The 115343-nt window shown below is 35.5% G+C and carries 84 protein-coding genes (1 of these 84 running past the window's edge); 21 read left to right on the plus strand and 63 right to left on the minus strand.

Translation table 11 applies throughout. The features are described from left to right. The 12 genes from ACTIEI_RS00005 to ACTIEI_RS00060 form a co-directional block, all read right to left on the minus strand. The coding region (locus ACTIEI_RS00005) for an S-adenosylmethionine synthetase N-terminal domain-containing protein (RefSeq protein ID WP_439505528.1) at positions 1–61 on the minus strand (61 nt) is incomplete at its 3' end. A 266-nt stretch (positions 62–327) separates the two neighbouring features. Then, entirely contained in the window at positions 328–1977 is a 1650-nt protein-coding gene (locus ACTIEI_RS00010) for a capsule assembly Wzi family protein (RefSeq protein WP_439504218.1), read from the minus strand. Between the two features lies 1 nt (position 1978). Beyond that, positions 1979–3355, minus strand: a complete 1377-nt coding sequence (locus ACTIEI_RS00015; protein ID WP_439504219.1) for a capsule assembly Wzi family protein — start codon at positions 3353–3355, stop codon at positions 1979–1981. A gap of 699 nt (positions 3356–4054) precedes the next feature. Next, positions 4055–4915 carry an alpha-1,2-fucosyltransferase gene (locus ACTIEI_RS00020; protein ID WP_439504220.1) on the minus strand — a complete coding sequence of 287 codons (861 nt, stop codon included), beginning with the start codon at positions 4913–4915 and terminating at the stop codon, positions 4055–4057. Continuing rightward, positions 4912–5805, minus strand: coding sequence for a glycosyltransferase family 2 protein (locus ACTIEI_RS00025; RefSeq protein ID WP_439504221.1), 894 nt, complete (start codon positions 5803–5805; stop codon positions 4912–4914). Before ACTIEI_RS00025 ends, ACTIEI_RS00020 begins: the two co-directional genes overlap by 4 nt. A gap of 58 nt (positions 5806–5863) precedes the next feature. Continuing rightward, positions 5864–6430, minus strand: coding sequence for a sugar transferase (locus ACTIEI_RS00030; RefSeq protein WP_439504222.1), 567 nt, complete (start codon positions 6428–6430; stop codon positions 5864–5866). Between the two features lie 16 nt (positions 6431–6446). Then, positions 6447–8879 (minus strand): SLBB domain-containing protein, encoded by a 2433-nt coding sequence (locus ACTIEI_RS00035; RefSeq protein WP_439504223.1) that lies wholly within the window; start codon positions 8877–8879, stop codon positions 6447–6449. Positions 8880–9265: 386 nt separating this feature from the next. Further along, positions 9266–10462, minus strand: a complete 1197-nt coding sequence (locus ACTIEI_RS00040) for an aminotransferase class I/II-fold pyridoxal phosphate-dependent enzyme (RefSeq protein ID WP_439504224.1) — start codon at positions 10460–10462, stop codon at positions 9266–9268. Between the two features lie 32 nt (positions 10463–10494). Further along, positions 10495–11109: a sugar transferase gene (locus ACTIEI_RS00045; RefSeq protein ID WP_439504225.1), complete on the minus strand. Its 615-nt coding sequence runs from the start codon at positions 11107–11109 to the stop codon at positions 10495–10497. Between the two features lie 273 nt (positions 11110–11382). Continuing rightward, complete coding sequence (gene ispF / locus ACTIEI_RS00050; protein WP_439504226.1) at positions 11383–11937, minus strand: 2-C-methyl-D-erythritol 2,4-cyclodiphosphate synthase; 555 nt, start codon at positions 11935–11937, stop codon at positions 11383–11385. Next, a complete protein-coding gene (locus ACTIEI_RS00055) occupies positions 11864–13429 on the minus strand; it encodes an SUMF1/EgtB/PvdO family nonheme iron enzyme (protein ID WP_439504227.1) in 1566 nt (521 codons plus the stop codon). The genes ispF and ACTIEI_RS00055 overlap by 74 nt, the downstream gene beginning before the upstream one ends. A 109-nt stretch (positions 13430–13538) precedes the next feature. Beyond that, positions 13539–14207, minus strand: coding sequence for an acetyltransferase (locus ACTIEI_RS00060; RefSeq protein WP_439504228.1), 669 nt, complete (start codon positions 14205–14207; stop codon positions 13539–13541). A gap of 86 nt (positions 14208–14293) precedes the next feature. On the opposite strand from ACTIEI_RS00060, the gene porU reads away from it, so the two are divergent. Genes porU through ACTIEI_RS00075 form a run of 3 tightly spaced genes read left to right on the plus strand, consistent with a single transcriptional unit; the run spans position 14294 to position 19785 of the window. Beyond that, positions 14294–17815 (plus strand): type IX secretion system sortase PorU, encoded by a 3522-nt coding sequence (gene porU / locus ACTIEI_RS00065; RefSeq protein ID WP_439504229.1) that lies wholly within the window; start codon positions 14294–14296, stop codon positions 17813–17815. 5 nt (positions 17816–17820) lie between these two features. Further along, on the plus strand, positions 17821–18471 hold the full coding sequence (locus tag ACTIEI_RS00070; RefSeq protein ID WP_439504230.1) for a NeuD/PglB/VioB family sugar acetyltransferase: 651 nt from the start codon (positions 17821–17823) through the stop codon (positions 18469–18471). 12 nt (positions 18472–18483) lie between these two features. After that, on the plus strand, positions 18484–19785 hold the full coding sequence (locus ACTIEI_RS00075) for a hypothetical protein (RefSeq protein ID WP_439504231.1): 1302 nt from the start codon (positions 18484–18486) through the stop codon (positions 19783–19785). A 51-nt stretch (positions 19786–19836) separates the two neighbouring features. Here ACTIEI_RS00075 and ACTIEI_RS00080 read toward each other — a convergent pair whose 3' ends face one another. From ACTIEI_RS00080 to ACTIEI_RS00170, 19 genes are all read right to left on the minus strand, one after another. Continuing rightward, positions 19837–20862 carry a hypothetical protein gene (locus tag ACTIEI_RS00080; protein ID WP_439504232.1) on the minus strand — a complete coding sequence of 342 codons (1026 nt, stop codon included), beginning with the start codon at positions 20860–20862 and terminating at the stop codon, positions 19837–19839. Next, the gene (locus tag ACTIEI_RS00085) at positions 20849–21904 is read right to left on the minus strand and encodes a hypothetical protein (protein WP_439504233.1); all 1056 of its coding nucleotides are present in this window, start codon (positions 21902–21904) and stop codon (positions 20849–20851) included. Before ACTIEI_RS00085 ends, ACTIEI_RS00080 begins: the two co-directional genes overlap by 14 nt. Continuing rightward, complete coding sequence (locus ACTIEI_RS00090) at positions 21904–22461, minus strand: GNAT family N-acetyltransferase (protein ID WP_439504234.1); 558 nt, start codon at positions 22459–22461, stop codon at positions 21904–21906. Before ACTIEI_RS00090 ends, ACTIEI_RS00085 begins: the two co-directional genes overlap by 1 nt. Before the next feature lie 22 nt (positions 22462–22483). Next, positions 22484–23104 (minus strand): sugar transferase, encoded by a 621-nt coding sequence (locus ACTIEI_RS00095; RefSeq protein ID WP_439505529.1) that lies wholly within the window; start codon positions 23102–23104, stop codon positions 22484–22486. A 28-nt stretch (positions 23105–23132) separates the two neighbouring features. After that, a complete protein-coding gene (locus ACTIEI_RS00100) occupies positions 23133–24335 on the minus strand; it encodes a glycosyltransferase family 4 protein (RefSeq protein ID WP_439504235.1) in 1203 nt (400 codons plus the stop codon). A gap of 9 nt (positions 24336–24344) precedes the next feature. Further along, complete coding sequence (gene wecB, locus ACTIEI_RS00105; RefSeq protein ID WP_439504236.1) at positions 24345–25487, minus strand: non-hydrolyzing UDP-N-acetylglucosamine 2-epimerase; 1143 nt, start codon at positions 25485–25487, stop codon at positions 24345–24347. 17 nt (positions 25488–25504) lie between these two features. Next, entirely contained in the window at positions 25505–26623 is a 1119-nt protein-coding gene (locus ACTIEI_RS00110; RefSeq protein WP_439504237.1) for a polysaccharide biosynthesis C-terminal domain-containing protein, read from the minus strand. Between the two features lie 6 nt (positions 26624–26629). Continuing rightward, positions 26630–27049, minus strand: coding sequence for a WxcM-like domain-containing protein (locus tag ACTIEI_RS00115; RefSeq protein ID WP_439504238.1), 420 nt, complete (start codon positions 27047–27049; stop codon positions 26630–26632). 1 nt (position 27050) lies between these two features. Then, the gene (locus ACTIEI_RS00120; RefSeq protein WP_439504239.1) at positions 27051–28085 is read right to left on the minus strand and encodes a polysaccharide biosynthesis protein; all 1035 of its coding nucleotides are present in this window, start codon (positions 28083–28085) and stop codon (positions 27051–27053) included. Beyond that, positions 28075–29277 carry a glycosyltransferase gene (locus ACTIEI_RS00125; RefSeq protein WP_439504240.1) on the minus strand — a complete coding sequence of 401 codons (1203 nt, stop codon included), beginning with the start codon at positions 29275–29277 and terminating at the stop codon, positions 28075–28077. Before ACTIEI_RS00125 ends, ACTIEI_RS00120 begins: the two co-directional genes overlap by 11 nt. A gap of 1183 nt (positions 29278–30460) precedes the next feature. Next, positions 30461–31540, minus strand: a complete 1080-nt coding sequence (locus tag ACTIEI_RS00130; protein ID WP_439504241.1) for an EpsG family protein — start codon at positions 31538–31540, stop codon at positions 30461–30463. Beyond that, complete coding sequence (locus ACTIEI_RS00135) at positions 31537–32778, minus strand: glycosyltransferase (RefSeq protein ID WP_439504242.1); 1242 nt, start codon at positions 32776–32778, stop codon at positions 31537–31539. Before ACTIEI_RS00135 ends, ACTIEI_RS00130 begins: the two co-directional genes overlap by 4 nt. Before the next feature lie 490 nt (positions 32779–33268). Then, a complete protein-coding gene (locus ACTIEI_RS00140) occupies positions 33269–34462 on the minus strand; it encodes a glycosyltransferase family 4 protein (RefSeq protein ID WP_439504243.1) in 1194 nt (397 codons plus the stop codon). After that, the gene (locus tag ACTIEI_RS00145; protein WP_439504244.1) at positions 34450–35649 is read right to left on the minus strand and encodes a beta-L-arabinofuranosidase domain-containing protein; all 1200 of its coding nucleotides are present in this window, start codon (positions 35647–35649) and stop codon (positions 34450–34452) included. Before ACTIEI_RS00145 ends, ACTIEI_RS00140 begins: the two co-directional genes overlap by 13 nt. Further along, positions 35642–36211: an acyltransferase gene (locus tag ACTIEI_RS00150; protein ID WP_439504245.1), complete on the minus strand. Its 570-nt coding sequence runs from the start codon at positions 36209–36211 to the stop codon at positions 35642–35644. The genes ACTIEI_RS00145 and ACTIEI_RS00150 overlap by 8 nt, the downstream gene beginning before the upstream one ends. Positions 36212–36213: 2 nt before the next feature. Continuing rightward, the gene (locus ACTIEI_RS00155; protein ID WP_439504246.1) at positions 36214–37752 is read right to left on the minus strand and encodes an oligosaccharide flippase family protein; all 1539 of its coding nucleotides are present in this window, start codon (positions 37750–37752) and stop codon (positions 36214–36216) included. A gap of 102 nt (positions 37753–37854) precedes the next feature. Further along, positions 37855–39147, minus strand: coding sequence for a nucleotide sugar dehydrogenase (locus tag ACTIEI_RS00160; protein ID WP_439504247.1), 1293 nt, complete (start codon positions 39145–39147; stop codon positions 37855–37857). A 540-nt stretch (positions 39148–39687) separates the two neighbouring features. Beyond that, entirely contained in the window at positions 39688–40764 is a 1077-nt protein-coding gene (locus tag ACTIEI_RS00165; RefSeq protein ID WP_439504248.1) for a hypothetical protein, read from the minus strand. A gap of 11 nt (positions 40765–40775) precedes the next feature. Continuing rightward, positions 40776–43478: an SLBB domain-containing protein gene (locus tag ACTIEI_RS00170; RefSeq protein WP_439504249.1), complete on the minus strand. Its 2703-nt coding sequence runs from the start codon at positions 43476–43478 to the stop codon at positions 40776–40778. A gap of 214 nt (positions 43479–43692) precedes the next feature. On the opposite strand from ACTIEI_RS00170, the gene porV reads away from it, so the two are divergent. From porV to ACTIEI_RS00190, 4 genes are read left to right on the plus strand one after another with little or no spacing between them, the layout of a single operon-like run. Next, positions 43693–44859 carry a type IX secretion system outer membrane channel protein PorV gene (gene porV, locus ACTIEI_RS00175; protein WP_439504250.1) on the plus strand — a complete coding sequence of 389 codons (1167 nt, stop codon included), beginning with the start codon at positions 43693–43695 and terminating at the stop codon, positions 44857–44859. Beyond that, positions 44859–46199 (plus strand): UDP-N-acetylmuramoyl-tripeptide--D-alanyl-D-alanine ligase, encoded by a 1341-nt coding sequence (locus tag ACTIEI_RS00180; RefSeq protein ID WP_439504251.1) that lies wholly within the window; start codon positions 44859–44861, stop codon positions 46197–46199. Before porV ends, ACTIEI_RS00180 begins: the two co-directional genes overlap by 1 nt. A 35-nt stretch (positions 46200–46234) precedes the next feature. Then, positions 46235–46906 (plus strand): hypothetical protein, encoded by a 672-nt coding sequence (locus ACTIEI_RS00185; RefSeq protein ID WP_439504252.1) that lies wholly within the window; start codon positions 46235–46237, stop codon positions 46904–46906. A gap of 37 nt (positions 46907–46943) precedes the next feature. Beyond that, positions 46944–47768, plus strand: a complete 825-nt coding sequence (locus tag ACTIEI_RS00190) for a DUF2490 domain-containing protein (RefSeq protein WP_439504253.1) — start codon at positions 46944–46946, stop codon at positions 47766–47768. Between the two features lie 3 nt (positions 47769–47771). Here the strand turns inward: ACTIEI_RS00190 and ACTIEI_RS00195 are convergent, their stop codons facing one another. Beyond that, the gene (locus tag ACTIEI_RS00195) at positions 47772–48227 is read right to left on the minus strand and encodes a DUF983 domain-containing protein (RefSeq protein ID WP_439504254.1); all 456 of its coding nucleotides are present in this window, start codon (positions 48225–48227) and stop codon (positions 47772–47774) included. A 505-nt stretch (positions 48228–48732) separates the two neighbouring features. On the opposite strand from ACTIEI_RS00195, the gene ACTIEI_RS00200 reads away from it, so the two are divergent. From ACTIEI_RS00200 to ACTIEI_RS00225, 6 genes are all read left to right on the plus strand, one after another. Next, the gene (locus ACTIEI_RS00200) at positions 48733–49014 is read left to right on the plus strand and encodes a DUF1778 domain-containing protein (protein WP_439504255.1); all 282 of its coding nucleotides are present in this window, start codon (positions 48733–48735) and stop codon (positions 49012–49014) included. Continuing rightward, positions 49011–49517 carry a GNAT family N-acetyltransferase gene (locus ACTIEI_RS00205; protein WP_439504256.1) on the plus strand — a complete coding sequence of 169 codons (507 nt, stop codon included), beginning with the start codon at positions 49011–49013 and terminating at the stop codon, positions 49515–49517. Before ACTIEI_RS00200 ends, ACTIEI_RS00205 begins: the two co-directional genes overlap by 4 nt. A gap of 61 nt (positions 49518–49578) precedes the next feature. Next, positions 49579–49821 carry a DUF6364 family protein gene (locus ACTIEI_RS00210; protein WP_439504257.1) on the plus strand — a complete coding sequence of 81 codons (243 nt, stop codon included), beginning with the start codon at positions 49579–49581 and terminating at the stop codon, positions 49819–49821. Continuing rightward, positions 49811–50233, plus strand: coding sequence for a type II toxin-antitoxin system VapC family toxin (locus ACTIEI_RS00215; RefSeq protein WP_439504258.1), 423 nt, complete (start codon positions 49811–49813; stop codon positions 50231–50233). Before ACTIEI_RS00210 ends, ACTIEI_RS00215 begins: the two co-directional genes overlap by 11 nt. A 186-nt stretch (positions 50234–50419) precedes the next feature. Beyond that, positions 50420–50710 (plus strand): hypothetical protein, encoded by a 291-nt coding sequence (locus ACTIEI_RS00220; protein WP_439504259.1) that lies wholly within the window; start codon positions 50420–50422, stop codon positions 50708–50710. Next, entirely contained in the window at positions 50710–51099 is a 390-nt protein-coding gene (locus ACTIEI_RS00225; protein WP_439504260.1) for a type II toxin-antitoxin system PemK/MazF family toxin, read from the plus strand. The genes ACTIEI_RS00220 and ACTIEI_RS00225 overlap by 1 nt, the downstream gene beginning before the upstream one ends. Positions 51100–51119: 20 nt before the next feature. On the opposite strand, the gene ACTIEI_RS00230 is transcribed toward ACTIEI_RS00225, so the two are convergent. From ACTIEI_RS00230 to ACTIEI_RS00315, 18 genes are all read right to left on the minus strand, one after another. Continuing rightward, on the minus strand, positions 51120–51770 hold the full coding sequence (locus ACTIEI_RS00230; RefSeq protein WP_439504261.1) for a hypothetical protein: 651 nt from the start codon (positions 51768–51770) through the stop codon (positions 51120–51122). Between the two features lie 313 nt (positions 51771–52083). Beyond that, positions 52084–53451, minus strand: a complete 1368-nt coding sequence (locus ACTIEI_RS00235; protein WP_439504262.1) for a hypothetical protein — start codon at positions 53449–53451, stop codon at positions 52084–52086. 38 nt (positions 53452–53489) lie between these two features. Further along, positions 53490–56309 (minus strand): carboxypeptidase regulatory-like domain-containing protein, encoded by a 2820-nt coding sequence (locus ACTIEI_RS00240; protein ID WP_439504263.1) that lies wholly within the window; start codon positions 56307–56309, stop codon positions 53490–53492. Between the two features lie 86 nt (positions 56310–56395). After that, on the minus strand, positions 56396–57892 hold the full coding sequence (locus tag ACTIEI_RS00245; RefSeq protein WP_439504264.1) for a sulfatase-like hydrolase/transferase: 1497 nt from the start codon (positions 57890–57892) through the stop codon (positions 56396–56398). A 1-nt stretch (position 57893) separates the two neighbouring features. Next, positions 57894–59156, minus strand: coding sequence for a type II toxin-antitoxin system HipA family toxin (locus ACTIEI_RS00250; RefSeq protein ID WP_439504265.1), 1263 nt, complete (start codon positions 59154–59156; stop codon positions 57894–57896). A 6-nt stretch (positions 59157–59162) separates the two neighbouring features. After that, the gene (locus tag ACTIEI_RS00255; protein WP_439504266.1) at positions 59163–59474 is read right to left on the minus strand and encodes a helix-turn-helix transcriptional regulator; all 312 of its coding nucleotides are present in this window, start codon (positions 59472–59474) and stop codon (positions 59163–59165) included. 63 nt (positions 59475–59537) lie between these two features. Next, on the minus strand, positions 59538–59891 hold the full coding sequence (locus ACTIEI_RS00260; RefSeq protein WP_439504267.1) for a helix-turn-helix domain-containing protein: 354 nt from the start codon (positions 59889–59891) through the stop codon (positions 59538–59540). Positions 59892–60041: 150 nt separating this feature from the next. Beyond that, positions 60042–62168 (minus strand): glycoside hydrolase family 2 protein, encoded by a 2127-nt coding sequence (locus ACTIEI_RS00265; protein WP_439504268.1) that lies wholly within the window; start codon positions 62166–62168, stop codon positions 60042–60044. A gap of 39 nt (positions 62169–62207) precedes the next feature. Next, a complete protein-coding gene (locus ACTIEI_RS00270; protein ID WP_439504269.1) occupies positions 62208–64682 on the minus strand; it encodes a family 20 glycosylhydrolase in 2475 nt (824 codons plus the stop codon). Positions 64683–64688: 6 nt separating this feature from the next. Beyond that, positions 64689–67004, minus strand: coding sequence for a glycoside hydrolase family 20 protein (locus ACTIEI_RS00275; RefSeq protein ID WP_439504270.1), 2316 nt, complete (start codon positions 67002–67004; stop codon positions 64689–64691). 11 nt (positions 67005–67015) lie between these two features. After that, a complete protein-coding gene (locus tag ACTIEI_RS00280) occupies positions 67016–68590 on the minus strand; it encodes a sialate O-acetylesterase (protein WP_439504271.1) in 1575 nt (524 codons plus the stop codon). Beyond that, positions 68587–69768 carry an AGE family epimerase/isomerase gene (locus ACTIEI_RS00285; protein WP_439504272.1) on the minus strand — a complete coding sequence of 394 codons (1182 nt, stop codon included), beginning with the start codon at positions 69766–69768 and terminating at the stop codon, positions 68587–68589. The genes ACTIEI_RS00280 and ACTIEI_RS00285 overlap by 4 nt, the downstream gene beginning before the upstream one ends. An 8-nt stretch (positions 69769–69776) precedes the next feature. Further along, complete coding sequence (locus tag ACTIEI_RS00290) at positions 69777–71339, minus strand: exo-alpha-sialidase (protein ID WP_439504273.1); 1563 nt, start codon at positions 71337–71339, stop codon at positions 69777–69779. 9 nt (positions 71340–71348) lie between these two features. Next, positions 71349–72602, minus strand: a complete 1254-nt coding sequence (locus tag ACTIEI_RS00295; protein ID WP_439504274.1) for an MFS transporter — start codon at positions 72600–72602, stop codon at positions 71349–71351. Further along, positions 72599–73765, minus strand: a complete 1167-nt coding sequence (locus ACTIEI_RS00300; RefSeq protein WP_439504275.1) for a Kelch repeat-containing protein — start codon at positions 73763–73765, stop codon at positions 72599–72601. Before ACTIEI_RS00300 ends, ACTIEI_RS00295 begins: the two co-directional genes overlap by 4 nt. Continuing rightward, positions 73765–74709, minus strand: coding sequence for a dihydrodipicolinate synthase family protein (locus tag ACTIEI_RS00305; RefSeq protein ID WP_439504276.1), 945 nt, complete (start codon positions 74707–74709; stop codon positions 73765–73767). The genes ACTIEI_RS00300 and ACTIEI_RS00305 overlap by 1 nt, the downstream gene beginning before the upstream one ends. Before the next feature lie 91 nt (positions 74710–74800). Then, the gene (locus ACTIEI_RS00310) at positions 74801–76324 is read right to left on the minus strand and encodes a RagB/SusD family nutrient uptake outer membrane protein (protein WP_439504277.1); all 1524 of its coding nucleotides are present in this window, start codon (positions 76322–76324) and stop codon (positions 74801–74803) included. 28 nt (positions 76325–76352) lie between these two features. Next, complete coding sequence (locus ACTIEI_RS00315) at positions 76353–79700, minus strand: SusC/RagA family TonB-linked outer membrane protein (RefSeq protein WP_439504278.1); 3348 nt, start codon at positions 79698–79700, stop codon at positions 76353–76355. A gap of 182 nt (positions 79701–79882) precedes the next feature. Here ACTIEI_RS00315 and ACTIEI_RS00320 point away from each other — a divergent pair, with 182 nt between their 5' ends. Then, positions 79883–80593, plus strand: coding sequence for a FadR/GntR family transcriptional regulator (locus ACTIEI_RS00320; protein WP_439504279.1), 711 nt, complete (start codon positions 79883–79885; stop codon positions 80591–80593). 51 nt (positions 80594–80644) lie between these two features. On the opposite strand, the gene ACTIEI_RS00325 is transcribed toward ACTIEI_RS00320, so the two are convergent. From ACTIEI_RS00325 to ACTIEI_RS00340, 4 genes are all read right to left on the minus strand, one after another. Then, complete coding sequence (locus ACTIEI_RS00325) at positions 80645–83638, minus strand: beta-L-arabinofuranosidase domain-containing protein (protein ID WP_439504280.1); 2994 nt, start codon at positions 83636–83638, stop codon at positions 80645–80647. Positions 83639–83640: 2 nt separating this feature from the next. Beyond that, positions 83641–86409, minus strand: coding sequence for a glycoside hydrolase family 127 protein (locus ACTIEI_RS00330; RefSeq protein ID WP_439504281.1), 2769 nt, complete (start codon positions 86407–86409; stop codon positions 83641–83643). An 82-nt stretch (positions 86410–86491) separates the two neighbouring features. After that, positions 86492–88078 (minus strand): RagB/SusD family nutrient uptake outer membrane protein, encoded by a 1587-nt coding sequence (locus ACTIEI_RS00335; RefSeq protein ID WP_439504282.1) that lies wholly within the window; start codon positions 88076–88078, stop codon positions 86492–86494. A 23-nt stretch (positions 88079–88101) separates the two neighbouring features. Then, positions 88102–91077, minus strand: a complete 2976-nt coding sequence (locus ACTIEI_RS00340; protein WP_439504283.1) for a SusC/RagA family TonB-linked outer membrane protein — start codon at positions 91075–91077, stop codon at positions 88102–88104. 177 nt (positions 91078–91254) lie between these two features. On the opposite strand from ACTIEI_RS00340, the gene ACTIEI_RS00345 reads away from it, so the two are divergent. Next, a complete protein-coding gene (locus ACTIEI_RS00345) occupies positions 91255–92670 on the plus strand; it encodes an APC family permease (protein ID WP_439504284.1) in 1416 nt (471 codons plus the stop codon). Here the strand turns inward: ACTIEI_RS00345 and ACTIEI_RS00350 are convergent. The 5 genes from ACTIEI_RS00350 to ACTIEI_RS00370 are packed head-to-tail and all read right to left on the minus strand — an operon-like array spanning position 92651 to position 99475. Next, positions 92651–93889, minus strand: a complete 1239-nt coding sequence (locus tag ACTIEI_RS00350; protein WP_439504285.1) for a multiheme c-type cytochrome — start codon at positions 93887–93889, stop codon at positions 92651–92653. The two genes, ACTIEI_RS00345 and ACTIEI_RS00350, sit on opposite strands and share 20 nt — an antisense overlap. Before the next feature lie 8 nt (positions 93890–93897). Further along, a complete protein-coding gene (locus ACTIEI_RS00355) occupies positions 93898–95679 on the minus strand; it encodes a DUF885 family protein (RefSeq protein WP_439504286.1) in 1782 nt (593 codons plus the stop codon). Between the two features lie 24 nt (positions 95680–95703). Beyond that, positions 95704–96948 carry an NAD(P)/FAD-dependent oxidoreductase gene (locus tag ACTIEI_RS00360; protein ID WP_439504287.1) on the minus strand — a complete coding sequence of 415 codons (1245 nt, stop codon included), beginning with the start codon at positions 96946–96948 and terminating at the stop codon, positions 95704–95706. A gap of 12 nt (positions 96949–96960) precedes the next feature. Continuing rightward, positions 96961–98547: an aldehyde dehydrogenase (NADP(+)) gene (locus ACTIEI_RS00365; RefSeq protein WP_439504288.1), complete on the minus strand. Its 1587-nt coding sequence runs from the start codon at positions 98545–98547 to the stop codon at positions 96961–96963. Beyond that, positions 98531–99475 carry a dihydrodipicolinate synthase family protein gene (locus tag ACTIEI_RS00370; protein ID WP_439504289.1) on the minus strand — a complete coding sequence of 315 codons (945 nt, stop codon included), beginning with the start codon at positions 99473–99475 and terminating at the stop codon, positions 98531–98533. Before ACTIEI_RS00370 ends, ACTIEI_RS00365 begins: the two co-directional genes overlap by 17 nt. Before the next feature lie 232 nt (positions 99476–99707). Here ACTIEI_RS00370 and ACTIEI_RS00375 point away from each other — a divergent pair, with 232 nt between their 5' ends. Further along, on the plus strand, positions 99708–100607 hold the full coding sequence (locus ACTIEI_RS00375; protein ID WP_439504290.1) for an AraC family transcriptional regulator: 900 nt from the start codon (positions 99708–99710) through the stop codon (positions 100605–100607). On the opposite strand, the gene ACTIEI_RS00380 is transcribed toward ACTIEI_RS00375, so the two are convergent. From ACTIEI_RS00380 to ACTIEI_RS00395, 4 genes are read right to left on the minus strand one after another with little or no spacing between them, the layout of a single operon-like run. After that, positions 100599–102881: a prolyl oligopeptidase family serine peptidase gene (locus ACTIEI_RS00380; RefSeq protein ID WP_439504291.1), complete on the minus strand. Its 2283-nt coding sequence runs from the start codon at positions 102879–102881 to the stop codon at positions 100599–100601. The genes ACTIEI_RS00375 and ACTIEI_RS00380 overlap by 9 nt on opposite strands. Positions 102882–102900: 19 nt before the next feature. Next, entirely contained in the window at positions 102901–105477 is a 2577-nt protein-coding gene (locus ACTIEI_RS00385) for an alpha-L-arabinofuranosidase C-terminal domain-containing protein (RefSeq protein WP_439504292.1), read from the minus strand. A gap of 7 nt (positions 105478–105484) precedes the next feature. Then, positions 105485–107896 carry a glycoside hydrolase family 127 protein gene (locus tag ACTIEI_RS00390; protein WP_439504293.1) on the minus strand — a complete coding sequence of 804 codons (2412 nt, stop codon included), beginning with the start codon at positions 107894–107896 and terminating at the stop codon, positions 105485–105487. 28 nt (positions 107897–107924) lie between these two features. After that, complete coding sequence (locus ACTIEI_RS00395) at positions 107925–109082, minus strand: aldose epimerase family protein (protein WP_439504294.1); 1158 nt, start codon at positions 109080–109082, stop codon at positions 107925–107927. Positions 109083–109258: 176 nt separating this feature from the next. On the opposite strand from ACTIEI_RS00395, the gene ACTIEI_RS00400 reads away from it, so the two are divergent. The 5 genes from ACTIEI_RS00400 to ACTIEI_RS00420 all read left to right on the plus strand — a co-directional run. After that, positions 109259–109963, plus strand: a complete 705-nt coding sequence (locus ACTIEI_RS00400; RefSeq protein WP_439504295.1) for an NUDIX hydrolase — start codon at positions 109259–109261, stop codon at positions 109961–109963. An 85-nt stretch (positions 109964–110048) separates the two neighbouring features. Continuing rightward, positions 110049–111731, plus strand: coding sequence for a ribulokinase (locus ACTIEI_RS00405; protein WP_439504296.1), 1683 nt, complete (start codon positions 110049–110051; stop codon positions 111729–111731). A gap of 9 nt (positions 111732–111740) precedes the next feature. Next, on the plus strand, positions 111741–112439 hold the full coding sequence (locus ACTIEI_RS00410) for an L-ribulose-5-phosphate 4-epimerase (RefSeq protein ID WP_439504297.1): 699 nt from the start codon (positions 111741–111743) through the stop codon (positions 112437–112439). A gap of 33 nt (positions 112440–112472) precedes the next feature. Beyond that, complete coding sequence (gene araA / locus ACTIEI_RS00415) at positions 112473–113963, plus strand: L-arabinose isomerase (protein WP_439504298.1); 1491 nt, start codon at positions 112473–112475, stop codon at positions 113961–113963. A gap of 33 nt (positions 113964–113996) precedes the next feature. Further along, positions 113997–115343, plus strand: partial view of a sodium:solute symporter family transporter gene (locus ACTIEI_RS00420; protein WP_439504299.1) — the 5' portion only. Its footprint extends 339 nt past the window's final position; 1347 of the gene's 1686 nt are visible here — the first part of the coding sequence; its start codon is at positions 113997–113999; its stop codon lies off the right edge, out of view.

Consider the following 115343-nt stretch of genomic DNA (forward strand, 5'->3'; position numbering starts at 1 on the left):
GATCCGCTACCTTGTCCGGATGTCCTTCAGAAACACTCTCAGATGTAAATAAATAAGGCATTGAATATAGTTTTTAAGTTTTGTTGTTGACTAATTATAATCTAGAGTATACCTGTAAAAAAATATCCATTCTAGCAAGAAAATTTCATATAAACATATTCATCAATTTATTTAGTGATATTTAAACGAAAAACAGATGCCGATTGCGAGTTTGTTAAAGATTATGTAATAAAATAAAGCAAAAACTGAAATTCTTTCGAGTACATTTTATATAGTCACGCTCTTGAGTAACCAATTTTATGTTGAATTTAGTATACCAACTTCTATTTATTTTTTAAAGAAAAAATAAATAGAAAAATTTAATTGATTGTTTCGCTTATCAGATAATGTTGAGGGGCCTGCAAAACTGCCATCTAATTTTGTCCAGCGATAATTTAAAGAACTAGTGTACATGTAAGTTGCATTAAATAAAACTTTCTTAAAATCCCATTGCACTTGAAAAGAAGCATTAATGTCAATCCAATAATATCTAGGTTCTCCTCTTCCAATCAAGCCTCTAAAAAAGTTGAATTGATAAAAATCTGCATTATAGTTTATTCGCTCTATAGTTAAACCGATTTTTTTCATGCCTTTTACCCAGCTCAAATTTAATGTTTGACTATTAGAGCCTGGCCCAATTGAAGCCCCCAATATTTGTCCTTGTTGGGTATAACCTTGTTTAATATAAGGGTGGGTATACCAACTATTGGTTCTGGGTATTCCTCTGACATCTGCAGCATTAAAAATTAAGCGATTATCAGGCAGCTGTAATTGGGTAAGCTCTACCCCTAACATGATTGCAGCTTGATCCTTTGAAATTTTTTTCTGCCTTAATTTGAATAGTTTACTAAATCCAATTAAGTAGGAGGTTGGAATGGTATCACCTAAAATATGAAATGGCGCAAAAAACTTGCCATTTCTTCCGTATTCCAAATAAACTTCTGCATTCTCACTTGGTATCGCATAGCGAAAGAATACTGAACTTAAACTGGCACTGCCTTGCTTATTTTCAGAATCTAAAATATTTGCGCTTAGCTGTATAGCTGGTTTATTCTTATAAAAATAAGTCATCCCACCTAATCCCAAATATAAGTGCTTGAACCATTTAGGTTTCCAGCTGATATAATACCCTGCTATGCCTCTTTGATTAATTGATTTAGGTTCAATAAATGTTGAATTAGCAGTTAAATTATTGAAATCAATTGCTGGGGCGATGGCAGAATCTAAATTCCCCAAAATTACTTGAAATTCAAAATTACCTAGTTTGGTTTGAATGGGTTTGATTGAATTTAAGGTCAAATGCATAAACCCAGGTGCATTATTCGTCAATAAAAGACTATTTCTTATACCTGGCCCCCACCAAAGATTTTCTGTTGACAGGCCAAATGAAAAATTTTTTGAATTGAGACGAACAGAAGATTGTCCCCAGTATAATTTTTTAAACGGCTGGGTGCCAATTCGTGTTCCATTATCTACTTTATTTCGAACATACCAATAGAAGTTTCTACGGTAGTTAACGTCATTTACATCATCAACAAAAGGGCTTGAATTTAAATTTTGTCCTTGAACCAACTCGGGTTGTAAATGAATACTAATTAGTCCCCAGTTAAATTGAGCACCAATGCTTGCTTTATGTTGCAAACCAACATTGGGTAAAAAATTGCCATCGTTAAAGCTTATGGGTAAATTATTATTGTGTTGAATTCCATAACCTGCGAATAACCATTGGATTTGGGGTTTCTTTGTAACTTGCTCATTTGAGATTTTACTCCAATTATTCTTTGCGAACCGAATGGCATAAGATTGATATGTTAAACTATCATTATTCAATAAAGCTTCTAATCTTTTCTGCTCTTGTATGCCCATATCTAATTGCCAAAGCTGCGCAGGAGCAATTGACTGTAGGGAAATAAAAAATAAAATAAGGAGATATCGCATATTAAGGCAGAATGTAAAGACAGTTTAATTGTAAAAATAAATTCCCCTGATTCCCTCTTTCCCATCCATAATTATTAGAATGTACCCAATGAGCTTCACCGTTTAAAATCAAGGATTTAACTCTTTTCTGAAATAAGAATCCAAAATCATAATCATTCCAAATGATATTTCGCATACCAAGAGTAGATAAATTACTTAAGATTAAACCTTTAGGATCTTGTTTTATTCTTTGCAACTTAAGTCCAAAATAATTTAACAGCTTTATTTTTTTAATTAATAGAGTTTGTACATTATTTCCAAAACCACTACCAGCTCCCATAATTTGGTTCTGATGAGTATAGCCTTGGCGAATTATAGCATGTGTATACCAATTACCTCCATTTCTAATGATATATCCAGGATTTTGAGCCATATTCACGATTTCTGATGATACATCTAAAATAGATTGATCTTTGAGTTTAATCATTTTTTTAAATCCAGCTAAAAAAGCATTTGCATGACTAGAATTTGCAGTAAGATCTCTTATATTCTGTTTGAAATCATTATAGCCGTATTCAAAGTAAAATTCAGTTTTTTGAGTTGGCATTATCCAACGACCAAAAACTCCTACACCTCCATCATTAATGGCAGCTCCCCTAATATTTTCACTTGCCGATTCGTATGTTAGTGCAGGTAAATACCTCTTAAAAAAACCACCCAGTCGTGTTTCTTGAACAGATAGGTACAATTGCTCAAAACGAATCAACCCGAAGAATATATTTTCCATCCATTTGGGCTGATAGGTTATTACAAATGCATTAAAATACCGGGGCTCATTTTTAGCTGGAGTACTTTTTAAATAATTACTTTCGAAAGCCAAGCTGGTATCTTCGTTCAGTTGTCCTACAATCAATTGCCATTCAAAATTACCCATCCAAGTTTTTATTGGCTTTCTAGTATTAAAAGTAACGTGCTTAAAACCAGGCGCATTATTACTCATAAATAAAGAACTAAATTGTCCAGGGCCCCACCATAAATTTTCAGTAGAAATGCCTAATGATAGAGACTTCGTATTTAATCTAATAGATGATTGTCCCCAATAACTTTTTGACAATGGCTTATTACTATTGAAGCCAAAGCCAGTGGTAGTTTGATAATTTTGTGGATTAATATGATAATATTCTGGTTGTAATTGCACACTCAACGGACCGACCTTCCAGAAAAAACCAGCACTAAAAGATTGCTGGAACCCTCGGACCATTCTCATTCCAGCATCGTTCCAACCAAAAGGATGATGACTATTGAACTTGGTATTCCATGAAATAGGTAATAATTGAATTTTTTTCGAATTAGATTTTAATAGAATATTCGAATCAGCAAAATTTAGAACTTTCAACATGTTAACTGAATCACTAAACACTATTGGCCTAATAGTTAAAGAAGAATTTGGATTTAATTGCCCCAATAGTTGAAGTGAACGTAAATTTGTTTCAGAAACTAATTGGCCTACAGGAATTGATTGGGTTATCCCATTCTTTATTAGCAAAGAAAAGAAAACAAAAATGAGTAACCTTCTAAAAGCAATATGTATCAAAATAATTTTTTCAAAATTTTATAAATAAATGTAAAAAATAAATCACAAAAAAAAATTGATTTAATTAATGAATATCCAACTTATTATTTTCAATTTAATATAGATTTAAATTTTAAATTACTTCACACTCAAGAGTTATTCTACCTTCATATATGATTCATGAACAGTAAGTGCCCGTGCTTGAGCCTAGTTAGCCCAAAGGAAAAAATTTCAGTTTAGGTGGAAGTATCACAATTAATGCTGATAAAAGTTCTAAAAATGTTTCAAATACGTTCTTACAAAATCCTTCTTGGTACATTTAAAAAAATCGAAAGATTCATTAAAGTAGATAATTAAAATCAAAAGTTCAATTGATAAATAGTAGAAATAAAGAATCAAAACTTCTTCACTTTAATGGATTTGGTTTTCACTAATAATTCTCATTAAAAAGTAATTAATAATTCAGTTCAAGTAATATAATGATGAATTAACTGCTAATTAATTAATGCTTGCCGTTGTTTACAATTAATGAAGAATCCATTTATTTACTAAAATCCTATTGGCATGGTCTTCATTGCTATTATACCAATGTTTAGGTGCAATAGTGATAGCATCTGATTGTCTATTTAAATAAGCTGGCCACCAACTAAAAGTACTATTAGCAATTATATAATGTTTACATAATGTCATCAAGTAGAACTCTAAAATATCATCATCCGTATCTGAATCATTCAAAACTAAAATAATATTGGAGGAATTAGAAAAATTTTCTTTTAACCATAGCTTATCATCCGAAAACAAGAAAAAAACAGGGTTCGAAACCTTTCCAAGGATGATTTCCATAGATAACTTATAATATTTCATATTAAGTGAAATATGATAGTCACTACTTAAATAATCGCCTCTTCTAACGTGAACAGCAACTCCATTCGGTGTTGTTGAAATTAACTGATAAAAAACATTTTTTTTGAATTTATCTGTATTAAAAAAAGAGAAACGAAACTGATTTTCCTTCCTTAAATAATCTAAGAATTCTAAGTTTTGCCAATAACCATCATAAAGTTCATACTCAACTATATTATCTTTTAAATAATAAGAATGATTTTCAACTATAATTTTATTAGAAAAGTATGGAAAAAGTAGCAAAAACTTTCGGTTGATTCTATAAAATTTATTGAAATAATATGGGTATTTTTCTAATTTATTATTATAGTCATTTTGACTAAAATCAAGATCTAAAAAGGAATTAAGCTTTTCAGGTATTTCTGGCACCCCAAGAGCATTTAAATAAATTACTGAAACATTCGTTTTATGATTCAAATATTGTCCAAAGTAATATTGAAAAAGCTGATTACCAATCCCCCCCCAAATTTTAACGAGTTTCATTTAGAATAAAAAATTAATTTAAGTTGCAACTCTAACTCTTTCAAAAAAGTGAATATATTAGTAAAAAATGGACTTATATCCAAATATTTATTGAAAAAATATGCTTCACTGTTATATTTAATTCTCTCCATAGCAGGATTATAATTTTTCAAGCTTGAACCTGTCGAAGCTCCTTGCATATGTTTAATTTGAACAAATCCATTTAATAAACAACAAGCACCATAATTTTGAATTTGTTTTGCCAAAATCATTTCCTCGAAATATAAGAATACGTTTTCATCTAAATATTTATTTATCCTCATAAAATCGGAACTGACAATAAAAGCAGCTCCGTTGATAGAATCACAAATCAAATACTTATTTTCAAAAGGCATTTGGCTTTGATAGATAAGAGAATTTGTAAAAAATGGAGTAAGCCATTTGAACAAACTGAAACTAAGCAAATACATTAAAAAAGGTGATAAAAGTTTCCTTACTTGAATTTGCCTTCCAATTGGTTTTGAATTACTTAGAGTATTTACAAGAGGAGACTGAGCCACAACAGGAATAAAACTATATTTATTGAAACCATCTACTAATTTTTGAATTAAAAAAAAATCATCTATCTGCAAATCACTATTTAAAATAAAAAATAAATCAGGCAGAAATCCAGAATTATATTTCATTCCCAAATTATTCCCGCCTGAATAGCCAAGGTTAGAATTAGATTGAATAAAGTAAACTGAAGCTGGTAATGATGAACTTAAAAGTTGCTTATCATTATTATTGCTATTATTATCAACAACAATAATTTCTAAATTATTATATTTTTGTAATAACAAACTATTAACTAAGGCTAAAGTAAGAGTAGCAGTATTATAATTTAAAACAATTGTTCTAACTCTAAGCATTTATTCCAATAAAAAATTTCTTGTACTCTAATTAAAACTAGATGAAAGATGTAATATTTTATTTTTTTGCAGGATCACCTGAACCAAAACCTAAGACAGTCAAGAGTATGTATTTAAAATAATTACGTATTGAAAAGTTTTCTATCATTTTAACATCTAATTCAACTAATCTCTTAGTTTTAGACATGTCTATTTTATTGATTTGAGCCAACCCAGTTATTCCAGGCTTTACAACGTAAACTCCAAATTTTAATCTTTCTTCAATTAATTCTATTTGATTAAATAAACTTGGTCGTGGGCCTACAAAACTCATTTCGCCAATTAAAACATTCCAAAGTTGTGGCAATTCATCTAACTTATTTGCACGTAAAAATTTACCATATTTAGTAATTGAACTTGGGTCAACTAGATGGGTGGCAATAGATTCTGTACTTATATGCATAGTCCGGAATTTTAATAAAAAAAAAGGTTTCATATTTTTTCCAACTCGCTTTTGACTAAATAATGGTAATCTAGAATATCTAAACCCAACAATAAAGAGAATAAAAAGAATTGGGCTCAGAAATATAAGCCCTAATAAAGAAAAAATTATGTCGCAAATTCTTATCATGTAGAATTTAAGCATTTATTAAAACATGATGTTACCTTGTTGTATTTAAAATTCCTATAATAATTGCCCCTAAACCAACTACACTACTGCTAATTCCCATAATTTCAGCAATACTTAAAGGCTTTTTATATCTTTTAACCGGAACATATAATTCTGCACCAGGAACTAATCTTGGGTATGTTCTAAAAAATATATAGCTATTCGCTGTTCTGATTTTTCCGTCAGGATAAAGAATATAAGATCCTCCTCTGTTGGCATTTTCAGCAAAACCACCAGATTCCTTTACTAGTTTTCTAGTACTTAGGCCCTGGTAAAAATTTACTTTCTTTTGAATATTCACCCCACCAAAAGCCTGCACTGATACAGGTGTTTTAGGAATAGTAATCATATCGCCTTCCTCTAAAATAATATCGTCAGATGATCCTGGATTAGCAAGAGCTTTTTGCAAATTTACCGACATCAAAACCTTTTCTTTAGATAAAGTGCTATCTAAAAATTTTTTAGTTAAAGTATCATTACTTAGTTGTTTGGATAGTGATTTTTTAATCTCTAATACTTCGCCTTTTAAAGCTGCCTGATAAGTATTTCTTAAGAAATAACCAGAAGAAAGTGATCCTGTATTTAAAATACCACCCGCTCTTGCAAATAAATCACTTACACGGTCTTTCTTGGTATTGAGTAAATAAGTACCTGGGAATAACACTTCACCATTGATTGTTACAGAACCGGCGGCTTGATTACGTGGCAAGTTTTTCACATTTACAACATCATAAGGCTCTAATTCTATTGAAGCTTGACCATTAAGTAGAGCCAAACTATCCTTTAAATTAAATTTTAATATAATATTATAAACACTTGTATCACTTAATGTAGCATCATTTCTGATTCTGCGTAGTACTTCAACTTCTTTAAAGGATGCACGATCTCTTAATCCTCCGGCTAATAAAATTAAATCTTCTAAACGTAATCCTATTGCATGTGAAAAAGTGCCAGGATTATTTAATTCACCAGTAATAGTAACAATTGCTTTTTCCTTAAGTTCTACTTTATTATAAACATGTAGCGAATCGTCATTACGAAGAGTTAATTTTAAATCTGAGCTATTGTTTAAATTAATGGCAGTGATAATAGTATCTTTACTTTCATTTGTTCTAAAAAGTAGGGCACGATTAGAAAACGCGTTTTCTTTTAGTTGAGCAGCTTTCAATAAATCTCCTATAGTAGGGTAGACAGTATTTGAATAACTATTGGGATAATAGACAGCCCCAGCAATTACAACCCGATTTTCAAAACGTTTAGGAATGGCGCCTACAAAGATTGAATCAGAACTCTTCAAATGAAATGTGTTAATATTTTTATACTCTACATTTAATATAGACTTTCCCAGCTCTCCTAATCTTTGAATAGTAATCTGATTTCTGTTAGCATTATCTTCAAATCCAGTAGCATATTTTTCAATAACGGTACCTAAGCTTTCACCCGACTCAGACTCATATATTGCTGGTCTCTTCACAGCACCTGTAAGTGCTAAACGAACTGCATAGGGGTGAATCTTAATGATGTCATCATCTTTAAGTAACAGATTTTTTGTAAGATCTCCATTCAACAAAAAATCATATAAATCGAAGGTTACTAGTCTTTTGCCATTTCTAATTAAGTCAATTTTTCTAAAAGAGCCATTGTTTGACGGGCCACCAGAAGCATAGAGGGCATTGGCTAAGGTAGATAATGAGGACATTTCATAAGTACCTGGTTGATTCACTTCCCCTATTAGAGTTACACGTATACTTCTGATTTGCCCTAAACTGATTTGTAAGAATGTGTTGCCATTGTTTAATCCAGGATAGGTTTTGGCCAGTACCGATTTTAATTTAATCTTGGCTTCTTCAATGGTTAATCCTGAAATAAGAACTGGTCCAATATTAGGGATTCGGATTTGGCCCTCGGTATTAATCTTGTATTTTGATGTTTTTTCAGAGAAGCCGAATATATCGATAGCTAATTCGTCATCTACCCCTAAAACATAGTTACTTGGGGTAGCTATACGCATATTAGGTTCGAAAGTAAGGTTGGCATTGGAGAAAAATTCTGACCCAAAAATTTTCAAGCCTTCTTTTTCTTCCTTTTTAAACTCATTCTTAATATTAAGAGGCTTTCTAGATTCATATGTAACATTGCTGGTCTTTTTATCTCCAATTGAACCTAAATTTAAGGATGCCATCCTTGCTTTTATTTGTGCAATTTGTGCAGCACTAAGCCCTCGTTCCTTTGCTTTTGTTTCTAGTTCAGATTCAGATAGTCCGCTAAGTTGTGCTTGTTGTATGTAAGATTGAAATTGTGCATCAGTTAAGGCATTTATATTTATACTTGTTAACTGTGGCCCACTAGGTAATTGAGCTATTGTCAATTGGCTAGCAAAAAAAAGAAAAGCAATAAGGACAAATTTAATCAAAATTTTATACATGTGAAACATATGTTTGACAACTATTTTATATTCGCGGGGATGGTAGGCTTTGTTACTTGAACAGTACACAAATATAATACTAAAAATAAATTTATTCAAATTTACTAATGTTGAAGTTGAATACAAAAAAGTCCCCCCCCCAATTACAGTGTTTTTATAGGTAAATAAACTCACAATTTAGAAAAAGGCGAATTTTATTAATTAAGTACTATATAATTTTAAAAATAAATTTACCAAGAATGCATCAAAATTCTAAATGAAATATAAAACAAGAATTTTATTATAATTAGTTGTAGACTCAGCAATATTAAAAACCCCTAATTCCAATATGAATAATAAGTTATTGTTGAGAATCAGCCATATTTAACTAAAGAATAAACCTTAGATTACATTATTTTAAATAACCTTGACAAAACTTCAAAAATTCGATCAAAATCCGAATCAGTCAAATTACTCCCACTAGGCAAACATAACCCATTACCGAAAAATCTTTCACAAATACCTGACCCATAAAACTGCTTATTTCGATAGATTGGTTGTAAGTGCAACGGCTTCCAAAGCGGTCTACACTCAATATTTTCTTTCAGGAATTCCTTTTGTATAATTTCGATTGTTAGATTATTACTATTTTCTTTATCCAATATAAAAGCTGTTAACCAAAAATTTGAATAAAATTGGTTATTGGGTTCAGAATGCATTTTTACACATGCTATATCCTTGAAAAACTCGCGATAACGCAAATTATTGGCTCTCCTTTGAGCAACTCTTTCATCAAGAACTTGGATTTGTCCTCTCCCAATAGATGCTATAATGTTACTCATTCGATAATTATACCCAATTTGAGAATGTTGATAGTGTATTGCTGGATCTCTTGCTTGCGTGCTTAAAAATCTAGCACTGTTAACATATTGATTATTTTTAGAAACTAATGCACCACCTGAACTCGTTGTAATGATTTTATTCCCATTAAAACTTAAAATAGCCATATCACCAAAACTGCCACAGCTTAAACCGCCATATTTTGAACCCAATGATTCAGCAGCATCTTCAATAATCGGTATATGATAAGTTTGGCTAATCTTGCTAATTTCATTCATTTTAGCTGGCATACCATATAAGTGAACTGGAACAATAGCTTTTATATACCCTTTCCCATTTTGGGGTTTAATTTGATTAGCAATACCATAACCTTGTTTTGTCAAATCTTTAATTGAATTTTCCAAATAAATTGGATCCATGTTCCATGTTTCTTCTTCAGAGTCTATAAATACAATTTCAGCTCCTTGATAAATCACTGGATTAGCTGTTGCGCAAAAAGTAAAACTTTGAACAATCACTACATCTTTGGGACCAACTCCAAGAATTACCATAGCTAAGTGTAATGCGGAAGTTCCTGATGATAAAACAGCAGTTGTAATTTTAGATTCAGAGAACTCAGTTAAATATGCAGATATATCTTCTTCAAAGGCATTTACACTAGGTCCTACTGGTGCAATCCAATTATCATTGAATGCTTCATTAATAAAATTTATTTCATCTCCACTCATATGAGGAGAAGAAAGCCAAATTTTTTGTTTATTCATAAATTACGGGGAGGGATATACATTGATAACTTTTAATCATTGCCCATGAACTCTTTCATGGTTATATTATCAGATTGATTAATATTTTTTCTGAGAAGAATATTCTTAATAGTCATTATCAATATTTTAAAATCTAAATAAAAGCTTAAATTATTCACATAAAAAACATCAAGTTTAAACTTTTGTTCCCAAGAAATAGCATTTCTACCATTGACTTGTGCCCAACCTGTGATGCCCGGTTTAACCAAATGACGCTTATTTTGTTCGGGCGAGTACCTTTCAAGATACTGCATCAATAATGGTCTTGGCCCCACCAAACTCATATCGCCTCTTAATACATTAATTAACTGAAGTGTCTCATCCAAAGAAGTTGACCTAATAAAACGTCCAAATTTTGTTATTCGCATTTCATCTGGCAAAGGATTTCCTTCATTATCAAAAGAATCAACCATTGTTTTAAATTTGATAATTTTAAAAGGTTTTGAGTTCAACCCTGGTCTAGTCTGTACAAAGAAAACATTTCCGTTATTACTTACTATTAATAATAATATTATTAATAGTAAAATCGGAGAAAGTATTAATAAAAGAGTAAAGGCCGCTATGAAATCAAAAAAAAATTTAAAAAAATTAGAATATATATTGCCCATATAAAATGAAGTATATTAAAAACTCTTTGATTAAATTCTACAAAGCATTACTCAAATATTGTTTGATTTAAAATAGCTTCGCTACTCTCAGACACAAATTTGCACCCAAGTTGATTCTCAAAATCTATATATATCAGAGATATTGGGAAGCACAATCAGAGGAGGTGTAATGTGCTATAATTTATTAAGAATAAGCAAATATAACAAAGAGTTATAAAAATTAAAAAGAAATTAATTTTTAACCTAAAATGTTAGAAACTAGTGAGATGAATATTAGATTTTATTCAACAAACAAACAGCATGTGCTACCAAACCCTCTTCTCTCCCAACAAATCCCATTGTTTCTGTAGTAGTAGCTTTAATGGAAATATCCTTTACACCGATCCCTAAAATGGATGCAATGGCTTCCTGCATAGCAGGGATATAGGGCTTTATTTTAGGCTTTTCTAAGCAAAGGGAGGCGTCAATATTCACAATACTATAGCCTTCAGTTGTAATTAGTTCTTTTACTCGGGCGAGTAATATTTTACTATCAATATTTTTGAATTCATTGGAAGTGTCAGGAAAATGTACACCAATATCGCCTAAACAGGCTGCTCCTAACAATGCATCACAAATAGCATGCAATAACACATCAGCGTCACTATGGCCCAATGCACCCTTGGTATGTGGGATGGTAACACCGCCAATCACTAAATCCCTACCCTCCACCAACTGGTGAAAATCTATCCCATAACCAATCCGCATAGCTAACTTATCTTTTATTTCTTCGTGTAGGGAAACTATTACCCGTTTTAGCACCTCTTCCAATACCTTCTGAAGCTCCATAATGACTCATGGCGCAACGGAAACCAATGGTATTAGCGCTTTCATTTTCCTCTAAGAATCTTCTAGTGCCTGGGCTTAACCAATAAGCACGATCATTCCAGCTTCCGCCTTTATATACTCTTGACTTATCAGAAATCAAGGTAGTTATACCATAGCCATAAGTAACATTACTTAATGAGTCACCATCTAGATAGTTTAGCGCACTGGCTTTTTGATAATTTCTTCTATTCTTGATAGCAGAGTCAGCTTCAGGCTTCATTTTAATTCTACCCTTATCATCTCTTAAATTACCCTGACCACCACTCATATCAATTTGTTGAAACACATTACCACGGAATGGATTAAAATCTTCCGCTTCAGAGTTTGTTAAAGGTCTGTATACATCAGCTACCCACTCACTCACATTACCACTCATATTATATAAGCCATATCCGTTGGGAACAAATTGGTCTACTTCCGCTGTAACAGCAGCATTATCGTTCAATCCACCTGCCACACCCATATTGTCTCCACTACTTCTTTTGAAGTTAGCCAAGAAAGATCCTTGATTAGCGCCCTTGGTGGTAGAACGTAAATTATCGAATCCATCATTTCTCCAAGCGTAAATGGCTTTATTGGCAATCAACTCTTCACCCTTAATTCCTTTATTACTCTTACGTTGTGGATTTTCCATAATGTACCCATAAGCAGCATATTCCCACTCAGCTTCTGTAGGTAAGCGATAATCTCCAAACATTAATCCATCTTCAAACTTAGCAACCGTTCTAGGTCTGCCCTGTGCGTCTTTTAATGGATTTTTCTTTGAAGTAACATCTCTACCAGGAACCGCTTGGTACTCTCCTAGTAAATAAGCTTTTGTATTAAAATTGTCTTGACCTGCCCCATTTAAGGTTTTCTTTACCTGTGTTTTAGGATCTAAAAATCCCTTAGACATTAAGGCTAATTCATTAACTCGGTCTGTTCTCCATTTGCAATATTCAGTAGCTTGTAACCAAGTTACCCCTACTACAGGGTAGTTATTGTAAGATGGGTGACGGAAATAATATTCAACCATTGGCTCATTGTAGGCCAATTCTTCTCTCCATACTAAGGTATCAGGTAAAGCTTGGGTTACAATCGAATCCATACCCGCAGCACCAAAAGTTCCTTCTAACCAGTATAGATATTCACGATAATTAAGATTGCTTACCTCGTATTTATCAATGAAGAAAGAGTTCACGGTAACACGATGTGGAATATTATTCCAATCGGCCATAATATCTTCTTGAACAGCACCCATGGTAAAAGTACCACCCTGCACAAAAACCAATCCAGGAGCGGTTTTGATGTCTTTAGGCTTCACCACATTGAAGTTCCCGAATTGCTGGTCATTGTAGTTCCAACCAGTTGCCGTAGACTTTTCTTTCTTCCCTTTGAAAAGGCTACAAGAAGCTGCTACACTCACAAGTGAAACCAATAAAACGGTGTTCCGTACAAATTTAATTACCTGCATTGTCTAAGTTTGTTATACTGATAAGAGTGTAAAGTTCAACTAATATTCGTCGGATTTATTCAATAGCGAATGTATATAAATATTAGTTAGCAAAATCCTAATTTTCCAATTACAAGTACTTTTCGCCGTGATTTCTATTTCTCAATTTACGAGCAGGCACTCCTACATGAATTTCATTGTTTCCAATATGATTGATAACGGTTGCCCCTGCCCCAACAATTGAGTCTTCTCCAATATTTATTCCATGCTTTACCGTTGCACCTATAGAAACCACTGCAAATTGGCCAACTTTTACAGATCCCCCTAGAATTGCACCCGGTGAAATAGTAGCGAAATCATCAACTTGACAATCATGGTCAATTGAGGACGCGGTATTTATAATTGAAAAATTGCCAATGACCGTTTCGGGATTAATCACCGATCCCGCCATAACAGCCACTCCTATTCCAATTTTAACATTTTTACCTATAATCGCACTAGGATGAATAACTGTAGCGTAATTAAATGGTTTATCTAAGGCGTTAATTTGATTAAAGACTTTAAATCTAACAGCGTTATCGCCAATTGCTATGAACAAATGAAGATTACTAGATTCTAAATAATACTTTATTAAAACAGTTTCATCACCCAAAACCTTGTATCCCAATGTTTCCTCTCCAATTGATCTATTAGCATCAACCAAGCCAATTATATCATACTTCCCTTGTTTTTCAACAATATCAATAATCACTTTAGCATGACCAGAACTACCTATAATTAAAAGAGGAATTTTCTCCATTTTAGAAAATCTTTATAACAAATATATCTTTAAACAATCTAATGCTGACCGTAGTTTAACTAATTTCAATTGCGATTAAAATTTCAATGAAAAAATTTTTTTTCTTTTTTGGCTTAATACAAATATGCTTGAATTTATTTTCTCAGCCTAACTATGCCCCTAACTCGTTACTTGCTAGTGGCCAATGGGTCAAAATAGGCGTAACACAAGAAGGCATATACAAAGTGGATCAAAGCCAACTAAACAGCCTGGGCCTCCCCGCTTCGCCTTTTCCCACTAATACTATTCGGGTTTATACCAATGCAGCCAATAATGCTGGTTCAATGTTACCAGAAAAAGTTAACGCTTTCCAAATAAACGATTTACTTGAAATCCCTATCGAAACCGGTCCGAATTATTTTTTATTTTATGCCCCAGGTCCGCACCAATGGAAATACAATACCAATTCAATGCGCTTCAATTTTGTTAAGAATTTATACTCAGATACTGCTTGGTATTTTATCACGATTAGTGGAGTGGGCATACCCAAAAGAATTACCACACTTGCTGCAGAAACGCGACTAACAACCAGCACCATCAATACTTATACGCATCGCTATGCGCATGAGAATACTCGATTGAATTTGCTGAGTAGTGGTAAAGAATGGGTGGGGGAAAATTTCACCAATAACAATGGAACCAGAACATTCAATATACCTTGGACCAATCCAACTAGTTCCATTGAACTATTCACCCATTTCACTAGTCGTTCACTGGGGGCTAACGCCAATTTTATCCCTTCCATTAATGACCAATCTGTTCAGAATATTAGTATTACTGGTGTTACGGGTGGCTTATTAGATGAGTATGCACGAGAAGCCAAAACGTTCACTCCTATTGGTTTAAATGCCATTCAAAATAGTAATTCCATAGCAGTAAAATTTCAATACCAATCAACTGCTAATGGAGCAGAAGGATGGTTGAATCGATTTAGTTTACAAGGGCAAAGAAGGCTAATTCCCGATAATGCTACCAATAGTTTTTACTTTAGAAATACCAGGTTAATTCACCAAGATAGTATTGCGGAATACCGTATTGCCCCACCGTTAAACAACGGCTCCCCTACCGTATTTCCACTTGATACCCGTGTATGGAATACGAGTAATCCACTGAACCCGCAACAAGTAGTTATAACCAATACAAGTAGTGAAATAACTTTTAAAGCCTCCGTAGAAACACTGAATGAGTATGCGTTATTTAACCCTTCACAAGCATTGTCTCCAATCATTCCCAGCAATGCAAATATCCCCAATCAAAATATTCATGGACTAGCTCAAAGCGCTACTCCATACAACGGGATCATCGTAGTGCACCCCAACTTATTGCCGGCCGCCAATCGATTAGCTGCTTTCCATCAAAGCCAATACGGTTATACAGATGCTGTCATAACCACTACACAGTTTTATAATGAATTTTCAGGAGGTATTCCTGACCCTGCTGCCATTCGTAATGGGATTAAATTATTTTATGACCTGTCAAAAACAAACCCAAACTCCAATGCGAAAACATTGCAGTATATCGTATTGTTTGGAGCAGGTTCTTTTGATTATAAAAACATCATCAGTTCCGATAGAAACTTAGTGCCTACTTTTCAAAGCAGTAATAGCGTATCACCTTTGCTAACTTATACTTCGGATGATTTTTATGCATTGCTAAATGACAATGATGATATCAATCAATTAAATGATGCCCCATTATCCATTGCAGTAGGACGATTACCAGTTGGCAATTTGCAAGAAGCCAATCAACTGGTTAATAAGATTATTCGCTATCATATTCCATCCAACAATAATCCTTCTAATACCAATAATTCTTGGCGTAGCCAGCTCGTATTTATTGCGGATGATAAAGACCAGAACTTACATTTGAATGATGCCGAAAGCATTGCTGCCACTGCACTTGCAGCGAACCCTGCATTTAATGCACGTAAAATTTATTTGGATGCGTTTCCATTAGTCAGTGGTGCAGGTGGAGCAAGATACCCTTCAGTTAGCGAAGCCATTGTGAATCAAGTATTACAAGGTGCACTTATCGTAAATTACTCTGGACACGGCAATCACTTGCGTTTATCAGAAGAAGCGGTAATTAGTGCATCAGAAGTGAATCGCTTTAATAACCCTGATAAATTACCACTCTTTATTACTGCCAGTTGCGATTTTGATCCCTTTGATCAGCCCAATAAACCTTCTATTGGACGCAATCTTTTATATGGCAGCAATAATGGGGCTATTGCCTTATTGACAACTACCCGTTTGGTTTTTGCTTATAGCAATCGGATCATGAACCAAAATTATTTGCAATTGGCCATGGAACCCATTACCAATAACCCTGCTGGCAGATTGTATCGTTCTTTAGGGCAAGCCACTATGGAAGCCAAGAATCGCAGCAATCAATTGAATGGAGATCCGCTCAATAGCAGAAAATTTGCCTTATTAGGAGACCCTGTCATGCAACTGGCTTTTCCTGAATTACCCATGCGCATTACCCAAATAACCGATCAATCATCCGGTAGTTTGGTGGACCTCTCAGATAGTTTATTATCCCGACATAAATACAAAATAGAAGGGCAAGTAAATCAGTTAAATGGATCCATTCAAGCCAATTTTAATGGTATTGCCAATGTACAGATTTACGATCAGGCACAAACGGTCTTTACCCTTGGCAATACCCCAGAAAGCCCACGAACTTCTTATTCTACTGAGAACAGTATTTTGTTTAATGGCAAAGCCACGGTTACCAATGGAAAATTTAGTATTGAATGTGTGATTCCTAAAGACATCAATTTTGGACCAGGCAAAGCTACTATTCGGTTATTTGCAGAATCCAATAACGTATTGGCAGCAGGTGCTTTACCTATTCGTATTGCGGGTTCTATGGGAACTATTAACCGTGATACCTCTGGCCCTCAAATCAAATTATACCTAAACGATACCACGTTTAAAAACGGAGGTATTACTAGTGAAAACCCTATACTCCTTGCACAACTCTTCGACACATCTGGCATCAACGCAACAGGTAATGGTATTGGACATGATATAGTACTAGTAAAAAATAATGATGAACGAAACAGCATTGTTCTCAACTCCTTTTTTAGTAACGATTTGAATCAATACCAACGCGGAACAATCAGGTATCAGCTACCTACCCTATCCGAAGGAAAATACCAACTCAAACTAAAAGCTTGGGATATGGTTAACAACAGCAACCAAGCGTTTTTAGACTTTGTAGTTTATAAGCAGGAGAAATTAAAAATCACCAATATCAGAAATTATCCCAACCCATTTAAAGCAAATGGAGGCAGCACTATATTTGCATTTGAACACAACCAACCCAATACCGAATTATTGGTAGCCATTCAAATAGTGAATAGTGCTGGGGCATTAGTAAAAACAATACAACAGAAAGTGAAAACAGAAGGAACTAGAAATGTTGAGGTTAAGTGGGATGGAACGAGTAGTTGGGGAAAAAGAAATAGTTCTGGCGTATATTATTACAGCGTAATTATTAGCACTCCAAATAATCCTATATTGGGTTCAATAATAAAAGTTGGGCAAATTATTATTGATTAAATCCTATGGAAAGAGAGACATACATTGTTGGAGCTGGAAGCATTGGTGGACATATCGTTTCGAATTTGAACTTGTACAATTTAATATCATCCAAAATCAATTTTGTAGATGATGATATTGAGAAATTAAATACGCATCATTGTGGTGTTAAGGTTGCAGGTAATATAGACACCCTATTGCAAACTTTAAAAGAAATTGATGTAATTGTTGCAATAGCTAACCCAATAGTAAAGAGCGATATTGTGATGAAATTGAAAAAAAACAACAATATCCGATTTCCATCATTGATTGCAAATAATTCATGGTTTTCGCAGGGTGTGTCATTGGGAGAAGGTTGTATAATTTATCCTAATTGTAGCATCAATTATGGCTCAACTTTAGGTGATTTTGTTTTATTGAATATGAATTGCACAATAGGACATCATAACAGTATTGCTACTTGTAGTTCATTATACCCATCTGTTTCAACAGGTGGAAACACAAAAATTTTAGAAAATGTTGAAATTGGAATTGGCTCATCAATCATTCAACATATTACCATAGGAAAAAATGCAATCATTGGCGCAGGCTCAGTTGTTATTAATGATGTGATTGATAATTCAAGTGTTGTAGGAGTGCCAGCTAAAGAATTAAGAAAAGAAAAGATCAAAGAGTAGAAAATATTATCTATGACAATTGGAGAATATATCAGACTGAAAGCATTTAAAGTTATCAATCTACTTAAAAGTGACTCAATAAAAGGCTATTTAAATGAGTTGGAAAATTTTGAAATGGAAGAAGCTAAATATGCTGTAGTTGAAAAAAAACTATATGAATTTCTTCGCAGAGCACAGGATTCCACTCCTTTATACAAAGAAAAAAAGAACGAGTATAATTTAAACGCCTATCCAGTAATTACAAAGAAGTTTATAAGTAATCATTTAGAATTGATTTTATCAAAAAGTTATTCTAAACAGGAATTAAAGAAAGTAACTACAAGTGGATCTTATGGAACACCGTTCTCCTTTTATCTTACCCCTGCAAAGAAAAGAAGACAATCAGCTGAAGCGATTTTTTATAGTAAGAAAGCTAATTATGAGGTAGGCATTTGCCATGGATATTTCAGAACAAAATTAAGCAAGAGTAAAATTGAGCGGTGGTTACAAAACGAATATTTTATTTGTTCAAAAGTTTTGGGAGAAACATTTTATTCAGAAACAAGAGCGCTTTTAAAAAAGAAAAAAATAAAGGTATTAATAGGATTTGCATCTGCAATTGGAATGTTAGCAGAGTATTGCATAGATAAAGGAGATAAGCCAGAAGACTTTTCGATTTACGGGGTATTGACTTTTGCAGAAACGCTTACTGCTAAGCAGCAATACAATATTTCGAAGGCATTTGGTTGTAAAGTGGTTAGCAGGTATGGTACTGAAGAATTAGGAATACTGGGGTACCTAGAAGACAGAGAAAAGGGTTTTATATTAAATACTTGTAACTATATTTTTGAGATACTAAAACTAAACGAAGATATTAGTGTGTTGCCAGGAGAAACAGGGCGAGTTGTAGTAACGGATTTACATTCAGATGCACTTCCTTTAATAAGATATGAAACAGGAGATTTGGCTGTATTAGGTGATGTATTTTTAGAGAACAAGAGTTGGGCAAAGAGTTTGAAGTCGTTATCTGGCAGAGTAATACAAATTATTAATGCTACCAACGGAGATCAGCTCTTTTCCTCCTATTTTGAGTTTATTATTGAAAAGTATGAAGTTGTTACACAGTATCAATTGGTACAGGAAACGGCAAAAAATTTCATCTTACGAATTGTTCTGAAGTTGAATTTTAATTCTGAGGATTTTTCGGAGTCTGACCTAGTACTTGATATGAAAAAATGGTTAGGTGAAGATGCTCAAATTAGCATTGAGATAGTAGATGATATAGAAATGCTGCCTTCAGGAAAGAGGCCTTCGATTATTAATAAAATTGATTGACTGTTATATTAAAAAATTAGTGATCCCCGATTTGGGATGTATATTATTTATCTATGTAGAACGGTATAATGGGAAAAAATTACTTTTTACGTCCTTTTGAAGTTTCTCATTTATTTCAGTATATATATTTTGATCAACTACCATTTGCCAGGTCTCATAGGAAGTAAAAAAATTTGAAAACCCAGATTTAAAACGGAATAATGAATCATCATCACTACCACCAACTCCACCACCTAAATGAAGGAAGTCTAAATTTAGTTCATTTCCCATCAACCTAGCTTCATCTAATATTAACTTCATTGGAGTCTCTTTAATAAATTCGATTTTGGTTCCTGCTAAATGATATTGCATAATTTTATTAGTAATAGTAAAAATAGCTCCCGCTGCTATTACACCGTCTTTTTTGGCTAATAGTATTACACTATTAAAACATTTACTATTCAAAAAATCATAAAAATATTTATGATCAAAAAAGTAGCTTTGAGAAGCATTTACCCTAATCATTGTTTCATGATAAATTGAAATAAATTCATCTATATCATCTTTGGTCTTCCCTACCGCAACTTGAAATCCTCTCTTTCTCAATTGATTCAATTCAGATTTATTTGATTTTCTATATTGTGACCTTTGTTCAACTGTTGATAATCTCAAATCAATTGTTACCGTTTTATTAATATTCCTAACAAGACCAAAATTTTCAAACAACTTACCATAGCTAATTAAAGGATGTAATCTTGAAAAAGCAGTAATTATTTTATTATCCTGAAAAAATGAAAGAAGAGCATATTGAAAAAATTGAATAAAGTCCAATTTTATAAAATCCAAATTAATATTACTAATTGGTCCACAATATCCATAAGCAGATGTACAATCAAAATAATCAGAGTTTGGAATTTTTCTGATGACAAAAGGAATTGCTATGAAGTTATTCTCCAAATAAACAACAAATAAAATAGGCCGATTTCCCTTTTCCAAGCTATGATACGATTTTGTATGATAGAAATCAAAAAAAATACAACTACCTATGAAATTTGACCAAGATTCATCTGTTACCTCAATTATTTTATACTGGAACATAAACAAAATATTCTTTAATCAACTTCGTAATAATTAAAACATCATATTGATTATAACGATAATCCAAATGAATAAAAAGTATACGATTTTCAACATCTATATCTTCTTGCCAGATTTGATTAGGCCACAGAACAGCAGGGAAAATATTATTTTCAATTAAATAATCCTTAAACTTATTTTTAATTATTGTTGTTTTGAATTCAAGGCACAAGCCAAATACATCACAATTACTAGATTGAAAATTTATAATAACATCCTTTATATTACTTAATTGCTCTAATGCTGTTTTAATGTTATTTTCCTTAATCTTTAATACCTTTTTAGCATTAATCTTTAGTAAAATCTCATATGCACAATTCGGCATTTTAGCATTTGTAAAATCAGATTGAAACTTTTTTTCACTCTCAGTGAATAATTTTCTGTATAAAGATTTATCTTGATTAGTACCATCCAAATACTCATTTTTTAGCTGCATAGCTAAAAGCCTATCACCTGCTACTTTCTCAGCGTTAATATTTAAAGTCCCCTTAGGCAATGGTTTCATTTTAGGTGAAATACAGAAGCCACCAGCTGGTAAAGGAAGTTCCTTACGAAGTGAGCCAAAGCAATAATCGGCTTTACTGTTTTGAAAGCTTAAAATACTATGAGTACAATCTTCAATTATAACTGTTTTATTAAAAGATATATGGTCAATTTTCCTAACTCCAAAAAAAAATACATTTATAAAGACATTTGTATCAATATCCTCGATATCAAGAAAATTGATAGTCGAATTAACAAAAGGATTGTAATTATAATAGAGGATTTGAACTGATAAAGATTTAATAAAAAGAGGTACTTCATGACAATAAAAACTTGGAAAATACACTTTCTTCCAGCCCCACAATTTTATGCCTTGACTTATGATGTGAAATAAAGCGGCTCTGCCAGAAAAGAATAGAGAAAATTCTTCTCTATGAAAAATTGAATCTTCGATGGAATTTGAGACTATATCTTCATGAAGAAAATAATGAAAATCAGAACCATATTCTTTATTAATCATTAGTTCCAATAATTATTTTCATTAATTAAATTAAAATAATCATCTCGCGTTATTCCAACTACAAATTGATCCCACCATTGATTTTTTCTGAAATAATGATTTTTTTTTATCCCTTCAATTTGCCAACCACACTTTTTTGTGTATACTCCGATTGAAGCATCATTTCCAGAGATAATTGTTGTGTTCATTCTCATTAGACCTAACTCTTCAAATGCATATTTATTTATTGCCATTATAGTATCCTGACCAAACCCTTTCCCTCTGATATTATTATCCCCTAATAACATACCGTGAAATGCATTTCGGTCTTTCCAATTAATGTCAACTAAATTGGCCATTCCAATTAAACCTAAATCTATAGAATGAATCGCAAATCTTTGATTAATATTATTGATTGATAACGAGTTATACCACTTTTCTTGGTCTTGCATACTAGAAGGGAAGTGCCATCCTCCTAACATGTAATTAATTTCGGGATCATTAGACCATTTTAAAAGCAAGCTTAAATCTTCTCTTTCTATTGCTTTCAATATAACTTTTCTACCAAGTATATTCATAATTAAGATTTTTTAATATTCTTTATCTCAAATTCTTTGATAATCCAATATCATCAACCTCACCAACAGCTTGACCATTAATGACTGAATTAGAATTAAAAATAATCGATTTAACAGTCATTATTATAATTTTCATATCCAATAAAAATGAGATGTTTTCAACATAATAAATATCATTTTTAAGTCGTTCACTAAATTTTAATTTATTTCTACCTTTAACCTGAGCTAACCCGGTAATTCCTGGTCGAACATTGTGTCTTTTTTTTTGCTCTTCTGTGTAAGTCAACAAATATTCAGGCAATAAAGGTCTAGGACCTATGAAACTCATATCCCCGCTAATAATATTAATTAATTGAGGAATCTCATCTAAAGATGTTTTTCTAATTATTCTGCCGACAAGAGTTAACCTATCTGCATCTGATAAAAGTACTCCATTTGAATCCATTTTATCATTCATAGTTTTAAATTTAATTATCTTAAAAATTTTTTCCTTTTTACCTGGTCGTGATTGAAAAAAAAAGGGCAATCCCTTATTTGAAATAAATAGTATTAAAGTCACAATGAGAAAAAAAGGACTCAATATAATTAAGAATAATATAGCAGTAAAAAAATCGAAAAATGGTTTTATAAATTCTTTGTACATCAAAAACTAGATTAAAAAATAAAGTATTCTATTTAATTATTTTACCGATGATTAAATTATAAGAAATATCAATATGAAAATAATTGTTTAAAAATCTCCATGAATTTTCACCTAATTCAACTAGATTATCTGCTTTAACCAATTTTTGAATAGCATCTTGCATTCCAATTTGGTCACCTGAATTTACATTTATACCACAGTTATTTTCTTCAATCATCTTACCTAAGTCAGTAGATTTATCAGTTGCAGAAATTACTGGCTTACACATTTCCAAATATGATAACAATCTTGAAGGAAAATTAGGGATAGTGAAATCTCGATGCAAGAAAATGAGACCTATATCACATGCAGCTAATAGATTATCATACTCGTTTTTTGGCAACCCACTCAATAATAAAGCATTTTTCGGCATTTTAATGTTAAACCAATTTGAAACCATTTTATATTCTGTTCCATTCCCTATTATCAAAAAAAACACATTCGAGTACTTGCAATTAGTAATTGTATCTAATAAAAAATCTAGCCCTTGAGGTTTCCCTAAGTTTCCTCCATAAACTAAAATTTTTTTATCTATTGGCAAATTGTACTTTATTCTAATTTCCTTACGACTTAATTCATCGTAAATGATTTTACATGGGAACAATGAATTAGGGTTAACTTCTACCTTATTAGCATTTATATGGGGGTTATATTTTAAAATATATTTTCGATTTGCTTCAGACATACATCCAATTGAATCAGACAAATCGTATAATTGTTTCTCTCTTCGTTGAAAGAACTTATGTAAAAAGCTACCATACTTCATCATTCTCATGTCCACAGCGTTTTGCGGGAAAATATCTTTTAATAATAAATAGCTGTATGCGTTATATGTTTTTTTTATGAATTTTATAATATTTATATAAGATATTGGTGGCGTAGAATATAAAACTAAGTCAAAACTAGTTGACTTTAATTCTTTTTTGATAGCATATAAATATTGATATTCAATAGCTAGAGTACCAATTCCTTTTTCGAAAATATTAGTCTTTTGGATATTTAAGGTTTTGACTTGCAGTATCGTAACACCCTCTTTTATTGAAATATTTGTTGCAATATTTCTTCTTCGTTCTACAGGTGTTATAACTGTAACTTTATGTCCTTCATCTCTAAACTTTCTTATCAAGTCTTCATAAATTCCTCTTGTTTCGATAGAATTAATATTTGCTAAGGTCAAAAAAAGAATATTCATACTTTCAAATTATTCCCCCCAAACTATACGTTTAACATAACTCGAATAACTCAATATAATCCTTACCATCTTATCTGACACATTTGGCATGGAATAATCATTCACTCTTCTAAATGTTCTTTCTTCACCCGTTTTTTGAAGTGTTAATTGTGCTAAACCCTGTAATATCCTTTCAGTATTTAATCCAACCATCATCACAGATGTTTCTTCCATTGCTTCTGGCCTTTCGTGCGCATCACGAATATTCAAAGCCCTAAAATTCATGATTGAAGATTCTTCACTAATGGTGCCACTATCAGAAAGTACAGCGTAAGCATTTAATTGTAATGCATTATAATCAGAGAAGCCCATTGGCTTCTGCCACTGAATAAGTGGGTGCATTTCTCGCTTATCCTCATTTAAAGACTCTAAACGCTTCCTAGTCCGAGGGTGTGTAGACACGATGATAGGATAACCGTAATTTTCTGCTATTTGGTTCAAAGCATCCAATAAGCCAAAGAAATTTTTATCGCTACTGATATTCTCTTCTCTATGTGCAGAAACAACAAAATATTTTTGCTTTTCTAAGCCTAACTGATTTATTATATCACTGGCTAAAATCTTAGGCATATAATGACCAATCACTTCAAACATGGGTGAACCAGTTTTGATGATTCGATCTGCTGACAAACCTTCTCTCAATAAATACTCACGAGCTATATCACTATAGGTTAAATTAATATCTGCAACATGATCTACTATTTTCCTATTGGTTTCTTCTGGTACACGTTGATCAAAACATCTATTACCTGCTTCCATATGGAAAATAGGAATATGCCTTTTTTTTGCAGGTATTGCGCACAAGCAAGAATTTGTATCTCCTAATACTAAGAAAGCATCTGGTTTAACCTCTTCTAACAATGGATCTATATTAATCAGTATTTGGCCAACTGTTGCGGTGGCTGTTGCTCCAGCAGCGTTTAAGAAATAATCAGGCTTACGAACACCCATATCTTCATAAAAAACCTCATTTAATTCATAATCATAATTTTGACCCGTATGTACAGTTATATGCTCAATAGCTGGACTTTCATCTAATGCTGCCATAACTCTAGATAGTCGAATAATTTCAGGTCTAGTGCCCACTACAGTCATTACTTTTAACTTCTTCATTGATTAATCAGTATTTATTATACAGTTTCAAAATAGGTATCTGGATTATTGGGGTCAAAAGGCTCGTTTATCCAAAAGTTGGTATATAATACTTCATCCCCAATATTTTTGATATTATGTGTGAACCAAATGGGCATATCAACATAAGCAGGTTCCTCTCCGTCCAAATAGAAATCATACACTTCCTCCGTCCCAATTCGTCTTAATTGAATCAAAGCCTTCCCTTTAATAACAGCAAATCTTTCAATTTTTCTGGTATGGTAATGGTTGCCCCTTGTTATTCCTGGAACTGTTGTGGAGAACGACACTTGACCACCAATACCCAATCTTACTATTTCTACAAAAGCACCTCTAGCATCAATATGTTGAATGAACTTCTTTGGGAAGTAATTTTTGATGTCCATATAGCATCTGAAAGTATTGAACAATTGATGCTCATATAAATTGTTCAATACAGGTATTTCCCCTTTTTCTTGATATTGCTCTTTATACTTCAATAACAAATTCAAAATATCTGAAACTTTAGTTTCAGCTGTATGGGAAACAATATATTCTGGATTGAGATATTTATTTCTGATTGCTTTGATGATCTCTTCTACTAATTCACCCACATAAATTAGCTTCAATTGGCCATCTACTTCAATTTTAGGAGTTTCATTTCTAGCAACTTGATGACAAAAAGTAGCAATTACAGAGTTATAAAAAGGATGACCAAAAGGACCAAATACATTGGGAATAACCATGCCAGTGAATACTGCTTTATTATCCTCCGCCCAATTAGATAGTAGTGTTCTGGCTTCTCTTTTAGACTTACCATAAATATTATCTCTTTCTTCTTGTGTTGAAGAAGAGATGATGACATGGGGAGTATGCTTTGTTCTATTAAGTGCTTCAACCAATTTACTAACTAAACCCACATTGGTATCATAAATAGCTTGCTGATCATTGTGCCGATTTAAAGCAGCTAAATGAACAATTACATCACATTGTTGAACAAATGCATCTATTAAAGATTGATCATCAAAAAAAGATCGATCAAAATCAATTAATTGAAATTCAGCTGGAAACAATTTTAATGTCTGGTATAAATGATATCCAACAAAACCATTCTGACCGGTAATTCCTATTTTTAGCATTGTGTTTTAATTAAAATAATTGATTTCAAAACGATACTCATCTTTTAATTCGCCCAATAAATAATCAGACATAGCCATTAATTTAGACCCCGCTTCTAATGCTTGTATACTCGTTATATGTCCATTTGGAACATACAAAACGCTAGTATTTTCAGCATTTAAATGAAATATATTTATTTTTAAGTCAGTGGAAGGATTTTCCCAACTGTCTAACCTAATCACATTGATTTTAAAAGAGCCACTAACACAAAGAAACCACCTTTTTTCTATTTTATGCCCCTGCCAACCACGTATAAAATCAAGAGCGCGATTCTCTATAAAGTAAATTCTTTTTACTTCTACAGCATTAAAATTATTATTGAAACAAATACTACCTCTTCCATCAGTAGCACGATTACCTTCAATAATAAATGGATTTTGACTCATATCAAATTGGCATTTGCTGCACATTTTCTCCAAACACTTCTTTCCTTATCAAAGGTAAACTAGAAATTAACCTTTTTAAGCCTTGAACGCCCTGCTGCTCGGTATTATGTGAATGATAATCCTCAATCGTAGAAATATCTTGCTCCCCCTCAGAGAAGTATTTTGCATAATTTAAATCTCTATTATCCGCAGGTATCCGATAAAAGTCTCCCATATCTTCCGCTTTTATCATCTCTTCTCTAGTGCACAATGTTTCGTATAACTTCTCACCATGGCGTGTTCCAATAACTTTCACTTCCGTTTCTTTTCCAGTGAGTTCCATTAAGGCAGTAGCTAAGTCACCAATAGTTCCGGCTGGAGCTTTATTCACAAATAAATCTCCTGGATTACCATGTTCAAAAGCAAATAATACCAAGTCTACGGCGTCTTCCAATGACATAAAAAACCTTGACATTTTAGGATCAGTGATGGTGATAGGTTCACCTTTTTGAATTTGATTTAAAAACAATGGAATAACTGATCCGCGAGAAGCCATCACATTCCCATAACGAGTTAAACATACAACAGTATCAGTTAAGTTTCTTGCTTCTGCAACTGCTACTTTTTCCATCATTGCCTTAGAAATACCCATGGCATTAATTGGATAAGCGGCTTTGTCTGTAGACAAACAAATAACTTTTTTAACGTTATTACTAGCCGCTGCACGTATCACATTTTGAGTCCCTTCCACATTCGTTTTTACCGCTTGCATTGGGAAAAATTCACAAGAAGGCACCTGCTTTAATGCAGCTGCATGAAAAATAAAATCAACCCCTCTTGTTGCTGGCTCAACAGAATTATAATCTCTTACATCTCCGATATAATACTTGATTTTACTGTTCCTATATAAATTACGCATATCATCCTGCTTCTTTTCATCACGAGAGAAAATACGTATTTCGCTGAAGTGGTCTGTTCGCAAAAATCTATTTAGAACAGCAGTACCGAACGATCCTGTGCCTCCAGTAATAAGTAGGGTTTTATTATTAATTCGCATAACTTTGTTTGAGCATTTTATAAATTTTTTCACACTGTTTTTCAGGTGATTTGTTTTGCAAGATAAATTGTTTCGCCCTTTCACCAAATTCCTGTAATTCATTTTGATTTTTATTGCAAACTGAAATAATTTTTTGATAAAGACTATAAATTGTTAAACTTTCAGGCACATAACAGAATTTAAAATATTCATTGGGTATTCCAGGTAGTCTATAAAGTATACATGGTGTTCCTGATGCTAAATATTCAATTGTTTTTGACGGGAAAGAATATTTTGTAAATTCATCATTAGGAATTCTAGGATTAACTAAAACAGTTGCACGAGCTTGCAAATTCAAAACTTGCTCACGTGGCATTTGACCGAATATTTTAATCCTAGAATCATTTAAAGCGATTTCTTCTAACTTTTTTCTAGCATCACCATCCCCGCATATCCAAAGTTGAAAATCTCTTTCTTTTATCATTAAAAAAGCTTCAACTAAATTTAGTATTCCATATCGCAATGCAAGAGTGCCAGTGTATAATATAGTTTTAAGAATCTCTTTTTTACTTTTTAACACGTTACTATTTGGATTGTATATTCCCTCAACTCTAACCCAAAGTCGATTGTTAACACGAAGTGGAATGTGCATAAAATCAGATAGTAATACAAATGAATCGACATTTTTAATCAAGTCATTTAAAAGAATTTTTTCAAGATGCTTAAGAGTTCTCAATAAGAAACCTTCACTTTCATTCATGTATTCAGGTAAGTCTGGAACAATTAAACAGATTTTTATATTTGGATAAAGTTTCTTTAATTCAACAGTGGCTTTAATGAAAGGAGTGTGAATAGCATAAATTAAAATAGTTTCAGAGCCATCTTGAATTACACTATTTAATACTTTTTTTAAATTGTAATACCTTGAGATTAACTTATAAATTGGTAAATTTATAAACCCAACATTTAAATCATTTGATCCTGACTTGTGTGAAAATTTGAAAGATTTTATTTTTAAATCTTTATATCGAAGCGGATAAGAACCGATGTAAGGTAAATTCAAGATTTGTAAATTATCCGTTTGTGAGTCTAATCCTTCTACAATTGCCCATTGCAAAGAATCAGCAGCATATTGAACTACTCCTTTGCTTTTTTTGTGTATATCTTCTCTTATGTTTTCTGGGAACAACCCAGTCAAAAAAATTATTTTCATTTATTAATCTGTTTCATCTGGAAATAAATTCAACAATACTCTCTTAACTCTATCTTTTTGATTAAAAGCTACCTATTGTTTTTTTAACTTTACATTTTGGTTAGTATTAAAAATATATATTTTTAATACTAACCTGCTGGTTGCAAATAAAGTGAGCCGAAAATTAAACAGGCTCAACGCACTTATATGTTTTAATAGCATGTCCTTGAAGTTAGAACTCTAAACGCAACATGAAAAGATGATTTTTATAACCTATCATACGAGCATCTGAAATTCATCTTACTTGGCTTAAGCCATTAAATGCCAAATTTACAATAAGACTCTACTGCTTTTTAAAGAATATTCAATTTCAATTAAAAATTCTTCTTAGTTGAAATCATCAATTGCACTGAAGAATCTAAAGCTCTTTCATTCCTTATTGCATCAGTCATAAAATCTAAGTTTCAGGCTTGTGTGAATCAATCTGTTACCTCTATTATTTCTTTAATGTGATATATTATGTTCGATTAGAAGTTCTTTAAAATTCAAATTTGTTTTTTTGAATAAAAATTAAACTCTGGATTCTTAAAAGTTAATTATAGTTCCCCAAACCTTCTTGTGATTGGCTCTCAAATTAAACTCATATATTGATAATGAAATTAATGTTTTCATATTTACTCTGGTAATACAAATTTTCTTTGTCTATTCTAATTGCCAGAACTGACCATGACTCGTTAGGGCGGTTCTTCTGTTTTCATTTGAATTTTTACTAGCTTGCTCCTTAATGATACTTAGTTTTAAGGAAGAATATAAAGTTTTTTCTGAGTGTATGTGCACCAACTTAACTGTATGGCGAATTTGGAGCACCTCCGTTTTAAATATATATTTTCATCTTCCCGCTCCTTATTAAGTTTGATTTCATTGACTTTCAAGACACCATAATGCACCACTTATTTATAAAAAAGAATTTACTTATTTCATACTTTAGATGGGTTTCTTAGTATAATTTACCTTGCATAAGCTTATTTAGAATTATAATAATATATGAGTGCCTAAGATGACTCTTTCTCCAATTTTCAGTTTATATATAAAATATTTTTGTATATATAAACACTTCCTCTTTGTGAGGATATCCTACTATTAAAAATAACTACACCATAGAGAAACAAAAAAAAATAGACCATACATAAGAAATCACCTTAATCTACATCCATGAATTTGAAGAAAAAATACTTTGGTAATTATAAAAATGTTTATGCCAAATACCAGATTGATCAAAAAAGTCAAAAAAAGACTTTAATATCATTAAAATATAAATAGTTAGAATTAAGTATTTAGCAAGAATATTTTTAATGGCTTCAAACATCCAAGGAAAAGCAACTATAGAGAATATTGAAAAATAGAAACTCAATCTACTTATCATACTTGCGATTTCGGTAAAAAATTGAAAAAAAATGTAAAAGGAAAATAAAGTAAAGTAAAATTTAATTTTTTCAGGTTGATACTTTTGATGTAACAATAAAACAATGAATAGTATGAAGTTAAATAAAACTCCTAAACCAGATGATTCTCCAAATGATTCAGTATCCATATAAAGTTCATATCTTTTGAATTGTTCAAAAATGAGTATTTTTAAAATTATACTACTCAACAAATCTGTTCCGATAAAATAAATTATGCAATAAAAAATTAACAAGTAAAATATTTGCTGAGTTGAAAGTGTGATATTTAAGAATCCTAAAAGGACAAAAGGTAATAAAATAAATGCCGTTGTATGCATCAAGGTTGCTAGAAGAATTAAAAGCAATGCTACTATCCAACGTTTATTATAAATAAACTCGGATGCTAGAATAAAAATACAAATTGCCAAAAATTGCCGCATCATAGAACTAAATACTAACATAAAACCAGTATTCATTGAAAAGATGAAAATTGAAAGCCAATACCATTTCGGCGGAACATTTTTCTTTACTAGTAAATAAAGTATAAAAAATTCAAGTCCCGTTAAAACAATGTTCATCCCAAAAAAACCTATTGGCTGGAAAAATAAACAAATTAAAGTCCAACCAAATTCATTGTGACCCATAAAAGGATTCTCATCCTTATTTACCTCTTGAAACGAATCAAGATATCCAATATAATCATTACCAAAATTATATCTAAAACCAATAAATATAGCTAACAATAAAAATGACAGCTCCAAACAACCGTACCTACTTCTCTGATATCGCGAAAGCCAAGAAATAAAAATGGCACTACCACTAATAATTAAAGATGCGATCATTCAAATTTAATTTTGTCATAAATTGTCAATTGTACATTCTTTATTAATTCAGGATCACAAAATTGACTCATTCTAAAAATTGATTTTGAAGAGAATGATTTTGCTAAATCGTTGTTTTCAAGAATTATATCAATTTTAGAAGCTAAATCAATATAATCCATTGGAGAATAATAAAGAGCTATTTTATTTTCATTTGAAAAATTTGGCATGGCGCCTGCGAATGATAAAATCGAAGGTACGCCAAGGTATAGAGCTTCTGCACTTGCTACAGAATAAGATTCAACAAATGATGGATTTATGAAAATATTAGAATTAAGTAGTTGTCGACATATTTCTTGAGCATTTAAACTCCCCAAGAAATGTATACATTCATTTAAGCCCAATTTCTTTATTAGTGATATTAAAAAATGTATATACCCATCTTTTTTGTAATACGGTATTAAATATATGTTAGGACCAGCAATATTTAGTTTTAGACCTGGATATTTTTTTTTCAATAATGAAATACTTTTAAAAACAATATGCAATCCCTTGAATGGTAATACATACGATATAGATAAAAAAATTGTCGGACTATAATTTGGAATTGAGTTATCCCACTTAGCACTATTATAAAAAGGAGACCTAATAGGTACTAGCGTTTTAAATATTTGAGAGGAGCCATTTATTTTAAATTTTAGCTGGTTTCTAACCCAATCTGATTGGGTTGATATATTTATTGAATTTGATATTATCTCATCCTCTCGATTTATTTGTTTTTTTAATTTTTCCCTTGATACAGGCAAAAAACTGTTTAACTTAACTAACTCCTTGAAATGAAAACATTTAAAAATTTCATGAATAGATAAGCCCCCGTAGAATACATTATAACATGAACTTAATAAACCTTGTATTTCTAGAATATAATTCCCTTTCAAAATCCCCCTACTAAATAGTAGCCCCCAATATGCTTCAGTGCCCCAAATATGAATAATATCTGGTTCAATTTCATCAATTATTTTTTTAATTTGACAGATATCGATCTCTTTAGGTAATCCGTTAATTAAACTATAATTTGGGATTATATATTCTTCAAAATCATTGTATTTTTTGTGATTAGTTTCAGAGATATATGAACTTGTGAGATTAAACAACTTAACGTTATTTGAGATTATATTTTTCATGCCAAATAACCAAGAGCCTGAAGCAATACTTTCTTTTCCTCCAAGAATACAATTTGAAATCCATAATACTTTCATAATCCAACAAAAACGAGTTAATAAATTTTATATATTATCAGATTCAAATAAAAAAAAGAGTAATCATCCGAAACAAGAACTAAGAAGCTTTTATCTCTTTGACTAAAACAAGCTTTCCATTTTTTGCACAAATAAAATGTATGATTTTGTCTTAAAATATTATAGTAATTAAATCTAAGACAAAGCTGAAGCAGAAATAAGCTTATCAGACTAATTTGCTTTTTTTAGCACACACTTAATTGATTTCTGAACGAAATTTCACTTGTTTTATCTCATTTAAAACGTTGGCAATATATAATTGACTGAAATAGCCTTTAAAAAGGTTTAAATATGGAATTTAAACCTTTTTTTCTACAAATAAACAATACACTTTTCGGGATGCTTTCCAAAGCAGCAAACATCTTTACTAACAGAACCTCCAAAACAGAAAAAAAAATTCAAGAATATACTATTTAAATATTAAGGTGATTCACCAAAAATTGAATAGAAGTTAATTATTTATGTGACTAAATTCAAGAATCTTCTTAACTGTTTCGCTCCAATTGTATTTTGTCATAGCTTTTAATCTTGCTGACTTGCTCATACTTTTTAAAACCGTTTTGTTATTCATAAACTCAATTAAAACTTTTGAAAGCTCAAGTTCATCATTTTCATGTAATAAATATCCATTAATATCATGATCAATAATTTCATCAGAAGCAACACTGTATTTTCCTGACATATTACTTATTGCAATGCAAGGTAAACCACATGCCATAGCCTCAATATATACACTTCCAAAACCTTCATACAAAGATGGCAATACAAATACATCGTTTTTTATATACCATTCTTCTATAGACTCTTGTCTGCCTGCGAAAAAAATATAATCTTGCAATTTCTTTTCTAAAACTAAGCGTTTTAACTCATTTTCATAATTACCAGTTCCAAGAATAGTATATCGAATATTAAAACCTTGATTTACAATATGTGATACTGCTCCTATCACACATTGTATATTTTTATCATACTCTAGTCTACATACTGAAATAATGCTAAAAAAAATTTCTTTATTCAAAACTTTTATAGCCAATGGCTTGAAACGATTTGAATCAACGCCAGCAGGAACCACCAAATATTTATCTTCAAAATATTTTAACTTAAAATAGTTAATGGTTTCATTCATCCTAGCATGACTAAGAAATACGTTTTTGCATAAATCAATTGCCTTACGTTCGTAATTGTATGCAAAAACTAAATACAACTTTGAAGATATAGCAATACCCAATTCCCTAATGCTTCTAGCTTGACTAATACTTTCTAAAAGCCCTTTTTGACCATAAAAAGAAAATGGGGCCGCATTTATATAAACAACCTTTCCTTTACCAACAATTTTCGCTGCAGCATATGCCATTCTAAATGATCTTGTCCATATAATATCAAAATCGGATAACAATTCCTTTAATTGATTTCTAAGGTCCTGAATTTCGAAAAATATATCACTTATAGGATTTTTTTTAGACTCTTTTAATGTGATAATTTTTACTCCATTCGGCGCTGAATCAATAGGATTTTCCAGTTGCTTATTGATGAGTGTAACATCATTTCCAGATCTTATAAGTTCCTCACTTGCATGGTAAATCCAAGCCTCTATTCCCCCTCTTGATCTACCTAAAATTTCATACAGAATTACTATTTTCGCCATAACAGCTTATAAATTTTATTAGTGAATTCTATTAATTTATATACAATTCGAATTCTAAAATTCGAAGCATGATTTTCCAATCCAGAAAAATCAGATAATTCCATTTTCGTATAGCATTTTTCACAAATATTTATATATTCACCACTAATGACATTTTCCTTTATTGCTAATGCAACTGTGTTAAATACCCAAGCATCGCTTCTGACATAATAATTTGAGTCTACTACTTTTCCATTTTCATCAACAATTGGATAAAAATACTCGCCTGTCCATGCATTTTCTAAAATCCAAGTTACAATCCGCTTTGCTCCTTCTATGTAATCTGATTTTCTTTTATTATCAAAAATAGATGCATATATAAATCCAGAGGCACATGAACAAAACCCCCATAAGTGAATAGGAGTATACGTATTGAAATATGGAATTATTCCAGACTCATCTTGCTTTGAAAAAATATGTTCAGTAGCATCTAAAATTATTTGTTTTTGAAAAGGACTAGTCAATGATATCTCAGCTATAGAATGCATCTCTACTTGTTGCATTTGGTGGTAATAATCTATTTTATTTCTTTGTAAAATAGTTAAGTCATTTCTCATTTGATCTGAATAAAACCAGAATTTGCCTTTATCTAATGAACTTGACGATAAAACACTGAATAAGTAATTGTTCATTCCATGATAGATTTCTTCAAGTTTATCATCTTTAAAAATAGATAAATACACACCTATTGCTCCAACAGCAAATGAAGTGCCATTATATACCATTACTTCTTTTGTACTATATGGACCATAAGGAATACTCCAATTACCATCCCCCAGATTTAATGCATTAGATTTAATCCATTTAGCTGCTTTTTGCGCTGATATTTTTACTTCTTCACCTCCAAATATTTTATAATATTCAACTAATGCCAACATGGCCACCAACTCAGGTGAAGTGGACTCCCCTTTTTTATGGAACTTCCCAAAATTGAAATCATAACCAATATCAAAACCTCCATCTGGCCTTTGAATTTGAACTAATAATTTAACTAACTGATTGGCCCTTTTTTCCCACTTCTTGTCATTGTTATGTTGATACAATCGAATAGTACCTAATAAAGATTGGTATAATGTCTGGCTACACATATTTACTTTAGTTGGAAAAAGTAAATATTTATAAATGAATTGAACAGCTTTTTTAATCATTACTACTCCCAATTAATTTTGCAGGAATTCCCCCAATTATTGAAAAAGATCCAAATTTTTTGGTTACAACAGCCCCAGCTGCAACCAAAGAACCTTCACCAATGGTAACTCCAGCTGTTATGATAACATTTGATGCAATCCAAGTACCTCTTCCTATTATAATTTTTGATCCGACTCCAGGTCCAAATCGAAAACTGTTATTCTTCATTGTGTGATTGCTGCTAACCATTTTAACAAATGGTCCAAACATAACTTCGTCTTCAAGAATAATACCACCTCTTATTCCACTAATCCAACAGCCGTGCCCTATATATACATCATTACCAACTTCAATTTCACTTAGATGTTCAAGCTTTGCATTCATGCCTACTTGAAAATTTTTTCCACATTTTTTCAAAAACGGTCGATAAATTAATCCTCTAATTTTACACCCTCTAGAGTCTTCTGGAAAAATTTGACCAATCAACTCAATTATTCGAAATAAAAATCTCCCCAAAAATTTAATCTCAAAGATTAAAACAGAAGCCACTATTCCAATAATTTTTTTTAAAAAAAGACGCATACCTATTTTATTTTCTTTAATAGAAATGAAATTTGACCTTTAAAAAGGCGAATTAAAACTAAGGACTTTGCTGATTTTTTAAACAAAATAAAATTAAAAACCAATTGAAGTAAAATGATACCTAGCACCAAAATAAATGAAACACCAAATAGTTCAATCCAATTATCAATGATATAATTACTTAAAATTGAATTGCAAATAAAATAGTATGCAAAGGATAAAAATACAGGAAGAATTGTTGTTTCAAAAGAAACACGAGAAATGTTCAAGTCTTTAAATACTTTCTTTCCAACATAAAGACAAAGAAAACTACCTACCCAAGAAAATAATAGAATTCTAATCCCTGATCCATTTATTCCGAACTTATAGACTAAAAATGCTGTAGCTATAGTCGAAAATAATGTAAGAGATGAAATGATTTTTGTTAACCATTTAACTCTTCCTGTCCCTTTTAGCAAAGCAAAATATGCAGATGTTCCTCCATTAAATGCAACCCCAAAACTAAATAACGTTGCAAAGGTTGAGCTATTTTCTGCAAACTCACGAGATAGCCAAAGAGAAAGAAATGAAGGAATCACAATCGCTAAAGGAACAAAAATAATTATAGACAGTATTGTTAATACCCATAAACTTGTAACATAAAGTTCTTGCATCTCTAACCCTTCTTCCATTGAACTAAAGCGAGGGAATAAGGCTTGACCAGCAGCACCTGTTAAACTTTGGGCCTTTGTTATTAAATCTTTAGGCGCATTTAAATAAGCGACACTTGATGCACTGAAAAATAATGCTAAAATCAATTGATCAATATAATTCGATGCACGTTGTATCAATTCATTAATAAATGAAAAAATACCGTAACCAAAAACCTCTTTTATTCCATCCTTATTAAAATTGGGGGTTAGGATCAAAGCCGGTAATAATTTTTTGGACAACGACCCGTAAACTAAAATATCGACAAATGCGCTTGATAAAGTCAGTATTGTTAAACCTATAATTCCTCCTCCTAAAATTGCAATCAAGTACATCCCTGTGTACCTAAAAACCATCATTATCAAGTTATATTTACTTAAAATGTCATAACGTTGTAAGGCCTCAGGAATAGTTTTAAAAGCGGTACTAAAAATGCTTACGAAAAATGTGATCCCCGCAATACGCAAAGCAAAAATTGCATTATCAATATTCGCTAAACTAAGCTTAAACCAACTTATTATAATAGATGAGAAAATAACAATTAAACCACTAATTAAAATGCCTGAAAATATATATACAGACAGAGTTGCTCCGAAAACTTTATTTACTCCAGCAATATCTTTTTTTGCAAAATAATATGAAACGTATTTTAAAGTGGCCTCACCTAATCCTAAACTCTGAAGTTGTGCAAAGCCTCCAATCATTAAAATTATTGTATAAATACCAAAATTTTCAGTTCCTATTTTATTAAGAATAAGTGGAACTAAAACGAATCCAGCTAAAGCAGTAAATGAAACTGTAATTATATTCCATATTGCATTAGTAAATAGACTTTTAGGTTTATTTGCCATTTTGGTTAATTCATTTCTAACTTTACAATCTTAATCATTAAGAACTTTAATTTTAGTATTACTTATCGAACTTCAGCATCAAATGTGTTAAGAAAAAGTATTTTAAAGTCTTGAATCAACTAAATTTCTGTCTAAAAATGATTTGGTATCAAAAATTACTGCATTTTCATCTGAGCATAAATTTTTGATATCTAGTGCAAGAAATTCTTTGTGTGAAACTGCCAACACAATTGCTTGGTAAGTTTCACTAATATCATTGATTAAACGAATACCATATTCCTCTTCTACTTCGTGTTTATCTGCATGAGGATCAAAAACATCCACAACTAATCCAAATTGGTCTAGTTCCTTATAAATATCAATCACTTTTGAATTTCTAATATCAGGACAATCTTCTTTAAAGGTAATTCCTAAGATTAATGCCTTTGCACCACTGACTCTTTGCCCCTTTTTGATTAGTAATTTCACAACTTTATTGGCAACAAACATCCCCATATTATCGTTAACCCTTCTGCCACTTAAAATAACTTGTGGGTGATACCCAAGGCTTTCTGCCTTATGTGCTAAATAGTATGGATCTACTCCGATGCAATGCCCCCCTACTAACCCAGGTCTATATTTAAGGAAATTCCATTTGGTGCCAGCAGCTTCAATAACATCGGTTGTATCAATCCCCATTTTATCGAAAATTAATGCCAGCTCATTCACAAAAGAAATATTTACATCACGTTGAGCGTTTTCTATTGCTTTTGAAGCCTCAGCCACTTTAATACTCGGTGCTTTATGAGTTCCAGCAGTAATGATACTTGAGTATAAATTATCTACCACATCTGCAATTTCAGGTGTAGAACCAGAAGTAACTTTTTTGATTTTGGTTAGGGTATTTACCTTATCTCCCGGATTAATTCTTTCTGGAGAATACCCGCAATAAAACCCTTCATTGAACTTTAAACCAGAAAATCTCTCTAGAATGGGAACGCAATCTTCTTCTGTACATCCAGGATATACTGTTGACTCATAAATTACAATATCACCCTCTTTCAAAATTTTACCTAACATTTCAGATGCTTTTTCAAGCGGCTTCAAATCAGGTGCTTTAAACTGATCAATAGGAGTAGGAACAGTTACAATAAAAACGTTATAATCTTTTAATGCAGTCACATCATCAGAAAATGTAAGGCCAATTAAGTTATTCGATTTTGCGATAGAAATTGTCAGATTTAAATCGTCTAAACTAGCTTCTTTTGTTCTGTCCTTGCCGTTTGACAACTCATTTATCCTATCACGATTAATATCAAACCCTAGGACTCTGTATTTTTTTGAAAACTCAATTGCAAGAGGCAGACCTACATAACCTAATCCAATTATAGCAATTTTTTTGTTCGTTAGTACCATTAATTTATTTTGAATAGCTCCGCTTATCTCAGTCACAGAAAATACAGAGTTAAGCATTTAAATATTAAAAAAAATAAAAATATAATTCGATTAACAATATCAGAAGAATGGGGGGGGGTAATAATTCTTCATGGATACAAATATAACTAAGAGTGATAACTTAAAATAAAATTAATTTCAACAAATAATCCCATTAAATCAGAGTGTTCTTACTGTATTTATTAGATAAAGTTACAATTAATCTACTTGGTTTATTTTCTTCTACTTTGTCATATTTTCTGAATTTTATTTTTTTGAAGTAACGAGAGTCGAAGCACGAAAATTGGCACGATTGGTTTCGACTTAATTCTATGAATATTAATTTTTTTGAAAAAAAACATCTTTTAATAATGTTTTGTTTGGATAAGCCTGATTTCCTGTAATAAATTTAATATTTGCTAGGCGAAAACAAAATATTTTCGGTAAAAAATTATGCCAAAAGTAATAATCAGAAAACCATATAGCAGCTGTAAAGAAAAATGAATTGCCTATTTATAAGTTTTATAATTGCTCAAGAAGCCAATTCCTTCCATAAAGAAATCCAAACCCTAAAATAATTCCTATAACAAAACCTATAAATAGAAATATAATTTTGCTTTTAATTTTTGGTTTAATAGGAGAAAAAGGATATTCAATTACCTCAAGACCAACAACAGTTGATTCATTCAAAAATCTAAATGTCTCTAAATTTTTCTGGGCTTCTCCGTACATTATAGTTAACATTTGCTCTTTCATCATCAATTTTTTTTGATCAACTCTATCTTCTTGCATCAACAACCCTAATGTCCTATCATTAGTTCTAGCCAATGAATTTTGAACTCCATTTAATTCAGATTTTATACTATCAAGTTTATTTGATAATATATTAACATTTTTACTACTTATTGAAACAGATTGGTTGTACATGAACTGCTCCAATTCGTTATAAATTAATTTGCTAAATTCAATTGAGAAGGATTCATCCTTCGTATTTATACTTAGTTCAAAAACGCCACTTTTTTTATCAAAGGATTTAAATAGAATTTTGGACTTTTCTCCAATTAACATATTTAATATTAACTTATACGCTTTTCTATGCCGAAAGTCAAAATCTTCCAGCCTTGTTTGGTTTTTATTAAACAATATGTCATTAAGCAGTGTATCCTTTTTCCAATTCTTATGTAATTCTTGAATTCTAATAAAGTGATTTACAGCCAGATCTGCATTGTTATCAACTGTAATAAACTCTAATAATGCAGCCCCAACTATTCTTTCTGATCCAATTATTGCTAAAGTTCTATCCATAGGAGAAACAGTATTAGAGCCTCCCCCAATTAATGAGCCTAAATTACCTAAAGAACTTAATAAAGCTGAAGTTCCACCTGATTCTTTCATTAAAAACTTCACTCTTGCAGAATAAATAGAAGTAGCATTATATGCAATAAAAAAACCTATTAATCCTCCAGTAATACCAAAGATAAATAGCTTTAAGAATTTAGTCTTAATAAAAAGAATTACATCATTTATTTTATCAATAAGGTCTTTAAAACTCTTGTCACTCTCATGTTTTTTAAGGAAATCATTTTTTGTATAATCCATAAAAGATCTTATTATCTAGTTGCTGCTAATATTAATCCCAACGCACTTCCAAATGCTAATAATTTTGTCATAAACTTATCCCAATCTACCTGCTTTGCTTCTTTTCGCTCAGGTTTTGGTGGCTTCATTGCTGTTACCATAATACGATCTCCATATAAAACACTGGGATATTTTTTAAAGAATAAGAACCGGTTGGTTTTTTTAATCAACCCATTTTCACGCACTACCAATACAGAAGACCGTTCTGCATCCCGTTTAAATCCTCCTGCAAAATTTTTGATATACCATCTAGCAGAATAATTTCCTTGGTAGTTTACTTGTAATAGTTTTTGGTTTTCGCCTAGTATATATCGAGTCCCCATCGTTTCAATCTTCACAATATTATTCAAACGAGGGACAGTGATTAAATCTCCTGGCAACAGGATAGGATCTTTTGCGGTATTACCCTTATTATCCAATGCATCTGCTGCATTAAACACAACCAAACCAGAATTATCAACATATCTAATTAAACTAATATTGGCGATATCTGCAAATTGATTAAAGCCCTCGGCTTGTGATATCAATTCAGAAAATTGGAACCTCTTAGACGTCATGCTATAAACACCTGGTGTTTTAACTTCCCCATTAATGGTTACAAAATCTTGTAACTGAAATTCAGGTATTCTTCTTACCACTACATAGTCTAATGGTTGTAATTCAAATTGAGCACCACTGATTACATTGAACTCTGGATCAATCGTTAAAGATAATACTTGCTTATCAGGTGCTCTTTCTTTGTTAAAACGTAACCTAAAAATGTCTACCCTATTTAAATTTGAACCTAGCGTAACACCACCCGCTAATTTAATCAGGTCTTTTATTTTCAGCGTACTATCATAACGAATACTAATCGGGTTATTAACTTCACCCGCAATGCTTACATTGAATTCGCGCTTGTAAGTATCCTTATTTAATACTACCAAACGATCTCCTGGTTTTAATTTATAGCCCGCTTCATCATTTAAGCTCACAGGGATATATTCTGTTTTCTTGGCATTGAATGGGTCTGTTCTATAAACATAAGCATTGAACGAAGCAGCAGGTTTTAATTCTCCCGCTAATCCCAAAGCTTCTTTAATGCTTATGCTTTGATCGTATCTGAAAGGTCTTTCAAATGGATTTCTAACTTCTCCAACAACTGCAATATTGAATAAGTCGGTATAACGCGCCTGATCGTAAATTATGACTTCGTCTTTTTTCTGCAAAGCAATATCCGCTGATTTACCCGCTAATATGGCTTCTGCATTTAGGCTAAGAATTTGAACACTTTGATCCAGGTTTTTACGAATCAAAAAGATCGGATCTAACTTGGCTTCTGGCTTTAATTTAGCTTTCTTTAATAAAGCAGATAACATTTTTGTAGTGCCTAATTCATAATTACCAGCATAATCAATGGAACCTTCAATGCTAACAAATTCAGATAAAGGGGTATTGATGGCTTTGAATCGAACAATATCGCCTCTTTTCAATTCTACATTGATTCGCTTTTTTAAGATATCCTCTAAGGAATAATCCTTAATTACCACTGCATTATTCTCGAAGCGTTCTATTTGTACAAATTCGGTATACACATTCGATTGCAAGCCTCCTGCAAAAGAAATCAACTCTGGTATACCTTCATTGTCAATCAATTCATAACGCATAGGTCTATTTACCGCACCTTGTAGGGTAACAATTTTCTCTGCTGGTGGCACATAAATAATATCGTTGTTCTGCAAATAAAAGTCGAATTGTAAAATGGGATTACGCATAAATGCATATACGTCCAAAATCTTCTTTACGCTTCCTCGCATTATTTGAATCTTACGGACACTTCCGTTATTAGTGGGTCCTCCTGCTACGGCCAATGCATTAAGTGCAGTATTGAGCGCAGATGTGGTATATGATCCCGAACGGTCAACTTCTCCGAATATATTCAGGTTAAGGGTTCTAGAAGTATTTAAAGTAAGGGCAAACTGGTCTTTGTTAAAAACGTAGAAAGAAGAAAAACGATTCACCAATAATTCTCTGGCACTTTTTAAGGTTAAGCCCGATAAGAATATCTTGGGCATTTGGGCTGGCTGGATATATCCGTTCTCATTAATCTCATACTGTAAATCGGCCTGTGATTTACCAAAAATGATGATATTAATTTTATCACCAGGTGCCAAAATATATAAATCGGGAGGGCTCGCGTCTTTTGAAATACGATAAGCTTGTAAGGTATTGTCTTTGAATATATGGTGTCCGTAAATGCTATTGGGAGATTTGGGCTCTTCTTTTACAGGTACAATTGGGGCCATTTCAGCAGCTTGCTTGGCTTTGGCAACTTGCTCATCATTGGTTTCTACTGGTTTTGCAACCACAGTATTAGTAGTTGATGTAGCAGGGGCAGTGTTTGCAGTACCTGCACCAGTTACTTTTTGTTTCTTCTCTTGCTCCATTTCATTGATGATGGCTTCAATGGTCGGGCGTTGGCCAATGATTTCCTGGTCCGACATTTTATCTACATCAATATTGCGTGTTCTCAAACGTGCTTTCACTTCATCTTCGGTAAGACCCTTGGCTGATAAAATAGCCCTGATTTGGTTCATTACCTGTGGATTGTTTCTGGCATCCTGAGAAAATACAGGATTTGCCTGGAAAGAAAACAGTACAATAAAAAGAAAAAAATAATTAAAACACCTTCTCATATAATCGATTAAATACTATGTTTATTATTCCATTTTGGAATAAAAATAACGTTATTGTTTAGAAATCATGGGGGATTGCCGCAAATGTAAGGCTAAATTAGTAAAATTAGTGATTTCTCCTTATCATTGCATAGCAGTTCCCCCTGCAATGCATAAAAAGACTGAATGGCATAATTTCTACGCTAAAAATTCGTTTTCCTTTTAATTTGATTGTATGAAAAATACACGTAAAAAATTATGTGCTTTAGCGTTTGCAAGTTTAGGGTTGGGTGCGCTATTGCCTACAGCTATAATCGCCCAAGCTGATTCTATAAATATTGTTTCTACGGCAGTGCCTTTTTTGCGCATTTCTCCCGATGCTCGAGCGGGTGGTATGGGTGATGCAGCTATTGCTACCAATCCGGATGGCAACTCCCCTTTTTGGAACCTTGCTAAAACGGCTTTTGCCGAAAAGCGTTCGGCGATTGCCTTGAACTATACCCCTTGGTTGCGCGATCTGGGCTTGAATGATGTGTATTTGGCCAGTGCGGCTGCCTATAAAAAGATTGATGATTATTCCGTGATTTCTGGGTCTATGCGTTTCTTTAGTTTGGGTAATATTCAATTAACTGATTTTTCGGGGAATGTATTGAATACTGTTAAGCCTACTGAATTTTCTTTTGATGCGGGCTATACCCGTGTGTTAAATGATCGCTTGAGTTTAGCGGTTGCCTTGCGTTACATCAATTCTAGATTGGTAGTGGGCGATGTAGGTACGGGTGTAGTGTACAAAGCAGGTAATGCTTTGGCGGGTGATGTGTCCTTATTTTACAATGGCCGTGATGAAGAGGGTCAGGGATTCAATTTTGGTGCAGTGTTATCTAACCTCGGTACCAAAGTGGGGTATACCAATGATGCGCGTAACAAAGATTTCTTGCCTGCTAACTTGGGTTTAGGTATGGCTTACACAAAAATATTAGACGAAACCAATAGCATCAGCTTTGCTTTAGATGTAAACAAATTATTGGTGCCTATGGCACCGATTAGTACCGGTGTTTTTGCTACCGACTCTGCGGCACTCTCCGATTACAGAAATACTTCGGTGGTGAGTTCTTGGATGAAATCTTTTTCTGATGGATCCAGCCTTCCTAAAAGCTTACAAATTTCTGCTGGCGTTGAATATTCTTATAACAATCAATTTAAATTACGCGCAGGCTATTTCTACGAAGACAAAACCCGCGGCAACCGCCGTTACTTCACTGCAGGTGCAGGCTTCGATATGAAGTTCTTGCAAGTGAATGTGTCTTACTTAGTACCTTCAGGAGCAGGTGTCACCCGTAATCCTTTATCGAACACTTTGCGTTTGGGCTTGGTGTTTAATTTAAGTAATGATGATTTCTAATGACCGAAGCTATTTACGAGATATATAAGCAATACCCATCCATCCAAACCGATACTCGCAAACTAAAAGCCGGCGATATTTATGTGGCGTTGAAGGGACCGAATTTCAACGGGAATCGTTTTGCACTGCAATCTTTAGAAGCTGGTGCGGCTTATGCAATTGTTGATCAATTAATATCCCCTAATGGGGAACCCATAATTGAAGGGGCTTTGCCAACAGGGCTGCGCAAGCGGCTCCTCCTCGTAGACGATGCATTAACAACATTACAGCAATTGGCGAAACACCATCGCCAACAGTTGAATATCCCTTTTATTGCCATTACAGGAAGCAACGGGAAAACAACTAGCAAAGAATTGATTTATGCGGTGTTGTCATCGCATTTTAAAACTTATACCACACAAGGAAATCTGAACAATCATATTGGCGTACCTCTCACTATTTTGAGTGTGAAGCCCGATGCGGAAATGGCCGTGATTGAAATGGGTGCAAACCACCAAAAAGAAATTGAAAGTTATTGTTCCTATACCTTGCCTTCGCACGGTGTGATTACCAACTGCGGAAAAGCCCACCTAGAAGGCTTTGGCGGAGTGGAAGGTGTTCGCAAAGGAAAGGGAGAACTCTATCAGTTTTTGCGCGAACAACATGGTACGGCATTCGTTTATGCGGATTATGATTATTTGCAGCCTATGAGTGCAGGTATCGAAAATATTGTGCAGTATGGCATTTCGGAGGGATTGGTGCAGGGGCAGATTGAAACCGCCGAACCTTTTCTAACAGTACGCATAACGACAGGGATAGATGCCACGCTGATTCATTCACAACTAGTTGGAGATTATAATCTCCCCAATATTCTTTGCGCAGTTACCATCGGAAAATATTTTGGTGTGCCTGCAGAAAAAATAATTGATGCCATCGAAAACTATGCTCCTTCCAATTCACGCTCACAATTAATTCAGCGAGGTACGAATCATATTATTTTAGATGCCTACAATGCCAACCCGAGTAGTATGAAAGTAGCGATTGAAAATTTTGCGCGTATTCATGCCCAGCGAAAAATATTAATGCTCGGTGCCATGAAAGAATTGGGCGAAGAGAGTGTGGCTGAACACCAAGCATTGATTGAGCTTATTGCATCTCTTGAATTTAAAGAAGTAGTGTTGGTAGGCGGAGACTTTGTTTACACGAAAGATTTGTTCCCCCAATACCCCAATACCCATTTTATTTACAAGGATAATTCTTTAGAAGCCCGCGATTGGCTCACTACATTAAATCCTCAAAACAGTTATATTTTAGTTAAGGGATCGCGTTCTATAAACATGGAGCATGTATTAACAGATTAGGGCATAGGCTTTGATTTTGTATCAAAAAATAAACTATGATACAAAAAAAATGGATGCTAGGACTGCTGCTCTTTTCTGCTGTAACTTTTACTGCTTGCGAACAAGCCAAACAACAAGCACAAGAACAAGCCAATCAAGTAATGAATCGCACCAATGATGAAGTGCAAAAAGTTATAAACGATTTGGGCTTAGTGTATGTAGAAGAAGGTGCTCAAACTGTAATCACTTATGATGAAGTGAATGCTGCACAACAAGCATGGTGTAATGCATTGGTAAAAATTGGAGAACTAAAAGAGTCTGGTGGCGATTACAAAGCTTACGCAAACGAAGTATTGTCTACTGCGTATAATTACGACAGTGGTAAGGTTTTCTTTAAACCTACTTTAGCTTACGGAGATCAAACTTTTAGGAACGATAAAAAGGGGGCATTGGCTTATTTCGTTGGGGGCGATCCTGATTATCCAAACGATAAAGGATTTGCATTAGCTCCATGGGTAAAAGCACGCTACGACAATGCTGGGGCAAATAACGAGGGCATTCAAATATATGGTTCTATTGCCATTACCATGGGCAATGTTTGGGTAACAGGCAAAGACGGAAAAGAAGTAATGGTTGATAAAACTTTTGTTTTCAAAAAAGGAAAAGATGGCAAGTTGCGCATCATTGTACACAAGTCTGCCTTGCCGTTTAGCCCAACTACAAAATAAAAAATCACGAAAAAAATATACCCGAAATATATTTATCATGCAAGCACTTTTAATGAATATACGTACGGTATATTTTTTTCTACTTTTTTTCTTGATGATTATTGCTCCCCCCGAAGCAAGCGCGCAAGGACCAGGAACACCTAGTGGCCCAAATCCAAGCGCCCCAGCCAATCGCTCAACACATTATAATACGGTTGGCTGGTTTAATTATTTTGGCACGATTAAACTTTCATCCAAATGGGGATTACACACCGAATACCAGTTCAGGCGCAACGATTTAATTAATAGTTGGCAGCAGGGTTTATTGCGCGTTGGTATTAATTATCAAGCAAGCCCGAATCTATTGTTGCGGGCAGGTTATGCATGGATTGAAACTTACGCGTATGGAGAAATTCCGATTAATGGGCTGGGCCGAGATTTTACTGAGCACCGTTTGTTTCAGATGGCGCAGCTATCTCATCAAGAAGGGTTGATTTCGATATCACATCGCTTTATGCTAGAGCAACGTTTTGTAGGAAGATACAGTTCAGCAGCAGTAACTAAAGAAGATGAATTTCCATTGATGCATAGAGCACGTTATATGCTCAGATTACAAGCTCCGTTAAAAGGCCGTACAATAAAAGACAAAACACCCTATGCCGCAGCTTACAATGAAGTCATGATTGGATTTGGCAAAAATGTTGCAGCTAATATTTTTGACCAAAACCGCATAGGACTTTTACTAGGGTATCGATTCAATAAAACCTTCCGCATAGAAGCCGGCTACTTTAATCAAACCCTACAATTTGGCCGACTCATTAACGGCCGCAATATTTTCCAAAGCAATAGCGGATTAATCGTCAATACGAATTTTAATTTCTAAGATTTACCAATTCGCAAACTGATCTTTATTGATTCTCTCAGGAGCTTTGATTGGTTTCGTTTTCCAATTGGGTTCGTATTTTACAAACCAACTTAACCAAAGCGATCGGGCTAAACGCATCATTGGGGGCTGCAGTATTAGTAGCAAAGCAATATTGGTTCCCAACCAATAGAAAATTCTATTGTCGTCAATATCAAAAGTCATTCCTATTAATACTTTCCAAGCCACAAAAGTGCTTACCGTTAACGCAACAGAAAGCGCATAGCTCACATAACCAGTGCCGTAATAAAAACCCACTTCAATTTCTGTAGGCTGATGACAAACCGGGCAGGTTTCATTCATTTCAGTGGCGCTACCCTTGAAGCTGTAAGCAGATTTACGCTTAAACAACTCCCCTTCTCTACATCTAGGACACTTATTGGTGAGGGCACTTACTAAATAGGTTTTCTGAAGATCCATGTTTTATCCTTTACCTCACAAAGGTACTTAATTATAGCTGCTGGCTATGTAACAAAAGTAGAATAGTAGGTTAAATAACGGCTCCGGCCAATTGCGCGAAAGTTTTGCTCCCCCGGGAGAAACAAAAACTAAAAAGGTAAAAAAAATATACCGAAATGATATGTGGCTCACGGTATATTTTTTATTCAATTTACATCTTTGATGTCCCCCCCCTCTGATTTTCATCGTTTTGAGAAGCTCTTTCTTCGACGGTTTTCCATAATAAATTTACAGTTGAAAAACCCAAAATTCTGCAGCTAATACGCATATTAGAAACCCATAGAAATACTAGTTTTCATTTTGAAAAAAGAAAAACTATGGCAAGACTAAAAACAGATTTCGAGGAAGTTATTCCGCTAAAGATGATATTCGAATTAAACTTCGCAGAAACTTATGTTTGGTGCTGGGATTTACGATTTAGGTTCGTACGGTTATTTTCCGTACTTTTGAGAAACAATTTTTTGTCATGAGAACTTCTACCCAATCCAGATTTGATACAAGGCTATCTAAAGAACAAAAAGAATTTTTTGAATATGCGGCTCAACTTGGTGGCTTTAGAACTTTAACCGAATTTGTTATACACTCAACGCAAACGCAAGCAACTCAGATTGTTGAAAAACACCAGTCAATTTTACAATCAAAAAAAGATCAAGCGATTTTCTTCGATGCTTTAATGAATCCTCCTAAGCCAAATACTAATCTAAAAAAAGCTGTTGCTCGCTATAATAAAACTATCAATCAAAAATGAACTACTTTATTGAGCCTTTAAATGCCAATCATATTAGAAAGAATTTTTCTTGTGGTAAAAGCATTTTAGACGACTACATAAAAGTTCAAGCACGCCAAGATATTAAGAGAAAATTATCCACATGTTTTGTATTAACAGATGAAGAAAATAATGTAATCGGTTACTATACATTATCAAATACCGCAATTGAAAGAGATATACTTCCGAATGAAATAATAAAAAAATTACCACCATCGTATAAAAATTTACCGGCAACATTGTTAGGTAGATTAGCTGTAGACCAAAATAATTTTGGTAAAAAACTGGGCGAATTTTTATTAATAGATGCAATGAAAAAAAGCGTCGCAGTTGCTAAAGAAAGTATAGGCTCAATGGCTTTAATCGTAGATCCAATAGACGAAAATGCAATAGCATTTTATACAAAATATGGTTTTATACAATTGCCACATAGCGGTAAGATGTTTCTTCCGATGCAAACCATCGCTAAATTATTTATAGATTGAAGCAAAAAACTGAGAAAATATATTTATACGCATATTTTAATTTTATGCGTATTTTTGACTTATGAAATCTAGATTAAACCTCACTATTGAAAATAGCCTGCTAGAAGATGTTAAAAGCTATGCTGTAAAAAATAAACGAAGTATTTCTGATTTAGTAGAAAGCTATTTTAAAAAAGTCACAAGACCATCAAAGCGAAAAAATATAATTGATTTAGTAGAGAAGCTTGAAAAACCAACAATCAATGATAATGCCGATTTAAAGGATTTGTACTATAAAGAAAATGCAAAAAAACATGGCTTTTAAAGTTTTCATTGATGCCAATATATTATTAGACTTTACTTTAAAGCGTTCCGAATATGCTCAATCAAAAAAAATCATCGAACTTGCAATTGAAGGAACGGTAGAAGCATATATCACTCCTTCTATCGTTCATAAATTGGGCTATTGGCTAACGAAAGAATATGGAAATTCAAAAGCTAAGGAATTACTTTTAGCATTACTATCAGATATTACCGTCATAGATATACCTCATGAAATTGTTGTAAATGCGCTGCATTCAAAAATGAATGACATTGAAGATGCTTTGATATACTTCACCGCTATTCATTATAAGCTTGACTACTTTATTTCAAGAGATAAAAGTCTTCAAAAACAAGGTACTCCAACTTTACCAATTTATACTCCAAAAGAATTTTTAGCTGAATTGACCCAATAACACCAATACTTTGGTTGCCCCCGGAGAAACAAAACATAAGAAGCTAAAAAAAATATACCGAAATGATATGTGGCTTACGGTATATTTTTTATTCAATTTACAGTTGAAAAAACCAAAACAGTACGGCTAATACGCATATTAGAAACCTATAGGAATACTAGTTTTCATTTTGAAAAAAATAAAACTATGGCAAGGATAAAACCAGATTTTGAGGAAGTTATTCCGCTTAAGATGATACCGCTTTCACTCAAGCTGAACCCAACAGTATTAGACAATATGGAAGCGGTTAGGGCAATCATCAAACAAAATAGAAATACCTATATCAACCTGGCTATAGATGCCTTCAACCACTATCATCGCTATAAAATGATTAAGAAAAGAATGGATCAAGATGCATATAATGTAACTACGTATTACTTGGAAATATTTAAAGAATTTGAAGAAATTAATCAAAGTGGAATCCTTAAAGAATTATAATGACAGAAGAAATAAAACCAGTTGAAAAGAAAGCATACAGATGGCCAGCATATAGCAAAAATATTAAACAGTTTGAGATCTGGACCGTTGAATGGAGAAACAACCCAAACGATGTAAAACATGCAGTTATAGTGCAAGGCAATGCATTAAATGAAGCATCTCCCATGACCTTCTTAGTTTGCCCTCTATCAAAGTATTATCCCCATATAAGGCACTGGTTTTTAAGGCAGTATATTGATCTTCAAGATAAAGGCAGATATACAATTTTAGTTGATAATATCACCACCATTTCAGCAGAAGCTCTATTAGACCGAATAGATATATTAAAACTAGAAGAACAACAACGCTTACGCAGAAATATTTCTTTAATATTGGGATTCACTATCTAACCTGAAATGGAACAATATGATTAATTCATAGTAGCTGTTGGCTTTATAGCTTTAGGTTTAAGGCTTTGTAGTAGGGCTGCGGTTTCTGGCTGAATGGGGAAATAATAAAAGCCGCCATCTTTTATAAAGTACATATAGGCGCAATTGCCATTGGCTTGCGTGGTCTCGCCTGGATTTTTCGAAGCCCCTTGGGTATTAAAATAAACGGTCTTCAACTCTTGCGTGCCCTTGAAGAAAAATATTTTTCCTTCTGATCGGCATTTCATTACTTCTGTTCGCAATAAAAATAATTGATCGAGATTTTTTAAAATCGGTTGCACTACTTCTGCTGCGGATGTATTGTAGTGTTTGTAAAATCGTGTATATCTTAAAGAGTCTTTTCCGAAGGGATCGGTGAAGTATAAAATTTGTACGCTGTCTGCTTGATGCAGACCCGCGATGTCTAGTCCTGTGTTTGTTTTGATTGCACCTGCTGCGCCATCAGGTTCTGGTCCATCAACTGATTCTAGCTCAGTATCTGAGACCTCAATAGTCTTCGTTGTAGTTCTTGTTGTGGTGGTTTCGCAGGCTGTGAAGGAGAGCATAAGGGCGCCCCCCAGAATAAGTTTAAATAAAACATTCGAAAAAATATGCTTAAAGTATATTTTGCGCACGGTATATTTTTTTGACAAATTTAGTTATTAAATTCGGCCCGCCTACTTTACAATCGCAACGCGAGTGCCGCCTACTTTACAATCGCAACGCGAGTGCCGCCTAGATGCGAGGACCGGGCCGAGCACGGGCGCGAGCGCCGCCTAGATGCGCGGGCCGTAACAATTGCTCCGCCTAAATGCGTGGCGCGCCCTGCAAAAAAGAACCCCCATGAAAATGGGGGTTCGGTTCTTAACTGTTATATGAACACTGCGACGTTATGCATTCGCAGTGTGAGAGAAATTTAAGCGACAGCTACAATCGCTCAGCAAATCCTAGTATGAATTAGTTTTACTAGTATGTGTTGGTTTGTGGTGTATAGCTTGCCCATCCTGATGTCCAGTTGGTGGTACCAAATGCCCCACGGAATGTTCCTGGTGTAAAGAATGCATCCATACCTGTAAAGCTTGCGCCTGTTAATGCTGGTGAACCTGCCATTGGTAAGAAGTTAGGTGCGGTTACATTAAACGGTGCGGTCAACATAATATCTGCTGCATTGGTATAAGTTATGCTTCCATTTGCTTCAACCTTTGTTCTTACTGCAGCGGCTGTAATCACCCCACCTGCTGATGCATCTACTTTGTACGCATCTGCTAATGCATGTACTAAGTTGTTTCTGAAAACTGATGTGTCATTGTTAAATGCAGTTGCTGTTAATGCAGACTCCATTGAGAACCCTCCTTTAGGGAAGCCCATCAAGATTGAGTTGCGTACATCAAATCTTACCCCTCTTCTCCATCTGTGTGCAAAGTTTTCCAATGCCTGTGTGTTTGGCGCTCCGTTAGAGCCTATCCAAGTGAAGTTGCTCAACTCTGGGCGGGTGAATGGTCTTGCTGATGTTCCCGCTCCATCATTGTCTGCTTCTACTCCATTGCCTGCATCAGAATCTCCAATTTCTGGATTACGCTGTGCTACTGCATACTGGATTTTTCCTGTGTAACCAAAATCGAAATCGTAATCATCATCTGATGTTGCATAAGACAATAAATACTTTAAGTTAACGGTACCACCAAAAAACTCATACGCATCGTCATTTCCGTAAGAAACCTGAATGTATTCAAGTGTAGTGCCTGAACCAACACCCCCCAGTGTTAATCCATTAATTTCACTTCCAGGTTCTGCCGCAATTCCTGCGAACTCAATACGCACATAACGCATGGTTCCTGAGTTGTCATTTGCAGTAGTACCGCCATATCTTCTATCTACCCCACCTTCTACCAATGGTGCTGGTGATAACGGTCTGTTGGTTGGTGCATTTCCTAAAAGGATGATTCCGCCCCAATCTCCGCGTAAGCGTGATCCGGCTGCTCTTCCTGAAGTAAATACAATTGGATTAGAAGCTGTTCCATTCGCTTCTATCTTTGCTCCGCGCTCAATAATTAAAGCACCTTTTTGAGAGATATCACTCTTCAAAATGGTTCCTGCTGGAATGGTTAATGTTGCGCCTTGTTGAAAGTATACATATCCTTGAATGGTATATGTACCACCGGTTAATGTGATGCTTCTTTCATAAGAACCTTTTAAGATTCTGGTAGTGTTGGGATCATCTGCATTAGCACCTGTACCTCCACCTGCGATAGGATCTTCAAAGTTTACTTTTACGCATGAAGTTGCTGTTAATGCAAGCATTCCTGCGAATAATAGTTGAGTAAGCTTATTCATTGTCTTAGTTTTAAGCGTGTTTGTTTAAATCGAAACTTTTATTTTTTAAAGTTGATATCGTAACTAAATGATACGGTAACAGTAGTGCCTGGTCTGTATGCATAGTTGATGCGATCGCCTGCTGCAAAATTGTATCCTGGCTTTGTATCTGCATTATCGTAGAATGCAAATTGGTTATTGAAAATATCTGATACGGTTAATTTGAACTCACCTGCATTATTCAACACTTTCTTTGATACTTGTAAGTCTAATAAATTTCTGCTCTTCTCGTAGATATCGTAGAAGCCCGCTCCTTCTGGATCTCCTACTAAAGATAATCTTGGTCCTTGTCTATTGTATAAGATAGATGCGTTGAATCCTTTCTCTGTATTCGTATATTGGAATCCTGCGTTGATTAAGTAAGGGGATTGTCCAAACAAAGGTCTGTTCTGGGTAGTTTCTTTTCCACTTGCTTGAGTAGTATTCAACTTAACTGTTGATTTCAATACAGTAGCGTTACCAATGAAAGTGAAGTCTTTTAATTTATCGCTGATGAAATCCATTCCCTTTCTGATCTCCACTTCTGCTCCTACTAATGTTGCTGATGCTGCATTGGTGTAGCTGAATAACCAACGGTCACCATTACTACCGCCGTCCATTCTCAATTCAATTGGATCAGTGAAACGTTTAGTGAACACACCAAACGAAATCATTTCACCAGACTTAGGATAGTATTCGTAACGAACGTCTACGTTTAAAATTTTTGTTCTTCTTAAAGAAGTATCTCCACCAATACCCCAGATGCTTTCGTAATCAAAGAACTGGAAAGGTGCAATTTCACGGAACTCAGGACGAGCTACTGTTTGTGATACTGCAAAACGAATCTGGTGTTGGTTATTAAATGAGTTAGTGATATTTAATGATGGTAAGAAATCCCACTTCTCTGTGTTTACTCTTACTCTGTTTAATGCTAGGTCGCGGCTGCTCAAGAATTGCTCAAAAAACTCTGCTCTTGCTCCCCAGATTACTCTTAAGCTATTCGATAATTTATTATCAAACATTAAGTATCCACTATTGAGTGCAGAAATTCCGAAATAACGATCGGTGTTTTGTGTTTGCTCTTCAATCAACAATCCATTGCTGTTCATATTGCTGCTCAAGAACATTTGATCATAGGGCTTGTTCACGTCAACACCGTTGGTTACTGGTCTGTAGCGGAATACTCTTGCATTGAAATCTCGGAAACGTAATAAAGTAGATCCGCCAATTTTCATGGTTTGCTTTTGGCTGCCCATATTAAATGGAACAATCAATGTGCTATTCAATCCTGTTGAATAATCTTTTAAATCAGAGAAGAATCTTCTTGAATCATCTTCATCCAGTGTGAACGGTGATGATGGTGCTGATGAACTTTTTACAAATTGTGCCGTTCTAAAATCGGGCTGTGTTTTACTATTGAAAGAGCCATTCGCATTCCAGATAAATTTGATGCCACGGCTCTTGCTTAATAAGTGTTCTCCTTCTAATTGGCTGCTCAACAATAAACGTTGATTCGCAAAATTAGATCTTAACGAAATAGTTTGTAAACGACCTACGTTGTCTAAGGTTCTGTTTAAATAATTCTCTTCATACACTTGGTTCACTAAATTTCTGAAAGAGATTTTAGTTGCGCCTTTTACATAAGTAAAGTTGGCCATTAAACCTAAGTTGGTAGAATACCTGTTTTGTACTTCAGACCCTGTGAATATAGAAGTTCTCGCTTTTTCAAAACGACCTCTCTCAACATCATCATAAATGATAGATGCATTTCTGTAATAAACAGATATGATAGATCCTAACTTTCCTTCGTTCTTAAATGTCTTTGTATTAGACCATGCCATATTTACTGTGGTGATTGGAGCCGCCGTGGTTACGCGCTCTCTAAACGCATTGCCATTAAAGTCTTTGCTGATCGCAATTTTGTCTGCATCTGGTAAGCTTCTGTAAGTAACCGTATTAGGCATGCTCGCTGGTAAGTTGCGATCCCCTCCGTCAAAACCTAACCATGCAGTGCTGCTGCGTTCGTTGCTAGTAAAGCTTTTGAACGTACTCTGAGAGTTATATCCCAAAGAAACCGTAACATTCAATTGATTTTTTGTAGGGATATCACGCGTGTTCACCTGTACCAATCCACCTGCAAACTCACCTGGCAAATCAGGTGTTGCTGTTTTATTGATAACGATATTATCAATCATTGCAGCTGGGATAATATCAAAGCTAAATGCTTTTTTATCTGGCTCTGAACTTGGCATTAATGCATTGTTCAATAATGCTTGGTTGTAACGATCGCTTAATCCACGAACCACTACAAATTTATTATCTTGAATAGAAGCACCACTCACACGCTTTAATACGTCTGATGTATTTCTATCGGGTGTTCTTCTGATGAAGTCTGCTGCTAATCCACTTGACATGGCTGTGTTGGTTTTTTGAAACACAATCATGGCATTTGAACTCTCTTTACGTGCAGATGAACGTACAACTACTTCTGTAGTGGTTGTTTTAACTTCTAAAACTACATTAAGGTCATTGCCTTCAATACCTGCTTTTACTTCTATATCTTCTAACACTTTGGTTTGATATCCTACGCGTGAAAAAGTAAGTGTGTACTTACCTGCTTTTACTGGAATACTAAAGCGTCCTTCTAAGTCTGCTGCTACGGTGCTATTGGTAGGACCCGATACCTTAATAGATGTTCCTGATAAATTTTCGTTATTAGCTGAGATTACTTTACCATTGATCTTGGCTTGCGCAAATACAGCGGTAGCCACTATAGTGAACAAAAAAGTAAAAAATAATCTGATAGCTGGGGGTTGTTGCATCACTTGAATATTTTTCATGGTGCAAAACTACCAGCACAGTGTTACCTCAATGTTAAGGCACTGTTACGCAATTGTTATGGGAATGTTACCAAATTGTTATCTCCTTATTTTTTGCGGCGGATGATTAGGTAAGGCACGGTTTTCATATTATATAGGCCGCGGGTCCTAAAATCGGGGTTAGCGTGGTCTCCTATGATGAGGATGCGGTCGAAATCTTTGGATTCTGCGACCCGCTTAAACGTATGCTTAATAATCGATGCTATCCGATAAAACTGATCGTAGGCTTGCTGGTTTTCTTTAAAGCTCTTGAATAACTCGCGTTTGATTTTATAATAATGCTTACCGTCTATATTATTCTTTACATCGAATCTAAAAGGTGTATGCGTATTAATCGTAAGCGCATAAGCAAATACTTTTTCATAGCGTTTGCTTTCGTTGAGGATACTATCAATTAAGTTTTCATCGAATACGGCTTGATAGGTATTTTCTTTATTGTCTTTGTAATGTTTGCTCAGTTCTTCGTAATAAAAACGACTTTTAAATCCGAGTGCTCTTCTAAATCCTTCTGCATTACTCATATTACTGCCGTATTGTTTAGAAGCAGTGAAGCCTGCGATAGTATGATAACCGTTTTTATTTTTAAATTCAGTGATATTATGGGGCGGCTTTACATTTCGCTCCAGGAAGGCCCTGTATGATTCTTCGTCGTTCATATTGAGTAACTCACGTCCTTCTGCTGAACTGGTATTTCCGTGAAAACAAGTGCGCCCGAATTCTAAACTGTAATTATTAGTGAGATTGGAACCTTGTTGCTTAAATAAGGTCTTTATATGATTGATGAGTTTCTCTTGCTCCTTTGGTTCTGCTAGTTCTCCCCAACTTTCCATTAAGAGTAGAAAGTCTTTATTTGCATTGGTGTCTTGTAAATACTGAATAGTGGGTGCTAAGGTTGTAGCAATTTCGTCCTCCGTAGTGTTGCATTGATATGGCGTGATGGATGTTTTGCCCTTGCTGTACTTGTAATAATCCGAATGAATCACATTGATTTTATTTTTTCCGATATAGCTTATATAGAGTTTTCTCCAAGTAAAAAAGGATGCACTTTCATTATTTGTAGCAGCATTGGGTATTGCACGAGAAGAAAGAATTGTTATGACGGGAGCTACCAACTCTGCAATCAATAGCATAATTGCAAACACCGGCACCACATAAATTTGACGGCGCATGCTCTTGATTAATTTTACCTGAACCCATACGATGCCCGATATAGCTGCGGCTGCAATCAACAAGTAAACAAATGCGATGATGAAATTGCCGGGGCTCAAGAATATATAATTCATGCGCGCATAAAAGTTGAACATATTAAAGAAGAACAACTGCGGCACGAGTACGATGGCATATATAGCTAGTGAGATAAATTGTAAAATGTAAAACCATTTATAATGGCTGGTGAATAATAGTAATAAACAATTAATAACGAAAATAAAACTGAGATTAATCGTGATTTCAGGATGACCTAAAATTAATTGCGGCGCTTGTTCAATCATTAATTGAATGGTAACGAGCAATATTAATTTGAGTATAGCAGAGAAGTGTTGCATATTAATTATTTATAAATGCCGACTCCATTCTTTGTTGTTCGGCTTTTGGTATTTTATAATAAGTAGCAACTTTACGCCAATCTTTTACAACTGTTGTAATTTTTTTAATAATTCTATTGGCTTTATCACTAGACAATTTAAAATAGGGAGCTACTTCAAGTGCCAAGCTCAAATCTAATGCATTGTTATGTTCAGTGATATTAATGCTTAAGCCCGAACCAAATTCATTTGGGTTCAAATCATATGCAGGGGAAAGTTTCCAACCAGCATTTGTAAGCAAAAAACCATGGTTCCTTAAATGATCATCTGTATTGCTTACACAAATATTAAAGACAATTCGCTTCCATAATTCTTCTAAATCATTTTCTACCGCTGCCCCATTTCTGAAAATAAATTCCATCAATTCTAAATAACTTGCTCCTGCTGCCTGCTCGCCATCGGTGTAACAAAGCATCGTCATTGCTGAAGCAAAATGAATTCTTTTATTATTCTTTGTTCTATCAAACCGCTTAGAACAATAAGTATGGTATTTATTATTAAACTTTACTAATAGGCCTTCTGCAACATCAATACCAGCTGATTTAGCCATTTGATTAACTACCATTTCCCAAGCAGCAATATCTTTATTGTCGTACTTACTCGGAAATTTAGCTATCCACAATTTCTTCTTTAAATCTAACACACTTGCTTTGGGCCTTGCACCACCTAATGAGGAACCTGGTGCAATTAATAAATTAATCCATTTTCTATTTGCTTTATTATCAGCATCGTCATTTTCCAAATGCAAACAGGCTTGTTCTAACTCACGTAAAGAAGTCCAAGGAGGTGTTGCGATTCCAACTTGGTCATTTAAGAAAGGACCCGATTCATATAGCTTAAATCGTAATCCTCCCATTCGATTTTCATCAAATACCCCAAGCAAATAATCAGATTCAAATAAAGTTTTTATAGACCTAGATTCCTGCTTTGCTATCATAGCTTCTCTTCTTTGAATTAAAGTTCTACCCCATCGATCCGGACAAGAATCTAAAAAGACACCAAAATTCTGTTTGTTATTTTTTGGGAAAAAAGTTCCTGGGAATAATTGTAAATCTGGATCGATTATTTGCGAAAAGCCCAATTGAAGCCAAGTATCAGTATATTCAAAAGAAAAACTCTCTTTCCCCCTTACAGTAGAAACAGCAAGATTACCCATAAGGGTGGGCATTCCTATTTGCTCCCAGTCCGCATATACCAGAATATTTTTTTTATCATTCGTAGCCATATAATATTACTTTTTGGGCGCACGCTCTTTCACTATTAACCCCAAGTCTTGTAGCTTTCTTCCTAATAAATCATCATCTGCAATTTTTAGTAAATCCTTTTCTAAGTGTAGCACAAATAAAACTTGAGCATAAGCACCTATAGAAACAGTTGGCAACCCTTTCTCTATTGATAATAGAGTAGGCCTACTAATACTTGCTCTTTCAGCAACTTGTTCAGTACTTAACTTCCTTCGCAACCTCGCTAATTTAATATTCTCCCCAAGTACGCCTAATATTTTAGTTACTGAAGGTACAACCAATTGTGTAGATTTTTTCATAATGTAAATTATATTTTACAAATATATCATTTTTGTAAAATATAATTTACATTATAATTATCATTACCAATCCGATGGCGGCTTTTTTGATTTCAATTGGTTTTTCACACTTGCTCGCTTCCTTTTTTCTAAATCTTGCTTTGCCAATAATAAAGGACTGAATATTTGCTTTGCTTGAAAAGAATCGAAGAGATGAAGTTGTTCTAGAGCCCGTAAAACTTGAATAAAACTAAGCATAGTAGCCCCACTACCATTTTCAATTTGAACAATAGTAGACCGATTAACACCAGCTATTTCCGCTATTTGCTGTTGCGTTTTATTTTGTTGCAATCTGGTTGTTTTGATAAACCCGCCAAGTTTAACTAAGATTTGTCTATCACTTAATTCATGTATCAATATGTTGGAACTTTCCGTCATAATATGCAAATATGCTCATTTGTGATGGATATAACCAACATTTTAGTCATTAATTTTCATGTCGAAAATTTTGCATTTTTTCGACATCAATTATTTTTCATGTCGAAATTTTGGCGTTTTTTCGACATCAATCTTTTTTAATGTCGAACCTCACTCCACAAACCCCTTCTGCGTAGCAATATATCCTAAGGGCCGAACAATCGTAATAAAGTACTCGCCTTTAATGGCATCAACTTTTAGGTCATGACGCTGACCTGGTTTTAATGCGGGAATCTCATATGCCTTTGTTTGCAAATAATTATCGGTCTTGCTTGAAATGTATAGCGCATATCCTTTCACAGTATGCTGCGGCAAGCCCATACTACCGTAAAGCGTAATGTTCAACTTCCCCTTGCCCCAACCAGACACATGTTGTATTTCGATAGGGGTGGATTGTTCTCGCAACACTTTCATAGAGGGTTTTGGCTTCCCATACATATCGTACACACCATGTATTCTTCTACGGAATTTTCCAATATCAGTGGTGCCTGGATAATGCGTTCTATAATCAGTTAAATCAAAATAGATTGCTCCTTCTACATAAGGCTTACTCTCATAAATGGCCATATGATAAATTAAGTCTTCAACTCTACGCTCATCACCACCTTTAAAATTGGGTTCACACAATCCAAACTCTGAAATAAAAAATGGTTTGGTTGGATAACTCATATGTACACTATCTAAATACAAATGAATCTTTCCTGTTGGAATACTCCACCAACTTCCTCCATACTCATTCATCATTAAATAATCTCCTTCTGCGGCAGCATCAGGAACAAAATTTGGATGGGTAATATATCCATGCGTTAGGGTATTACTAACATACGCGGTATGACGACTAGGATCTAGCTCTCGTGAACGTTTCATTAATGCACTAATAAAAGGTTTCATGTCTGCATCTCTAGCACGTAATTCATTGCCAGCACCCCAAGAAAATATACTTGGATGATTATACATATTCGAAACCATTCGCTCTAATTGAGAAAATGCAATTTGCTGAACTGCTTCACTGGCAGGTGTTTCAGGCCCCCATAATGGAACTTCTTGTTGTACTAATATTCCATTGCGATCGCAAAAATCATAAAACAAATCATCTTGTTGAAAATGTTGTCTCGTAAAAATCGCGTTCACGTCTTTCATCAATTTGCAATTGGCCAAGATCACTGAATCTGTTTCAGCGAATCCATAATCAGGGTTTGATCCTGCTGTCCATTCTACACCCATTAATTTTATGCGTTCTCCATTTAAATGCGTTTGTCCGTTAATGAACTCCAATCTTCTAAAACCAACAGTGGTTTCTATTTCATCCACTTGAACGACACCATTCATTGCTGCTACGCGCACTTGATATAAATTCGGAAAATCAATATGCCATGGTTTTACCTTCGGGATTGAAACTGTTGCGTAAGCATTCACTCCGTCCCATTCAGGCGTTACTAATTGAGTAGTCATTTCATTTTTTGCAAGTTCATGCACCGTTAAATTTGGCTGATGGTGTAATCGCTTATACTGATCTAATTCAGGAGTAATTTGAATATTCAGTTTCAATTTAGTTTTTACCCCTGCATATTTTTTCTCAAGAATTGCTTTATTAAATGGCAATCGAATTTTTACTGTTGCCGAAGAGTCTTTATGTAAACTAGGTGTTACAAATATTTCCTGCGGCGCAACTAAATTTGTAACAATCATTTTTACTTTACGAATGATGCCCCCATCATTGGGCCAATCAAAGGAGTTACCAAAAGGAACTTTATTTTTTCCATAATCGTTATTAACCGCAACAGTTAATATATTATCTGAGCCAATCTTTAATTTACCCGTTAGGTCTAATTTAAACTTACTAAATCCATCTCCAATATTCTCCGCTACTTTTATGCCATTCAAATAAATATGCGCCGTATGATTGATAGCGCCAAATTCAATGATGGTTTGTTTATTTTTATAGGTCGCTGGTATAGCTATACGCTTTTGGTACCAAGCCCATCCATAATGGGTTTGATTACTATCTTCAATATTCCAGGTATGGGGAATCGCAACAGTTCTGGCATTAGGTAGTGCGCTCAAATACCACTCACGCTTAAATCCCTCCGATTGTTTATCGGTTACAAATTGCCACTGATTATTCAAATGAATTGTATCGCGATGTGTAAAGGACGATAAGTTTCCGCGTTGCGCAAACAAAGACAATTGACTACAACATATAAAAACAAAAAAGAAACTTAATTTAATGCGAAACATTTTTAAAATTTTAGGATAAACAAAAAGAATCAGCCAGTGCTAACGAACTACTGGCACAAAAGTGAACATATATTTAGCAGGATTCTGCCAATCTTTTCCGCTGAGTTTTCCGATAGGAATTTTGATGCGCACATCATTCCATCCTTTTTTCAAAGGAATCATAGTAGGTTCACGGTATTCGTACCCTTCATCTACTAATGGAATTTCAGCATTCCCTTTTTGACCTGCCCGCTTCCATTCTGGAGGTGGAATAATAGTACCGTTAACCATAACGGTTGCATGGTGCTCATTCCATGCAAATGCATGCGGTGAATCAGTTGCAGGAGAACGAGATATATTATTAAAGCCAATCCAAAATGGCTTGGTTGCATTTTCCTCACTCCAAATTTGGGTCGTTGCATACCAAATTTGATTGGGTTTGATTGAATCAATTGCACCTTTAATCAAGGGCGCCCACCAATGACGCAGCACTACTGTACCCCCAGTTACGGTTTTCACCAATTTGTCTTTTGCATCATAGAGCTTCCACTTAATGGATGACTGTGCTTGATAAGGAAATGAATATTTAATTCCTCTTGCATCTGATGAATTAAAATGTTGTTGCTGATGATTCAATAAGCGCGACTCAAATTCAGCAAATGCTTTTTCATCTCCATCGCTGATATTTGCAATCCATCCTGGTTGACCACCTCCTCTCCAACTTCTTTCTGCAAATGCCATCATAGCTGGATAAACCGGATTCATTTTCAATACATCTTCTTGTGTTGCAATGGCTCTATCATGCCAAGTGCAAATGATGGCGCCTAATGCATTATCGTCTCCACTGTTTCTGTTTGCCAACTGTCTATTAAAAATAGTAGTAACTGCTTCCAAAGGATCCATATGATTCAAATACAAATGCCTTGAATCAATATACTGAACTTGCTTATCGTTAGTGATTTTTCCTAAGTCGTCCATCCATAATTGACGAATAGTACTATCTAAAAAGTTGCCACCTGGTTGCCATCCAATTACTTTCTTTCCAAAGCTTTGTATATACTTGGTTACTTCAGGAATAAAATTAGGATTGGTAATTTTTACTTCGTCTGCACCAATATGAATATAGGGCACATCGTAAGTTGTGCAAAATTCTTTGAGTATATTTTTTACATACACAATCCCAGAATCACTTTGCATATCTACTTTCATGGCTCGTTTAAATGCTGCACTATGACCGGGCATATCTATTTCTGGCACAAATAAAATATTGCGTGCTTTGCAATAAGCAATCAACTCTTTAATTTCTGCTTCGGTATAATACATGCCTTTATTGCGGAGCATATGTTCTGGCGCTGTTAATTGCGGATACTGCTTAATTGCAATACGCCAAGCAATGTCTTCGGTTGCATGAAAATGAAATACATTCAATTTATACTTCGCCATGATATCAATTTGCTGTTTAAGCAAATCCATCGACAAATAATTTCTTCCTACATCAATCATATAGCCTCTCCAAGCAAATGCAGGCGCATCCTTGATTTCAACTGCATCTATGGTTTGACCATTACGTGCTAATTGTTGCAAGGTTTGCATCGCATTGAATACGCCGTGCTGTGTTGCTGCTTTGATGATGATTTGAGTAGGGCTTACGCTCAGCTCGTAGGCTTCAGTAATACCATCAACTAATTCTATAGTCACTTGCTCCTTCAAGGTTTTACCAGCATGCAACTGAAAATATCCCTCTTTCCAATTCACTTCCTTGGGCATTGGAATCAGCGCAGGCTTCTCGGTTAATCCAAATACTTTTGGATAAATTAAATGACGCCAATGTTGATAACCCGCTCCAATTAAATGCAATCCATCATTGGTATATTTTGCATCTAGTAACCCCTGCGCATCTACAAACTTCGAATGCAAATCAATGTATTCGAATCGGTGTTTTGCTGACGCATCTTTCAATAATTGATTCGCACGTATAACTTGAGTTCCCTTACTCACTTGACCCGGGAACTTTCCAAAGCTAGCATTCACTGGTAAAATGCTTTCAATGAAAACTTTTGTACTAGGGCTCTCTTGTTGTATATAATCGTTGACCAATAAAATATTTTTCACTACCGAATCAGGAGATACGCCCCTACCTAAATCATTAATACCGATCATTAAAAAAACTTTGGCCGGCTTTCGATCAGTCACTTCTTTTAACCGATGTAAAATCCCTGGAGTCATATCACCACTTATGCCTCTATTCTTTATTCGAATATCATTGAACAACTCGTACCATTCACTGCCGTCATTTATACTATTCCCTAAAAAAACAATGTCTCGCTTAGAATAGGGCAAAGTACCCATATCGTTCTGCATTGATCCTGCCAGATTCGGCATTGATTTAAATAAACTGTATCGCTGGTGGTAATAAGTATTAAATATTGAATCAGGATAAGTAGGTAAAACAATTTGTGCATTACCCAACATTGAAATACCCAACAAGGATATACAAAAGAGTAGGACCAGTTTGTATAAAAAATTATTTTTCATAGCATTTTATTCAACAATGAATTCATCTGCAAAAATCCAAGCTGGTTTTCCTTCTCCTGAATGACCCTTCGGTAGTTGATCTAATACTTTAGCGGTAACTTTTACATAGCGCGCTTTCATTGAAGTAAAAGAAGTAGTAAAGTTTTTTATCTGCGCGGCTTTATCGCTTGTAGATACTGTATTCGCAACCGTCTTAATTTCAGTAAAATGAACCCCATCTAATGACACTTCAAACTTTACCCACTCGGGCATCATGATCCAATCATTATAATTTTGTAAACATCCTAGTGACAACAACTGAATATTTTTTTCTTCTTCTAAATCAATTACTGCAATTAAATCTTTTGCGGATATTCCATGCCAAAATTGATTAATTGCAGTAGTACCCTTAATACCATCCGTTAATGAGTTGGGGCCATCTGCCATATAATACCTGCTAATCGGATTTGTATAATTCACTTTTTTACCAATCGCTTTATGCAAGGCAAACTGTTGTTCTGCGGGAATTACACTCTTTACTTCATTATTTACTACCGTTGATGCTTTAATAGTTAAGGAGGAATTAATTGCTACAGGACCTTCATAGAGATGACTTTGTATAGAAGGCTTTTCCCCATTGGTGGTATAATACACTTGCCCCTTGTATGCTTCTGTTGAAAGGGTTGCATAAAGCTTCCCCTCTTTTAAAATAGGCTTGATGTCTACTTTAAAATTTCCCTTACTATAATTCAATCCTTTTTGATCAAATCCTTTGAAGTGCTGCTGAAGCCTTTCATTAAACCCATTCCAATCTTTTGCACTCGAAGGACTCCACAATACTTCAGACAAAGCCAACATACGAGGCAATACCATATACTCCACTTGTTTTGGCGTGGTTACATATTCTGTCCAAAGATTCGCTTGCGCCCCCAACACATGTTTCGCTTCTTGTGTAGTCAATTCTTTTGGCAATGGCTCATAATAATATACTTTCTTGAGCGTATTAAATCCACCAATCGCCACAGGTTCAGATGCAGGATCTCCTTGATAATGGTCAAAATAAACTGGATTACCTGGCGTCATTACCACATCATGGTTCATTTTTGCAGCAGCAATCCCACCGGCTTCTCCACGCCAGCTCATCACCGTTGCGCCTGGTGCTAAACCCCCTTCGAGTATTTCATCCCAACCAATAATTTTTCTTTTTTTACTACTCACGAATTGTTCAATTCGTTTGATAAAATAACTCTGTAATTCATCCTCATCTTTTAATTTTTCACTCCGAATTCTAAGCTGACATTTTGCGCATTTTTTCCAAGAACTTTTATCCACTTCATCTCCGCCAATATGAATATACTGAGAGGGAAATAAATCTATGACTTCAGTTAACACATTTTCTAAAAAATGAAAAACCGAATCATTTCCTGCACAGTAATTAGAAGCCATATTGGTGTAATTACCTCCAGTTAATGGCAATTGCTTTTGCTGCGTACAACTTAAAAATGGATAAGACGCAATGGCTGAAGCTACATGCCCTGGCATTTCTATTTCTGGAACAATGGTTATATTTCTCGCCGACGCATAAGCAATAATCTCTTTGATTTGTGCTTGGGTATAATACCCTCCATAAGTTGGCGCTTCCCCCTCCTTGGCCTGTGGCCTTGATCCCCAAACAGTATTGGTATGATCAACACGCCATGCACCTGTATTGGTAAGGGCAGGATATTTTTTAATTTGTATGCGCCATCCTTGATCGTCTACTAAATGCCAATGAAATGTGTTGAACTTATAGGCGGCTAATAAATCTAAGTACTGCTTAATTAGATTGGGTCCAAAGAAATGCCTACTCACATCTAAATGCATACCACGCCATTTGAATCGAGGAAAATCGGTTACTTCCATGCAGGGCACTGAAAGTGCTGCATTGGTTTGAACAGCAGGGAGCGTTTGTAGTAATGTTTGTATCCCATAAATAATTCCTGCTTGTGTGTTGGCTTTTATTTGAATCCCTTTACTGGAAACATTTAAATGATATCCTTCTAATCCTATAGATGAATCTTTAATTAATAAAAGGGCGATTGTTTGTTTTGCGTTTTTATCAACAGAATTTTCCGAATGAATTGGCAGGTTCAAGCCGGAAATCTCTTTAATCGCATTGCGGAAAAAGGTAGCTGCTGATTGCAACGATTTCGAATGCAATGAAATATCAATATTGGTTTGATCATTGATTACAAACGCTCCATCCCGCTGGACTAAAATTACCGGAGCGGGCACTATACTGAGTTGCTGATTCTGCGCAAATAAGCATGTAGGAAAAAAGAATAGTAGTAAAAAATATTTCACGTTAGTTTATTTTAATGAACTTTTATTTTGAAAGTGGAAGCAGGCAATTGTTCACTATTCACCAAATTACCGTCACTAAATGGCTTCCACCCATAATATACAAAATCAGGTTTTGATTTCGCTGCAATATGAATCTTATTTTGTTGAATGATTGCTGCCACCTCCTTTATTCCATCAAGTGAAAAACCACGCAAAGCTTCACCATCAGCGGTTTTTAATCCGCCTGCAACATAATTCAACTGAATAATTATTTGCCCTTTCACGTATTGAGCGCTCAAAGGCAATGGCCCTGAAGGCACCACTGCTACCCCATAATTTTTGTTCAATGCCCATCTGGCCAAACGCTCGCCCACTAATTTTTTATTCGTGGGATGCACATTATCTTTTGAACCAATATCGCTAGAAACCGCCATACCACTGTATGCTATTTGATCTACTATTTTCCTTTGCTCATTTCGAAACTGCGGCCATAATTGACCTTTATATTTTAGAGTATCTATCGAACTCAACTGAACAAAATAAAATGGCAAATTGGGTTGCTTAAAACCCTTCCGATAATCATCCACCATCAACTTTGTTAGTGCTGCATATTCATTTACCCTTTCTATTTCTTGCGCATTACTCTCGCCCTGATAGTTAATGATTCCTTTAATGCCCATTTTAAATAAGGGCGCAATGCCTGCTGCATAAGCATGCCCTGGCTTAAAGGGATGGTTAGTTCCTGAACGCAAATTTTGATTGCCTCTCTCTTTTACCCAAGTAGGAATTGAAGGATTGGTTAACCAAGGTTCAATTGTTTTTTCAGCAAACTGTGCAGATGACTTCAAGGCTTCAACACCAATAAATGTTTCTAAGGGAGCCCCTCCCATTGAAAAATGAATTAATCCGATGGGCACTTTCGTAGCTGATACAATTTGTTTTCCGAAATAATAAGCCACTGCACTCATTGCACTAAAACTATTGCTATCACTCACTTGCCAACTGGCAGGTGCATAAAATTTTTCTGGAGACATATTCTGCAAAACCGAATCAGAAAAATACTGATTGAATATATTTTTGCCTGCGTAACTCGGATTATAGAACCGCAATGATGGCTGATCAGCAGTTGCTTTTGCTTCGCGATAATGCATTTCGCTTTTCATTGGCCACTCCATATTGCTTTGGCCAATGCATATCCAAATATCACCCAACAGCACATTGCTGATGAGTATATTTTTTTTACCTGAAATGATTTTCAAATCGCGGGGCCCCGAACTCGCAGATTGTGCATGCAGATAAACACTCCAGGTGCTATCGCGCTTCACACGGGCCACCGCGGAAATAGCCTGATTCGCCGAAGATGCCCGCGCAACAACTGCAGAAGCCTGCAGAGCCAAAGTTACCCGCACCGATGCACCCGGCAATCCCCTTCCCCATATATGGATGGGCTGGTCTCGTTGCAACACCATATCATTAGTGAAAATTTTATCAACACGCAGAAAGTCAGCGGCGGGAGAAGCAGCAACATGAGCAGTCTGCGCTACCAAACCCTGCGCCATAGCTAAAACCATACATAAGATCATCCCAACACGCATCAGCGTTCTCATGACAAATACGATTTGAGTATTTGCATACAATACCATTCTTGTCTAGGTAAATGAAATGGACATTTATATAAATTTCCTTTAGCAGTTTGTGCAATCGTTCCATCACGGTGTAAATATCCAAACCATTCCCCATATTCTGGATCTAAGAAATGTTTATATGAATAATCGTGCACCATCTTATGCCAGCTTGCATATTTCTCCTTACCAGTCATTAAGTAAGCCAATAATGTAGCAATAATTACTTCATTGTGTGGCCACCAAAATTTCATGTCTTGCCAATACTCTTGTACTGGTTTATTATACACATCTCTAAAATATAAAATTCCTCCATATTCCTTATCCCATCCGCGTTCCCACATATAATCTAACATTCTACATCCTAAATCAATTAATTGGGGATCATTATTGCGATACTTTGCTTCGTGTAAAATAAACCAAGCCCCTTCCATGGCGTGCCCAGGATTTAATGTGCGTCCATCTATATGATCAATGATAGAACCATCTGGTGCCACTTGTTCCATCACACATTGTATATCGTCTTTAACAAAAGAAGTTTCTATCTCATGTATCCATTTAGTGATCCATTCGTCGCATGGAGCATAACCAATTGTTTCACGCAACTGCTGTGCGGTATTCATCATAATCATAGGAACACCAATTCCTTTGCTGGGTCTGGTGTTGGTATATTTTGGTTGCAATAACCCAGGAGTAGTGGCATATTGAATACATAAATCAAATACACGTCTTGCATTAGCTGCGGCTGTTTCATCCCCAGAAGCTTTTGCATAAGCAGCGGCTGCAATCACATAAAAGGTTTCTGAAAAAAAATACCTTCTTTTACGAATCGGCTTACCATCTCTTGTTACATGAAAAAACATTTGTCCATCGGTATCAAAACAATGTTGATTTAGAAAATCATATCCCAGCTTAGCTCCCTCCAACCATTCTGGTTTTTGTTCTACCGTATTGTATAAAGTAGACAACATCCATGTAGCTCGTCCTTGAATCCAAACCGCTTTATCATCATCTATTAATGAACCATCTGCATCTCGCATTAATAAAAATCCACCGTGCTCCTGATCATAGGATCGTGGAAACCAAAATGGAATGGTACTATTTAATAATTGATTGCTATAAAAGGACTCTAGTGATGCTAACTCTTTTTCTGAATAAATCATTTCAATAATTATTTAATAATAGATGCCACAGGTACTTTCACAAAAAATAAATCCTTAGTGCCTTCGTATAAAATGCCAATGGTTTCCGAATCAATTTGTGTTAAGGAAGAGTAACCATAGCAGTTGCGTTCGTCAATTAATAATTGATTAGCTGGCAACCAAGTCTGTCCCAAATCTAAACTGGCTTTAATAGTGATATCGTATCTACCACTGGTAGTATTAGGATTACTAAAGAACAATACTTCTTTTAATACTCCTTTTACTTTTACAGTGGCTTTAATAAGACTTCCCATACATACGGGATCTTGTAATGCATTATATGAAGTAGCATGCTCTGTCCAACTGGCCCCCATATTAGTTGTAGTTGCTACACTTCTATAAGATCCTCGATTATCACGCATATTCAACATCAGCGTTCCGGGTGTGGTTTCTACTACTTGACTTTCTGTTGTATTAGATTTAGGACCATTCAAGTTTCCTTTCCAGCTTGCTCCATGATCGGCACTATATATAATGGTAGAATAAGGCATTTTATTTTCGTTCCAATATTGTGCAGCAAATACAAGCTTACCATCTTTCATAGCAATGCCTGATCCTGGTCCATTAAAAAATAAATGCCATTTAGGATTTTTAATTTGAGGTGTAATAGTATAAGGCGCAGACCAGGTAATTCCATCATCATCACTGCTTACTAATACAAACTGTCCGGTGGTATCTGGGGAAATGCCAGGCAAGGACCCTGCAATAGATCGATTACCCTTACTCCATAATGCTGCTACCCATATTTTTTTGGTAATGGGATCAAATAGTATAGCGGGATCACCCACACCGTTGTTATCATGTGGCGCTCCCATATCCATAATGATTTTCATTGGCTCCCAAGTTTTTCCGCTGTCGGTAGATCTGCTCAACCCCACGTCTATATTGCCTGGCAAGTCTGCACTATTTTTATAGCGGATATCATATACAGATAATAATGTGCCTTTATTGGTTGCAACAATGCCTGGTATACGATAGGTATTTACATTGTCATCCCCTGCTTTTCTCACAGCGGTTCCCTTAAGTTTTGCGTAACTACCCGCTGGTTGAGTTATCGTTAATTTTTTTCCGTTCGCTTGTACCAAATCGGTTGCCCTTAATTCTACCATACCATTAATGACTGCTTCATTTTTTAGGGTAACACTTATCCAAATAAAATGAAGCCCGGGTGCCAACTTTAATGTGAGGGGAATACTAAAATTGACACTTGAAGGCTTACTGGTGGCAAGGGGGCTATTGGTTGAAAAAGGTTCTGCACTGGTTTGATACAATGCAATTTGGTCTATATCATTGATTGCACTGGCATTGATACTGAAATTGATACCATTAAATGATTGTGGCGTATTATCTGCAGGAATAAATATATTCACTCGCAAAATTGCATTGGTTGCTAATCCTTTTAAAACAGGAATATCAGGCGTATAAGCAGATGCTTTTATTTCTCCTACTACAGGTGTGGTTTGTTTTTTGGCACAGCCTACTACTGGTATAAACAGTAGCAACAACAAAGAATAAAAAATATTTTTTTTCATATAAGAATATTATGCATCTATAAAATCATTGTGCTTTGGACGCAACACGGTTAATTGCAAAGCAAGCGCAACAACAACCACAATGGCCATCATTGCAAAGTCTTTACCAAGGCTGCCCCCATCGGAGCTCTTTCCTAATAAATTCGTAATAAATGCTCCTGCAAATACCCCAATCATATTCATGAGTCCATAAGCAGTTGCTCTATGTTTAGAAGAGATGAATTGACAAAGTATGGGCATATTGTTTGCATCGAACATACCGTATCCAAATCCAAAAAAGAATACAGCTCCTACTAAATAAATTAATGAGTTCCCCAATCCAATAAACAATAAGGCAGGGATGGTCATGGCCAATCCGATGGCACTAGTATAAACTCTACCACGAATATTTTTTTGTACCCATTTATCGGAAAGTATGCCACCAAAAATTACGCCTAGAAATGAGGATGCAGCAATAGTAATGGTAGACAACGGCCCTGCTTTAGACATGTCGATGCCTAAGTTCTCAGAAAATAAAGTAGGCAACCAATTTTTTACTCCCCATCCAGGCAAGCTGGGAACAGCAAAATAAAATAGGATGACCCAGAAGGAAATATTGGTGAATAAAATGGTCAAACTTTTGATAATAGAATCCTTAACAGATAGATTCACTTTTACCGCTACAACCATATCGGTAGCAAATCCCTCCTTTATAGGCTTCTCGCGCAAAAAAATGATCAACACTACCGAGTATACAATCCCAATCAACCCAAAACTAATAAATGCATTTTGCCAAGAAAATTCAGCTGCAATGGTTGCACCAAATCCTCCCAACGCCTGTCCCATATACAGTCCTGTCATATGTATACCTACGGCCAATGAGCGAGTTTTTGCAGTATGATAATCTGCAATCAAGGATAAGCCTGCTGGAATATACAAGGCTTCACTAATTCCCATACCAGCACGCAACCAATACAATTGATCGAAGGTTTTAGCAAAGCCCATGGCAAATGTGATGGCACTCCAAACAAATAAACTACCAACGATTAACCATTTGCGATTTATCCGATCTGCAATCATACCAGAAACTGGGCTCATCAATCCGTAGATCCATAAAAAAATAGCCATCAAATATCCAAAGTTGGTTGCCGACTGCAATTCAGCAATATCCAATTGCATAGAAGGTTTCATGGTACTCAGCATCTGCCGATCCATATAGTTAAGTAAGGCTACTATCCAAAGCAGCGCTACCACTATCCACGGATATTTTTTATTTTGAATCATTGTTGATTGGAATGAATCGTAGCTTTTAAAATATGTGGAGACCTTACTCCTGCTTTAATTTCACCCGATGGAATATAAATGGCATCATTCCATTTCACTGCGGTGGTGGTAACGGGTGTATCAAAAGGAATGGCGGCAATTACTTGCCACTGATTGGTACTAGCTCGATACAACAATACTTCTTTACTAAATCCTGGATGGGATTCTTGTAACTGATTTTTTTGGTTGATCAAAGCTTGCTTTTTATCCGAATTTGTTTCTGTAGCGATAGCAGCTAATAAAGTTTCTACCTGCGTAAATACCGTTCCTTTATCTCCACCAAATACGATTATTTGATCTTGATTGTACCATACGCCTGTGCCTGCACTTAATGCATATGGCAAAGACGCTTTTTCTTTCCATTTATTCGCGCGTATATCAAACGAGTAAACATTATTGTATAAAGTACTAATTCCATTGGTGTTTTTCTTTCTTCCACCTATTAAGTACAATATAGGTTTGCTTGTATCTGCTATTCCAATCAAAACAGAATGTGATACTGCATGTGGAATTGCAGGAAGCACTTTCCATCCTGCCATCAAATTGGATAAATCAAGCATGAAAAAATGACTTGTTGCATCACTAGCTGTTTCGCCACCTGCTACATAAACTTTCTTGTTGATTACAATTGCAGCTGCATTGGTTAATGCAAATGGTATTGGGGGATATGCTTTGCAGCTCATCTGCATCTTGCTTTGGTTCCATTGCAATAACCAAACTTTGTTACTGATTCCATTTTCATTTTCTCCACCTATATATAATACTCCTTCAGCAGTATTACATACAGCAGCATAGGCAATATTTTCAGGCAACTCAAACGATTGACTAACCAACTTCAATGTTGGATTGCTAGAAGCATACACGTATACAGAACGGTGATAGCTTTTTTTACCTCCTTGCCATGGCATGGATGCTGGAAAATTAGCCCCTCCCGCTACCAATAGATGATTCTGATGTACCCCTGTCACGGCGCCTGCAAAGCCGCTAGACACTTGCTTATTCGCATCTGGAGGCAAAGTTGCTGCAGAGGTGAATTGTAGCTTCCAAGTTGCTGGATACTGTGCGTTAATTGTATCAGCTAACAACATAAAAAAGATACATATGGTACAAAAATATTGTTTCATTAATGGGCATTTGCAGCTATGGGTATTTTTGAGCAATACTGTTCAAATCCTAATAAAGACACTTCTCTTTTAAACTGTTCAAATTGTGCCGCATCCATATTTTTTACCGGCAATCTAAAGCTACCACAATCTAATCCTATTAATTTCATATAGGCTTTCCCAGTAGCGATGCCACCATACTTACCCAATAGTCTAATCATATCAATAGACTGTTGCTGCAATTGTTGTGCACTTTGCAAATCGCCATTATTAAAGGCTTCCATGAGATTATGGTACAATGGTGCTGCATAATTATACGTACTTCCTATGGAAGCTTTTGTTCCGAGGGCTAATGCGGGTAACATATTTTCGTCTCTACCCCATACCATATCATACTTTCCATTTTGATAATGCAAACATGATAAAAAGTCCATGAAATCTTCATGGGTATATTTAATGCCTGCAAAATTGGGAATCAATCCATCTACTGCTTTTAATAAATCATACATCGCAAAACCCACTCCAGTTAATACAGGAATATGGTAATAATAAAATGGCATATTAGGAACCGCTGCTGCAATTTCTTTACAACAGGCAGCCAGCATTTCAACATTGGCTGGTTTAAAATAAGATGGGGCTGTAAACGAAACGGCATCTAATCCGATTGATTGAGCATGCAATGCCAAATCTTTTGCATCTGCTATACAGGTGCCTCCTAGTAAAGGCATCACGGCAAAATCAGGATCATTTTTTGCGCAAGCAGCCCATGCTTCGGCTACTGCTTTTTTTTCTTCTTTGGTTAATGAAACACCCTCTCCGGTTGAACCACATATAAACGCCCCTTTTACCCCATTGGCTTTTAATTGGGCATAATAAGATGGAATTAATCCAAGGTTAATTGTACCATCTGGATGCATCGGCGTAAAAGGCGCTGCTATTAAGCCCTGTAAATGTGCATGTTCCATTCTAAAAAATTAATTGAAATAAATACAAGGGGTATTTTACAACCCCTTGTTAACCAAAACTACCATTTATGCTTGCTTAATAAAACTCTTTTTAATATCCAGCTGTTTGCTTCAATAAAGGATCTCCGTTCAACATTGCCAGTGATAGTGGCAATAAGAATTTAGCCGTACTGCTTGGGTTTAAAAAAGCAGGATTGATGTTTGCATACACATAAGAATCGCCCGCTCTACGCAAAGACCACCAACGCTTTCCTTCTCCAATAAATTCTCTTTGATCTTCTTCTAAAATGGCATTCATATTAGCGGTTTGGCTACCACTTACATAAGGAGTAAAACCTGCACCGTATGCTCTCAGTCTAATTGCATTAATTTCTGCTGAAATATCTTCACCCAACTTCGCTTTTGCTTCTGCTAATAATAATAATACATCTGCATAGCGATAAATTGGATAATCGTTATTATATACTTGAGATGTTCCAGCAACCGTACCTAAATACTTTGTCAACATCACGCCTCTTATGGCAAATGGTGAAGCATTAGAATACATAACTCTAAATGAGTTAGTAATTCTTTGATCAGCAGGACCTGAAATAAATTTATTTAGAATGGCAGGATTAATTCCTACTCTATTGGCCCCATTCACAAAAGGATAAACAGAAGCTACAGTGGGTGTTGCAGCTTGCGAAAAGGATAATGTATTTGCCTGAATAGAGTTAACAGAGAAACTTCCAAAGAAAGTTAACTGTGCTTGTTGCAACTCATAGTTAACTGCAAAAATCATTTCTGCATTATTCACTTTTCTGGTGGGATCAAATATGTCGCGATAATTGGCTTGTAAATTTAATGTAGCACCCTGCAAATTTCTTACTTCTTGTAATGCTGCTTTTGCTGTAGTTAAATCAGCTGCACCGCCCCCCATATGGGTTCCAGACCAAATAAATACATCTCCTTTTAAAACTAATGTTGCCAACTTACTCCATACCACCCGCTTATCGGTTGAAACAGGAGTGGCAGATCCAAATAGCTCTAAAGACTTAGCTATATCTGCTTTTACTTGAAGCATAATAGAGTCTGCGCCTGTTCTTGGCTTATAGGTTTCTGCTGTGTTGGTTAATGTTTCTACTGGTTCAGTATTCAATGGAACTGCTCCCCATGTTCTAAGCATAGTATAATATACGTACGCTCTTAATCCATGCACTTCTGCTAAGATTCTTGTTTTTTCTGCTTGAGGTAATGGAGTTTGCGGAATAATTTTAATGACATTATTAAAATTGTACATCAAGTTATACAAGCCACCCCAGTTGCTGAATGGCACGTTTAAAGCACTGATATTATGTCTATACAAATTTTGTAGACCACCATCTACACTCTCTGTAAATACCCCATCTGCCCAAGTATCTCCTCTCATTTCACCCAACTGAAAGAAAGTACTAGCATAAGAGCGGAACAATCCGTAAGTACCATAATACAAGGTTCTAGCAGCGTTGGGATCTTTTAATGCCTGATCTTTACTAATGCTGCTTTGCGGCACTACTTCGTCTAATTTTTTGGTACAAGCTGCTGCTACTAGCATGATCAGTAGTGCAGCCGTTGTAAATATTTTATTGTGTTTCATTCGTTTCATTTTTAAGTTGAACAATCCATTAAAGGGTTACTCTTACGCCAATGGTTAATCTTCTTGGTAAAGGAAATTTACCTTGGTCTACTCCACCTACTTCAGGGAAATTGCCGCTGTAACCAGATAAGTAGAATAAGTTAGAACCAGTTACGTTAACGCTTAATCCCTTTACTCTATTGGCTAAGTATTTACTGATAACAGTAGTTGGCAAATCGTATGCAAGGGTTAATTCTCTTAACATAACATAATCACCTTTCTCCCATAAATTGGCTGCAGGATTATTACCACTTGCATCTGTTGCATAGTTTCTTCCTTGGTTTGCCCAATAGTATCTTGGCATGGTAGCAGTTGGATTAGCTGGTGTCCATGTTTTTAATACATCGGTAGTTGAGTTCTGCGAACCTTGTACCTGACTTAATCCTCTAACGATTTGATTGTTCAAAATCACAAATCCAAATGCATAATCAAACTGTGCATATAAACGAATGCCTTTGAATGAGCTGGCAATATTGAATCCACCCATATGTTGTGGAGTTGTTCTTCCTACATAAACAAACTGACGGTTGTCAATCGTATCATTTGGATTTACTTGGTGCCATTGTGCATCGCCTAATTGTTTAATACGCTTATTATTGTATGGCAAGAATGCATTGAATACATTGGCATCTCTTGCAATAGTTGATGGATCGGTGTAAATACCATTCCATTTTGGTGCCCATACTTCATCTAAACCAATTCGTTGACCTTCTACTAAGCCACCTACATAAATTTGTTTGCCTGGATTATTTTTATCCCATACAAAGAAACCACTGGTTCTATTCCCTTCTAATCCATTAAATGGTAATTTCTTTGCGAAACTTTTTACATGGAAATAGTTAGCACCCACAGACAATTCAAATCCACCATTTGTTTTAGGTTCAATGATTTTTGCATTCACTGCTAATTCAATACCTCTATTTTGCAATTGACCTAAGTTGGTTGTAAAACTTCCAAATCCTGTTTGTGAAGAAATATTTAATCCAGCTAATTTGTCAAATACATTTCTTACAAAATAGTCTGCGGTTAAGGTAACTCTCTCATTAAAGAATCCTGCATCTAATCCAAAGTTTAAGCTATTGGTACGCTCCCATCTTACATCAGAATTAATATAGTTTCCTACAAATGTTCCTCCGAATCCATTGTAAGTTCCTGCATTATTATATATCTGTGAAGTTGCAAAGAAGCCCAACGAACTTACGTTACCATTTACGCCATAACTCAATCTTGGCTTAATTCTATTGATGTATTTAGACAAAGTAGTGTTCTTGTAAAATGCTTCTTCGTGCAAATTCCATCCCAAAGAAACCCCTGGGAAAGTACCATAGTAATTTCCTTTTTTCAAACGGCTTGATCCATCCACCCTTACTACCGCTGTTAATAAGTAACGATTCATGTATGAATAGTTCAAACGTGCAATAGAAGAGGCAATTCTTTCCCACTGATCAAAGTTAGAAGAAGCGCCTGCCGGGTTAACGATGGTTGTTCCTTGTACGTTAGGAGGTGTTGCTGCAGTTAACCAAGGAATTAAATCGGTTGGTGCACCTTGTGCAAATCCTGATGTAACATAGTTTTTATAATCATAAAATTCTACCCCAGCTAAGGCTGTTACATTATGTTCTTTAAATCTTTTACTGAATTGTAAAAATGCATTGGTAGTGTACTGCATTGTTTTGGTGGTATTATAACTTGCAGCCCTATTGGTATTCATTGCTCCACCATTTCCTTGTTGGAAAGCTTTGGTGAAGAAATTATTATTGGTATACTGATAATATCCAGAACCGCTTGCCAATACTTTTAAGTAAGGAAGAATAGTATACTCTAAATTAATTCCACCTAAGAAACGTTGTTGATTAGTATTGTTTACTGTTAAGTTACTCCAGTATGCTGGGTTACCTAATGTAACATCATTAGGACCAGGCAGAATTTCACCCGTAGCATAATTGGTGTATCGAACAGTAGGAGCCACTCCCACAAAGCGCTGTAGCAATCCACCTGCCGCGCCACCTTCTGGATCTACTCCACCAAATCCACCGTAAGGCAATGCTTGCTCTACATTGTATGCACTAATATTGGTGGTTACTTTTAAGCGCTCTCCAATATTCAATCCACCATTGAAGTTCATGTTCAATCGCTTCAATTGAGAACCAATGATCATACCATTGTCTCTTACAGATCCTAAAGACAAAGCATAGTTGCCTTGATCGTTTGCACCAGAAAAATTGACATTGTGTTCACTGGTATTGTTCTGCTGTAAAATCATCAGCTCTCTTTCCCTTGCACTGATATCAGTGAAAATAAGGCTATCCATGGTACCAGGTGCAAATGGATTAGGATCTACCAATAAACGCCATCTATTATCATTCAATAAAAAACGATTCTGGTTGTTTAATAATTGGGTCGTGTATAAACCAACATCTGATCTCCATCCTGAGTTCACTGCCCATCCCCATGCACCTAATAATTGGTTACGATCGGTTGTCATGGCACCCGCATTATTGTCTAAAGAGTCTCCTCTAAAACGAGCTTGTAAACCCAAACGATTCATTCGGATATAATCAGCAGCACTTAAGTACTCTGATGGATTTTTACGAATAAAGTTGGTGGTATTATTGTATGAGTAAGTTACTTGTGCTCTTCCTTTTTTACCTTTCTTAGTAGAAACCAATACTACACCATTGGCAGCTCTTGCTCCATAGATTGCAGTAGTTGCCGCATCTTTTAATAAATCGATGCTTGCAACATCATTGATATCTAAACCATATAATGACGGAACAATTACTCCGTCTACAATGAATAATGGAGTACCGCCTCCGCCAAACTCTGTACCACCTCTAAATGTAATAGACGGAGTAGTACCTGGCTGACCTGTACGTTGCTGAATTCGTAAACCGGGTGTATTACCTTGAAGTACAGTAGCAACGTTGGTTGTTGGGCTATGTTCAAATGCCTTGGGATTAACCGTTACAACAGCGCCAGTTAATTCCTTTCTTTTTTGTGAACCATACCCTGTTACTACCACATCTTCTAATTCACTAACAGCGGTAGCAAGTGTTAAATCTACAATAGCACTTGATCCAACCACTATTTCACGAGAAGCAAATCCAAGCATTGAAAACACCAATGTATTTCCTTCTGCTGCTTCAATGGTGTATACACCTTGTGCATTGGTTTGGGTTCCGGTTTTCTTACCCTTGATGGTAATAGAAACACCTGAAAGCGGTTTTGCCTCATCGTTCAGGATAGTACCTGAGATTTTTTTGGTTTGGGCTAGTACCGCAGTGGAGAGCATTGTAAACAAGGCTACTACACAGAGTTTTAAGCGGTTTAAATTCATGGTGAGCAATTTAGTTTTTGTATTATGTATGACATAAAAATAATAATCTTTAGTTTTAATTTCCAAATAAATTTTAACAATTTTATAATATATTGGTTACTAGTGAGTTACGAGTTAGTTGAAAATTAGCTTCATTTTTGGTAACTTTACAGTTGTTAAATATTAAGTAATACATAATCTGGATGAATTTAGACTTACTCAGATCCGAAATGAAGCCAATGGATACTAGTTCATTGGTTGACAAAGTAGAAGAAAGCCTGGTAGACCTGCTACAAAAAAGGAAACTTTCGGTAGGAGATATTATTCCTAAGGAAATTGAATTAGCGGAAACACTGGGGGTAAGTAGAACAGTTATTAGAGAAGCATTAACGCGTTTGCGTTTAATGGGCTTGATTGAATCAAAAAAGAAGAAAGGATCTGTTATTACGAGTCCGGATATTTTTGGCATGATGAGTAAGAGTATGAATCCACATATTCTTGCGCCTGAAACCTTGAAAGAAATTTTTGAAATACGATTGGTCTTAGAAATTGGGATGGCCGATTTATTGTTTCATCGAATTACCAAAGAAGATATAGCCGCTTTAAGACAAATTGTGGCAGACGAACCGCCTGCTACCCAATACCATTTATTTAATATTGAGCACGAGATTGCATTTCATGGCAAGCTCTACGAAATCACTGGGAATGCTACTTTGAAGCGTTTTCAGAAAATGCTTTTACCTGTTTTTGATTATGTACACAACAGTGGGTTATTAAAAAAGCAACCTATGTTGAAGATGTTCGTATCGCACAAAGAGTTGGTAGACTTTTTAGAAAATGGTACCCCAGAAGAATTTAGAAATGGTATGCGTTCGCATTTAGAGAATCACTTTACCAGATTATTCGAGAGATAAAAAAGGGAAGCACTTTTAAAGCACTTCCCCTACCAATAAACAACTGTAAGCTTATTTTAATTGCACGTCTAAATAAACCGAATGACGGCCATAAGTATCGTAAAATGGCTTAAATACAATATCGCCAATATTAAATTGTAATTGCTTTGGATCACCCGTAATAGACTTGCTGATATCTTGTGCATCTAGTGTTACTTTTCTCCACTCTTTTCTAGCTTCTGTTTCTTGTGCTGCTAATAAAATAGGGCCATAAAATAAACTAGCAATATTCTGTTGATCCATCAATGGATCTAAATGAAATTGAAAAGGCATTTTTACTTCAATGATATCGCCGCTTTTCCAATTACGGCTCAACTGAATATAGGTGCCTGGTATGGCTTTTACATTGGCTTCTTTCCCATTTATTTTCACCGTGTAACCCTTGGTTGCCCAATTGGGTACGCGAATATGCACATCAAATTTTCCATTTCCATTAATGGTCAATTTGGTTTCATCTTCCTTAGGGAAATTTGTGGTTTGTTCTACTACTATTTTTTTCTCTGTCCAATTTAAAGTAGAAGGCACAAACAAATTCACATACAATGCTTGGTTGTTATTGCGCTTAAAATAAATCGTATTCTGCAACTTGGTATTACTTTCAATGGCGGTTCCATTACAACAGGTAAAGCCAGTCATATTCGGGTTTCCAAATTGCTTAATGGCGCCTGGTCTTAAGGGAACATGGTAAGTATTGGCGGGATTGTTTTCTGCTACTGATGCCAATATATGGTTGTACAAACTACGCTCATAATAATCCATCAATTCTCCACGCTGCTCAAACTGAAATAAATCACTGGTTAGCTTAAGCATATTGTACGTTGCACAAGTTTCATTCTGCCCCCCGGCAGATAAACCGTTTTCGTACAATGTACCTGGTTGTGCAAGAAAACATTCCGCATTCGCTGGGTTACGTGCGCCAGCTACTCCACCAATACTGTACATGTAATCGTTCACAATTTTATACCAAAAATTGTCTGCTATTTTATAGTATGCTGGATCTTTCGATGCTTTGTACATTTCCACACTTCCAATGACTTGTGGTATATGTTGATTGGCATGTAAGCCCCTGAACAAATCTACATTTTTGGCTAAGCCGTGTGAATGATCGGTATCACCAAAAAACACTCGAACGTTATCAAATAATTTTGCTGTTTCTAAATAATTTTTTTGGCCAGTCATTTGATACAATCTGGCCATGGTTTCATTCATTCCACCATATTCGCCCGCGATATAGGTATTCCAGATTTTAATCAACGTGTCTTTCGGAAGTTGACTCAATCTTGCATGTACCCAATCCCCCATATTGGTTGCAATCTCGAGTGCTTTTATATTTCCACTCACTTCATACACATCCATCAAACCAGCTAATATTTTATGCAGGGTATAATAAGGTGCCCATACTTGATTTTTTTGTCCACCATATTTTGCGCCTTTTTCGAGCATAATAAATTGATCAGGAGGATACGCACTGATGAATCCTTTGCCCCAATTCCAATAATCGTTTCTTATTCCAGCATCACTTAAGTCTGAATCATAGTCTGTTTTTCCCGGACCAGTTGGGACCATTTTAGGATCAGCTACAGAAGGACCGCCTGGTGTGGCTGGATTACCTGATAACTGCGATAGATTATACAACGCATCTACCATATAAGTCATTTTTTGAGCAAAATCATTTTGCAAGTATTGATCATAACTGGTACTTGCATAAGCTTGGGCAATGGCCGTTAAATAGTGGCCGGTTGCATGCCCACGTAATTTGGTATCTCTGCTATCCCATGACCCCAATGGCTTTGCTCCTTCTGGTTGTGGTTGTCCAAATGCATGTCTGAACATAAACAAGAATGAATTGGGATCGGTCTTCACCAATGTGCGTACAAACTTATCTCGGTTTTGAATAAACTTGGTTTCATTGCCCAGTGCATCCGATTTTAATGTTACCTGATTTAAAGCAAATGCTTTTAATTGTGGAGTAGGGAGTTTAGGTTTTGTTGGTGGTTTAACAGTCACAACAGCTTTTGGCTTGAAGTTGGTGCCGGCTACTTTACCTGTTACAGTGTATTGCCCCAATTGTAATACTGCTTTGTTATCTACATCTGCAGGCCATACCACTCTTACTTTTGGACCTTTTATTCCATTTTTATATTTGCCATCTACATAACTAGGAAATCGAGGCAATATTCCTACTTCGGTTTCAACTACTATATCTGAAACCTCTTCTAAATAAACATTGTATAATTGTGGTTGATCAGCAGCAAACTTGGGTAATTCTTCTTCTACCCTTCTGGTATTCACTGCACCAGCATTTACGCTACTTCCTTTTGCACTACTAAAAATACCAACTACTTGTCTTCTATTCAAAGGAACTCGATACACCCTTAAATCAGCTAATAAGCCATTCAGGTTAGTGCTACCTGCTACTGCTTTGCCTATAAAGATTTGTTGTTGATTACTTTCCGCTGTTCCCAACATTTGAATCACAGCAGGTGTTAAAGCTACTGGTTCTCCCGTAGGTCTTCCATCAATAAAATTTTGTACTGTTTTTGCAGCAACATCAAATACAACTGCAATATGTGCCCATTTATTTTCTATAACGACTGGAATAGTTGAAGAAAAAATAGGTGTTGCATTTTCTTTCCCGATGATAAAAAAAGTTTGTCCTGCTGTATTTGATCGCAAATTAATCCAGCCTGCAATACTTAGCGACTCTATATCGTGGAAAGATTCTGCTGGAATTTTTAAGTATGCACTTGATTCCCCATTCAGTAACAATACTTTTCCAAATCGGCTATCATTTACAAATGGGGCTTCTATCCCGCCATATTTAGCATGTAAATTATTCCTTGACCAATCTTTGATATCTCCATTTAATTGGTATCGAGCAATTAATGCAGTTTCTCCAATACCATCTAAAATTTGATCTCCGTTCTGCGCTTTGATGTTCGCAAAACCAATTATTAAAAAGGAAACGGTTAATAGAATTCGGGGAATTAATTTGCTTACACTCATCTTTATTTATTTTTTTCTTTTATCCATACTGCTGAAGATACAGGTCTATTTTGAATACGCTGGGGTGGTTCATTCGCTTCAGTGGGCAAAGTTGTAGTTACTGCTGCAGGCATTTTACCGTCTAAGCGATTCGTTCTTGCATAGTTAGGGATTGCTATTAATGGGGTTCCGTCTTCCCATGATCCTTTTATGATCATCATGCCTCTTAAGAAATTATCCCTCCACTCAGTTGTAAATGGTTTACTTGCATCCACTGCTTTATTGATATCTTGATTATCCACTGTTTCTACATTGTATACCAATGGGCCGTAACGCAATGCCATTCTACCAATATTGGCTTCTATTCTTTTATCTGCATTAAATTTTTGTACTTCCATTGGCATTTCTAAAGCTATTTGATCCCCCTTTTTCCAAACACGTTTGATAACGGCATATCCTTTATCCATTTGGATAGGTACATTCTTTCCATTTACTTTAAGGTACTTCAATCCTTTCACTTCTTTATCAGGTGTGTACAATTCACTCGTAGTTCTATTGGGCACACGAACATAAATAGCAAACTCCTTTGCTTGCTTCGGATTTACCGTAATATTCACCGATCCCTCCCATGGATAATTGGTTTTCTGCACCATTTCAACTTCGGTGCCTGCAAACTTTTCTACGTTTATAGTACTTCCTACATACATATTTACGTACAAGGCTTTAGGTCCTGTAACATAGGTCCAAGTAGGCATCATCAACAATGTGCGTGGAATATTTCCTACACAACATGGGCATACATGCCAAGGATCTCTGGGTTGTGCTTCTGACAAACGATTGGTATAATAGAAATTTTTACCATCTAAATCTATGGATCCTAATAATGCATTGTACATGGTTTCTTCATAAAGGTCTGCATACTTTGCATCGTGATAAGCCAAGTTCATTTTATATTGGAAAAAAATTAATCCTGCACTTGAACATGATTCACAATAAGCATTGTTGCGCAATGAGTAATTGGGCCCAAATCCTTCAGAAGTTTCGCCACTGCCAATTCCTCCAGTGAAATAATATTTTTTATTGGTCAAATTATTCCAAAGAGACATGACTGCACTTTGGTAATCTGTATCACCTGTTTCTGCTGCTACATCTGCCATGGCAGAGTAATTATACGTTGCCCTAACCGCATGACCTACGGCTTCATATTGTTGTTGAACCGGTACATGACTTTGATCGTACTCTGATCCATCTTTTCTACTATCTAATAAAAATTTAGCGAGCTTAACATAACTATCGCCTCTTTTGTTTCCTTCCATATCATTTACAAAACGGCCAAAACGTACCAATGCTTGTTCCATTTCTTGGTGACCATCGTACCATACTTTCTGCCCTGGACCAGTTCCAATATTGTTAACCCAACAATCGGCTAGTTTTTTAGCTGCATCATACAAGCGCTTGTCTTTTCCGTTTGTTAACGTGTAATGGTTGATTGCAGACTCTATAAAATATCCTGCAACATATCCTTCATGATCGCTTCTATTCCTTGGATCCCAACGATTTTTCCAACGAGTGGTATCACGTAAGGTATAGGCAGTGTGTAAATATCCATCTGATTCTTGTGCAGCTAAAATGATAGGAATCCATCTTTCTAATGCTTCCTTCATTTTTGCTTGTGCTGCAATTATTTCCTGGTCTCCTTGTGGATCTACCATTAATGCAATACAAATAGACTCTACTGTTTGATGCACCCATGCATTTGAGAATACATATCCTTTGTGGCGTTGAAATGGCTGTCCTTTAATGGCTTTTGCCGCTTCTATAAAATTGTCAATTCCTCCTTGTCCACTGGTTAAATCGGTTCGCTCATTTTGTGCTATACAATAGGGAATCCAATTAACAATTAAAGCTTTAGCCCGATCGTTCCATAGCTTATTATCAATCTTGTATTTTTTAGTATACACCACATCTAAACGATTGGCTGGTGGTGGCTGATGTACTTTTACGCTGATGGTAGATGACTTTGTTTGTGAGCCTTCTGTTGCACTTAAGGCCAAGACATAGTTGCCTTCTGCAGAAAAGTTGGCAGTTGCTTTTAATGAAGATGGATCACTAAACTGTACATTGCCTGGACCTGAAACTTTTTTCCATTCAATCTTGGTAACTGGTGTAACAGATTTTACCGTTGCATCTAAATATGTTTTACCGCTGATGATTACATCTCGATCAATACCCGCATTTACCAATGGATTGGTATTAGGTGAATTAGGTGATTTTGTTACCACCCATTCTAATAAAGTACTCACTCCTCTATCTGCAGAATCTAAATCTATTCGCATACGAGTCGTCGTGATTTCTTTGAATGAGGACATATTGAATTGTTTATTCTCTTTGCCCATTCCTTGAATATTTTCTACAGGAACAAATGCATTCCCATTCCAATAAGAAATCCGATAATTTTCTGGTAGTCTAATATTATTATTAAAGTTCCACCAATAGAGTCCTAATTCTGATGTTGTTATAGGTTCTTCCCATTCGTATTGTACCCAAATATTTGCACGGGGCTGGGGACGATTATTGCCTCCGCCTCCTATGCGATTGTTTCCTGTATTCACAGGGGTTTGTTGATCATTTAATCCATTCAACCCAAAGCCTCCTCTACTTGAACTCACTTTTGCAATCAGCGCCAAGTTGGGTTTACTGAAATTGGATGGCTGTGCCATTAACGACGGCATTAATCCAACTACAAATAAAAAATGGAATAAGAATGGAATGTTGAATGGACTTTTTTTCATCTTTGATTTTTTAAAACGGCAAAACCTACAAGAATTTTGCAGGCTTTGCCATTGCTTAAGACCTATAAACTAAAAGAGAAATCTAATAACCAGTATTTTGTTTTAAGTTGGGATTAACCAACAATGAATTTGCTGGTATAGGAAATATATTACGGAATGTTGCTGATGGCTTATGGGAGAACCAACTCTTTCTATGAAATACGCCAAAACGAATCAAGTCTTGACGACGCTTTGCTTCTGCTGCAAACTCCCATCCTAACTCATCTAACATTCTTCCAAATGGGATATCTGCTCCTCCTTCAAATGTAGTTTGTGCTCCATTGGCCCATTCACCATAAGGATAACTACTTCCTTGTTGCAATTGTGCTCCTGTTACAGTTGCTTTTGCAGGATTAGCCGCAAAATTTCTAGCTCTTACTTGGGTAACAATGGTTGCTGCTTCTGCTGCATTACCAGTGCGTAATAATGACTCTGCTTTCATCATTAATACATCTGCATAGCGCATCAATGGGAAGTCTACACTTGAGCCTCCACGCATACCTGCTTTTATTTCATATTTACCAATTCGGAATCCTTGGCTATTGGTGCTAGATGCAATACTTGTTACCGTTTTTACATAATTGATTACCATTGCACCTGTTGTTGCATTGTATTGTGGTCCCATAATCCATGTATCTCTTAATCTGCGATCATCTGGATCATATGTATCTATCCACTGCGGTACTGCACAGTTTCCGCCCCATGGCTGAACCTGCATTGGATAAACCAATTGCATTAATGGATCTAATGTTTTCATGTGAATATTACTCTCCGTTGCAAAAATTTCATCATAAGGAACTGCAAAAACCATCTCCTTAGAATTATCATTGGTAGAAGTAAAGTTTTCTCTATAGGTTGGTGTTAAAATATATTGGTTAGACGCAATAATATCATTACACTCTTGAATACATTTTGCCCATTGTGCAGTTCCAGTATATACTTCGGCATTTAAATAAACACGTGCTAAAAATGCTTTTGCTGCCCATCTTGTCATTCTACCGTAAGTTGCTTTTGAAACCACTGGAGACAAGTTGGGAATGGCATCGGTAAATTCTTTTACAACAAAATCATAAACTTGCTGACGGGTTCTTTGTACTGGCAAACTAGTATCTTTGAAATCCGTTACCACTGGTACATTCCCATGGTTGTCGAGTAACAAATAATAATAGTAAGCCCTTGCCGCTTTTAACTCTGCAATGATGGCTTCTTTACCACTACTAACCGGAATTTGACCTGATTCAATTTGAAATAATACCCTGTTGGCATTATTGATTCCAGTGTAACAACGATTGTATAATCCATTGGGTTGTCCTTGTGTTGGAGTCCAAACATGCTCATGCATTCTTCTATACGTTCCGCCATCTACCCAACCGTTTGGTCTTGCTGGTGTAACAATTTGATCAGCGGCCTCTTCCTGCAAATCAAATAATGCTTGCCAGCTGGCGGTATTTGCACGCAACACAGTATACACTGGCGCAATTAATGCAGGTACATCATTGGCAGTTGCCTGAAAGTTTTGCGCAAGCACTTCAGAATAAACTTCTTCATCCAACTTGGTACATCCGTTGAATAGCATGGTGCCGGCTAGCGCTGCTGTTAAGAACCATTTATTATTAAAATATGTTTTCATGATTTATCGTTTCGTTTTTCAAATTATAATGTTACCAATGCACCCAATGTAAATGTTCTGGTAGTAGGGAATTTATCCCGTTCATCATTACCTGGCGCCAAACCACTTCTGTTTACTTCAGGATCTATTCCTTTATAACCAGTGATGGTAAACATATTCAAACCAGACGCATATAAGCGGAGTGATTTAATATATTTGTTACCCTTCATATTTACATTGTATCCAAGGGTGATATTATCTATTTTCCAGTAGTCGCCATTTTCAACATAATAGCTAACATAGGCCTGTGGATTCTTTAATCTGGTTTTACCATACACATTATCAAAAGCAGATTTCAATACATTGTAATTACCCAAAATCTGTGGTTGTGAATTTTCGTAGAACATGCGTTGGAAGTTCAAAATTTGGAAATCAAATGCACCACGCATTAATACACTTAAATCCCAATTTTTATATCGAATGGTATTGTTCCATCCCCCATAATACCTAGGTAATCCATTTCCTAAAATTTGCTTATCTTCTTGACGTGCTTGTGTGTATGGTTTTGGCTTACCATCTGCACCCATAATGATCCACAATCCGTTTGCATCAATATCTACTGATTTATATCCATGGAAGTTTCCAATAGGACCACCAATATCTACTCTATGTGTGTAATCTTGCACTGGTTCTCCTGTTCCTCCAGCAGTAAAAAAGTTCGCAGTTGTTCTAAATTGATTATTAGAAAGCGAAACTAATTTGTTAGAGTTAGTAGAGAAGTTGATGCTAGTTTCCCAAGAGAAGTCTTTCTTTTGGATGGCATTATAGTTAATCAACACTTCTACTCCTTTATTTTCCATTACCCCTACGTTGGCCAAAATACTATTGAATAAATACGGTGGAACTGGCACACTATAATTGTACAACATATCTTTTGTGGTACGCTTATAGATATCAATGGTTGTGCTTAACCTTCCATCTAATACAGATAAGTCGATACCAAAATTGGTCTCTTCTTTTCTTTCCCATCTCAAATCTGGATTAGGGTTACGCACGGGTGATAATGATTGAATCCAAACACCATTATCCAAGAAACGGGTTCCATAATTCAAACTGGTTTGAGACAAATAAGCTGCTGAAGGAGCAATACCAGTGATACCAAATCCTGCTCTCACTTTTAAGTCGGTTATGAACTTTACATTGCGTAAGAATGGTTCATTCTTAACTCGCCATGCTGCTGAAATAGCGGGGAATGTTCCCCATTTATGATTCGCACCAAATTTTGAAGAACCTTCTCTACGCACACTTGCGGATACTAAATACTTATCGGCAAAATTGTAATTAACCCTACCAAAGAATCCAATTAGTTTGCTTGATTCAGCAGCACTACTCATAGACGCTTCTCCACGGCCGAGTGCATTACCTGCCTGTAGTCTATTGTATGAATATTGATCGGTTGGAAAATCCCAGTTGGATACTGAAAAAGCTTCATCAAAAAAGTCTTGGTAACTATACCCTGCTAACGCAACCAAGCGATGCTTCCCAAATGATTTGGTGTAGTCTAAGGTAAACTCCATCAAATTATCTTTCGTAGCGCTGGTTCCTCTTGATGCATTTCCATTTCTACCATTCTTGGTAGTTGATATATGTTTCTTAGTTTCAGCAAAACCAGATAATGATTCGGTTGTAACGCTAGCCATTAATAATTTAGCATTTAATCCTCTTGCCAAATTAGCCGTTACACTTCCTGACAAACGAGTTTCTTGAAACTCATTCCTTGCATTGGTTTCCATCAAATAAGCCAAAGGATTATCATAGAAATAAATATTTCTTTCCTTCCATTGTCCTCTATAATCGTATACACTATCAGTTGGGTTTCTAATTACTGATTGACGATAGATATAACTATTAAAAGCACCATCATCATTACGCTGACGGCTGATGACATTTAAATTCACTTTTACTTTACCATCAAACATACTGTGGTTTACATCTGCACGTAAGGTTAACTGACGATTCACCGATCTCAAGAACATACCTTCCCAGTTACGGTAGTTGATATTAGCTGTATAGCTGGTTTGTCTATTGCCTCCTTGAAAAGTAAGGTTATGGGTTTGGCTGAATGGGGTTGGTCTTGAAATTTCTTTAAACCAATCGGTATTTAAACCATAATCAATAAAAGGAAGCCCCTCTCTACCAAATTGTCTAAACTCTTCAGCGTTTAAAAAACGAGGACGTCTTGCAATTGTTTGAACACTTCCATAGGTATTGTATTCTACAACCGATCTACCACCCCCTTGTATTTTACGGGTCGTAATTAAAATTACGCCATTGGTACCTCTAGTACCATAAATAGCAGCTGCAGATCCATCTTTTAATACGTCCATCGATTCAATATCTTCTGGAGATACTGAATTCAAATTACCTGGGACACCATCTATCAAAATCAATGGGGCAGTAGACGCATTTAAAGTGGTAATCCCTCTTAATTGAATTTGTGTTCCTGCAGTTGGAGAACCTGAAGAAGTAGATACAGACAACCCTGCTACTTTACCCTGAATCAATTGTGCTGCATCCCGTACAAATCCTTTGACGAAATTTTCTTGCTTCACACTAGAAACTGCACTGGTTAAGTCCCCCTTCTTTTGTGTACCATATCCTACCACAACCACTTCATCAAGGCTATTAATATCCTTGTTCAGCTTTACGGTAATGGACGTTTGTCCACGAACAGGTATTGAAAGAGTTACATATCCTATATAAGATATATCTATCACTGCATCATCTGATGGAACTACAATACTAAATTTACCATCTGCATCAGAAGTGGTATTGGTATTCGTATTCTTAACAGATATGGTGGCACCTTGTAGCGGGCCACCTGATGCAGCATCAGATATTACCCCAGTAACGGTTTTAGGCGGGGGAATTCCATTTACAGGCATTCTTTCAAAACCAGCGTAAACACTGTTTACCGCCAAGAGAAAAAAGAGTAATAAACTTTTTAGAAACTTTTCCATAATGCAATCGTTTTAATAAGAGTCAAAATGACAATTAAAACTATTTTTAATAGTTCAGTAGCTTACCGAATATTTTAACTAATCCTAAACATATTTTAACCATTTTATAGACGGAAGGAATATTCGGCCTAATCTCTTATACCTTTATCTTACTAATTAATAATATAAGCTTGTACTATGTCAGAGTCTACACAGTTTAAACCTTCGCTCAAACTATTAGATGCTACCATGATTGTTGCTGGATCAATGATTGGGTCGGGCATTTTTATTGTAAGTGCTGATATCACTAGAAATGTAGGAAGCACAGGTTGGCTAATGGTAGTTTGGCTAATAACAGGATTCATGACTGTTGCTGCTGCATTGAGTTATGGAGAGTTAAGTGCTATGTTTCCAAAAGCAGGTGGGCAGTATGTATACTTGAAAGAATCGTATAATTCGCTGATTGCATTTCTATTTGGGTGGAGCTTTTTCTCTGTGATTCAAACAGCCACTATTGCTGCTGTGGCAGTAGCTTTTGCAAAATTTACGGCCTATCTATTCCCCTTTTTTAGTGAAGATATTATAGCAATTGATTTGGGTCTCTTAGCCATCTCTAGGGCTCAATTATTATCGATTGTTGTGATTGCAACACTTACATTTATTAATACACGAGGAATTCAAAGTGGGAAAATCATACAGACCAGTTTTACTATAGCTAAGCTATTAAGCTTATTTGGCCTCATTTTATTCGGTCTTCTTTTCTTTAACAAGGAAGTATGGAACCTCAATTGGCAAAATGCTTGGGAACTCAGGCCAATGAATACGGATGGTAGTTTTGGAAATTATACCCTATTTGCAGCTTTGGGCGCCATTGCAGCTTCCATGGTTGGTTCAATTTTTAGCAGTGACTCTTGGAATAATGTAACGTTTATTGCTGGTGAAATTAAAAACCCGCAACGAAATATAGGGCTAAGTTTATTCTTAGGCACTTTAATAGTTACTGTTATATACTTACTTACAAATATTTCTTACGTAGCATTACTGCCTTTACAAGACATTGCTCATGCAGATAAAGATCGTGTAGGGGTAGTTGCCGCAAATATCATCTTTGGTGAAGCGGGTACCATTATAATTGCCATCATGATTATGATTTCTACATTTGGATGCAACAATGGGATTATTCTTGCTGGTGCGCGGGTATACTACACCATGGCAAAAGATGAACTCTTCTTCAAGAAAGCGGGCTCCCTCAATAAGAATAATGTTCCAGCGTATGCGCTTTGGTTACAATGTATTGTTGCTTGTGGCTGGAGTTTAAGCGGAAAATATGGCCAACTATTAGACATGATTTCATTTGTAGTAGTTGGATTTTATATGCTTACGATTGCAGGTATATTTATACTTCGCAAAAAAAGACCTGATGCAATAAGACCTTATAAAGCTTTTGGTTATCCGATCCTTCCTTTAATTTATATATTGATGGGACTAAGCTTTTGTATTTTACTGATTATTTTCAAACCGAATTTTACTTGGCCAGGTTTAATTATCACTTTATTAGGAATTCCGATATACTATGCAGTAAAAAAGAAATCAACTATTGCTGTTGACGCTTAATTGATTGTAAAAACTGTTGAGATGCTTCAGGATATTTTGCAATCAAATGCGATCGTACCAAATTCGCAATTTGTTTTGAATTATGCTGGGTACCTAGTTTGATTAATTCAGATGGCTTTGCTGGCATATGGCAATCAATACAATTATTGACAATGGTTGGACCAACTTTTTGCTCGAAGGAACAAAACTGAGGCGTATTTGGCTGATGGCAATTCATGCATTTGGTAGAAAACAACTGCATATTTTTCCTTTCTGTTTGATGCGGATTATGACAAGAACTACAAGTAATTGTTTCCATAGATCCCTTAAAACATTTACTGGCTAATAGAAGTTGATATTGATTGCCATGGACATCTAATTTTTCAGCTACTTGCTGGGTTGTATCTGGTTGATAGAAATCCTTTAATGCATGTCCTGGTCTAAACAAAAATGGGGAACGAATGGGCTCTCTTAATCCTGAATGACAGGTTGCACAGCTTTCAATTTGTTGTACATTACTAATTGTGGCAAATGAATGAATGTACTTGGCTTTTTTATCGGTTGGATTTTCCTTTTGGTAAGCCACATGCGCTGCTGCTGGGCCATGACATCGCTCGCAGTCAATACCGAGTATAACCGTCTGCTTATTCATTTCATCTATTCGATAGCCGTTTTCGTTTCTCATGCCCGTTCTTTCTATAAAAGAACTATGGCACTCAAAACATCCTATAGGTATTACTCGATCAAAACGAACATGATCTGTTGGATAATTAGGGCTATTTACCCAGCAGTTCCCCACTACAGAATAACTGATTGGCAACTGATAAGCATTGGTGCCTTGCCAATACAAAAAACTCTGTGCTTTTCTACCAGATCCAATCACTAGATCGAATGGAAATCTTGCTTTTTGCATTCCATTCTCATATGCTGTTTGAAAGAATTTATTTTGTTCTTGCTCCATTAAGACTTTTAAGTCTTTATTGTACAAAAACTGATTACTATCTGCATCAAAGCTCCCTTTTATATTCACTGCATTAGCAAGACTGGTGGTATTATGATGGGCAGTTTGAGCATACGTGCTGGCAATAGCTGCATGACAACTTTTACAAGATTCAGCACCTGCATACGCAATTCCACGTGGATCTTGTGCCAAAGGTGTTTTGCTTTGCACACAAAACTGAAACAGCGTTACTGTTGCAGCAAGTATGCCCATTACCCAAATCCATTTTTGCTTAATCATTCAGTTGATTATTCATTATAGAATCTCCAGTTGGTTGTAAAGTTTTCAGTAAGTGGTTGTTTCGTCAAGATGGCGCGTACCATTTCTACAGGCATTGCATTCAAACTCAATACTGCATCATGGTATTGTTTGTAACTCATTTTACCGCCATCAACCAATTCCTTTTTTAGTGCGTAAAACTGTCTGCCTCCTGTTAAGTAAGCTAATTGATACAATGGTGGATATCTTCCAACAAATGACCTGCGTACTTCTCCTTCTGCGTTAGCACGTTCGTGCCCTACTCGATCTACTAAGAAATCAATACACTGTTGTGGTGTCCATTTCTTCATATGATAATTCAAAGAGAAAATAATTCTTGCGCAGCGATGCATATGCCAGAAAAGCATACCAATTCGATCTTCCGGAATTTTCGCAAACTGCTGATCCCATAAAATCAATTCCCAATATAATGCCCATCCCTCTGTCCAAAACGGAGTTCCAAAATTGCGATAAGTTCTGGTTCTTGAATTTACGAATTGTTGTAAGTTATGACCTGCAATCAATTCATGGTGCACGGTTGCTTTTGAAAAATGTGGGTTATTGCCACGCATGCTCATCATGCGATCTTCATAACTCATGGTATTGGTTGGATAAGATATCGTGATATCTGCGCCTCCCGTAAAAAATGGATTCACCAACTGACGTTCAGGAGACATCATCATCATTCCCCATGTTTCTTCTGCCAATGGGGGTATGGTTAATAGTTGATTCTTTTTTAAGAAATCAATTGACTCTGTATATAATTTTAAAATGGCTTCAGGTTGTTTACCAGGTGGAACATACAAATTTTTTACTTTTTCTAAAGCTGCTTTCCAATTATCTCCAAAACCCATTTCTTTAGACGCTTTCAGCATTTCTGCATCACACCATGCAAATTCTTTATTGGCAATTTCAATCAGTTCTTCGGGTGTATATGGAATCATTTCACGCTGTAGCTGTTTGATTAATTCGGCTCTTCCAACTTGCACCCCCACAATTCCACTGTTGTCTGTTGCAGTAAGTGCACTATTGGCTTTTGCTTTAAATGCAGCCGCATATGCCACCAATGCTTCATCCAATGTTTTTTGTACAGTTGGTACCCACCAAGTAAACATAGGGTCGTACCCATTGTAAAAATCTTGGATACTTTGTACGGTTGCTCGGAGATTATTGATTACTTCGCCAGCAGTATATACCGATTCTGGATCAACTGATTTTTCTTGCTTTAGTTTGGCTTGCAAAGTTTTGATTTCTTGTGCAATAGCAGACCAATCTCTTGCTACTTCTTCTGCTTTGGGTTGAATGCCTCTTCTGCGCAATTGCTCTAAAGCATATACTTTGGGAGCAAATGGAATCCAAGCTTGTATTTTAGTTACTTCAGCTTCTTCGTTTTTTAATTGTTGCAATCTTTCAGCTAAATCTCTTTTGAAAAGAATATAATCTGCTTTACATTCTTGAGACAAATTATTAAATGAAACCGCCGCTAATTTCTTTTGGTAATCTTGCACCAATTGTTGCAATCGTTTATTCTTTTCAGGAGAGCCAATGCTTGCATCTGCACCAGCTCCAAATCCACCACCCCCCCTAGAACTAGTAGGACTATAATATCGACTCAAAGTGCGGTTGTCTACATTGTATCCCTGAATTAAACTGGGCATTTCTTGACAAGGAACAAATGATGCTGTTGATACTTGTGCCGTTGCTTTTTGAAGTGTAACACTAAAAAACTGGCCCGCTATCAACATGGAAAAAACAAATGGGGAGATTTTCATATTGCTGATTTAAATGGTATTTTATTAATCAAATCTAGTTGGATCAAATGCTTTAATATTAATTGGTGTTGCTTGCTTTGTAGCTAATGCTGCAATCAAATTACCAGTAGCTGGCCCTAAACTCAGTCCCATCATTGCATGACCTCCTGCAACCAACAGATTATTATATTTTGATGTATAGCCAATATAAGGTAATCCATCTGGCGAACATGGCCTAAATCCATACCATACTTTTTCTTCAGTTGGCATATTAACCGATAATCCTGGCAAATATGCTGGAACAGATTCTACAATTCCGCGCACTCTATTCATGTTGATTTTATTATTGATGGAACCTATTTCCATTGTTCCGCCAAATCGCAACTGTTGATTCATAGGCGTGATGGCCACTCTTGCTTCACATAAAATGGCTGGTACTTGTAATTGTTTAGCAGGACTTTCTTGTGTAAATGAATAACCTTTCCCAGGCATCAGCGGCAGTTGTACCTGAACCATTTTTAATAATGCAGGCATCCATGATCCTGCAGCAAAAATGAACATATCCCCTTTTATGATATTCTCTCCAATATGAACGGATTGTATCGTATTGTTCTTAGTTTCAATACGGGTAACTGGTTTTCCTGTAATAAACTGAACACCGCTGTTTTGTAGATATTGAATCAATTGCTGATTCAGTTTATTGGGATACAAATGTGCATCACATTTATAGTGTACTGCACCTAATACATCCAATGAAATTTCTGATTCAATTGCTTGCGCCTCTTCTTTGGTTAACACTTCTACATCTAATCCCATTTGCTTGGCTTTCTCAGCCATATGCGTTTCTTCTTCAGCTACTTTCTCCGTTTTATAATACATCATGATTCCCTTTTTCTCAAAAGAGAAATCAAAACCCGGTTCATTACTCAACTTTTCATACAACTGTTTACTCAATAAGTTGATGGCTGTTAAATGTGGTCCTGATTGATCTACATGTTTTTGATTGGCCGATTTAATAAACTGTAACCCCCAACTAATTAATTGTAAACTCAAAGATGGCTTAACATAAAAAGGGCTCTTCGAATTAAACATCCAACGTATCCCTTGTGCCACTATGCCTGGTGCTGCCAATGGAACAAAATGACTGGGCACAATCATTCCTAAGTTACCATAAGAGCAACTATCCGTTAAATCCGTTTGATCTATCACCGTTACTTCCCATCCTTCCTGTATTAAATAGTAGGCTGAACTCAATCCAATAATTCCTCCACCAATGATAACTGCTCTCATATTTTTGTTGAATTAAATTGAATCACGAGAATAATTTCCGTTTATTTTTCGCATAATTCCTGCGTGATTTTTATTTTGTAAATACAATGGCAGCAAAGCTTCTGGGCAATCTTGATAACAAACTGGTCTTACAAATCTTCTTATTGCTTCTGTTCCTACCGATGTGGTTCTTGAATCGGTTGTTGCGGGAAATGGACCACCATGTACCATTGCATGACATACTTCTACACCAGTTGGGGCACTATTGAAAATCACCCTACCCGTTTTTTCTTGTAAAAGCTGAACTACCGTGGTGTACCGCAGTAATTCTTCATTGCTTCCAAAAACTGTTCCAGTTAATTGACCATGCAACTGGGTTAGTGCGGTTTCCAACTGCATTTTATCGTCGCAAATAACCACTAGTGAAGAGGGTCCAAATACTTCGTTTTGCAATGCAGGATTTGCAATAAATTCTTTTGCGGTAACACTAAACAATGCTGGCGTTCCCTTATACTCATTCGCTAATTCAGTTCCTTTAAAAATTATTTGTACCTGTTGATTATTGATCAATTTATTCCGATCTGTATAATAAGCTTTACAAATGGAATCGTTTAACATGGTTCCTGCTACCACTGCTGAAAGAGACGCTGTCATCAATTCAATAAAGGCTTCTGTTGCCTTAGATTTAATCACCAATATTAATCCTGGATTCGTACAAAATTGTCCAACCCCTAATGTAATTGAACCAGCAAGCGTGTTAGCAATAGCAGCTGTTTTTAATGCTAATGTTTCTGGCAATAATACTACTGGATTTATACTACTCATTTCGGCATACAATGGTATAGGAGCTTTCCTTTTTTGTGTAACCGTTTCATACAATGCCATCCCTGCTCTATATGAACCAGTAAATCCGATTGCCTTGATTGAAGGATCTACTGCTAACCTTTGACCGAGCGTTGCGCCTTCTCCATTTAAAGAAGAAAATACGCCATCTGGCATACCTGTTTTTTCAGCTGCTCTCTTGATAGCGGTTGCCATTAATTCATTGGTACCAGCATGAGCACTATGTGCTTTTACTATCACAGGACAACCCGAAGCTAAAGCGGAAGCAGTATCGCCGCCTGCTGTTGAAAATGCGAAAGGGAAATTACTCGCTGCAAAAACAGTTACTGGTCCTAGTGGTTGTAATATTCTTCTAAGATCTGCTCTCGGTAATGGTTGCCGATCAGGCATTGCTGTATCTATTACAGCATCTGCCCATGATCCCTCTCTTAATAAACTTGCAAATAACTTCAATTGATTCATTGTACGGTCGCGCTCACCAGTTAATCTAGCTAAAGGCAAACCCGATTCAAGATGGGCTCTTTCCAATAAATCATCACCAAGCTGTAATATTTCTTCTGCAATTGTTTCCAAAAAAACAGCTCGCTCTGCAAAAGATAGTTTACTATAAATGCCAAAAGCAGCTACTGCTTTGGCAATTGCTGCTTCTATTTCATTGTTAGTGGCAATATGAAATTGATCTGGTAAAAAACTTCCTTGAACAGTGCTAAAAGATTGAAAAGTTTCTTTTCCTTTAGCAGATTCTTCAAAGCCAATTAGGTTATGCCCATGTAGCATTTTTTGTATGTTTCAGGTTCAAATAATCTGGCAAAGTTGGTCTTGTGGCCAATGCCGTTTCTATAATATTAGTAACTCGTTTTAATTCTGCTCCTTCAATAGGAAGTCTTGGTGCTCTTACATGACTTGACCCAATACCAGTATGCATTGCAGCCAATTTAATGTACTGTACTAATTTAGGATGTATGTCTAATTCTAATACAGGTAAAAACCAACGATAGATAGGCAATGCCGCTTCAATTTGTCCTGCTTTTACTAAACTGTAAATAGCCACTGTTTCTCTTGGAAATGCATCTACCAATCCTGCTACCCATCCATGTGCCCCCATACAAAGACTCTCCATTGCCAAAGTATCTACTCCACATAAAATATTGAATCGATCACCAAAACGATTAATCATTCTAGTAACATTAGAAATATCTCGCGTAGATTCTTTAACAGCTTGAATATTTTGATATGGCATCATAGATTCAAACATATCCAATGTAACATGAATCTTATAATCCACAGGATTATTATAAATCATGATTGGCAAACTGGTTGAATTGGCTACTGCTTTAAAATATTCTAGTGTTTCATGACTATCTGCATAGTAACGCATAGGTGGTAATAACATCAGCCCATCAGCCCCATTCCGCTCTGAATCTTGTGCCAATGCAATAGCCGCCTTTGTTGTTTGTTCTGCAATATTGATAATCACTGGAAAATCGGCGGGGATATTTTCCTTAGAATAAAATAACAAGTCCCGTTTTTCTTCATTAGATAAAGAACTTGCTTCACCTAAAGATCCGCCCAAAATAATTCCATCTACACCCGCATCTATTTGCGCTTGTAAATTACGATTATACACTTCAAAGTCAATTGAATCGTCTTGTTTAAAAGGGGTTAGAAGAGCCGGATATACGCCCTTCCATGTTAGATTAGCCATAATTATAAAGATTAGAAACACAAAGCTACTTGGCTTATTGTGTACGCTATTTTCCTCAATTAATAATTTATGTACCGATTTTAACTGATTATTCTTTGTCAAAATAATAATTGTATAATATACACTAATTAACGCAGCATTTTCTGTATCTTACCTGTCTTTGGCAATAAATGGGGCTTTTGAAGCTAAAATTGGTACTATTTACTGTTTATACCTGTCAAAAACTGCTTAAATGAAAGTATTACAGTTTACTATTCCCGTTCCGGGAGATAAGAATATCATCATTAAACATGATGTGCTACCCTATTTTTATAAGTACTTACATAGGCACGATGAAATACAACTTACTTGGATTATAAGAGGAGAAGGTACATTGGTGGTAGATAATAATATGTTTCCATTTAAACCCAACGAAGTTTATTATATAGGCGCTAATCTTCCGCATGTATTTAAAAGTGACCCTGTTTACTTTTCTCCAAAAAGCAAAAAAACAGTAGAAGCAATTACCATCCACTTTAATCCGAATGGGAAGCTGGGTAGTTTATTTGATTTAGCTGAAATGAAACATATCCAAACTTTCATTCAAAAGCACAACAATGGCTTTATGATTCCCCCAGAATTTATTACAGCAGTAGCGCATAAAATTCAGATCATCAGTAAATCTAAAGGGGTTGACCAAATGATTGCGTTCATAGAAATCCTTAAAAAGTTTTCAAGTATCCCTAATTTAAAGGAACTCTCAAGCGCATCAAAATTAGAAACCTTAAGTGAAAATGTGGGTGTACGGTTAAGTGAAATTTACCACTATATCATGGCTAACTACGAAAATAATATTACACTAGAAGATGTAGCCCAACAAGCACATATGACCCCACAAGCTTTTTGTAGGTATTTCAAAAAGAGAACACATCATACATTTGTTTCGTTTTTAAATGAGGTAAGAATTAATGAAGCTTGTAAAAAGTTAACTACAGGGGATGGAGATAGTATTAGCATCTCCACTATTGCTTATAATTGTGGATTCAATACAGTTACTCACTTTAATCGAGTATTCAAATCGGTTATTGGAAAATCACCGCATGAATATGTAGACGACTATTTCAAGAGTACGTATGAAGTTGGTCTAATCTAATTCATCCGCATTCCTATCTGGTGGATCAATGCCTAATAAACTTTTTACAAAGAAATCTCGCTTCTTAGTTCTTCCATAAGCTCCACCATCACTATGACCCATTCCTGGTACTGCTAAAAATTCAAATGACTTTTTAGCTTTAATTAAAGCATCGGCTACCCGATAGGTAGATTCTGGAGGAACATTCGTATCAGCTTCTCCTACAATCAACAATAATTTGCCTTTCAATTTATGCGCATTGGTAATATTGGATTGTTCATCATAATGTTTCCCAATAGGATAACCCATCCATTGCTCATTCCACCATTGCTTGTCTACTCGGTTATCATGACAACCACAGGATGAAACTGCCGCTTTGTACCAAGTAGGATGAAACAATAATCCGCCCAACGAATTTTGTCCACCCGCTGATGTTCCAAACAAACCAACCCGATTCGTATCAGCTTGTGGGTACTTAGCCGCCAATGCACGCATCCATGCAATGCGATCGGGGAATCCTGCATCTGCTAAATTTTTCCAACATACATCATGAAATGCTTTAGAGCGATTATAGGTTCCCATACCATCAATTTGCACAACTATAAATCCTAATTCTGCCATACTCTGCATTTCACCGGTAGTAGCAAACAATTTAGGAACAAATGAATCTTGTGGACCTGCATAAATATTTTCAATAATTGGATAGCGTTTATTGGGATCAAAATCGGATGGTCTGCATATTACCCCCCAAATATCTGTAACACCATCTCTTCCTTTTGCACTAAATGGTTCAGGTAATCGATAACCGGCTGCTTTATGCAAACTAATATCCGCTTGCTCTAATTCCATTAATTGTTTTCCATCAGCAACTCTTCCTAAAATGGAGACAGGCGCTTGATCTACAGTTGAATAGGTATCAATAAAGTATTTTTTATCTGGCGACCAAACAATGCGATGATTAAAACCTGGCTTTGTTAGTGTTACCATTTTTTTACCATCAAAACCAATTCGATAATAATGAATAAAATAAGGATCTTCTCCTTGGTTCATGCCACTTGCTTGAAACCAGATTTCTCTTTTGGCTACATCAATACTATCTACATTTCTAACTACCCACTCTCCTTTCGTAATAGCATTTTTTACCGCTCCCTTTTTAGCATCTACTAAATACAAATGTCTCCAACCATCTTTTTCGGTTATCCAAATAATTTCGGAAGTAGCAGGCAAATAATGAGTAAATATTTTTTGCTCGTAAATAAAAGTGTTGGTTTGCTCATCAATAATATTTCTAGTACTTCCATCAGCTAGATTTACATCTATAATTCTGAATCTTTGGTGTCCACGATCTACTCGCTCAAACATAAAATGGGTATTATCTCCTGCATTCCAGTTGAGTTTAGGTGCATCAAAAAAGTCGATGATATCTGTTTGAACTTTTTTGATTGCTTTATCAGCAACATTTATAACAAACATTTCATACGTAGTAAATGCATCACCTGGTTGCTTATACGGACGTTCTTTTACTTCTCCCCTCGTGGTATTGGGCAATGAAGTTAAAATATAAAAAACGGGCTTATCTACCACTCGTTTAATTTTATAGGCGATCAAATGCTTGCTATCGGGTGACCAGCTAACTTCACCATAAGGTGTATCGGCAGTTCCATCGGTGGTATACTGAATGAGTGTTCCACCTTTAGCAGGCTCTAAATATATATTGTGCTCTTTAACCACCAAATTCCATTGTTGATCGGGGGAAGTTCTTACCGTACGACCACGTTGCCATCTGCTTGCAGCCCTTGTAAGACCTGGATAAATGGTTTTATCAACGGGAAGACTATCGATTTTAGTTAATTGGTATTGCAACAAGTCTACCTCGTAAAAAATATTCTCCACTGCAATGGCTAACTTTTTTTGATCGGGGTGTAAATAGGCATTTTTAATGGGTAGTTTCTGTATACTGATATTTTTATGTCCTGCGTTAATTAATGCTGCTGCTAATTTATCTGCATCAAAAAGTGGCTTTTTATTAATAGTTATAGGGTCTACTAAAAAATATTGCGTTATACTGTCTGCCAAAACATTTCTATACCAGAATGCGGAGGAACCACTCCAATTAGGCATGACACTAAGTTTAAATGCTGTTTTTCTAACCATGCTGTCTCTTTCTGTTGCCACTTTATATCGCTGCAACATTTCGGTTCGAGTGGGCGAAAAAGCAGGTAACGGCTTATTTTGTGCTTGAGTAACGGTTAATAAAAGTGTACCCATCAAACAAGCAAGCAGCATTCTTTTCATAAACAAACGTTTTTACTGATTATTTTTTTACTGGAATTCGTAAAGCAGTGATTGAATTTTTAGGGAAACGATACTTGAATTTTTTTCCGATTGTAATAGGGGTTTGTGTTTTAACAGGAATATATTCCCTTGGATTTGTAAATGAATTTTCTGCTTTTACCGATTCAGCTTGAATAGTGTATGCAGTAATTTGTCCATTCAATTCGGTTTCACCATTTAAATCAAATTCAGTTTCATAATCCTGATCTGCACCATTTACCATTTTAATAATTAACTCCCCGCTTGTTTTATCTCTCCCTGCTAAACCAAATAGTTTTTGAGGCTCAGTAAAAGTCATCAGTAATGAATCATTCAAATAACAACTTACTTTATCTAATTCAACTACCAACTGAATATCATACCATTTACCCGATTCTATTGGTTGACGTAATCTTTTAGAAGCCGATATATTTGACACTGAACCATCGCTAACAATTTCGAATACTGCATTTGCATTTACATAAGACCCAATATGTGCACGCAGCATATTATTGGCATCTGTTACGGCAAAAGGAATAATAAACGCATTAGTGCCGGATAATTTTCTTGCCTGTAACTTAAGTGTGTATGTATCAAAACTTTTATTATTCAATACCATCAATCGTTGCGGGCCTTGAGCAGTTTGTGCTATTGCATTCTCTTTTACTTCCCAAGAACCCCTTACCATATTCCACTCTTGAGCATTATTGGTAAAATCACTTTTATAAACCGTATTACCATTTTGAATCACTTCAATATTTCGGTATTCCGTTTGCGTATCCCAGGTAGCCAATCCTATACTACCCTTATATTTGGGAATTTTACTTGAAGTTGGGGCTATGCTAAATTGCACTTGTAGATTCTCATCCGCTCGGTGATCATTCATTAACTGTATAGTGTAATAAGATATTCTTGCAAAAGAACTATCCGATTTAAATTTAATCAGATTCACAGGCCAATGCTTGGTATTAACGTTTTCAAATAATGGCGCATAACTCGACATTTTTACAAGGTCTCCGTTATTTTCCATACTCAGGATATAAGTAGCATCATTCAATGCTGCTTGTAAATTACCCGATCCAACGCCAGCATTAGTAGCATATTCGCCTACATAGAGTTCGTAATCCCCTCGTTTATATTTATCAAAATGATCGTAGTTGGTAAAAGACCAATAAGCACTTTTATATGCATGTTCATCTGCCATATCGGTCACTTTAATACTATCCAACGTTCGTTTATTCACGTCGCCAATACCCATGCTAGAAATAATTTTCAAATCAGGGTATTTTGTTTTAATCGCTTCATGGAAACGATTGTAACGCTTGGCATACCAAGGTCCGTGCTGCTCATTTCCTACTTCAATATATTTTAATGGGAATGGTTTGGGATGTCCATTTTTTGCACGAACACTTCCCCATTTAGAATTAACCGGACCAATGGCATATTCTATGGCATCTAATACATCATCTATTACAGGTTGTAATGCTTCTTCGCTAATAAAAGTTCCACTTCTAAATTCGCAAGAAACGCCCGCATTAAATACATATAAGGCATCTGCATTGATGTCTTCACAAAATTGTAAGTATTCATGATAACCAAATCCATCACTTGACCAATAGCCCCACACACTAAATGTTCCTGGCCTTTGTTCAATTGGTCCAATAGATGTTTTCCAATTGGGTGCACTTTCTACATTAATTCCTTCTACAAAACAACCACCAGGCCAACGCACAAAAGCTGGTTTTAAATCAGCTAAGTACTGAGCCAAATCGGACCTTAACCCATTGGGTCTGTTCTTAAATGTTTTTGAAGGAAACAGGGAAACGAAATCGAACCAAATACTTCCAGTAGAACCAAATTTAAAAGCAAATGAAGCTGCCCCATCGGTGGTCGTTGGAATAAGTTTACAAGTATATTTTTTCCATGCTTTATTGGTCAATTTTGTAAAAGTATATTGGGCTATTTCCTTTCCATCTGCAGATAATAAAACTACTGATAATGGACCTTTGTAATCTTCTCCTGTTTTAGTATAAAAACTAAGTTGATATTCTTCACCTTTTTTAGCATTGATTCCCCAAAAACCTTCATTCAAAAAATAATCGGCACCATTGTTAGACAGCTTATTCACTTTAATCTGTGCAGACTGAGGTGTTGCTGCATTTAAAGGATTGTCTTCTCTTAAAATTGCTTCAACACTTCCATCACCTGTTGACTTTGTGCTCCAATAAGGCATAGCCGATTTAACAGGCCATGGCAATTTAAAATTGCTGGCTTTGCCATTTAAGTTATAATGTGGTTTTTTATTTGGATTGGGATTAAGCATATTCCCCTCTAATACAGCACCAGGAGGAATTCGACTTTCTTCAAATCCACGATTTTGTATCATTTCTGCATATAAACCACCTTCTCCACCATGACTGATTTCTTCAAAAAAAATACCATGCAAATTGGGCGAAACGGTATTCTTTACTTTATTGGTAAATATTTGCATAGTGGCTTTCTCTTGCGCATGCAATAGCGAAATACAAACAGCTATTACCAATATGGTCAATCGGAATTTCAAATTGATTCTAAACATAGAATGATTATTTAACTATCCATTCATGAACACCCGTTGCGTGATTCACAGGTAATTTAATTTTCATTCTTACACCTGTTGTTTTTACTGGTTCAAATTGAATGGTATTGTATTTGTCTTTGGTTGTTTCGTAAGGAGTTAAGGCTTTTACTGGCACCCAATCATTTCCTTGCTTATATAAAACTTCCCAATTAGCTGGTATTCTGCAACCACCAAATGGACTATCATCGTACCAATATACTTTTGACTCACTGATGGTATATTCTTGATCAAAAGTATATTCAATGAACTCCTCGGTATTCTTTTTAGGCCACCAATGAACATACAATGCAGACTTGTCTTCAGAAGAGGATGGCTCAAACTGATCATTCAAAGAGCTTAACATACGTTGGCTACTTACAGAGCCACTTATTTTACTTTTTGAGGCAATTGTTGGAGCAGGCTTGGGGCGTGACAATGATTCTTGAGAAGGAATCCAAACCACCATTTCGCCAGGACCACGATTGTTCCAAGCATAATAAGGAATCGCTTTTACAGGTAGTTCTTTCTTTAATAATTGATTGCTGTTGACTTGTCTTGAAGTGGCGCTTCCTTTTCCATCTAAGGTTAAAATACCATTTAATAAAGAAGGATTATAATTAGCTGTAAAATTAGTTTGTTCTTCTACTACAATATTTTGTACTGCCTGATCTGCGTGATCGGGTCCTTCTAAACAATAAACAATTGGACCTCTTTGTAAAGCGAATCTACCTTGGTCGTCTTTCACTTTTTCATTGGCAATTACTTTCTCTATTTCCATTGGAAGTTCGAAAGAAATAACATCACCTTTCTTCCATGTTCTATTGAATACCGCATAGCCTTTTTCTAATTGGTAATCAACTGGTTTTCCATTCACAGCAATTACAATTTTATTCGCTTTTTGAAGACTCGCAAAACGATATAAATCGCCCGGAACGGCTTCATCTCTTGCCCATCCTGGGATACGCACACGCATTGCAAAAGCCATTTGCTTTACTGGATTAACCGAAATTTTTACGTCCCCTTTCCAAGGATAAGCTGTTTCTTGAGACAAGGTTAATTTACCTGAAGGAAGTTGAATGTCTGCCTTATTAGACATATATAAGTTCACATAAACATTATTCTTGTCTTGTGCATAAACATAACCAGGAACCGATGGCATAAAACGGGTTACATTTGAAATACAACAAGCACAACCAAACCAAGCACTGCGCTGATGTTGGCCCATGGATGCTAATGGATTAGGATAAAAGAATTTCTTACCATCTTGTGCAATACCCGATAACATTCCATTGTATAAAACCCTTTCCATCACATCAATGTATTTTGCATCGCCATGTAACAAAAACATACGATTGTTCCAATACACATTGGCAATAGAAGCACAGGTTTCGGCATAAGCAGACATATTAGGTAAATGGTATGCTGCACCAAATGCTTCACCCGCACCGGTAGCACCAATACCTCCTGTTAAATACATTTTTTTATACACTACATCAGACCAGATTTTACCAATTGCGTTAATATAGGATTGATCCCCAGTTAAAGCAGCTACATCGGCCATTCCCGTGTACATATAAGCTGCACGAACCGCATGTCCAACTCCTTCATGCTGATCAGTTACTAGTTTATGTGATTGGCTATATTCTGAACCTTTAACAACCCCATTTCCACGTATGTCTAAAAAGTATTTAGCTAATGCTAAGTAGTCTTTTTTACCAGTCACCCTATACAATCTTGATAATCCAGTTTCAATTACTTGATGTCCTGGGAAATAGGGTGCTTTGCCGTATAAAAAATCCTTCACAATTAAATCAGCATTTTTGATAGCAATATTCAATAAAGATTTTTTTCCAGTTGATAAATAATGCGCAACAGCAGCCTCAAATAAATGACCAGAATTGTATAATTCATGGCTCAAATCGGAATCTTTTTCCCAACGTTTTTGACTAATCCATGGATGCAATTTTTCTGGCTTCATCGTACGGAAAGTATATAAATAGCCATCTGGTTCTTGTGCTTCACCAATAATTTGAATCAAAGTATCTAGAGACCTTTCAAGAGAAGCATTGGCCTTAGTTTGTAAAGAATAAGAAACACCTTCAATCACTTTAAAAACATCCGAGTCGTCAAAAGGGTATTCAGTAAGATTAGTAGGTGGCTTTTTGCCAGCAGCTTTCAAAAAATTATCTACCCTTCCTGTTTCCCTGCATTTCTGTAATACATATGGAATGGTTATTTCGGCATTCACTTCAATCCTTGGTGCCCAAAACTGATCGTTCACATGCACATGATTAAACGTAACAGGTTGGATTGGATAATCTTTATTGCCCTGTGCCATTAAGTTGCTAATCGAAAGTACAACTCCAGCAAATAAGGCCTTACTCTTGTAATGTAGCATGACAGAATGTTTAATTGGTGATACTTAATTATTTTTTGATTCCAAACTTATAAATAGTAGTGGTTTGATATTTTTTTCCAGGTGCTAATTGTGTGCTAGGAAAAGCAGGCTGATTGGGTGCATCTGGATAGTGTTGTGTTTCTAAACAAAACGCTGATCTATAAGGGTACTGCTTATTTTTTTTCCCTATCAAACTACCATCTAAAAAGTTTCCACTATAGAATTGAATGGCTGGCTCCGTAGTAAATACTTCCATTGTAATTCCAGTATTGGGAGCATACACTTCTGCAGCTTTTACCTGCTCATCGGGCGATTGTTTATCTAAAACAAAATTATGATCGTACCCTAAACCGTTTTTAATTTGAACATGTTCTACTCCAATATCTTTTCCAATTAATTTAGGGAGCGTAAAATCAAATGGAGTTCCTTTTACAGTTACTGGCGCACCTACTGGAATTAAAGTACTGTCCACTGCAGAATAATTGGATGCAAAAATGGTTAACTCATGATTAGTAATCGTATTTTCTCCCTGTCCATTTAAGTTGTAATAAGCATGATTGGTTAAGTTTACTACAGTCGTTTTATCTGTGCTTGCTTCATACTCCATTCTTAATTCGTTCTCATTGGTAAGTGTATAGGTAACTTTTACCAATAAATTTCCCGGATAACCCTCTTCTCTGTCTTTAGATAAATAACTTAACACCAATTGATTCGGCTGATGACTAACAACTTCCCAAACTTGGTTGTGAAAACCCTTTGGTCCACCATGCAATGAATTAGGACCATTATTTGCAGTTAGTTGATACAAGGTATCGTTTAGTTTGAACTGAGCTTTTGCTATTCTATTACCATATCTTCCAATGATTGCCCCAAAATAAGCTTCTGGCTTATTGAGATAATGATCTAAACTATCGTAACCCAACACGATATCCGTAGCTTGCCCGTTTTTATCTGGCACTGTCAATCCAACAATTCTACCTCCAAAATTGGTGATGGCTGCTGTTATATTATTTGTATTAGTTAAGAAGTAAATACTGGTTTTTTGACCATTTATTGATTTTGTATATGCCGCTTTTAATGCAGTAGAATCAAGCACTTGGCCATTTTCATTTGAAGCATTATCAGCGCTACAATGTACCATTAAACTTATCAAACCAATGAAGGCAATGAGTTGGATTTTTTTCATATTGAAGCAAATATTATTAGTAATAGAAATCGATTCAAGTGAATTTCTTATTTACCAAATTAGCAAAAAAATATTAATTGTAAAAAAAACACTTATTATTTTTTTAGGAAACTCAATATTATTCGGATATTTAATTAATTGTTTAATGAATGTAAAATACGTCTGAAGCTGAACATATGGTTAGGTATCACAAACAAACCCGCATATTGGTTGCCCTAGATTGTATCATTTTTGGATTTGATGGGGCCAACTTAAAATTATTACTTGTTCAGCGAGGGCTTGAATACGAAAAAGGAAAATGGAGCTTAATGGGGGGATTTGTTCAAAAGGATGAAGATTTTGAAAAAGGATCGGCACGTATCTTAAAAGAATTGACCGGCTTAGAAGGGGTTTACATGGAACAACTTTTTGCCTTTGGTGACGTAAACCGTGACCCTATTGAAAGAACTGTATCGGTTGCCTATTTTGCTTTAATTGATATACATCAGTACGAAAAGCAAATCAATACAGACTATCATGCTGAATGGTTCCCTATTAAAAATACCCCAAAGCTCATTTTTGACCACCAAAAAATGGTAGACATGGCCAAAGAGAAGTTGAGGTATAAAGCAGCTTTTCACCCCATTTTATTTGAACTTTTACCTGAAAAATTCACCCTTCCACAGCTACAAAGTTTATACGAAGGCATTTTTGATTCGCAGTTTGACAAAAGAAACTTTAGCAGAAAATTGCAATCGACCAAACTTTTAATAAAACAAAAAGACAAAGACAAAGAAAGCTCTAAAAAGGGAGCCTACTACTATAAACTAGATAAGAGACGTTACGCTGCAAACTTTCACGCATTCTTAAATTTGATTCCCAACCCAGGTAATCTGAAATAATTGGCAAAATTTATTATCAATAATTTTTGATTTTCATCTTTAAGTGTTAATTTGACACGAATTGTAACAATTCATTGCTTGCTAGATGAAAAAAGAAACTTTTGTAATTGGCGTAGACTACGGCACCGATTCGGTGCGTTCAATTATTGTAAACACAACTACTGGCGAAGAAATTGCCACTGCTGTGCATCATTATGCACGATGGAAAAAAGGACTGTATTGCAATGCAGCAGAAAGTGTTTTTAGGCAACACCCGCTAGATTATGTAGAAGGGTTAACAGAAACCATCACCAACTGTTTAGCGCAAGTAGGAAAATTGGTTGCTGAAAATATTGTAGCTATTGGAGTTGATACGACTGGCTCTACTCCTGTAGCAGTTGATGCTACAGGCACTCCACTGGCATTAAAAGAAGCATTTGCCGAGAATCCAAATGCCATGTTTGTGCTTTGGAAAGACCATACCAGTGTAAGAGAAGCTGCAGAAATTAATCAGCATGCTATAAAATTTGAAACTAATTATTTGCAATACGTGGGAGGTATTTATTCCTCCGAATGGTTTTGGGCGAAACTCTTACATATAATTAGGAACGATGACGCTGTTAAGCAAGCCTGTGTTTCTTGGGTAGAACATTGTGATTGGATTCCTTTTATGTTAACCGGGGGCAATAATATCAAAGAATTAAAAAGAAGTGTTTGTGCTGCAGGACATAAAGGATTATGGTCTGAACAATTTAATGGATATCCACCCAATGATTTTTTTACTTCATTGGATCCCTTACTAGATGGATATGTTCAAACCCTTGGTGACACTACCTATTCTTCAGACAAATCTGCAGGAACGCTTTCTAAAGAATGGGCAAGTAAATTAGGATTAAATGAAGATGTAGTAGTTGCAGTAGGTGCTTTTGATGCACATATGGGTGCAGTAGGCGGACAAATTGAACCGTATCATCTTAGTAAGGTAATGGGCACTTCAACATGTGATATTTTAGTAGCTCCTACTGCTGATTTAGAAGATAAAACAGTAAAAGGCATTTGTGGTCAAGTTACCGGATCGGTAATACCAGGCATGCTTGGATTAGAGGCAGGACAGTCTGCTTTTGGAGACACTTATGCATGGTTCAAAAATATGATACTATCTCCGATTAAAGAAATGATTGAGCATTCTGATGCAATTAAACACGATGAAGCAGAACAACTGATCAAAGAATTATCTGATCAACTGATTACACATTTATCAAATAAAGCTGCATTATTACCACTTAACGAAGATGATGAATTAGCCCTTGATTGGTTTAATGGAAGAAGAACACCAGACGCTAACCAATACCTAACGGGAAGTATTCATCAATTGAACTTAGGATCAACAGCCCCTTCTATTTTTAAAGCATTGGTAGAGGCAACCTGTTTTGGCGCAAAAAGAATTGTTGATCGTTTTATATCAGAAGGAGTTCCAGTAAATGGATTGATTGGATTAGGCGGTGTTGCAAAAAGATCTCCGTATATTATGCAAGTAATGGCCGATGTGATGAATATGCCTATTCGAATACATAAGAGCGAACAAACCTGTGCATTAGGTGCTGCTATGTTTGCAGCCACCGCTGCAGGTGTATACGCAAAAGTAGAAGAAGCCATGAAGTACATGGGGCAAGGATTTGAAGGCGCTTATTATCCCAACGAATCCAGAAAAGCTTATTATGAGAAAAGGTATTCTCAATATATAGTAGCAGGAAATTTCACAGAAATTCATGCACCCAATAATAAATAAAATCAAGTAATGAGTCAATATAATGCGATAAAACAAGAAGCATATGATGCAAATATGCAGTTGCCAAAATTGGGTTTGGTTTTGTTTACTTTCGGAAATGTGAGTGTTGCAGATCATAACAAAAAGGTATTTGCAATAAAACCGAGTGGAGTTCCTTATGAAGAACTGAGTCCCGAAAAAATGGTGATTGTAGATTTTGATGCAAATGTGGTTGAGGGTACACTCCGTCCCTCTTCTGATACCAAAACACATGCTGTTTTATATAAACATTGGAATGGAATCAATAGTATTGTTCATACCCATTCTACTTATGCAACTGCTTGGGCTCAATCACAATTAGACATCCCTATCTTAGGCACTACCCATGCAGATCATACCACTTCAGTTATTCCTTGTGCACCACCGATGAGCGATGAAATGATTCAAGGAGATTATGAAACAGAAACAGGTTACCAAATCATCAACTGTTTTAATGAAAGAAAATTAGATCCAAGTGAAACAGAAATGATGCTGGTAGGCAATCATGCTCCGTTTACTTGGGGTGCCAGTTCACATAAAGCAGTTTACAATGCTGCAGTACTAGAGGAAGTAGCTAAAATGGCTTTTGTTACTTTACAAATTAATCCTACAGCCCCAAGTTTAAAAGAAACTTTAATCAAAAAACATTACGAAAGAAAACATGGACCAGACGCATATTATGGCCAATAATAATCATCCTATTCAACTTTAAAGACAAGCACCATGATTAATTTGAAACAACTTGAAGTTTGGTTTATAACCGGAAGCCAACATTTATATGGAGAAGAAACACTAAAACAAGTCGCAGCAAATTCAACTGTAATTGCAACTGCATTAAACGACGAACCCAGCATGCCTGTTAAGGTGGTATATAAACCAACGGTAAAATCAACAGAAGAAATTTTTTCGATTTGTCAAGAAGCCAATAATGCAACCAACTGTATTGGTGTAATTACATGGATGCATACTTTCTCTCCTGCTAAAATGTGGATTGGTGGATTAAAAATATTGAGAAAACCTATCCTGCATTTTCATACGCAGTTTAATAGAGATATCCCATGGTCTACTATTGATATGGACTTCATGAACCTCAATCAAAGTGCACATGGTGATCGTGAATTTGGTTTTATCATGAGTAGAATGCGTTTAGACAGAAAAGTAGTGGTAGGACATTGGAGCGATCAGGAATGTATTGCAAAAATTAACGGATGGATTAGAGCCGCCGCTGGATGGCACGACTGGCAAGGCGCGCGTTTTGTGCGTTTTGGAGATAATATGCGTTTTGTGGCTGTAACAGAGGGCGATAAAGTTGAAGCAGAAATAAAATTTGGTTACTCAGTAAATACTTATGGTGTTGGAGACTTAGTAGAAGTGATTAACCAAGTTTCGACTGCTGATATAGATGCGTTAGTAGATGAATACCATACTGCCTATCAATTAGTCGATAGTCTAAAAAAGGGTGGATCACAACACGAATCATTAAGAACAGCAGCGAAGATTGAATTAGGGATTGAAAAGTTTCTCGTAGAGGGGAATTTCAAAGGGTTTACTACCACATTTGAAGACTTACATGGCTTAGCTCAATTACCAGGCATAGCAGCACAAAGGCTGATGGCAAAAGGATATGGATTTGCTGGAGAAGGAGATTGGAAAACAGCTGCTTTAGTGAGAGCTATGAAAGTTATGGGTAGTGGATTAAAGGGAGGAAACTCTTTCATGGAAGATTATACTTATCATTTTAATCCTGATAATAAATTGGTATTAGGGGCACATATGCTTGAAATATGCGAGTCAATAGCGGATGGAAAACCTCATTGTGAAATTCATCCTTTGGGCATTGGCGGAAAAGCGGACCCTGTTCGTTTGGTATTTAATTCAGGACCTGGTCCTGCCATCAATGCATCCATTGTAGACATGGGAAATCGATTCCGTTTATTGGTAAATAATGTAATGGCTATTGCACCAATAGCTAGTTTACCTAAATTACCTGTTGCAAGAGTATTATGGAAACCCTATCCAGATATGCACAATGGATGTGCAGCTTGGATATTAGCGGGCGGCGCTCACCATACTTGTTATTCGCAAAATATTTCTGCTGAGCAAATGGAAGACTTTGCCTCTATTGCAGGAATTGAATTTGTTTGCATCAACAACGAAACTAGAATGTATCAATTTAAAAATGAACTCCGCTGGAACGATAAATTTTATCAATAATCCATCTATTTATTCAACATAAGAAACTTCATTATGAAAGGACTTGCCACCATCGATATAATTGTTTTTCTTTTTTATTTTATTCTTGTTGCAGGATATGGTTATTGGATTTATCAAAAAAAAAAGAAAGCAACTGCTGATACAAAAGATTTTTTCTTAGCCGAGGGCTCACTCACCTGGTGGGCAATAGGTGCATCACTTATTGCTTCTAATATATCTGCAGAGCAATTTATTGGAATGAGCGGCGAGGGTTTTTTTGTTGGGATTGCAGTTGCCGCTTATGAATGGATTGCTGCATTGGCTTTAATCATTATTGCCATTTGGTTTATGCCGATTTATTTGAAGAATAAAATCTTTACCATGCCGCAGTTTTTAACCAACCGTTACAATGAAACGGTGGCATTAATCATGGCAGTGTTTTGGTTGTTCTTATACATTTTTGTAAATCTTACATCTATTCTTTACTTAGGAGCTGTTGCTATCAATGGATTAGTAGGTGGTGAATACTTGCACGTGATCATGATTTTATTGGCTGTATTTGCTTTATTCATTACCCTAGGAGGAATGAAAGTAATTGGATACACGGATGTGATTCAAGTGGCTGTTTTAATCATTGGTGGATTGGCCACTACTTATATGGCGTTACTGATTGTTAGTGAAAAATTCGGAATGGGAAGTAGTGTACTTGCTGGATTTAATACTTTGCTTAAAGAAGCACCCGATCATTTTCATATGATACTAGATAAACCAGGACCCAATGCTACTCAAGAAGAAATTAATAAATATTTAGTACTTCCTGGTTTGTCTATGTACTTTGCCGGACAGTGGATTGTAAACTTGAATTACTGGGGTTGCAATCAATATATTACCCAACGCGCACTAGGTGCAAATCTTCAAACAGCTAGAACAGGTATTTTATTTGCAGGCTTATTGAAATTGATGATGCCGCTCATTGTAATGTTACCGGGTATTGCTGCATTTGTTTTGTACAAGAATGGTCACTTACCGCAATTAGAAGGTGGAAGTAAAGACGGTGCTTATTCTGCAATCTTAAGTTTCTTACCAAGTGGATTAAAAGGCTTGTCTATTGCCGCATTAACCGCTGCCATTGTTGCATCACTTGCGGGTAAAGCCAATAGCATTTCTACCATTTTTACGCTAGATATTTTTAAAAAATACATCAGACCCAATGCGGATGAAAAAAATATGGTTTGGATTGGTCGTCTAACTATTTTACTAGCCATGTTTGTGAGTGTCTTATTTACATGGAACGATACACTAGGCATAGGTGGTGAAGGTGGCTTTACTTTTATTCAAAAATATACTGGCTTTATTAGCCCTGGTGTATTTGCCATGTTCTTATTGGGCATGTTCTGGAAA

The sequence above is a fragment of the Sediminibacterium sp. genome (assembly GCF_051860225.1).
Classification (GTDB): Bacteria; Bacteroidota; Bacteroidia; order Chitinophagales; family Chitinophagaceae; genus Sediminibacterium.

Coding starts and splice junctions, on each gene's coding strand:
- ACTIEI_RS00010 (WP_439504218.1), bottom strand. CDS start 1,977: ATGCGATATCTCCTTATTTTATTTTTTATTTCCCTACAGTCAATTGCT.
- ACTIEI_RS00015 (WP_439504219.1), bottom strand. CDS start 3,355: ATGTTGAAAGTTCTAAATTTTGCTGATTCGAATATTCTATTAAAATCT.
- ACTIEI_RS00020 (WP_439504220.1), bottom strand. CDS start 4,915: ATGAAACTCGTTAAAATTTGGGGGGGGATTGGTAATCAGCTTTTTCAA.
- ACTIEI_RS00025 (WP_439504221.1), bottom strand. CDS start 5,805: ATGCTTAGAGTTAGAACAATTGTTTTAAATTATAATACTGCTACTCTT.
- ACTIEI_RS00030 (WP_439504222.1), bottom strand. CDS start 6,430: ATGCTTAAATTCTACATGATAAGAATTTGCGACATAATTTTTTCTTTA.
- ACTIEI_RS00035 (WP_439504223.1), bottom strand. CDS start 8,879: ATGTATAAAATTTTGATTAAATTTGTCCTTATTGCTTTTCTTTTTTTT.
- ACTIEI_RS00040 (WP_439504224.1), bottom strand. CDS start 10,462: ATGAATAAACAAAAAATTTGGCTTTCTTCTCCTCATATGAGTGGAGAT.
- ACTIEI_RS00045 (WP_439504225.1), bottom strand. CDS start 11,109: ATGGGCAATATATATTCTAATTTTTTTAAATTTTTTTTTGATTTCATA.
- ispF (WP_439504226.1), bottom strand. CDS start 11,937: ATGGAGCTTCAGAAGGTATTGGAAGAGGTGCTAAAACGGGTAATAGTT.
- ACTIEI_RS00055 (WP_439504227.1), bottom strand. CDS start 13,429: ATGCAGGTAATTAAATTTGTACGGAACACCGTTTTATTGGTTTCACTT.
- ACTIEI_RS00060 (WP_439504228.1), bottom strand. CDS start 14,207: ATGGAGAAAATTCCTCTTTTAATTATAGGTAGTTCTGGTCATGCTAAA.
- porU (WP_439504229.1), top strand. CDS start 14,294: ATGAAAAAATTTTTTTTCTTTTTTGGCTTAATACAAATATGCTTGAAT.
- ACTIEI_RS00070 (WP_439504230.1), top strand. CDS start 17,821: ATGGAAAGAGAGACATACATTGTTGGAGCTGGAAGCATTGGTGGACAT.
- ACTIEI_RS00075 (WP_439504231.1), top strand. CDS start 18,484: ATGACAATTGGAGAATATATCAGACTGAAAGCATTTAAAGTTATCAAT.
- ACTIEI_RS00080 (WP_439504232.1), bottom strand. CDS start 20,862: ATGTTCCAGTATAAAATAATTGAGGTAACAGATGAATCTTGGTCAAAT.
- ACTIEI_RS00085 (WP_439504233.1), bottom strand. CDS start 21,904: ATGATTAATAAAGAATATGGTTCTGATTTTCATTATTTTCTTCATGAA.
- ACTIEI_RS00090 (WP_439504234.1), bottom strand. CDS start 22,461: ATGAATATACTTGGTAGAAAAGTTATATTGAAAGCAATAGAAAGAGAA.
- ACTIEI_RS00095 (WP_439505529.1), bottom strand. CDS start 23,104: ATGTACAAAGAATTTATAAAACCATTTTTCGATTTTTTTACTGCTATA.
- ACTIEI_RS00100 (WP_439504235.1), bottom strand. CDS start 24,335: ATGAATATTCTTTTTTTGACCTTAGCAAATATTAATTCTATCGAAACA.
- wecB (WP_439504236.1), bottom strand. CDS start 25,487: ATGAAGAAGTTAAAAGTAATGACTGTAGTGGGCACTAGACCTGAAATT.
- ACTIEI_RS00110 (WP_439504237.1), bottom strand. CDS start 26,623: ATGCTAAAAATAGGAATTACCGGTCAGAATGGTTTTGTTGGATATCAT.
- ACTIEI_RS00115 (WP_439504238.1), bottom strand. CDS start 27,049: ATGAGTCAAAATCCATTTATTATTGAAGGTAATCGTGCTACTGATGGA.
- ACTIEI_RS00120 (WP_439504239.1), bottom strand. CDS start 28,085: ATGCGAATTAATAATAAAACCCTACTTATTACTGGAGGCACAGGATCG.
- ACTIEI_RS00125 (WP_439504240.1), bottom strand. CDS start 29,277: ATGAAAATAATTTTTTTGACTGGGTTGTTCCCAGAAAACATAAGAGAA.
- ACTIEI_RS00130 (WP_439504241.1), bottom strand. CDS start 31,540: ATGATCGCATCTTTAATTATTAGTGGTAGTGCCATTTTTATTTCTTGG.
- ACTIEI_RS00135 (WP_439504242.1), bottom strand. CDS start 32,778: ATGAAAGTATTATGGATTTCAAATTGTATTCTTGGAGGAAAAGAAAGT.
- ACTIEI_RS00140 (WP_439504243.1), bottom strand. CDS start 34,462: ATGGCGAAAATAGTAATTCTGTATGAAATTTTAGGTAGATCAAGAGGG.
- ACTIEI_RS00145 (WP_439504244.1), bottom strand. CDS start 35,649: ATGATTAAAAAAGCTGTTCAATTCATTTATAAATATTTACTTTTTCCA.
- ACTIEI_RS00150 (WP_439504245.1), bottom strand. CDS start 36,211: ATGCGTCTTTTTTTAAAAAAAATTATTGGAATAGTGGCTTCTGTTTTA.
- ACTIEI_RS00155 (WP_439504246.1), bottom strand. CDS start 37,752: ATGGCAAATAAACCTAAAAGTCTATTTACTAATGCAATATGGAATATA.
- ACTIEI_RS00160 (WP_439504247.1), bottom strand. CDS start 39,147: ATGGTACTAACGAACAAAAAAATTGCTATAATTGGATTAGGTTATGTA.
- ACTIEI_RS00165 (WP_439504248.1), bottom strand. CDS start 40,764: ATGGATTATACAAAAAATGATTTCCTTAAAAAACATGAGAGTGACAAG.
- ACTIEI_RS00170 (WP_439504249.1), bottom strand. CDS start 43,478: ATGAGAAGGTGTTTTAATTATTTTTTTCTTTTTATTGTACTGTTTTCT.
- porV (WP_439504250.1), top strand. CDS start 43,693: ATGAAAAATACACGTAAAAAATTATGTGCTTTAGCGTTTGCAAGTTTA.
- ACTIEI_RS00180 (WP_439504251.1), top strand. CDS start 44,859: ATGACCGAAGCTATTTACGAGATATATAAGCAATACCCATCCATCCAA.
- ACTIEI_RS00185 (WP_439504252.1), top strand. CDS start 46,235: ATGATACAAAAAAAATGGATGCTAGGACTGCTGCTCTTTTCTGCTGTA.
- ACTIEI_RS00190 (WP_439504253.1), top strand. CDS start 46,944: ATGCAAGCACTTTTAATGAATATACGTACGGTATATTTTTTTCTACTT.
- ACTIEI_RS00195 (WP_439504254.1), bottom strand. CDS start 48,227: ATGGATCTTCAGAAAACCTATTTAGTAAGTGCCCTCACCAATAAGTGT.
- ACTIEI_RS00200 (WP_439504255.1), top strand. CDS start 48,733: ATGAGAACTTCTACCCAATCCAGATTTGATACAAGGCTATCTAAAGAA.
- ACTIEI_RS00205 (WP_439504256.1), top strand. CDS start 49,011: ATGAACTACTTTATTGAGCCTTTAAATGCCAATCATATTAGAAAGAAT.
- ACTIEI_RS00210 (WP_439504257.1), top strand. CDS start 49,579: ATGAAATCTAGATTAAACCTCACTATTGAAAATAGCCTGCTAGAAGAT.
- ACTIEI_RS00215 (WP_439504258.1), top strand. CDS start 49,811: ATGGCTTTTAAAGTTTTCATTGATGCCAATATATTATTAGACTTTACT.
- ACTIEI_RS00220 (WP_439504259.1), top strand. CDS start 50,420: ATGGCAAGGATAAAACCAGATTTTGAGGAAGTTATTCCGCTTAAGATG.
- ACTIEI_RS00225 (WP_439504260.1), top strand. CDS start 50,710: ATGACAGAAGAAATAAAACCAGTTGAAAAGAAAGCATACAGATGGCCA.
- ACTIEI_RS00235 (WP_439504262.1), bottom strand. CDS start 53,451: ATGAATAAGCTTACTCAACTATTATTCGCAGGAATGCTTGCATTAACA.
- ACTIEI_RS00240 (WP_439504263.1), bottom strand. CDS start 56,309: ATGAAAAATATTCAAGTGATGCAACAACCCCCAGCTATCAGATTATTT.
- ACTIEI_RS00245 (WP_439504264.1), bottom strand. CDS start 57,892: ATGCAACACTTCTCTGCTATACTCAAATTAATATTGCTCGTTACCATT.
- ACTIEI_RS00250 (WP_439504265.1), bottom strand. CDS start 59,156: ATGGCTACGAATGATAAAAAAAATATTCTGGTATATGCGGACTGGGAG.
- ACTIEI_RS00255 (WP_439504266.1), bottom strand. CDS start 59,474: ATGAAAAAATCTACACAATTGGTTGTACCTTCAGTAACTAAAATATTA.
- ACTIEI_RS00260 (WP_439504267.1), bottom strand. CDS start 59,891: ATGACGGAAAGTTCCAACATATTGATACATGAATTAAGTGATAGACAA.
- ACTIEI_RS00265 (WP_439504268.1), bottom strand. CDS start 62,168: ATGTTTCGCATTAAATTAAGTTTCTTTTTTGTTTTTATATGTTGTAGT.
- ACTIEI_RS00270 (WP_439504269.1), bottom strand. CDS start 64,682: ATGAAAAATAATTTTTTATACAAACTGGTCCTACTCTTTTGTATATCC.
- ACTIEI_RS00280 (WP_439504271.1), bottom strand. CDS start 68,590: ATGAGAACGCTGATGCGTGTTGGGATGATCTTATGTATGGTTTTAGCT.
- ACTIEI_RS00285 (WP_439504272.1), bottom strand. CDS start 69,768: ATGATTTATTCAGAAAAAGAGTTAGCATCACTAGAGTCCTTTTATAGC.
- ACTIEI_RS00290 (WP_439504273.1), bottom strand. CDS start 71,339: ATGAAAAAAAATATTTTTTATTCTTTGTTGTTGCTACTGTTTATACCA.
- ACTIEI_RS00295 (WP_439504274.1), bottom strand. CDS start 72,602: ATGATTCAAAATAAAAAATATCCGTGGATAGTGGTAGCGCTGCTTTGG.
- ACTIEI_RS00300 (WP_439504275.1), bottom strand. CDS start 73,765: ATGAAACAATATTTTTGTACCATATGTATCTTTTTTATGTTGTTAGCT.
- ACTIEI_RS00305 (WP_439504276.1), bottom strand. CDS start 74,709: ATGGAACATGCACATTTACAGGGCTTAATAGCAGCGCCTTTTACGCCG.
- ACTIEI_RS00310 (WP_439504277.1), bottom strand. CDS start 76,324: ATGAAACACAATAAAATATTTACAACGGCTGCACTACTGATCATGCTA.
- ACTIEI_RS00315 (WP_439504278.1), bottom strand. CDS start 79,700: ATGAATTTAAACCGCTTAAAACTCTGTGTAGTAGCCTTGTTTACAATG.
- ACTIEI_RS00320 (WP_439504279.1), top strand. CDS start 79,883: ATGAATTTAGACTTACTCAGATCCGAAATGAAGCCAATGGATACTAGT.
- ACTIEI_RS00325 (WP_439504280.1), bottom strand. CDS start 83,638: ATGAGTGTAAGCAAATTAATTCCCCGAATTCTATTAACCGTTTCCTTT.
- ACTIEI_RS00330 (WP_439504281.1), bottom strand. CDS start 86,409: ATGAAAAAAAGTCCATTCAACATTCCATTCTTATTCCATTTTTTATTT.
- ACTIEI_RS00335 (WP_439504282.1), bottom strand. CDS start 88,078: ATGAAAACATATTTTAATAATAAATGGTTCTTAACAGCAGCGCTAGCC.
- ACTIEI_RS00340 (WP_439504283.1), bottom strand. CDS start 91,077: ATGGAAAAGTTTCTAAAAAGTTTATTACTCTTTTTTCTCTTGGCGGTA.
- ACTIEI_RS00345 (WP_439504284.1), top strand. CDS start 91,255: ATGTCAGAGTCTACACAGTTTAAACCTTCGCTCAAACTATTAGATGCT.
- ACTIEI_RS00350 (WP_439504285.1), bottom strand. CDS start 93,889: ATGATTAAGCAAAAATGGATTTGGGTAATGGGCATACTTGCTGCAACA.
- ACTIEI_RS00355 (WP_439504286.1), bottom strand. CDS start 95,679: ATGAAAATCTCCCCATTTGTTTTTTCCATGTTGATAGCGGGCCAGTTT.
- ACTIEI_RS00360 (WP_439504287.1), bottom strand. CDS start 96,948: ATGAGAGCAGTTATCATTGGTGGAGGAATTATTGGATTGAGTTCAGCC.
- ACTIEI_RS00365 (WP_439504288.1), bottom strand. CDS start 98,547: ATGCTACATGGGCATAACCTAATTGGCTTTGAAGAATCTGCTAAAGGA.
- ACTIEI_RS00370 (WP_439504289.1), bottom strand. CDS start 99,475: ATGGCTAATCTAACATGGAAGGGCGTATATCCGGCTCTTCTAACCCCT.
- ACTIEI_RS00375 (WP_439504290.1), top strand. CDS start 99,708: ATGAAAGTATTACAGTTTACTATTCCCGTTCCGGGAGATAAGAATATC.
- ACTIEI_RS00380 (WP_439504291.1), bottom strand. CDS start 102,881: ATGAAAAGAATGCTGCTTGCTTGTTTGATGGGTACACTTTTATTAACC.
- ACTIEI_RS00385 (WP_439504292.1), bottom strand. CDS start 105,477: ATGTTTAGAATCAATTTGAAATTCCGATTGACCATATTGGTAATAGCT.
- ACTIEI_RS00390 (WP_439504293.1), bottom strand. CDS start 107,896: ATGCTACATTACAAGAGTAAGGCCTTATTTGCTGGAGTTGTACTTTCG.
- ACTIEI_RS00395 (WP_439504294.1), bottom strand. CDS start 109,082: ATGAAAAAAATCCAACTCATTGCCTTCATTGGTTTGATAAGTTTAATG.
- ACTIEI_RS00400 (WP_439504295.1), top strand. CDS start 109,259: ATGGTTAGGTATCACAAACAAACCCGCATATTGGTTGCCCTAGATTGT.
- ACTIEI_RS00405 (WP_439504296.1), top strand. CDS start 110,049: ATGAAAAAAGAAACTTTTGTAATTGGCGTAGACTACGGCACCGATTCG.
- ACTIEI_RS00410 (WP_439504297.1), top strand. CDS start 111,741: ATGAGTCAATATAATGCGATAAAACAAGAAGCATATGATGCAAATATG.
- araA (WP_439504298.1), top strand. CDS start 112,473: ATGATTAATTTGAAACAACTTGAAGTTTGGTTTATAACCGGAAGCCAA.